General features: G+C 67.4%; 88 protein-coding genes and 1 pseudogene. 50 read left to right on the top strand and 39 right to left on the bottom strand.

Annotated features, from left to right (window positions below; all coding sequences use genetic code 11):
* A pseudogene (locus NK1_RS35095) lies at positions 1–227 on the top strand (hypothetical protein); the annotation flags it as partial.
* A gap of 135 nt (positions 228–362) precedes the next feature.
* Here the strand turns inward: NK1_RS35095 and NK1_RS23950 are convergent.
* The 5 genes from NK1_RS23950 to NK1_RS23930 form a co-directional block, all read right to left on the bottom strand.
* On the bottom strand, positions 363–1,433 hold the full coding sequence (locus NK1_RS23950; protein WP_157104407.1) for a lactonase family protein: 1,071 nt from the start codon (positions 1,431–1,433) through the stop codon (positions 363–365).
* Positions 1,434–1,666: 233 nt separating this feature from the next.
* Complete coding sequence (locus NK1_RS23945; RefSeq protein ID WP_063012115.1) at positions 1,667–2,035, bottom strand: DUF742 domain-containing protein; 369 nt, start codon at positions 2,033–2,035, stop codon at positions 1,667–1,669.
* The gene (locus tag NK1_RS23940) at positions 2,032–2,469 is read right to left on the bottom strand and encodes a roadblock/LC7 domain-containing protein (RefSeq protein WP_063012137.1); all 438 of its coding nucleotides are present in this window, start codon (positions 2,467–2,469) and stop codon (positions 2,032–2,034) included. The genes NK1_RS23945 and NK1_RS23940 overlap by 4 nt, the downstream gene beginning before the upstream one ends.
* A 14-nt stretch (positions 2,470–2,483) precedes the next feature.
* On the bottom strand, positions 2,484–4,634 hold the full coding sequence (locus NK1_RS23935) for a sensor histidine kinase (protein WP_084461458.1): 2,151 nt from the start codon (positions 4,632–4,634) through the stop codon (positions 2,484–2,486).
* Positions 4,635–4,922: 288 nt separating this feature from the next.
* The gene (locus NK1_RS23930; protein ID WP_063906094.1) at positions 4,923–6,503 is read right to left on the bottom strand and encodes a sigma-54-dependent Fis family transcriptional regulator; all 1,581 of its coding nucleotides are present in this window, start codon (positions 6,501–6,503) and stop codon (positions 4,923–4,925) included.
* Positions 6,504–6,937: 434 nt separating this feature from the next.
* Here NK1_RS23930 and NK1_RS23925 point away from each other — a divergent pair, with 434 nt between their 5' ends.
* The 8 genes from NK1_RS23925 to NK1_RS23890 all read left to right on the top strand — a co-directional run bounded on the left by NK1_RS23925 (position 6,938) and on the right by NK1_RS23890 (position 17,459).
* Entirely contained in the window at positions 6,938–8,116 is a 1,179-nt protein-coding gene (locus NK1_RS23925) for a PucR family transcriptional regulator (RefSeq protein WP_063012109.1), read from the top strand.
* A gap of 123 nt (positions 8,117–8,239) precedes the next feature.
* A complete protein-coding gene (locus tag NK1_RS23920) occupies positions 8,240–9,256 on the top strand; it encodes an ABC transporter permease (RefSeq protein WP_063012107.1) in 1,017 nt (338 codons plus the stop codon).
* A 58-nt stretch (positions 9,257–9,314) separates the two neighbouring features.
* Positions 9,315–10,385, top strand: coding sequence for a sugar ABC transporter substrate-binding protein (locus tag NK1_RS23915; protein ID WP_063012105.1), 1,071 nt, complete (start codon positions 9,315–9,317; stop codon positions 10,383–10,385).
* Positions 10,386–10,387: 2 nt separating this feature from the next.
* Positions 10,388–12,622: an ABC transporter permease gene (locus tag NK1_RS23910; protein ID WP_063012103.1), complete on the top strand. Its 2,235-nt coding sequence runs from the start codon at positions 10,388–10,390 to the stop codon at positions 12,620–12,622.
* The gene (locus tag NK1_RS23905; protein ID WP_063012101.1) at positions 12,619–13,710 is read left to right on the top strand and encodes a hypothetical protein; all 1,092 of its coding nucleotides are present in this window, start codon (positions 12,619–12,621) and stop codon (positions 13,708–13,710) included. The genes NK1_RS23910 and NK1_RS23905 overlap by 4 nt, the downstream gene beginning before the upstream one ends.
* A gap of 5 nt (positions 13,711–13,715) precedes the next feature.
* Positions 13,716–15,230, top strand: a complete 1,515-nt coding sequence (locus tag NK1_RS23900; RefSeq protein ID WP_063012099.1) for a sugar ABC transporter ATP-binding protein — start codon at positions 13,716–13,718, stop codon at positions 15,228–15,230.
* A gap of 243 nt (positions 15,231–15,473) precedes the next feature.
* Positions 15,474–16,577, top strand: a complete 1,104-nt coding sequence (locus NK1_RS23895; protein ID WP_167354294.1) for a lactonase family protein — start codon at positions 15,474–15,476, stop codon at positions 16,575–16,577.
* A gap of 123 nt (positions 16,578–16,700) precedes the next feature.
* On the top strand, positions 16,701–17,459 hold the full coding sequence (locus tag NK1_RS23890; protein ID WP_063012095.1) for an SDR family NAD(P)-dependent oxidoreductase: 759 nt from the start codon (positions 16,701–16,703) through the stop codon (positions 17,457–17,459).
* Between the two features lie 166 nt (positions 17,460–17,625).
* On the opposite strand, the gene NK1_RS23885 is transcribed toward NK1_RS23890, so the two are convergent.
* The 3 genes from NK1_RS23885 to NK1_RS23875 all read right to left on the bottom strand — a co-directional run bounded on the left by NK1_RS23885 (position 17,626) and on the right by NK1_RS23875 (position 21,799).
* Complete coding sequence (locus tag NK1_RS23885; RefSeq protein ID WP_063012135.1) at positions 17,626–18,675, bottom strand: zinc-dependent alcohol dehydrogenase family protein; 1,050 nt, start codon at positions 18,673–18,675, stop codon at positions 17,626–17,628.
* A 48-nt stretch (positions 18,676–18,723) separates the two neighbouring features.
* The gene (locus NK1_RS23880; protein ID WP_063012093.1) at positions 18,724–20,190 is read right to left on the bottom strand and encodes an aldehyde dehydrogenase; all 1,467 of its coding nucleotides are present in this window, start codon (positions 20,188–20,190) and stop codon (positions 18,724–18,726) included.
* 187 nt (positions 20,191–20,377) lie between these two features.
* Complete coding sequence (locus NK1_RS23875; protein WP_063012091.1) at positions 20,378–21,799, bottom strand: MmgE/PrpD family protein; 1,422 nt, start codon at positions 21,797–21,799, stop codon at positions 20,378–20,380.
* A 208-nt stretch (positions 21,800–22,007) separates the two neighbouring features.
* Here NK1_RS23875 and NK1_RS23870 point away from each other — a divergent pair, with 208 nt between their 5' ends.
* The 5 genes from NK1_RS23870 to NK1_RS23855 all read left to right on the top strand — a co-directional run bounded on the left by NK1_RS23870 (position 22,008) and on the right by NK1_RS23855 (position 26,698).
* The gene (locus NK1_RS23870; RefSeq protein WP_063012089.1) at positions 22,008–23,108 is read left to right on the top strand and encodes a helix-turn-helix transcriptional regulator; all 1,101 of its coding nucleotides are present in this window, start codon (positions 22,008–22,010) and stop codon (positions 23,106–23,108) included.
* A 147-nt stretch (positions 23,109–23,255) separates the two neighbouring features.
* Positions 23,256–23,438: a hypothetical protein gene (locus NK1_RS34680; protein WP_157104406.1), complete on the top strand. Its 183-nt coding sequence runs from the start codon at positions 23,256–23,258 to the stop codon at positions 23,436–23,438.
* Positions 23,439–23,505: 67 nt separating this feature from the next.
* Positions 23,506–24,726 (top strand): CoA transferase, encoded by a 1,221-nt coding sequence (locus NK1_RS23865; RefSeq protein ID WP_218023163.1) that lies wholly within the window; start codon positions 23,506–23,508, stop codon positions 24,724–24,726.
* A gap of 588 nt (positions 24,727–25,314) precedes the next feature.
* Positions 25,315–25,554, top strand: a complete 240-nt coding sequence (locus tag NK1_RS23860) for a hypothetical protein (protein ID WP_063012085.1) — start codon at positions 25,315–25,317, stop codon at positions 25,552–25,554.
* A complete protein-coding gene (locus NK1_RS23855) occupies positions 25,535–26,698 on the top strand; it encodes a hypothetical protein (protein ID WP_063012083.1) in 1,164 nt (387 codons plus the stop codon). Before NK1_RS23860 ends, NK1_RS23855 begins: the two co-directional genes overlap by 20 nt.
* A gap of 76 nt (positions 26,699–26,774) precedes the next feature.
* On the opposite strand, the gene NK1_RS23850 is transcribed toward NK1_RS23855, so the two are convergent.
* Both NK1_RS23850 and NK1_RS23845 read right to left on the bottom strand, forming a co-directional pair.
* Positions 26,775–27,938: an acyl-CoA dehydrogenase family protein gene (locus tag NK1_RS23850; RefSeq protein ID WP_063012081.1), complete on the bottom strand. Its 1,164-nt coding sequence runs from the start codon at positions 27,936–27,938 to the stop codon at positions 26,775–26,777.
* 85 nt (positions 27,939–28,023) lie between these two features.
* A complete protein-coding gene (locus NK1_RS23845) occupies positions 28,024–29,232 on the bottom strand; it encodes an acetyl-CoA C-acetyltransferase (RefSeq protein WP_063012133.1) in 1,209 nt (402 codons plus the stop codon).
* A gap of 144 nt (positions 29,233–29,376) precedes the next feature.
* On the opposite strand from NK1_RS23845, the gene NK1_RS23840 reads away from it, so the two are divergent.
* From NK1_RS23840 to NK1_RS23815, 6 genes are all read left to right on the top strand, one after another.
* Positions 29,377–30,540: an acyl-CoA dehydrogenase family protein gene (locus NK1_RS23840; RefSeq protein WP_063012079.1), complete on the top strand. Its 1,164-nt coding sequence runs from the start codon at positions 29,377–29,379 to the stop codon at positions 30,538–30,540.
* Entirely contained in the window at positions 30,537–31,391 is an 855-nt protein-coding gene (locus NK1_RS23835; RefSeq protein ID WP_063012077.1) for an HpcH/HpaI aldolase/citrate lyase family protein, read from the top strand. Before NK1_RS23840 ends, NK1_RS23835 begins: the two co-directional genes overlap by 4 nt.
* Positions 31,392–31,415: 24 nt before the next feature.
* A complete protein-coding gene (gene fabG / locus NK1_RS23830) occupies positions 31,416–32,162 on the top strand; it encodes a 3-oxoacyl-ACP reductase FabG (protein WP_063012075.1) in 747 nt (248 codons plus the stop codon).
* On the top strand, positions 32,162–33,031 hold the full coding sequence (locus tag NK1_RS23825) for an HTD2 family dehydratase (protein ID WP_063012073.1): 870 nt from the start codon (positions 32,162–32,164) through the stop codon (positions 33,029–33,031). Before fabG ends, NK1_RS23825 begins: the two co-directional genes overlap by 1 nt.
* A gap of 8 nt (positions 33,032–33,039) precedes the next feature.
* Entirely contained in the window at positions 33,040–33,492 is a 453-nt protein-coding gene (locus tag NK1_RS23820) for a MaoC family dehydratase (RefSeq protein WP_157104405.1), read from the top strand.
* A 176-nt stretch (positions 33,493–33,668) separates the two neighbouring features.
* Complete coding sequence (locus NK1_RS23815) at positions 33,669–34,367, top strand: GntR family transcriptional regulator (protein ID WP_063012071.1); 699 nt, start codon at positions 33,669–33,671, stop codon at positions 34,365–34,367.
* Between the two features lie 97 nt (positions 34,368–34,464).
* On the opposite strand, the gene NK1_RS23810 is transcribed toward NK1_RS23815, so the two are convergent.
* Both NK1_RS23810 and NK1_RS23805 read right to left on the bottom strand, forming a co-directional pair.
* Positions 34,465–35,352, bottom strand: coding sequence for an HpcH/HpaI aldolase/citrate lyase family protein (locus NK1_RS23810; protein WP_063012069.1), 888 nt, complete (start codon positions 35,350–35,352; stop codon positions 34,465–34,467).
* Between the two features lie 25 nt (positions 35,353–35,377).
* Positions 35,378–36,172, bottom strand: coding sequence for an enoyl-CoA hydratase/isomerase family protein (locus tag NK1_RS23805; protein WP_084461469.1), 795 nt, complete (start codon positions 36,170–36,172; stop codon positions 35,378–35,380).
* Positions 36,173–36,396: 224 nt separating this feature from the next.
* Between NK1_RS23805 and NK1_RS23800 the strand changes: the two genes are divergently transcribed.
* Together NK1_RS23800 and NK1_RS33970 are read left to right on the top strand one after the other, a co-directional pair.
* Positions 36,397–37,212 (top strand): acyl-CoA thioesterase domain-containing protein, encoded by an 816-nt coding sequence (locus NK1_RS23800; RefSeq protein WP_063012065.1) that lies wholly within the window; start codon positions 36,397–36,399, stop codon positions 37,210–37,212.
* 10 nt (positions 37,213–37,222) lie between these two features.
* Entirely contained in the window at positions 37,223–37,507 is a 285-nt protein-coding gene (locus tag NK1_RS33970; RefSeq protein WP_157104404.1) for a WhiB family transcriptional regulator, read from the top strand.
* 57 nt (positions 37,508–37,564) lie between these two features.
* Here NK1_RS33970 and NK1_RS23795 read toward each other — a convergent pair whose 3' ends face one another.
* The 8 genes from NK1_RS23795 to NK1_RS23760 all read right to left on the bottom strand — a co-directional run bounded on the left by NK1_RS23795 (position 37,565) and on the right by NK1_RS23760 (position 46,378).
* On the bottom strand, positions 37,565–38,179 hold the full coding sequence (locus NK1_RS23795) for a TenA family protein (RefSeq protein ID WP_063012062.1): 615 nt from the start codon (positions 38,177–38,179) through the stop codon (positions 37,565–37,567).
* Between the two features lie 89 nt (positions 38,180–38,268).
* On the bottom strand, positions 38,269–38,982 hold the full coding sequence (locus NK1_RS23790; RefSeq protein WP_063012060.1) for a GntR family transcriptional regulator: 714 nt from the start codon (positions 38,980–38,982) through the stop codon (positions 38,269–38,271).
* Positions 38,983–39,054: 72 nt separating this feature from the next.
* Positions 39,055–40,200 (bottom strand): CaiB/BaiF CoA transferase family protein, encoded by a 1,146-nt coding sequence (locus NK1_RS23785; RefSeq protein ID WP_063012058.1) that lies wholly within the window; start codon positions 40,198–40,200, stop codon positions 39,055–39,057.
* Positions 40,197–41,366, bottom strand: a complete 1,170-nt coding sequence (locus tag NK1_RS23780) for a CaiB/BaiF CoA transferase family protein (RefSeq protein ID WP_063012056.1) — start codon at positions 41,364–41,366, stop codon at positions 40,197–40,199. Before NK1_RS23780 ends, NK1_RS23785 begins: the two co-directional genes overlap by 4 nt.
* Positions 41,367–41,460: 94 nt before the next feature.
* Entirely contained in the window at positions 41,461–42,624 is a 1,164-nt protein-coding gene (locus tag NK1_RS23775) for an acyl-CoA dehydrogenase family protein (RefSeq protein ID WP_062996793.1), read from the bottom strand.
* Complete coding sequence (locus tag NK1_RS23770; RefSeq protein ID WP_245660766.1) at positions 42,621–44,522, bottom strand: AMP-binding protein; 1,902 nt, start codon at positions 44,520–44,522, stop codon at positions 42,621–42,623. Before NK1_RS23770 ends, NK1_RS23775 begins: the two co-directional genes overlap by 4 nt.
* Positions 44,523–44,605: 83 nt before the next feature.
* A complete protein-coding gene (locus tag NK1_RS23765; protein ID WP_025349087.1) occupies positions 44,606–45,082 on the bottom strand; it encodes a MaoC family dehydratase in 477 nt (158 codons plus the stop codon).
* A 123-nt stretch (positions 45,083–45,205) separates the two neighbouring features.
* Entirely contained in the window at positions 45,206–46,378 is a 1,173-nt protein-coding gene (locus NK1_RS23760; protein WP_063012052.1) for a CaiB/BaiF CoA transferase family protein, read from the bottom strand.
* A gap of 275 nt (positions 46,379–46,653) precedes the next feature.
* Between NK1_RS23760 and NK1_RS36360 the strand changes: the two genes are divergently transcribed.
* From NK1_RS36360 to NK1_RS23735, 5 genes are all read left to right on the top strand, one after another.
* Positions 46,654–46,980: an aldehyde dehydrogenase family protein gene (locus NK1_RS36360; RefSeq protein ID WP_439955961.1), complete on the top strand. Its 327-nt coding sequence runs from the start codon at positions 46,654–46,656 to the stop codon at positions 46,978–46,980.
* Positions 46,967–47,494 carry an aldehyde dehydrogenase family protein gene (locus NK1_RS36355; protein ID WP_063012048.1) on the top strand — a complete coding sequence of 176 codons (528 nt, stop codon included), beginning with the start codon at positions 46,967–46,969 and terminating at the stop codon, positions 47,492–47,494. Before NK1_RS36360 ends, NK1_RS36355 begins: the two co-directional genes overlap by 14 nt.
* A 16-nt stretch (positions 47,495–47,510) precedes the next feature.
* Positions 47,511–48,905 carry an MmgE/PrpD family protein gene (locus NK1_RS23745; RefSeq protein WP_063012046.1) on the top strand — a complete coding sequence of 465 codons (1,395 nt, stop codon included), beginning with the start codon at positions 47,511–47,513 and terminating at the stop codon, positions 48,903–48,905.
* Positions 48,906–49,166: 261 nt separating this feature from the next.
* A complete protein-coding gene (locus NK1_RS23740) occupies positions 49,167–50,351 on the top strand; it encodes a low temperature requirement protein A (protein ID WP_063012044.1) in 1,185 nt (394 codons plus the stop codon).
* Positions 50,352–50,420: 69 nt separating this feature from the next.
* A complete protein-coding gene (locus tag NK1_RS23735; protein ID WP_063012042.1) occupies positions 50,421–51,401 on the top strand; it encodes an AraC family transcriptional regulator in 981 nt (326 codons plus the stop codon).
* A gap of 270 nt (positions 51,402–51,671) precedes the next feature.
* Here the strand turns inward: NK1_RS23735 and NK1_RS23730 are convergent, their stop codons facing one another.
* The 7 genes from NK1_RS23730 to NK1_RS23700 all read right to left on the bottom strand — a co-directional run bounded on the left by NK1_RS23730 (position 51,672) and on the right by NK1_RS23700 (position 60,707).
* Complete coding sequence (locus tag NK1_RS23730) at positions 51,672–52,469, bottom strand: SDR family NAD(P)-dependent oxidoreductase (protein ID WP_063012040.1); 798 nt, start codon at positions 52,467–52,469, stop codon at positions 51,672–51,674.
* Positions 52,466–54,148 (bottom strand): class I adenylate-forming enzyme family protein, encoded by a 1,683-nt coding sequence (locus NK1_RS23725; RefSeq protein ID WP_167354293.1) that lies wholly within the window; start codon positions 54,146–54,148, stop codon positions 52,466–52,468. The genes NK1_RS23730 and NK1_RS23725 overlap by 4 nt, the downstream gene beginning before the upstream one ends.
* A 72-nt stretch (positions 54,149–54,220) precedes the next feature.
* Positions 54,221–55,681, bottom strand: coding sequence for an aldehyde dehydrogenase family protein (locus NK1_RS23720; RefSeq protein ID WP_167354292.1), 1,461 nt, complete (start codon positions 55,679–55,681; stop codon positions 54,221–54,223).
* Positions 55,682–55,689: 8 nt separating this feature from the next.
* Positions 55,690–56,421, bottom strand: coding sequence for a hypothetical protein (locus NK1_RS35085; protein ID WP_063012034.1), 732 nt, complete (start codon positions 56,419–56,421; stop codon positions 55,690–55,692).
* Positions 56,422–56,486: 65 nt separating this feature from the next.
* Positions 56,487–58,427 carry a hydantoinase B/oxoprolinase family protein gene (locus NK1_RS23710; protein WP_245660765.1) on the bottom strand — a complete coding sequence of 647 codons (1,941 nt, stop codon included), beginning with the start codon at positions 58,425–58,427 and terminating at the stop codon, positions 56,487–56,489.
* Between the two features lie 5 nt (positions 58,428–58,432).
* Complete coding sequence (locus NK1_RS23705; RefSeq protein ID WP_063012030.1) at positions 58,433–60,478, bottom strand: hydantoinase/oxoprolinase family protein; 2,046 nt, start codon at positions 60,476–60,478, stop codon at positions 58,433–58,435.
* 16 nt (positions 60,479–60,494) lie between these two features.
* Positions 60,495–60,707, bottom strand: coding sequence for a hypothetical protein (locus tag NK1_RS23700; RefSeq protein WP_038553071.1), 213 nt, complete (start codon positions 60,705–60,707; stop codon positions 60,495–60,497).
* A gap of 498 nt (positions 60,708–61,205) precedes the next feature.
* Between NK1_RS23700 and NK1_RS23690 the strand changes: the two genes are divergently transcribed.
* A complete protein-coding gene (locus NK1_RS23690) occupies positions 61,206–61,739 on the top strand; it encodes a GNAT family N-acetyltransferase (protein ID WP_063012026.1) in 534 nt (177 codons plus the stop codon).
* Between the two features lie 238 nt (positions 61,740–61,977).
* On the opposite strand, the gene NK1_RS23685 is transcribed toward NK1_RS23690, so the two are convergent.
* Positions 61,978–62,382, bottom strand: coding sequence for a hypothetical protein (locus NK1_RS23685; protein ID WP_063012024.1), 405 nt, complete (start codon positions 62,380–62,382; stop codon positions 61,978–61,980).
* 97 nt (positions 62,383–62,479) lie between these two features.
* Here NK1_RS23685 and NK1_RS23680 point away from each other — a divergent pair, with 97 nt between their 5' ends.
* The 6 genes from NK1_RS23680 to NK1_RS23655 all read left to right on the top strand — a co-directional run bounded on the left by NK1_RS23680 (position 62,480) and on the right by NK1_RS23655 (position 70,355).
* Complete coding sequence (locus NK1_RS23680) at positions 62,480–63,586, top strand: LuxR C-terminal-related transcriptional regulator (RefSeq protein WP_063012021.1); 1,107 nt, start codon at positions 62,480–62,482, stop codon at positions 63,584–63,586.
* Positions 63,587–63,734: 148 nt separating this feature from the next.
* A complete protein-coding gene (locus tag NK1_RS23675) occupies positions 63,735–65,801 on the top strand; it encodes a hydantoinase/oxoprolinase family protein (protein ID WP_063012019.1) in 2,067 nt (688 codons plus the stop codon).
* Between the two features lie 10 nt (positions 65,802–65,811).
* Positions 65,812–67,734 (top strand): hydantoinase B/oxoprolinase family protein, encoded by a 1,923-nt coding sequence (locus tag NK1_RS23670; RefSeq protein ID WP_063012017.1) that lies wholly within the window; start codon positions 65,812–65,814, stop codon positions 67,732–67,734.
* An 11-nt stretch (positions 67,735–67,745) separates the two neighbouring features.
* On the top strand, positions 67,746–68,006 hold the full coding sequence (locus tag NK1_RS33960) for a hypothetical protein (RefSeq protein WP_084461451.1): 261 nt from the start codon (positions 67,746–67,748) through the stop codon (positions 68,004–68,006).
* Between the two features lie 72 nt (positions 68,007–68,078).
* Positions 68,079–68,846 (top strand): SDR family NAD(P)-dependent oxidoreductase, encoded by a 768-nt coding sequence (locus NK1_RS23660; RefSeq protein ID WP_063012013.1) that lies wholly within the window; start codon positions 68,079–68,081, stop codon positions 68,844–68,846.
* A gap of 45 nt (positions 68,847–68,891) precedes the next feature.
* Positions 68,892–70,355 (top strand): aldehyde dehydrogenase family protein, encoded by a 1,464-nt coding sequence (locus NK1_RS23655; protein ID WP_063012129.1) that lies wholly within the window; start codon positions 68,892–68,894, stop codon positions 70,353–70,355.
* Between the two features lie 82 nt (positions 70,356–70,437).
* On the opposite strand, the gene NK1_RS23650 is transcribed toward NK1_RS23655, so the two are convergent.
* On the bottom strand, positions 70,438–70,809 hold the full coding sequence (locus NK1_RS23650) for a nuclear transport factor 2-like protein (protein ID WP_063012011.1): 372 nt from the start codon (positions 70,807–70,809) through the stop codon (positions 70,438–70,440).
* Positions 70,810–71,037: 228 nt separating this feature from the next.
* Between NK1_RS23650 and NK1_RS23645 the strand changes: the two genes are divergently transcribed.
* Together NK1_RS23645 and NK1_RS23640 are read left to right on the top strand one after the other, a co-directional pair.
* A complete protein-coding gene (locus NK1_RS23645; RefSeq protein ID WP_063012009.1) occupies positions 71,038–71,565 on the top strand; it encodes a cupin domain-containing protein in 528 nt (175 codons plus the stop codon).
* A gap of 14 nt (positions 71,566–71,579) precedes the next feature.
* Positions 71,580–72,470, top strand: a complete 891-nt coding sequence (locus NK1_RS23640) for an SDR family NAD(P)-dependent oxidoreductase (RefSeq protein WP_063012007.1) — start codon at positions 71,580–71,582, stop codon at positions 72,468–72,470.
* A gap of 124 nt (positions 72,471–72,594) precedes the next feature.
* On the opposite strand, the gene NK1_RS23635 is transcribed toward NK1_RS23640, so the two are convergent.
* From NK1_RS23635 to NK1_RS23625, 3 genes are all read right to left on the bottom strand, one after another.
* On the bottom strand, positions 72,595–73,677 hold the full coding sequence (locus NK1_RS23635; protein ID WP_167354291.1) for a lactonase family protein: 1,083 nt from the start codon (positions 73,675–73,677) through the stop codon (positions 72,595–72,597).
* A gap of 260 nt (positions 73,678–73,937) precedes the next feature.
* The gene (locus NK1_RS23630; RefSeq protein ID WP_063012003.1) at positions 73,938–75,182 is read right to left on the bottom strand and encodes a cytochrome P450 family protein; all 1,245 of its coding nucleotides are present in this window, start codon (positions 75,180–75,182) and stop codon (positions 73,938–73,940) included.
* Between the two features lie 210 nt (positions 75,183–75,392).
* Positions 75,393–76,526, bottom strand: a complete 1,134-nt coding sequence (locus NK1_RS23625) for a lactonase family protein (protein WP_063012001.1) — start codon at positions 76,524–76,526, stop codon at positions 75,393–75,395.
* Between the two features lie 438 nt (positions 76,527–76,964).
* Between NK1_RS23625 and NK1_RS23620 the strand changes: the two genes are divergently transcribed.
* The 3 genes from NK1_RS23620 to NK1_RS23610 all read left to right on the top strand — a co-directional run bounded on the left by NK1_RS23620 (position 76,965) and on the right by NK1_RS23610 (position 82,059).
* On the top strand, positions 76,965–77,396 hold the full coding sequence (locus NK1_RS23620; protein ID WP_063011999.1) for an ester cyclase: 432 nt from the start codon (positions 76,965–76,967) through the stop codon (positions 77,394–77,396).
* Positions 77,397–78,025: 629 nt separating this feature from the next.
* Positions 78,026–79,291, top strand: coding sequence for a cytochrome P450 family protein (locus NK1_RS23615; protein WP_218023162.1), 1,266 nt, complete (start codon positions 78,026–78,028; stop codon positions 79,289–79,291).
* 107 nt (positions 79,292–79,398) lie between these two features.
* Complete coding sequence (locus NK1_RS23610) at positions 79,399–82,059, top strand: excinuclease ABC subunit UvrA (RefSeq protein WP_063011994.1); 2,661 nt, start codon at positions 79,399–79,401, stop codon at positions 82,057–82,059.
* A 49-nt stretch (positions 82,060–82,108) separates the two neighbouring features.
* On the opposite strand, the gene NK1_RS23605 is transcribed toward NK1_RS23610, so the two are convergent.
* Together NK1_RS23605 and NK1_RS23600 are read right to left on the bottom strand one after the other, a co-directional pair.
* Complete coding sequence (locus NK1_RS23605) at positions 82,109–83,044, bottom strand: alpha/beta hydrolase (RefSeq protein WP_157104403.1); 936 nt, start codon at positions 83,042–83,044, stop codon at positions 82,109–82,111.
* A 246-nt stretch (positions 83,045–83,290) separates the two neighbouring features.
* On the bottom strand, positions 83,291–84,229 hold the full coding sequence (locus NK1_RS23600; protein ID WP_063011992.1) for an alpha/beta hydrolase: 939 nt from the start codon (positions 84,227–84,229) through the stop codon (positions 83,291–83,293).
* Between the two features lie 600 nt (positions 84,230–84,829).
* On the opposite strand from NK1_RS23600, the gene NK1_RS23595 reads away from it, so the two are divergent.
* A complete protein-coding gene (locus NK1_RS23595; RefSeq protein ID WP_063011986.1) occupies positions 84,830–85,015 on the top strand; it encodes a hypothetical protein in 186 nt (61 codons plus the stop codon).
* Positions 85,016–85,094: 79 nt separating this feature from the next.
* Positions 85,095–86,015, top strand: coding sequence for an SDR family oxidoreductase (locus NK1_RS23590; protein ID WP_167354290.1), 921 nt, complete (start codon positions 85,095–85,097; stop codon positions 86,013–86,015).
* A 149-nt stretch (positions 86,016–86,164) separates the two neighbouring features.
* Here the strand turns inward: NK1_RS23590 and NK1_RS23585 are convergent, their stop codons facing one another.
* The 3 genes from NK1_RS23585 to NK1_RS23575 form a co-directional block, all read right to left on the bottom strand.
* Entirely contained in the window at positions 86,165–87,055 is an 891-nt protein-coding gene (locus NK1_RS23585; protein ID WP_063011980.1) for a helix-turn-helix domain-containing protein, read from the bottom strand.
* Positions 87,056–87,142: 87 nt separating this feature from the next.
* Entirely contained in the window at positions 87,143–87,652 is a 510-nt protein-coding gene (locus NK1_RS23580; protein WP_063011977.1) for a tryptophan-rich sensory protein, read from the bottom strand.
* A gap of 245 nt (positions 87,653–87,897) precedes the next feature.
* A complete protein-coding gene (locus NK1_RS23575) occupies positions 87,898–88,284 on the bottom strand; it encodes a DUF1304 domain-containing protein (RefSeq protein ID WP_063011975.1) in 387 nt (128 codons plus the stop codon).
* A 434-nt stretch (positions 88,285–88,718) separates the two neighbouring features.
* Between NK1_RS23575 and NK1_RS23570 the strand changes: the two genes are divergently transcribed.
* The 4 genes from NK1_RS23570 to NK1_RS23555 are packed head-to-tail and all read left to right on the top strand — an operon-like array spanning position 88,719 to position 92,348.
* The gene (locus tag NK1_RS23570) at positions 88,719–89,078 is read left to right on the top strand and encodes an STAS domain-containing protein (protein ID WP_198163754.1); all 360 of its coding nucleotides are present in this window, start codon (positions 88,719–88,721) and stop codon (positions 89,076–89,078) included.
* A 24-nt stretch (positions 89,079–89,102) separates the two neighbouring features.
* Positions 89,103–89,600 carry an ATP-binding protein gene (locus NK1_RS23565; protein ID WP_063011973.1) on the top strand — a complete coding sequence of 166 codons (498 nt, stop codon included), beginning with the start codon at positions 89,103–89,105 and terminating at the stop codon, positions 89,598–89,600.
* 55 nt (positions 89,601–89,655) lie between these two features.
* Positions 89,656–91,263 (top strand): PP2C family protein-serine/threonine phosphatase, encoded by a 1,608-nt coding sequence (locus tag NK1_RS23560; protein ID WP_063011971.1) that lies wholly within the window; start codon positions 89,656–89,658, stop codon positions 91,261–91,263.
* Positions 91,264–91,289: 26 nt separating this feature from the next.
* Positions 91,290–92,348 carry a cobalamin B12-binding domain-containing protein gene (locus NK1_RS23555; protein ID WP_063011969.1) on the top strand — a complete coding sequence of 353 codons (1,059 nt, stop codon included), beginning with the start codon at positions 91,290–91,292 and terminating at the stop codon, positions 92,346–92,348.
* Between the two features lie 50 nt (positions 92,349–92,398).
* Here the strand turns inward: NK1_RS23555 and NK1_RS23550 are convergent, their stop codons facing one another.
* Positions 92,399–93,751 (bottom strand): WS/DGAT/MGAT family O-acyltransferase, encoded by a 1,353-nt coding sequence (locus NK1_RS23550; protein ID WP_063011966.1) that lies wholly within the window; start codon positions 93,749–93,751, stop codon positions 92,399–92,401.
* 234 nt (positions 93,752–93,985) lie between these two features.
* On the opposite strand from NK1_RS23550, the gene NK1_RS23545 reads away from it, so the two are divergent.
* On the top strand, positions 93,986–95,425 hold the full coding sequence (locus NK1_RS23545; protein ID WP_084461462.1) for an NAD(P)/FAD-dependent oxidoreductase: 1,440 nt from the start codon (positions 93,986–93,988) through the stop codon (positions 95,423–95,425).
* A 62-nt stretch (positions 95,426–95,487) separates the two neighbouring features.
* Entirely contained in the window at positions 95,488–97,257 is a 1,770-nt protein-coding gene (locus tag NK1_RS23540) for a hydroxysqualene dehydroxylase (protein WP_063012121.1), read from the top strand.
* On the opposite strand, the gene NK1_RS23535 is transcribed toward NK1_RS23540, so the two are convergent.
* On the bottom strand, positions 97,243–98,043 hold the full coding sequence (locus NK1_RS23535) for a helix-turn-helix domain-containing protein (protein ID WP_063011964.1): 801 nt from the start codon (positions 98,041–98,043) through the stop codon (positions 97,243–97,245). The two genes, NK1_RS23540 and NK1_RS23535, sit on opposite strands and share 15 nt — an antisense overlap.
* 101 nt (positions 98,044–98,144) lie before the next feature.
* On the opposite strand from NK1_RS23535, the gene NK1_RS23530 reads away from it, so the two are divergent.
* From NK1_RS23530 to NK1_RS23520, 3 genes are all read left to right on the top strand, one after another.
* A complete protein-coding gene (locus NK1_RS23530) occupies positions 98,145–98,654 on the top strand; it encodes a GtrA family protein (RefSeq protein WP_063012119.1) in 510 nt (169 codons plus the stop codon).
* A gap of 102 nt (positions 98,655–98,756) precedes the next feature.
* Positions 98,757–99,314, top strand: coding sequence for a hypothetical protein (locus NK1_RS23525; protein ID WP_063906092.1), 558 nt, complete (start codon positions 98,757–98,759; stop codon positions 99,312–99,314).
* A 612-nt stretch (positions 99,315–99,926) separates the two neighbouring features.
* The gene (locus NK1_RS23520) at positions 99,927–100,457 is read left to right on the top strand and encodes a copper chaperone PCu(A)C (RefSeq protein ID WP_063011960.1); all 531 of its coding nucleotides are present in this window, start codon (positions 99,927–99,929) and stop codon (positions 100,455–100,457) included.
* Positions 100,458–100,508: the final 51 nt, after the last annotated feature.

Raw genomic sequence — 100,508 nt, 5'->3', positions numbered from 1 at the left:
TCATCGGCTGCATCGCGGGCGCTGCCCTCGGTGTCGTCGCCACCGGTGCGCTGGCCACTCTGTTCGGCCTCGGCCCGCTGGGTGGCTGTGTCGCCGGTGCCGCCGCTGTCGGCTTCCTGGGTGTGCTCGCTGGGCAGATCTTCGTGACCGCTCCGGTCGCGATCGGCGCCGCGATCCAGTACTTCGCGACCATCAACGCCCCCTTCAAGCCGGCACCCAGCAAGTAATCAGCGTTTCCGTTGCCGGACTACGTGGCGATGCCCTCACAGCGTTTGCTGTGAGGGCATCGCCGTCATTACCGGGACGGAGTTCTCGTGTGCGCAGCGGGGCGAGCGAGTGCCCCGCCGCGACCGGATCGTGAATTATGCGCCGGGGGTGACGAATACGCCGGTGGCGCCGTCGGAGAACACCACCCCGGTTTCGGCCGGCGGCTCACCGGTGGGTTCGAGCGCCCCGTTGTCGAGAACCCGGTAGGTGAATACCTTTTCGGTGCCGGCGGCCGTCAGTGTGTCGATGACATAGAGCCGCTTCGCGTCCGGGCTCAACACGACGCGTCCCGGGAAGTGGCCGGGCTCACTGGGCGCTTCGGCGCCGGGAATCGGGGCCAGCGCACCGTTGTCGAGAATGGCGAAGCCGCTCACGCCCATTCCGGTGGTCTGCGGGAGATACAGGTATCTGCCGTCCGGGGTGATGGCCATTCCGTGCGGGGTGCCCTTGGTCGGGAACCGGCCGATCGGTGTCAGGGCGCCGGTGGGCGAAATGCTGTATGCCGACACGTCGTTGGTGCCTTCGTTGGTGATGTAGAGGAATTTCCCGTTCGGCGTCACCGAGGGTAGCGCCGGCCGGTCGCCCGTGGCTACCTGCGGTCCGGCGGGGGTCAGATGCCCGTCGTCGCCGATCGCGAAGGAGTCCATGGTGGCGCCGATGAAGCTGGGCGCGAACAGGAATCGGCCGTCGGGCGAAACCGTCGGGATCGACAGGCCGCTGGTGGCGCCCGGAATCGTGGCCGAGGCGACCGGGTGCAGCGCGCCCGAGGCAGCGATGGCGTAGGTGCGCACTTCGTTGGTCACCGAGCCGACCGTGGCGAACAGCCACCGTCCGTCGGGGCTCACCACCGCTCCCACCACCGGCTGTCCGAGATCCAGCCGCGCCTCGGCCAGGGGGGCGAGGGAGCCGTCCGGATTCACGCGGAACCCCTGCAGCGTGCCCGAAATGGTATGCGCCACATACACATAGCGGTTGTTCGGGGTGGCGGCGACGCTGAGGGTGCCGGTTTCGATGGGAACCGTCGGGCCGGTGCCCGACAAATGGCCTCCCGATTCGCGCAGCACGCCGAGGTTCGATGATCCGGTGCCTCCGACCAGCAGATAGCTGGGGCCGGTCGGATCCGCGCCCGCCATCGGGGTCCCGACGACTCCGATCGAAACCCCCACAGCGACGCCGATCGCCGCGGCCAATGCCGACGTTCGCCGCCGCCCTTTCCGGGACGACGCAACTTTCCCGGTGCTCGGGGTATTCCGATCGTTCAAGACAACCTCCGTTGGTTGGCGACCCGCCTACGCGGGTCGGTGGCCCGACATCGATCCGCCGGACCGCTGCCACGAACGTATGACCAGAGTTGGACGCGAGGTGTCCAATTTTTTGGACAGACCGACACTGAGGCTGATCAGATTTTTCGTAACCCGGCCAGGACCGCCCGCAGAAATACCGGATCGTGGCCGACGTCGGGATGCGGCGATCGGAAATCGATATATCCCGCGGTGATCAGATCCCCGACGAGGATTTTCGCCACCGTGACCAGCAGCCCGCAGCGCGCCGCGATTTCCGCGATCGATTGCGCCCGGCCGCGGCACAGGGACAGGATCTGGCGGTATTCGCGGTCGAAATTCTCGATGTCGTTGTCGAAGTCGAGGGCCGTCACCAGCGTGAAAATGTCCAGGTCGTGCAGGTTGGTGCCGGTTCGCCCGCGGGTCGTGGCGAAGGGCCGAACCAGCGGTCCCGGATCGTCGTCGATCGGTGAATCGTCGGGTGTCACGGCTGGTACGGCGGGGCCACTGTTTCAGACATTCTGGGGACCGCCGACAGGTGCTCGCGCACCTGGCCGATGATCACATTCATTTCGTAGGCGATCAGACCGAGGTCGGCTTCGATATCGGCGAGCAGCGCCAGGCATGCCCCGTTTCCGGCCTCGGTCACGACCAGGAATCCCGATTCCAGTTCGATGACCGTCTGATGCAATTCACCTTTGCCGAAATGTGAGCCGACGCCGCGAGCCAGGCTGTGCAGTGCCGAGGCGATGGCCGCCAGATGTTCGACGTTCTCGCGGCCGAGACCGCCGGATCCGGCCATCGGCAATCCGTCGGCGGACAGGACGACCGCACCTTCGGCCCCGGAAACTCGGGAAACCAGTTTGTCGAGTATCCAGTCCAGCCCGGCCGGGGCGGGAGCGGTCGAGGGGTATTCGTTCATGTTGCGGCCGTTCACTATTGGTCGGAATTCTGCTGTGTGCCGTTGCCGGCGGAACTTCGGGCTTGCCGTGTCCCGCGCTGGAACGAGCTCATCGCCGCGCGTGCCACGTCCGGGGTTCGTAGCCGCTCGGACGCCGACGGCGGTGCGGACCCGATGTGCCGGCGCGCGGCCGGCATACCGTGGTCGGGCCGTATCCTGCGGGGCAGCGGGGTGCGGGGCGGTCCGAGGGTGTCCGGGTCGGCGGGCGCGACGTCCAGGCTCACCCCATCCAGCGCAGCGGCGGGGATGAGCACGATCGCGGTGACGCCGCCGTAGGGCGATTCGCGCAGGGTCACGCCGATGCCATGCCGTCGCGCGAGGCGACCGACCACGAACAGTCCGAGCTGGCGCCGGCCGGTCAGCGCCATCTCGTGGAATTCGGGCGGTTCCACCAGCAGGGTGTTGACCTGCTCGAGTTGTTCGAACACCATGCCGAGTCCGCGGTCGACGATTTCGACGACGGCACCGCGGCCGACGATGCTGCCGTGCACGGTGATCGGGGCGTCGGGCGGGGAGAAGTTCGCCGCGTTGTCGATCAGTTCGGCGAGCAGATGGACGAGGTCGGCGACGGCGGTGCCGAGCACGTTCACCGGTGGTAGCCGGACGGCGGTCACCCGCGCGAAGCCCTCGGTTTCCGAGGCCGCGCTGCGCACGATCTCCTCCAGGCCCACCGGCCGGCGCCATTGCCGTCCGGGTTGGCGGTCGCCGAGGATCAGCAGGTTCTCGGCGTTGCGGCGGGCCCGGGTCGCCAGGTGGTCGAGCTGGAACAACAGGTCGAGATGATCGGGATGGTCTTGTTTGGCTTCGGCCACATCCAGGACGTCGAGCTGGCGGCGGACCAGGGCTTGACTGCGGAACGCGATATCGAGGAAGACACGGTTGAATCCGTCGCGGGTGCGCGCTTCGGCGACGGCCGCGTCGATGGCGGTGCGCTGGGCGGCGGCGAATGCGTCGGCCACTTCGCCGATCTCGTCGGCGCCGGTGTCCACGGGGGTGGTCTCGCCCTGCACATCCACCGATTCGCCGCGATGGATGCGTTCGATGATCGCGGGAAGGCGGTCGTTGGCCAGTTCGAGGCTGGATGAGCGCAGCGACCGCAATCGGCGTACGAGCCGCCCGGCGAGTACGAGGGCAGCGGCCACGGCGAGCAGGGTCGCGATGACGAGGCCGGTACCGGCGGTGATCGCCCAGTTCATGGTTCGGTCGGCGACGCTGTGGGTCAGTGCGACGGTGTGACGGTACTGATCGGCGACCACCGAGATCAGCCGGGCTCCGACCGTTTTCTGGGCGGCCCACCATCGGTCGTCGGGGGTGTCGAGGCTGCCCCGTTCGGCGAGCTGGTTCTGGGCGGCATCGGTGAGGCGCCATTCGGCGCTGTCGGTCAGGGCATGGAACGCGGCTTGCGGATCGGGAGCCAGCCGTGGCACCACGGTGTCGAGCTGCTGGCGATACGCTCCGGTCAGCTCTGCCAGGGTTCGGCGTCCGGAAGCGTCGAGCGCGCCGCGGGATTGGGCGACCGCGGCGTAGTCGAGTGCTCGCGCATGGGTGTCGACCGCACGGATCAGCGCATTGCCCGTCATATCGCCGGCGAGTGTGTCGTTGTCGGGTGAGTTGTTGATGTCGCTGTCGTACCCGGCCTCGGTGGTGGCGCCGATGAGCAGGGTGTAGAAGGCGTCGACGGCCTCGGGGGTGATCGTGCGGGTATCGACACCGTGTCGTGTTTCGCCGAGCTTCGCCACGATCTGCCCGAGCCGGCTACTGACCTCTGCCGCTACCGCTGGGTCGATATCTTGTGCGCGCGAGGCGATGTCGGCGGTTTCGGCCATCGCGGCGTCCAGCGCTTTCCGGCGGCCCGTCAGATCCACCGCCGAGGCCGGGGCACCGCCGGCGACCAGCATGCCGGCGGTCCGCTCGTCTTCGACGGCGGTGACGAAATGCAGCAGCGGATCGATGATGCCCTGCTGATAGTTCGACCACACCCGGACGGCGTGTGCCCGGGTGCCCAGGACAGCGAGGGTGACACCGCCGGTGGCCAGCAACAGGGTGCTGGGAATCAGCGCGATCGCCAGCACTCGCGTTCGAATGCCGACGCGCCATCGCGAGCGCGGGGCTTCGGTACCTGTCATCAATGGAGTCCAAACGTCGATGTGGGCGAGTTGCCCCCGGGGTCCGGCACGCGTTGTCGCCGCGCGCGGACCCCGGAGACCCCCCAACCGCCGAAATCGATCGGGTCGGACTACTCCGGCGGAGTCGGAGTGGACGTGCCCGTACGCGAGCCGACCGCGACCGTCCGCCGACGGGTCGCGATCAGCGTCAAGTCCGGAACTGTCCGGGGCCGGCTGATTCGGCGCCCGACCCACAGTAGAGAGGCATCCGGCCGGTGAGTGTCCAAAGTTTTGGACACTCACCGTGATTCAGTCGATGTGCAGGGCGCGCAGCCGGTTGTACAGAGTGGAACGACTGACTCCGAGCGCTCGCGCCGCTTGCAGGCGGTTGCCGCCGGCGGCTTCCAGGGCCGCGACGATGACCTCCCGCTCGGCCTGCCGGAACGGCGACGCCGGTGCGGGACGCTCGCGGTGCGAGGCCGGCAGATCCGAGGGAATGATGTCGCCGGCCGAGCGCAGTTCGGCGACGGTCGCGATCACGCGCCGCAGCTCCGCCAGATTGCCGGGCCACGGTTGTTCGGCCAGGATGCGCAGCGTCTCGGCGGTCAGCCGGGTCTGCCCGTCCGGATTCACCTCGGCGAGCATGTGCCGCGCCAGCTGCGGGATTTCGTGGCGGCGGCGGCGCAGCGGCAGCAGTTCGTTGCGGTGGTTGCACAGCACCACCAGTGGGGCGTGCACGCTGTCGAGGTGTTCGCCGGGGGTCGAGGTCAGCACGACGTTGCGCCGCGCGCCGCGCAGATACCGGGCCAGCAGTGTCGTCATCTGTTCCGAGAGCAGTTGGATGTTTTCGACGACCACGGCGGGTCCCGCACTGCCGAGCAGGAGTTCGGTGTCGGCGGCCCACGCCTGTTCGCCCAGCCGCACGATTTCGGTGGCGTCGAGTTCGGTCGCATCGGGCCCTGCGGCCTCCCGGGCGGCGGCGGAGCGGCCACTGCCCAGTTCGCCGACCACCAGCAGCGGCCAGCCCAGTGGCCGCGCGGCGGGACGCTCGCCACGACGGGTGTCCTGGTCGGGGACGATATCGACCAGCACGCCGTGGTCGTCGTCGACCGGGACACACCGCAGGCGGACGGTGCGTCCGGAGACCAGGGTGAGGCGGTGGATGGCCTCACCGGCGAAGCGGGTGCCCTCGACGCACATCCGCACGGCCGCGTGATCGGCCGGTTCCAGCAGATCCAGAGCGGCGGGTGTGGCCAGGACCAGGCCGTGCCCGACCGCGACGACCGCTCGTTTACGCCGGGTCGCCGCGGCTTGGAAGGCGGTCAGGAGCTGACGCTGCGACTGCGAGGCGTCGAGTTGGAGGCGATCTTCGATCTCACGGACCACCCGCCGCGCGAAGGGCGGGAACAGCCGGTGGTCGTCACCGGCCCGGCCGCTGATGTCGAGGACGCCCTCGAGCCTGCGGGTGACCGGATTGACGATCGGATGCCCGTAGCAGGTGAAGCCCTGGAACGCCGACATGAAGTGTTCGGGGCCTTCCACGAGCAGTCCCTGCCGGGTTTCGATCGGGGTGCCCACCGCGTTGGCGCCGACCTCGTCCTCGGCGAGCCGGATACCCGGCACCACGCCCAGATCGGCGACGCCGCGCAGTGTCGAGCGGTCCGCGCACTGGACATCCACCACCCGGGCGGAATGGTCGGCCAGCAGCAGTGTGACCGAGGTGCCGTCCAGTTCGGCCGTGGCTCGTTCGAGCACGGGACGCGCCGCCCGCGTGAGGCCGGAGTCGACGGCGATCGCGTCGGAATCGAATCGGGGCGTGACATGTTCGTCGAGGCCGTTGAGCCGGGATCGTAACCACGCCGACGCGATTTCGGGTCGTGCCGGTCTCATGCCGGGATGCGCCGATATCGAAGGCACGCGACACCACCTTGTCTCGCCTGACTCGCCTACCCTGTTGCGCTTCTCGATGGCATGGCGAGTGTGAGTATGTGAGAAGCATTATATTTTATGTACGAAATGATGCAAGTCACATCCTCGGCGGAAAAACCGCGCGGTGACCAGCACCGACGCCGCCGTCCCGGGGTGTGTCCAAATACTTGAACACTTCGCGGTCGGCAGCGCCCGTAGTCTCGGGTAACTCGAACGATCTGGGCGCTACGCGCCAGCGGAGTCTACGGTCCCCGCGCACACCGAGTCTGCGTTTCGACCCGAATACGGAATCGACGAAGGAGATTTCCGATGCCCGAAACTCGCTACTGCGCTCCCACTCCGTTAACGGCGCTCGCACGCCGGATCTCGGGGTTCAACTCCGGATAGGAGGAGCAGTGCCGCAAAGACAACTCGCGCGGGCGGACCGCGTCCCACCGCCGCATCCCGCCTCGCCTCGTAACGACCGGCCATCGGCCTACGGCCACAACCTCACTCACGCCGTCCAGGAATGCCTCGAGCTGTCGATCTGCATTCTGGCCGGCCAGGAACGTCCCGAACATCTACAGCGTCTGCAGCATGAGGCGTCGTGCTGGGCACGCGACGGGATACCCATCGACACGATCCTGCGACTGATGCACGACGGTGTCCGGCTGGCCATCGATCTCGTGACTCGCAGCGCGGTGCCGCGGATCGGCCCAGCCGGCGTCCGCCGCCACACCATCGACAGCGACGTCGTTCTGGACCTGCTGAACACGATCACCTCGACGGTCGCCGGAGCCTATGCACGTCAGGTCCAGGCCGCCGCCGACCGTCATCACCAGCACGCCGCTCGCGCCCTCGCTACCGCCTTGCTGGAGGGGCGCCCGACCTCGGCGCTGACCCGACACGGCGGAATTGTGATCGCCGACGAGTACTGGGTACTGGCACTGACCGTCCTGCGATACCCGGATTCACTGTCCCCGCGGGCCGACCCCGACCTCCTGACCGCCGCACCTCTGCGCCGGGTGCGAGCCGAGCTCGCCGACCGATTCCGCGGCGCCGCACTGGACGTGCTGTCGCTCGACGGCGGCTCCGTACTGGTGCCCACGTCGCTTGTGGAGGAAACCGGTCTCGACGCACTCGTCGCCGACCTCACCCGGACGGCGGGTGTGCCGATCGCCGCCGCGGTCACCCGGGCCGAGGCCGGCGCCATTCCCGCGGCCGCCGACCGTGCGCACGAGCTGCTCGACCTCACGGCCCGGCTCGGCATGACCGGATTGCATCGCTTCGACGATCTGGCCCTCGAGTATCAGCTCACCCGCCCGGGCCCCGGCCTGGACAAGTTGAGCGCGCTGCTGGATCCACTCGACGACTACCCCGAATTGCTCAGCACGCTGCAGTGTTTCATCGCCCACGACCAGAGCCGCAAACGCACGGCCAATCGGCTGCACCTGCACCCCAATTCGGTCGACTACCGGCTCAAACGCATCGCTCAACTCACCGGCCTGGACGTGTCGCGCTCCACCGGCCTGTGGTATCTGCGCTCCGCGCTCATCGCCCGCAGCCACCGCCGCCCGATCATCCGAACGTCGTAGTCGAATCCACCCGGCGTCAGATGCCCTCGCGCTGTGCCCTCCGCCACAGTTGTCAGCCACATCACATGACTGACGAGGAGCGGCGATGGAGCCATCACACAGCAGCGACGGGCGTGGTCGACGATGACCACGGCCACGCTGGACACTCGCGTACACATCTCGCCACGGGCTCGGATCGCCCGGGTCGAACAGGGCTATCTGGTGCTCGGCATCACGGTGCTGGTCTGCCTCGTGGGTGCACTGGCGACTCCGAACTTCCTGTCGCTGAACAACTTCACCAGCATCGCGAGCCTGTCGGCGGCGTTCGGCATTCTGGCCGTCGGCGAGGCGGTGGTCATCCTCGGCAAGGGGATCGACTTGTCGGTGGCCGGAATCGGGCTCGGCTCCGCGCAGGCGACCCTGGCGTTCATGAATCGCGGTATGCCGGAAGGTGAAGCGATTCTCCTCATGGCCGGACTGGCCCTGCTGATCGGCGTGATCAACGGTGTGCTGATCGCCTACTTCGAGGTGCCGGCACTGTTCGCGACCCTGGCGACCGGCATGCTCGCCATCGGCGGTGTCGACATCCTGTTCCTGACGAGCAACGTCTACAACGTGCCCGGCGGATCCTGGATCGCGGCGCTGAACAACGGCGCGGTCCTCGGCGTTCCGCGACCGGTGCTGGTGGCCGCCGCGGTGTTCGTCCTGGCGTGGCTGTTCATCTCCTTCACCTCCGCGGGCCGGTTGATCCGCGCGATGGGCGACAACTTCGACACCGCCCGCGCCACCGGCGCTCCCGTGCGTCCGCTGCAGGTGCTGACCTACGTGATCGCCGCATTGCTGGCCGTGCTGGCCGGATATGTGGCGGTGTCGATCCAGGGCAGCGTGCAGACCACCGTCACCTCCTTCGATCCGATCCTGTTCACGGCGTTGACCGTCGCCGTCATCGGCGGTGTCTCGCTGTCGGGCGGGCGCGGCACGATTCTCGGTGTGCTCGCGGGGTCGCTGTTCGTCGGCGTCCTGAACAACCTGCTGGTGCTGCACGGCCTCACCACCGCCTTCCAGGACCTCATCCGTGGCGCGGTGCTGATCGCCGCCATCGCCTTCGACGCCTGGCTGCATCCACGCAACGTCGAGACCGAGAAGTCCGGCGAACTGTAATGCCCTCCCCCACAAGTCATTTCCCAATCGACAAGTCACACAGCAGGAAGGTTCGACGATGAACCGTAAGAAGATACTCGCCCTGGTGACGGCCGCTCTGGCAGCGTTCGCCGTCGCCGGATGTTCGGTGGACAGCGGCGCCAGTTCCGGCGGAGCCGCGGGCGGCGATCAGGCGTTCGGCGCCACCGTGGATATGAACGCCGCGGTGCAGAAGGCCCACGACGTGATGAAGGGCAAGAAGATCGCCTTCGTCCCGATCCTCTACAAAGGCTATGCGCTGACCGAGAACTGGGGTTCGACGATGCAGCGGGCCTTCGGCAATCTCGGCGCCGACTTCCAGGTCTACGACTCCAATTTCTCCAGCGACCGGATGATCAGCACGATCAACGACCTGATCGCCCGCAAGGCCGCCGATGTCCTGGTGCTGCAGAACCAGGATCTGGGCCTGCTCGACAGCGCGATTCAGCAGGCCGAGCGCGCCGGCATCTACACCGTCGTGCTGAACATGATGTCGACCCGCCTCGGTGACGCGTTCATCGGCGTCGACGTCGGGCACGCCGCCCGCACGATCGCCCAGCGCGCGGCCGACGACTGCGGCCGCCGCAACGCGCCCAAGCAGGTCGCGATCATCGACGGCCCCGGTAACGACCCGGCCTCGATCCAGTGGACCAAAGGCATTCACGATGTGCTCGATCCGCTGGGATACACAGTGACCCTTGCCCATTCGCAGTTCCAGAACGCGGTCGCCCAGCAGGCGGCGGAGTCGATGCTGCAGCAGTCGCAGGGCAAGCTGTGCGGTTTCCTGGTGACCTACGACGTCAACGCGGTGACCGTCGGCCAGACCGTCGCCAACGCCGTCGGACGCGGCCAGGTGGCACCGGATTCGGTGGGTACCTACACCTTCGACGCCGACAAGAGCTGGTGTGACGCGCTGAAGCAGGGCCTGGTCACCGCGTCGGTCGCCTACGACGTCCAAGGCATCGGTGAGGCGGCGGCGGTCGCGACCCAGCAGCTGATCCAGTCCGGCGTCAAACCCGCCGGCAACCACACCGTGTCGTTCGTCTCCGACGCGATGGTCGACAAGTCCAACGTCGACGACGTCTCCATCGCCTGCTACAAGGGCCAGTGAGCATGACCGTCGACGCACTCACCGACACCTCGCCGCCCGCGACGTCTTCCCCGACGTTGACGCGCGGGCGGCTGGGGATCAAGTACCTGTCCCGCGGCGTGGACTCCTTCCCGCTCACCGGCGGTAGGTGGACCGACCGCATCGCGCGCTACCGCACGCTGTCGGAGCTGTTCGAGAAGCGCTGGATGGAGGGCGCGGTCCCGCTCGGTCTGGCGCTGATCCTGTGCGCGATCGTGCTGTCCACCACCCCGGTCGGCGCCGATAACACCCCGCTCATCCTCGACCAGGCGACCGAATACGGCCTGCTCGCCATCGGTTTGACGGTGGTACTCGTCGGCGGCGGCATCGATCTGTCGGTCGGTTCCGTCGTCGGCGTCGCCTCGCTCGGTGCGATGGTGGCCAACCGGGTGTGGAACTGGCCGATGCCGCTGGTGGTGCCCGCGGCGATCGTGATCGGGGCCGCGCTCGGCGCGATCAACGGCGTCCTCATCGCCCGGCTGAAGATGCGCCCGTTCATCACGACGCTGGTGACCCTGATCGCGTTCGGCGGCGCGGCCTCCGCGCTGCAGAGCGCCTACAGCACGAAGATCGGCATCGCGAAACCCGACATCGTCTGGGATTTCCTGAGTTTCGGCAAGGTCGCCGGCATCCCGACCGAATGGTTCCTCTTCGCCGTGGTGTTGATCGTCGTGCACCTCGGGCTGACCCGTTCCCGCTGGGGCTGGTGGGTCACCGCGGTCGGCTCGGATCGACGGTCCGCGCGCCGCAACGGCATTCCGGTCGTCGCCACCACCTTCTGGATCTATGTGCTCTCCGGGGCGCTGGCCGGCCTGTCGGGTCTGCTCACCGCGGCCCGGCTCGGCCGCACCGATCCGAATGTCGGGCACGGCTGGGAGATCATCGCGTTGACCGCGGTGGTGCTCGGCGGGGTGAGCTTGAAGGGTGGCCGCGGATCGGTTCTGCGGGCGACCGTCGGCGTGCTCGTGGTGGCGATCATCCAGCAGGCCACCATCGCCGAGGGTGCACAGGGGTCCTACTACACGGTGATCCTCGCGGCGGTGCTGCTGCTGTTCACGATCCTCGACCTGAAATGGGGTAAGTATCGGCAGCGCACGGTCGAGAAGCTCAAGATCGACCCCGCGAAACTGGTCCTGCCGCCGCTGATCGATATCAACGCCCCCGGCAGCGTCTGGAATCTCAACAGCCGTCTGACCGGCGCGCCGCCGATCGGCCTGGGCCAGATCCGTGGTGCCGAGGATTGCGCCGTCGACGCCGACGGCAACGTCTTCTGCGGTGATCAGCGTGGCTGGGTGTGGAAGTTCGCACCCGACCGCACCGAGGGTGAGATCTTCTCTCGCACCGGCGGTTTCCCCTGCGGTCACGTGTTCGACCGCGAGGGGAACCTGGTGGTCGCGGTGGGCGGTATGGGCGTCTACCGGATCTCGCCGGACGGGGAATCGGAACTGCTGGCCAACAAGGTCAAACGCAGCCCGTTCTCCCTGCTCGACGACTCCGGCCTGCGGGCCGTCGACGACCTCGACGTGGCCCCCGACGGCTCGATCTACGCCTCGGATTTCTCCACCCGCAACAACACCGCCGACTTCCTGATCGAACTGGTGGAGTTCCGCGCCAACGGACGGGTGGTGCGCATCGATCCCGACGGCAGCACCGAGGTGGTCGTCTCCCATCACGTATTCCCCAACGGAATCTGCACCTCGCACGACGGGCAGTCGATCCTGATCGTCAGCACCGGGCTGTGCCGGGTGGACCGGTTGTGGATCGCCGGGCCGAAACAGGGTCAGCTCGAGCCGGTTCTGGAGAACCTGCCCGGCTACCCGGACAATCTGAACCGGTCCTCGGACGGCAACTACTGGCTGCCGCTGTGCGCGATGCGGACCCCGATGTCGGATCTGCTGCGCAAGTATCCGGGAGTGCGGCGGCGGATGACACGCGAAGTGTCACTGGACAATTGGGTCGTTCCGCAGCTGAACATGTCGTGTGTGCTCAAGTTCGACGACCGCGGCCGCATCCTGGACGTGCTGTGGGACCAGACCATGGAGAACTATCCGATGGTGACCTCGGTCAAGGAACAGGCCGGCCATCTGTACCTGTGCGGCGTCAGCAACAACCGCATCGGCCGGCTGCCGCTGGAGGCGAGCGAGATCGGCAGCATCGACCCGAATCGTATTCCGGGACTGCCGGATACGAGGCGCACACCGGCCGGGGTGATCCTGTGAACCGCACGATCGCCACCCTCGCCGAATGGATCAATCCGGCCTGGGGCAAGCACCGGACCGTACCGCCGATGGATGCCGGACTGCGGCCCAACCGGCGGCTCGACGAGGCGAGGGAACTGCTGGCGAACGACGTCTACGCACCCGACGACGTCGTCATCACCGCATCCGGTGCGGTGCTGTTCGGCAGCGGCAACTCCCTGTTCTCGCTGCGCGACGGTGAGGTCCGCATCCTCGCCGATCTGCCGGGACCGGTCGGCACGCTCGTATGCCGGGGCAGCGCGGTGATCGCCGGCGTCGAGGGCACCGGGCTCGTCGCGGTGGACATGTCGGGGACGGTGACCGACCTGTGCACCGACCCCGTGGTCACCACCTGCGTCACCGATCTCGCGGTCCTGCCCGACGGTTCGCTGATCGGCACGGTCGGTTCCCGAAACCACGACGCGGGCAACTGGTCTCGGGCGTTGGTGCGCGGCGACCGTTCCGGCCTCATCGTCCGATTCGACGGCTCGCGGGCGCGGGTCGAGGCGCAGGGTCTGGGGTGGCCGTCGGGCATCGAGGTGGCCTCGCCCACCGAGGTGCTGGTGTCGCTGAGTTTCGATCACCGCATCGAGCTGCGCGCCCTGGCGAACCTCGCCCGCCCGTCGCGGCCGATCGCCCGCAATATGCCGATCTACCCGGGCCGCCTCGCGGCCGCCGGGGACGGCTGGTGGGTGGCGGCGCCCTACATCCGCAATCGCGTCACCGAGATGCTGCTCGACGAACCCGAGGTCATCGAGGAAATGGTGGCGCACGTCGACCCCGAGGACTGGTTCGTGCCGCGACTGCGCTGCACCAACCCCTACACCGACACCATGCAGATGGGCCAGTTGCGGGTGCTGGGCGAGGTCAAACCGTGGGCGCCGGCGCGCTCGTGCGGCCTGGTGCTGCGGGTGGACCGCACCGGGCGCGTGGTGGAGAGCGCACACGCGCGGGTCGACAGCCCTCGCCACGGCGTGACCGGCGTGGCGGTCTCCGACAGTGCAATCCTGGCAGCGGCCAAGGGTTTCGGCAACATCCTGCAGCTGACCGGCGACAACGAAAGAGGGTGACAAGGATGCCTTATGCGGTCAACGACACGGCCGTCGAGCCGGTGATCCGGCTGTCGGATGTGAGCAAACGCTACGGCGGCACCTACGCGCTGCGCGGCGTCGACTTCGACGTGCGGCCCGGTGAGATCCACGCCCTGCTGGGTGAGAACGGCGCCGGCAAATCGACGATGGTGAAGATCATCTCCGGCGCCGTCGCCCACGACAGCGGAACCCTTGAAGTGGACGGCAGCGAACGCCGGTTCACCGCGCCGAAGGATTCGGTGGAAGCCGGTATCTCGATGGTGTACCAGGAGGGCTCCCTGGTCGAGACCATGACAGTGGCGCAGAACCTGTTCATGGGCAACGAGAAGGTGTTCAACAACCTCGGCCACCTCAACATCGTCGCGCGAGAACTACTGGAGTCACACAACTTCCACATCCGGCCGGACGTGCCGGCCGGGGCGCTGGGTGTGGGGCAGAAGCAGATGGTCGAGATCGCGCGGGCGGTGCACCGCAACGCCAAGCTGGTGATCCTCGACGAGCCGACCTCCTCGGTGACCCCGGAGGAACGGCTGCAACTGTTCATGTCGATGCAGCACCTCAAGCGCAAGGGCATCGGCGTCATCTTCATCACCCATATGCTCGACGAGGCGTTCGAGGAGGCCGACCGCATCACCGTGCTGCGCGACGGCGAGGTGCAGGGCACCCTGACCCGGCCGGAGTTCAGCCGCCACGAGGTCGTGCGAATGATGGTGGGCCGCAACGTCGAAATGGGCCGGGTGCTGCCCCAGCGCGAACCCGATCCCACCCCGGTGCTCGAGGTCGAGGACGTGACACTGCTTCCGGTGGTGCGCAATATGTCGTTCTCCGCCTACGCCGGTGAGATCGTCGGCATCTACGGTCTGGTCGGTGCGGGCCGCAGCGAGGTGGCGATGATCATCAGCGGCATCATGAAGCGACGCCGATTGCGCGGTGGCACCACCCGATTGAACGGCCGCGAAGTCCGTTTCCGCACACCGCGGCACGCGCGCAAGGCGGGCATCGTCTACATCACCGAGGACCGTAAGGCCTCCGGCTTCTTCAGCCACCTGACGATCGCCGACAACATCTATCTCGGTCATCTGTGCAGCGCGCGGCGACTGCCGTTCCTGGTGCGTCCGGGCGCCAAGAAGTCCGTGGCGCAACGGTTCGTCGAACTGTTCCAGGTCCGGACCCTGCAACCGAACCGGGCCACACTGGAAGAACTCAGCGGCGGTAACCAGCAGAAGGTCGTGCTCGCCAAGGGACTGACCCGCAAACCGCTGGTCGCCATCATCGACGAGCCCACCCGCGGTGTGGATCTGGGCACCATCCCGGAGATTCACGCCATGATTCGGGGACTCGCCGACGACGGCGTGGCGGTCGTCGTCATCTCCTCGTACATGCCGGAGATCCGGGCGCTGTCCGACCGCATCCTCGTCGCCAAGAACGGGACGATCGCCGCCGAATTCGCCCCGGACGAAGCCGACGAGACCCGGCTGATGTTCGCCGCCGTGCATTAGAGCCAGTGGGCGATTCGCCCTGCACAGCCCCGGTTCGAGCCGAGCCGGGGCTACCGCTCGTTCTCGGATCTACCGAGGACCGATGTCCAAGTATCTGGACAGTCGCCGCCGGCAATTCTCCCTAGCTTCGAATTCATGACATCTGGTTCGAAGACGACAGGTGAGTCGGCACCGGCAACCGGGACCGCCGCCGACTCGAAGTGCCGTGTGACCGAGCGCCGGCGTGCCCGGTGGGCGGCCGCGATGGGATCGATCCTGTTGCCGGGGATGATGGTTCTCCCGTTGCCGGCGGAGGCTTTCGCCGACGCGCCCGCCTCGAGTTCACCCGGCTACCATCTGTACGCGCACGGCTTCCTCAGTGACGGGGTGGTGGGCTACAACGCCACTGATACCGCTGCGCCACAACCCATTCCGGGCGTTCCCTCCGGCGTCGCGAGCTGGCCGCAGGTCGCTTCGCCGGACGGGCGCTTCCTCTATGTCGCCTCCGGGGCGACGCGCACCCTGCTCGTCTATGCGATCGGGCACGACGGCCATCTCACTGCCCTTCCGGGGATGACACTGCCCGATATTCCGGTGGATATCGCCTTCACCGCCGACAGCCGCCGCGCCTACGTCGTGATGGGCGTGGCGAACGCCTCGATCATGGCGCTGACCATCCGCGACGACGGCACGCCGGTCCCCAACGGTCCCACCGTGCCGTTCGGCGCGCCGGCCGACGGCGTCTCCTCCGCCGTGGTGTCCCCCGACGGCCGAAACCTGTATGCGGCAAGCTATCTCATGGATCAGCTGGTCCGGTTCGCGATCAACGACGACGGCACGGTCACCCCGGCGCAGCAGCGAATCCCCACCGGCTCCGGCCCGATCTACCCGACGATCACCCCGGACGGGCGCCACCTCTACATCGCCAACGAGCGCGGGGGCAGTGTGTCGGGCTACACCATCGCCGGTGACGGCACCTTGAGCCCGGTTGCCGGTTCGCCGTTCACCTCCGGACTGCTGCCGCATGTCATGAGCGTGACCCCCGACAGCAAATACGTGTACGTCCCGAATATGGGCTCGAACTTCATCAGCGCCTATGCCGTGCAGCCCGACGGAGCCCTGCGCCCGCTGCCCGACGCACCGTTCGGAAACGGCCCGCTCGGCCCCATGTCCGAGTCGTCGGTGATGTCGCCGAGCGGCGACGCACTCTGGGTATTCGGTACGGACCCGGCGCAGGTCGGCCAGAACATCCTGCGCCGCTACCACGTGGGCAGCGGCGGCGCCCTCGATCCGGACGAAACCACCGTCATCCGGACCGATACTCGGGTCGCGGATGGGCGGACCCTCACGCTCGCGCCGGGCTGGTAGGACCGCGACTCTCGGCGACACCGACCGCCGACCAAAACCGTTGTGGCTCGGGCATTCCGGGCACGCACCACGGACGTCGGCATCCACGCCGACCTTCGACCACTATCCGACAGGAGAAGCATCATGGCTGGAATCGACGATCGCTCCGTCATCGTGACGGGCGGCGCGAGCGGTATCGGCGAGGCGGCCGCGCGGCTGTTCGCCGAGAACGGCGCCAAGGTCACCATCGCCGATGTCACCACCGAGGCAGGCGAAGCGCTGGCGAAGCAACTGACCGCCGAGGGATACACCGCCCAGTTCGTCACCACGGATGTGACGAACGAACAGCAGGTGCAGGCGATGGTCGAGGCGGCCGTGTCGGCGTACGGCCGCCTCGACGGCGCGTTCAACAACGCGGGAATCCCGAACTCGGGGAAAAGCCTGGTCGACATCACGCGGGCGGATTTCGACCGGATCTTCGCCGTCAACGTCGCGGGACCGTTCCTGTGCATGAAGTACGAGATTCCGGCCATGATCGAGGCCGGCGGCGGTTCGATCGTGAACACGGCTTCGGTGGGAGCGTTCGTCTACATCCCGATGGCCGCCGAATACACCGCCTCCAAACACGCTGTCGCGGGCCTGACCAAAGGCGCGGCCGCGGAATACGGCGAACACGGCATCCGTGTCAACGCCATCGGCGTCTCGACCGCCAAGACGCCGATGTACCTGGAGTACCTGGAGAACAATCCGTCCTACGCCGATACCGTCGCGGCCACCCATGCCCTGCGCCGCGCGAGCGAACCCGTCGAACACGCCCAGGCCGCCATGTGGCTGCTGTCGGACGCCGCGTCGTTCGTGACCGGCACGACCTTGGCCACCGACGGCGGTTACACGCTGTACTGAGGCTGACTCTTCCCATCTCTTCAGGTGCGGCGGTCGCGACCGCCGCACCTGACGCGTTATATGGCAGACGAACGTGTCTCGCCCTGCGACACCACGCAGCTCGCCCTGGCAGCTGGGGAAGTTGCTGCCAGGGCGAGTCGTCGACAGATGCGCCGGAGGTCGGTCGTCAGAACTCGATGACGGCCTTGCCTCCGGTCTGCTTGTCGAATTCACGGTAGGCCTGATCGGCGTCGTCGAGCGTCCAGTGGTCGGTGAAGATTTTGTCGACGTCGACGCCGTGACGGGCGATGAAGCGGGCGCAATCACCTTGTCCCACAACGGAGAAGGTGTAGGAGCCGATGATGGTCAGCTGCTTGCGGATGATCTCCGGGCTGACGTTCAGCGTCACCTGGCCACCCTCGCCGACGAATCCGACCCGACCCCACGGCGCGGCGGCCTGCACCGCGGCCGCCCGGGCGGGCGCCGCGCCCGAGCAGTCGAGAGCACAGCTCACGCCCTTTCCCCCGGTCAGTTCTCGGATCGCTTCCACCGCGTCTGTAGCGCTGGAGTCGACGGCGTGCGCGGCACCGAATTCGACTGCCCGAGCCACTCTTTCCGGTGCGACATCGACGGCGATGACCTCGGCGCCCATCGCCGCGGCCAACTGCACCGCGGACTGGCCGACCGGTCCCTGCCCGAACACGGCGATGGTGTCGCGGGCGTCGATATTCAGCCGCACCAGCCCGCCGAAGGCGGTTCCGGTGCCGCAGGCGATGGCCGCGCCGGCGGCGAAGCTCAGCTCGTCCGGCAGCGGAACCAGCGTGCGCGCGGGCACTTTGATGTAGTCGGCGTGGCCGCCGTGGGCGGTGGCGCCGAAGATCTTCGCGCCGCGTTCACACATCTGGGTCCATCCGCTGCGACACAGGTCGCAGAATCCACATCCGTCGTAGTGATGCACCATCACCCGGTCACCGACGCGCACGGCACGGGCGTCCACCTCGGATCCGAGAGCCACCACCACACCACACGGCTCGTGCCCGGCGATGATGCCGGCGTCGTCACCGTGGAGTCCGAACGCGGCCAGTGCCTCGCCCGGAGCGGCGCGATAGAACCGGAGGTCGCTACCGCACATCCCGGACGCCTTGATCTGAACGACCACGTCCGCGGGCCCGGGTTCGGGGTCGTCGAACGAAACGATTTCGAGGTTGCGGTCACCGTTGAACACAACGCCGCGCATCGGCACTCCTCTGCTTCCGGCCAGCGCCGGGTCGGTCGAATGATGGTGTCAGGACAGCGATTCCGCCAGCGAAGCCGACAGTCCGTAGGACTTGGGCTCGACGTATCCGTCGAACCCCTCCAGCCCGGCCTCGCGACCGATGCCGCTGCATTTGAAGCCCCCGATGGGCGAGTGGAAACCGACGACGTTGCCGTTCAATTCCACTGTGCCCGTGCGGATCCGGCGCGCGACCGCCAGCGCGTGCTCGTCGTCGGCGGTGAACACCGAACCGTTGAGACCGAACATCGAGTTGTTGGCGATCGCGACGGCCTCGTCCTCGTCGGCGAAACTCAGCACCGACAGCACCGGGCCGAAGATCTCCTCCTGCGCGATCCGCATATCCGGTGCGACGCCGGTGAAAACGGTCGGCTCCACGAACCAGCCCCGATCCAGACCGGCGGGCCGGCCGCCGCCGACGGCGATCTTCGCGCCCTCGTTGCGGCCGATCTCGAGGTAGCTCTCGATCATGGCGCGCTGGCGGGCGCTGACCACCGGCCCGATCTCGGTCGCCGCGTCGGACGGGTCCCCGACGGGCATCGCTTCGACCATCGCGACCAGCCGTTCGACCAGTTCGGCCTCGCGCGAGCGGGCCACCACGATGCGGGTCTTGTTGCTGCACGCCTGGCCGTTGTTGCGCATCGAGAGCTTGCGGATCTGGCCGATCGCCAGATCGAGGTCGGCATCGTCGAGCACGATGGCCGCGGACTTACCGCCCAATTCCAAAGTGACGCGGCGCAGGTCACGTCCGCAGAGTTCCGCGACGCGGCGGCCCGCGGCGGTGGAGCCGGTGAACGACACCTTGTCGATACCGGGATGGGTGACCAGATGTTCGCTGACCCCGCGGTCGGCGGGCAGGATGTTGACCACACCGTCCGGCAGGCCCGCAGCCTGCAGGATTTCGCCGAGGATGTAGCCGTTGAGCGGCGCCTCGGGGGCGGTTTTGAGCACCACCGTGCAGCCGGCGAGCAGCGCGGGCCCGAGCTTGAGCATGGCGATCTGCAACGGCATGTTCCACGGAATGACCGCGGCGACAACGCCGATCGGCTCGCGCGTCACCAGGCCGGTGCCGGTGGCCGAGCGCCGGATGCTGCTCCATTCGTAGCTCGGCGCCAGTCCGAGGAAGGCGTCCAGCAGCAATTTCGCCCCCAGCGACTGGGTGCTGCGCGACAGCGTGATGGGACTGCCCATCTCGGTGGTGATCAGCTCGGCGATCTCCTCCTGCCGCTCCCCCAGCCCGGCGCTGACGCGGGTCAGCACCTCGATCCGTTCGGGCAGCGACAGCTGCGGCCAGGGGCCGTGATCGAACGCGTGCCGGGCGGCCGCGACGGCACGGTCGACATCGCTGGCCGCCGAGTTCGGCACGTGCGCCACGGTCTGTTCCGTGTACGGCGAGATCACCGCGATCTTCTCCGTCGCGGTGGGATCGGCCCAGCGACCGCCGATGAACAGCTTCGAATAGTTGCCCTGATAGACCATGTTCTTCTCCTCGCACCGGCCGAAGCATCGCTCACGCCGGACCCGTCGGAGAGCCGCCGTCTCGGAACCGAGGGCGGCTCGGTAGTTGCGCTGCGCGGCGCGCTGTCGTCGAGTGTGTCGCAGCGCACACGCGAGGCGATATCCGTCGCCGGTCGTATTCGACTACGACCTTCAGCCGATGGCGGGTTTACCGAGTGCCGAGCCGGCGCATGACCGTCGCGAAATCGTCGACGTTCTCGAGGTCGAACACCGCCTCGACGATGCTGTCGATCTGCGAATCCGCGATGACGCCTTCGGCATTGACCCGGAACTTGGCGATCAGCTCCGCATCGGTCATCCGGGTGTCCGGATCCGGTGTCGGGCTGCCCTTCGGATACACCCGGTCGGCGACGAAAGTCGTTCCGCGAGCGTCGACTTCGATGCGGGCGGGCCGCGCCGACGGATGCGCCGACAGCGCCTGGAAATAGTCCGGATGCGGCTGGAAGGTGACCCGCTCCATCAGATCCATGACCGAGCGGCTGAACACGAGATCCGGATCGTGCCACGCCTTGCTCGGGGTGATGTTGTGCGCGCCGACGGCCAGGCCGTGCGCGATGCTGAACTGCGCGTCGTGGGTGCTGTCGATGACGTTGCTCAACCACAGCGGATGCAGGACCGCGGCTTCGCCCCAGCAGCGGATCGCCTCGATCTCCTCCGGCTTCAGATCGTTGTTTTCGACGATCTCGGTCAGCGCGTGCAGTGGCGCGTGCAGGATCCGGCAGTGCGGATACGGCTTGAAGGTCTGCTCCGCGGGGAACAGCCATTCCTCCCCCAGACCGGTGGTGATGTTCTGCGGTTCCCAGCGCCGGGTGCCGATGAAGCGGCGGTAGCCGAGTTCGGCGTCGTCGAGGACCGGCAGATCACCGCGGTGGCCGAGCTTGGCCATGTAGGCCGCGGTGAGCGAGGCATTGGTGAGAGCGCCGGCCAGCGAGTACTTGATCGTCGCGGTCGGCGCGTGCGCCAGCCACGACCGCATCGAATTCACCGGCGAGGTACTGGCCGCGATCGCGAGTGCGTGGGCGAGTACCTCGGCGGAATAGCCCTCGAGCTTTCCGACGGCCGCGGTGGCGCCGAAGACGGTATTGCTGTAGCCCAGCACCGGCGACAGGTTCATCTCTGTGTCGGTGCGGTCGCGCAGATAGTCGACGGATTTGTAGAAGCGGAACGACATCTCGTGCGACAGCGCGATCGCGGCGATCACATCCCGGCCGGAGCGCTGCTGACGTTCGGCCACCGCCATGGTCTGCGGCAATACATACGGTGTCACATGACCGGGCGGCAGAACTGCATCGAAGTCGAGGGCGTTGATCAACTCACCGTTGGCGAACGCGGCCCCGAAGATCGATACCCGGTCGGGGGTGCCGATGATGGTCGCATCACCGCCGGTACCACCGGCGAGGCGGCCGAATTCGATGCCGATCTTTCCCTTGTGCTGGTCGACTGCGCCGAGTGCACAGCCCATCGAATCGAGCAGGATCCGCTTGCATTCGACGACAACCTCCTCCGGCAGGCGGCGATAGTCGACGCCGGAGGTGAAGTCGGCCAATTGTTCGACGATGGTCTTGGACACGAACGGAGGTCCTTTCCTGGCTACCGCGCGGCTGGGATGCCGATATCAACGATGACGTCGACCAGGGCCGGTGACATCCACCGCTGGTCCGATCGAAGTACGACCTTCGGTCGACTGCGGTCACGTTGCGCGAAACTGTGACATCGAGGTCCATACTACCGCTAGAATTGGACATAATATATTGTCCTTGGGAAGTAGTGGAGCGACAGTGACAACCGCAACGACGGATTCACCCCGCCGCGACGTAGCGCTCGACAGGGAGCTCGGCATCCGGATCCGCGAACTCGTCGTCGACGCCGGCGCCACGCTCGGCCGGGAATTCCCCACCTACGACTACTCCTGGGCGCTGACGGCCAAGCAGATCCTGCGCTATCTGTGGGATGCGACTCTCGCGGATCTGGTTCGGGCCACCGACGCCCGGCCCGACCTACCGGCCCGCCTCACCGCGTTGCTCGCCCGAATTCGCGAAGCCGAGAGCGCGGTCGACGAGGCGCGGCTCAACGAGGGCGTCGAACTGCTGCGCCGAGTCCGCCGCGCACTGGCGAGTCTGCACGACGCGGTAACGGTCGACGATCTGTTCACCCGGGCACCCGAAGCGGCCTGCACCTTGGGATTCGATCGGGTGCTGTTGTCCACGGTGGAGAATTCGGTATGGAAGCTGAGCACCATGTGCGTGGTCGGTGATCCGAAACTGGCCGAAGACATGGTGGCGACCGGGCGCGACAATCCGCCACGACTCGACGGCACCTTGATCGAGTCCGATATCGTCGCGCACGGCCGGGCCGGACTGGCGCTCGACGTGCAGCAGAATCCGCGAGTCGAGCGAACCTTGGTGAAGATGTCGCGCTGCACCTCCTATGCCATCGCCCCGCTGGCGGTGCAGGGGCGGGTCGTCGGCATGGTGCACGGGGACTGCTATCAGCCACATCGTGAGGTGGATGCCTCCGACCGGGCGGTGCTCAATCTGTTCGCCGAAGGCTTGAGCCACAACCTGGCCCGGGTTCGGGTGCTGGAAGGTGTCGCCGATCTGCAGCGCGGGATGCAGCAACTCACCGGCACCATGCAGATAACGGCCCGCCCCACGCTTGCGGCACCCGTCCAGCCCCACCCCCTGCTGTCGAGCCGCGAGGTCGAGGTGGTCGAACTGCTCGCCGCGGGCGAACCGAACCGCCTGATCGCGCGCAAGCTGTCGATCTCCGAGGGCACGGTCAAGACCCACGTCACCCACATCCTGCGCAAGCTCGGAGCCGCCAATCGCGCCGAGGCGGTGTCCTACTGGCTACGAGACACTCCAATCCGGGCGCACTGACCTCCCCTCGACAGTGGCGACTGTGGGATTCGGAGGGCATCATCGGCACCATCCACCCACTCTTCGCTCGTCCACGTATAATATATTGTGCACTACCGCTGGCAGGTGCCTGCCGTAACTTCAACCTCCCGCGACAGAGGTGTGCCCATGACGAGGATCACGACCCAGCCCGACGACCGGACCGCACCCGGTCCACACCAAGTCGTGCGCGGCATCCACCGGTTGTCCGCGATCATGGAGATCAACGCCCCTCTCGACGTGCTGGCGCCGCAGGGCCGAGTCGGGCACGGCAATCGCGCGACCGTGCTCCGCTTCGCATCTGCAGCGTGAAAGAACCTGCAACACATACCTTTTCGTTCCGGCGAGCACGCGCCGCATACACATCGTGGAGGATCACGTGAGCACAGACCATTCCCCGTTGACGGGCCTGCGGATCGTGGAATTCGCCAGTTTCGTGGCGGGCCCGTCCGGCGGGATGACGCTGGGCCAGCTCGGTGCCGACGTCATCCGGGTCGACCCGATCGGCGGGGCGGCCGATTACACCCGATGGCCGCTGTCGCAGCGGACCGGGCGCAGCCTGTACTGGACCGCGCTGAATCGCGGTAAGCGTTCCGTCGCGGTCGACCTGCGCTCCCCCGAAGGCCAGGAGTTGATCATCGGATTGGCCACCGCGCCGGGACCGGACTGGGGCATCGTGGTGGACAACAATGTGGGGCGGGAGTGGCTGTCCTATGAAGCACTGAGTCAACGCCGCGCCGACCTGATCCAGGTACACATCGACGGTTACGCCGACGGCCGGGCGGCCGTGGACTACACGGTGAATCCCGATGCGGGCGTTGCCGATATGACCGGGCCGCTCGATGCGGCCGCACCGGTGAACCATGTCCTGCCCGCCTGGGATCTGCTGGCCGGCATGACCGCGACCACGGGCCTGCTGGCCGCCCTGCACCGCCGCACCCGCAGCGGCGAGGGCTCGTTCCTGCGGATCGCCCTGGCCGATGTGGCCTTCTCCTCGCTGGTGAACCTGGGCTGGCTGGCCGAGGCCGACGAACTCGGCACCGCCCGCCCCAAACACGGCAACCAGGTCTACGGCAGCTACGGCGCCGACTTCGAGACCGCCGACGGCAACCGCATCATGGTCGTCGCCCTCACCCGCCGCCACTGGGACGCCCTGCGCACCCTCACCGGCACGGACTCGGTATTCGACGCACTCGAGAAATCCCTCGGCGCCGACTTCCGCACCGAAGACGACCGCTACCGCCACCGCGAGGTCGTCACCGCCATCCTGCGCCCCTGGTTCGCCGCCCGTCCGCTCACCGAAATCGACCGCGCCCTAACCGAATCCGGTGTGCTGTGGAGCAAATTCCGCACGGTCCACGATGTGGCAGCCGGCTACCGCGCCGAGGGCGCACCCGCCATCTTCGGCGAGGTCGACCAGCCCGGCATCGGCCCGGTCCTGACCAGCCGCTCCCCCTTGCGCATCGGCTCCGAATACGGCGACTTCGCGGTCGCGCCCGACCTCGGCGAGCACACCGGAGAAGTGCTGTCCGAAGTGCTCGGACTGAGCGACGCCGAGTTGGGACGTTTGCACGATGCGGGGGTCATCGCGGCGAAGTAGTCGTCACGAATACCGCTTCTGGCCTGCGCATTTCGATCCTGTTGCCAGCACGGCCGCACCCTCTCGGCCAGCGCGATCGGCGGCACCTGTCCCGGTAACAGCCCTATGATTGCCGCCATGGCACGGCTACCGTGGGCGCATGGGGACACCGAACGTCGCATTGCGCGCCGCACGGACCGCGCGGTTGCTCAGCCAGGATGATCTCGCCCGGGCGCTGCGCGAAGCCGGGGTACGCGAGGTGCCCGTGACGATATGTCCGTCGACGGTGAGGTCGAGTTCGAGGACGCCGGCCGCGGACTTCGGCAGACTGCGAACGTGAGACGGTCACCGTGCTGTAGTAAGACGTAGTGCGACGAGGTGAACGCACACCGTCAACCGACCATATCGGCATCCTTACGCTCCGCGCGGTCATGTGCGTGACCGACGTCGAAACAGTAACGCCGCGACTGTCGTTCGCACGCTGGGCGGGAGAACCCGAGCCCCGCTCCCAATGACCACGCCAGCGTTCCGCGGGGCCATCACTGCCGCCTCCTGGAAAGCATGGTTCCGGGCTGGACTGCAGAAGTTTTGTTCTCAACGACCGACACGATGGCCGACCGACTGAAGCGGCTGTCCCGCAACAGTTTCGGCCGAGGACAGCCGGTCGACTCTGTCGCAGCGGCCTTACAGGCCAAGGAGCCGAACGGACTGATCAACAGCGCGACCGAGGACCTACTGTGGGACTACGACGGCGATGACATCGTGGTCACGCTGACCAGAGACTATCTGCGACCGAACGAATCGGTGACGCTACGTTGGGAGATCGATCGTGACCAGGCAACTGCGTGACGCCGCCGAGCACGTTCTACGAGCCTGGAACCGATACGAAATCGAACGCGGCGCGCACCCCGTCATCGACTACGACTGCTCGCCGATTACCTCCGACGTCCCGGCAGTCGACAACAGGCTCGAAGCCCTGCAACGCCTGTCGGAGCTCGAGGCCGAAGCCGCAGCGGCCGGCGACACCACCCTCGCCAGCAGAATCGACGCAGACATCGCCTACTGCGCCGCACTGCTCGGCGAGCACGACCCCCTCGATCGGTATGTTCGCCGCACGCAGGGATGCGAGCCCAAGGGATGGTCGGACGAATACCTCCAGCAACACCTCGAGCGAGCACAACACTGCCTCGCCGCACTCGGCATCGACTGGGGCCCCAAAACCCTCACCGACTTGATGGAAGCCGAAGGCCCCCTCGACGCCTCGGTCAGTGCAGACGCGATCCGCGAAGCCGCCGCCGACCTCGAACCAAGCGTGCGCGCCGCAACAGGCGCGACCGCGGACTACGACCTCACCATCGAATCCGTCGACGTCGACGCCTACTGGAGCTACTGGCTCGACGGCGCGGGCCAGAAACCGCGACTACGAATCAACCTCCGAAACGCCCGCTTCACCCAAGTGGTAGCCCGCCAATTCGCACTCCACGAAATCCTCGGCCACGCACTGCAATTCGCAAGCATCTCCGCACGATGCGCCGCCGAAGACGTGCCCTGGATTCGCCTCTTTTCCGTCCATTCACCGAATCAGGTCCTGTTCGAAGGTCTCGCCCAGGCAATGCCACTATTCGTCACTCCCGACGACGAAAACCTCACCACCCGAGTGCGATTGGATCATTACCACCAACTCGTCCGCGGCCAGCTACACCTCGCGCTGGCAGCCGGAGAGCCGATCCTCGACCTCGCCGAGCGCGCCCGGCGCAGCGTGCCCTACTGGACCGATTCCCAGATCGCCGACCTGCTCACCGACCGCGGCGCCAACACGCTCCTGCGGTCCTACATGTGGTCATACTCTGCCGGGATAGATTGGTTCGTGCGCCTCGCCGACACACCCAACGCGCCGGTGGAGCAGGTCCTGCAAGCCGTCTATCGGGCGCCACACACCCCCAACGAACTGATGGCGTGTTGGCACGGCGGTCCAACCATCGGTGCCGAATGACCACTATCGTCGGCGGTTGCGAACAGCAGAAGTCCGGTCGGGCGTCCGTAGCCGCCGACCGGGCTTCGAGTCGATCTCACCCTCGGTCGGTCACCCTGTTGCGCGAGATCAGCTGCGCCGCAATCACATTGCGCTGGATTTCGTTGGTGCCCTCGCCGAGGATCATCAGCGGGGCGTCGCGGAAGTAGCGTTCGACCTCGTATTCCTTGGAGAAGCCGTAGCCGCCGTGCACGCGCATGGCATCGAGGGCCACCTCCATCGCGGCCTCCGAGGCATACAGCTTGGCCATGCCGGCTTCCATATCGGCGCGCAGGCCCTGATCGATGCGGTCTGCGGCGTCGGCGGTGAGCAGGCGCGCGGCCTGAACCTTGGTGACCATATTGGCCAGGTGGATGCCGACGGCCTGGTGCTGCCAGATCGGCTTGCCGAACGATTCGCGCTGCTGGGCGTAGGCGGTGGCGTCGGCGAGCGCGGCTTGCGCCACGCCCACGGCGCGGGAGGCGACCTGAACGCGCCCGACCTCGAGGCCACGCATCATGTGGTTCCAGCCGACACCGGGCGCGCCGCCGAGGATCGACGAGTTCGGCACGCGCATATTGTCGAAGACCAGCTCACAGGCCTCCACACCGCGGTATCCGAGCTTGGGCAGCTTCTTCGAGATGATCATGCCCTCACCCGGCTCGACCAGCACCACACTCATACCCTTGTGCGTGGGCGTGGCATCGCGGTCGGTGATGCACAGCAGACCGATCAGGCCGGAGTGCGCCGCGTTGGAGATCCAGGTCTTGCTGCCGTTGATCACCAGATCGTCGCCCTCGGCGCGGGCGTAGGTGCGCATGCCCTGCAGGTCACTGCCGCCGCTGGGTTCGGTCAGCGCCATGGTCGCCCGGATCTCACCGGTCGCCATCTTCGGCAGGAACTTCGCCTTCTGCTCGTCCGTGCCGAAGGTCCGCACCAGATACGAGATCACGGAATGGCCGCCGATCGCACCGGCCATACTCATCCAGCCGCGGGCCAGCTCCTCGGTGACCCGCGCGAAACAGGCCGTGCTGACCTCGATTCCGCCGAATTCCGACGGAACCAACAGGCCGAAGCACCCGAGCTGCTTCATCTCGTCGATCAGCTCGCCGGGGTAGATATCGTCGGCTTCGAACTCCCGCACCCGAGGCCGGACCTTCTCGTCGACGAACTTGCCGACCAGGGCAACGATCTCCTGCTCGTCAGGATTAAGGGTGGTCATCGTTCTCCTTCGCGCCGATGAGAGGTCGTCCGAACCGCATCGGCAAGAATTATATATTTTATTTCCATAGCCTACAAGACGGCCGTCAGACCGCTTCCACGGTGGCGGCGAGCCCCTGACCACCGCCGATGCACATGGTGGCCAGCCCCTTGCCGCCGCCGCGGCGATGCAGTTCGTGCAGCAGGGTGGTCACCATCCGCATACCCGTCGCACCGATCGGATGTCCGAGCGAGATGCCGGAGCCGTTGACATTGAGCCGATCGTGATCGCGCCAGCCCCAGCCTTCCAGCACCGCGAGCACCTGCACCGCGAACGCCTCGTTCAACTCGACCAGATCGAGTCCGTTCAGCAACCGCTGGGTGTCGATGCCTTGGCGCGCAGCGAGTTTCGCGACCGCCGGCACGGGGCCGATACCCATCCGCGACGGATCGCAGCCCGCCGCGGCCCAGCCGTCGAGATATCCGATCGGGGTCAGGCCGAGCTCCTCGAGCCGGTCTTCGGCCACGACCAGGCAGGCCGCGGCGGCGTCGTTCTGCTGGCTGGCATTTCCGGCGGTCACCGTGCCGCCGGGCTGGATCGCGCGCAGCTTGGCGAGGGTTTCGGTGGTGCTGTCGGGCCGCACCCCCTCATCGGTAGCGAAGATCCGCGGCTCGCCGCGACGCTGCGGCACCGAGACCGGAACCACCTCGTCGTCGAATCGGCCGTTCTTCCACGCCGCCGCGGCACGCTGATGGCTGCGCGCGGCATAGGCGTCGGCGCTCTCACGATCGATCTTGTAGTCGTTCGCCAGATTCTCGGCGGTCTCGATCATCCCGGAGATTCGGCCGAACCGTTCTTCCGGCTGCGACCGCTCGCGTCCCCGGTCGAGCCGATCATAGAGCGACACAGTGCCCGCGCGCGCACCCCAGCGGGTGGCGGTCGAGTAGTACTCGATCCGGCTCATCGACTCCACACCGCCCGCCAGAACCACATCGGCGGCACCGGTCTGCACCATCATCGCCGCGGTCACCAGTGCCTGCAGCCCACCGCCGCAGCGCCGATCCAGCTGCATACCGGGCACACCGATCGGCAGCCCGGCGTGCAGCGCCACCCAGCGGCCCACGCACGGCACCTCGGAGTTGGCATAGGACTGCGCGAAGACCACGTCATCGATACGCTCGGGATCGACGCCGGAGCGGGTGACCACCTCACGAACGACGGTCGCCGCCAGATCCTCCACCGTGACGTCGCGCAGGGCGCCACCGAAGGTCCCCACGGGAGTCCGGAGTGGATCCACGATCGCGACCCGACGCAAATATTGCTGTTTCGACACCGTTGCCTCACCTGTTCCGATCGTATTGGCTTGTGGCGGTCATCGGCCCGCAGCACGTCCGATGACGCTTGCCTCGCATACATTTTATATAATATTCTTTGACGAGACCAGAGGACGGTGATCGAAATGCCCGAGGTGGGCCCCGAGGACTTCAGCGCGATCCTCGCACACGTGCGCGAATTCGTTCGAACGAAGGTCGTGCCGCGCGAACAGGAGATCATGGAGGCCGACGCCATCCCCGACGACCTGCGCAAGCAGGCCGCCGAGATGGGTCTGTTCGGCTATGCGATCCCGCAGCAGTGGGGCGGACTCGGCCTGGATCTGACCCAGGATGTCGAGCTGGCGATGGAATTCGGCTACACCTCGCTGTCGTTGCGCTCGATGTTCGGCACCAACAACGGCATCGCGGGCCAGGTGCTGGTGAACTTCGGCACCGACGAGCAGAAATCGCAGTGGCTCGAGCGCATCGCCTCCGGTGAGGTGGTGGCCTCCTTCGCGCTGACCGAGCCCGGCGCGGGCTCGAACCCGGCCGGTCTTCGCACCAAAGCCGTTCGCGACGGCGATGATTGGGTGATCGACGGCCAGAAGCGCTTCATCACCAACGCGCCGATCGCGGATCTGTTCATCGTCTTCGCCCGCACCCGCCCCGCCGACGAATCGGGGCCGGGTATCGCGGTCTTCCTGGTCCCCGCCGACACCCCCGGACTCGAGGTCGGCGTGAAGGACAAGAAGATGGGTCAGGAAGGCGCGTGGACCGCCGATGTGGTGTTCTCCGGTGTGCGCGTCCCCGCCTCCGCGCTGGTGGGCGGCTCGGAAGATGTCGGTTACAAGGCGGCGATGACCTCATTGGCGCGTGGCCGCGTCCACATCGCCGCGCTCGCCGTCGGTTCGGCGCAGCGTGCGCTCGACGAATCGGTCTCCTACGCCGCCTCCGCGACCCAGGGCGGCCACCCGATCGGCGAATTCCAGCTGGTGCAAGCCATGATCGCCGATCAGCAGACCGGCGTGATGGCCGGAAGGGCGTTGGTACGAGAGGCAGCCGCCCGCTACGTCAGCGGCGAGGACCGGCGCATCGGTCCCTCGGCAGCGAAGCTGTTCTGCACCGAAATGGTCGGCAAGGTGGCCGATCTGGCCGTTCAGGTTCACGGTGGCACCGGATATATGCGCGAGGTCCCGGTGGAGCGCATCTACCGCGATGTCCGGTTGCTGCGGCTGTACGAGGGCACCAGCGAAATTCAGCGCCTGATCATCGGCGGCGGGCTGATCCGCGAGGCAGGGAAGCGCAAATGACGGCAGCCCGACACGATTCACTCGGCGTGGCGACCGGATCGGCTGCGGTCGACACCGCAGCGACATGGTTGTTCGTGCCAGGTGACCGACCGGACCGGTTCGCCAAAGCGCAGGCGGCCGGCGCGGATCTGGTCGTGCTGGACCTCGAGGACGCGGTCGCGCCCGATCGAAAGGATGAGGCGCGTGACTACGTACACCAATGGCTCGCCGGCGGAAACCGGAGTGCGGTGCGCATCAACGCGGCCGGAACCCACTGGTACGCGGAGGATCTCGCCATGCTGGCACAACACCGTGCCATCGTGATGATCCCCAAGGCCGAGGAGCCCGACGCGCTGTTGAATGCCGCAGCGGGACTGGACTCCCCCCTCTTCATCGCGCTGATCGAAACCGCGCGCGGTGTGCTGAACGCGGCGGCGCTCGCCGATTCCCCCGAGGTCCGGCGCCTCGCCATCGGCACATTCGACCTGGCCGCCCAACTCGGTATCGACCCCAGCGATCGCGACGCACTGGCGGCCTCGCGCAGTGCGCTGGTACTCGCGTCGGCGGCGGCGGGTCTGCCCGGGCCGATCGACGGCGTCACCGGCAGTATCGATGAACCCGAATTACTGACCGCCGATGTCAACTACGCCCGCAGGCTCGGATTCACCGGCAAGCTGTGCATTCATCCTCGCCAGGTCGCCACGGCGGCCGCTGCGCTACGTCCCAGTTCGGACGAAATCCGCTGGGCCACTTCGGTGGTGGAGGCGGTCAGCGCCGATGGTGTCGCCGTTCTGAACGGTCAGATGGTCGACAAACCGGTCGTGGACCGCGCACACCGCATCCTGCTCCAGGCCGGCACCTCCCCGTCCTGACGTCCCGACGAAACGGAGTTCGACATGTCCCAACCCTTGCTGCACAACCGCACCGCCGTCATCACCGGCGCCGCCCAGGGCATCGGCTATGCCATCGCGGAGACGTTCATCGCCGAGGGCGCCCGGGTCGTGCTCGGCGACCTGGACGCCGACACGGTGAAGCAGGCCGCCGAACGCCTCGGCGGACCGGACAAGGCCATCGGTGTCCGCTGCGATGTCACCGAATCCGCCGATGTCGATGCCCTGCTGCAGGCCGCGCTGGACACCTACGACGGCCTCGACATCATGGTCAACAACGCCGGTATCACCCGTGACGCCACCATGCGCACCATGACCGAAGAGCAGTTCGACCAGGTCATCTCGGTACACCTCAAGGGCACCTGGAACGGCACCCGCAAGGCGGCCGCGATCATGCGCGAGCGCAAGCGCGGCGCGATCGTGAACCTCTCGTCGCTGTCGGGCAAGGTCGGACTGGTCGGGCAGACCAACTATTCCGCCGCCAAAGCCGGAATCGTCGGACTGTCCAAGGCGGCCGCGAAAGAGGTCGCCCACCACGGCATCCGGATCAACGCCATCCAGCCGGGCTTGATCCGTACCCCCATGACCGAGGCCATGCCGGAGAAGGTGTGGGAGCAGAAGATGGCCGAGATCCCGATGGGCCGCGCCGGTGAGGTCAGCGAGATCGCCTCGGTGGCACTGTTTCTGGCCTCCGATCTGTCGTCGTACATGACCGGCACCGTGCTCGAGGTCACCGGCGGAAGGTTCATGTAGTGGTGCAGTGGGAACCGCATACCGTCACCACCGAGGAGATCATCGAACCGGGTCCCGTCGCGACTCTGGCGTCGCTGTTCGACGACGGCCTGCCGGCCCCCGGCCCCGGTGACGAACTACCGCCGATGTGGCATTGGGTGGCTTTGCCGCGGTGGCCGGCCTCGTCGCTGATCGGCACCGACGGGCATCCCGTGCGCGGTAGTTTCCTGCCGCCCGTCGATCTGCCGCGGCGCATGTTCGCCGGCGGAGAGGTGGCCTGGCACAGCGAAATTCATGTCGGCGAGACCGTCCGGCGGGTGTCGCGAGTGGAGTCGGTGACCGAGAAGTCGGGGCGCTCCGGGAAACTCGTCGTCGTGGTCGTGTCGACGGGGCTGTATCGCGACGGCGGCGAACTGGCGCTCGAGGAGCGTCAGGACCTCATCTACCGCGAGGCCGGCACCGGCTCCACCGCCGAGGCGCCGGTCGCCGACGCCGCCGTTTTGACACCGGTCGGCAGCCCGCTGCACCGCAGCGCGGACACGGTGTGGGACTTCGCGACCGATCCGACCCTGCTCATGCGGTTCTCCGCGGCCACCGCCAATGCCCACCGCATCCACTACGACTGGCCCTACGCCACCCGCGTAGAGGGCTATCCGGGATTGGTCGTGCACGGGCCGCTGATCACCCTCGCGGCGGCCGAAGTTCGGCGCCTGACGGGTGCGCCCGGACGCCCGGCGCGCCTGCGCCACCGCAACCGCGCTCCCCTGTTCTGCGCACAGAACGCGCAGTTCCGGACCCAGCGCGACGAGAAGGCGCTCCGGGTCGAACTGTTCGGCCCCGGCGGCGAGACGGCCGGTCCGAACGCGACCGTCGAATTCGACCTCGGATAAGGAAACCCATGGTCCGCACATTCACCGACCTCGATCAGCTCCGTGCCGCGCTGGGCGAACAGCTGGGCCCGAGTGAGACCGTGGTCGTCGACCAAGCTCGTATCGACGCCTTCGCCGAGGCCACCGGGGATCACCAGTGGATCCACGTCGACCCGGCGCGCGCCGCGACGGGCCCGTTCGGCCGCACCATCGCACACGGATATCTGACCCTGTCGCTGCTGCCGCAGTTCGGACAGCAGTTGTTCGCACTCGAATTCGGCACGGCCCGAGTCAATTACGGCGTCGACAAGGTCCGCTTCCCGGCACCCGTGCCGGTGGATTCGGCGCTGCGGTGCACCGCGACGTTCACCGATCTGCGCGACATCGACGCCGGCGCCATCCTCACCACGCGCTATGTGGTGCAGGCCGTCGACGCGGCCAAACCGGCCTGCGTCGCGGATACCTTGGTGCTGTTGACCTGACAGGGACCGTGGCGGCCCACCCTGGCGGGACCGAGGGCCCCGTACGAGGCGAACTCGTGCGGGGCTCTCGTCGTATTCGAGGCTGCGGCGGCGCGAACAGGCGATACCTTGTCAAATCTTATATATTATGTATTAGAGCGCCGATTCTGTGCGCACACCCGACAGGGAGGCGAGGCGTGGCCGACAACGTGATCCGGATCCGAGGCAACGGCGGCAGGCAGCAGCTGCCCGACGAGGTGGCGTCCTATGTGCGCGAGTTGATCATGTCCGGACAGGTGCGTCCGGGGGAATTCCTGCGGATGGAACCGATCGCCGAAGCGGTGGGCGTCAGCAACACACCGGTGCGTGAGGGGCTGCTCTCGCTGCGCAGTGAGGGTTTCGTCGAGTTGGTGCCACGGCGCGGGTTCGTCGTGGCGCCGGTCACTCAGCAGGATGTGCACGACTTGTTCTGGGCGCAGGCACAATTCGCGGCAGAGCTGGCCGCCCGCGCCGCGACGACGATCACCGCCGAGCAGATCGGCGAACTCGAGGCGATCAATACCCGCCTCGACGAAGCGATCGCCGCGGACGATCGCGACGGCATCGCCGTGCACGGCCACGAATTTCATCGCCATATCAATCTGGCCGCGAACTCCCACCGTCTGACGCTGCTGCTGGGTTCGGTCGTCCGGCATCTGCCGAACCGCTTCTACGCCTCATTGGAGGGCAGATTGGCCGCCATCGGCAACGACCATCCGCAGATGATCGAGGCGCTGCGCGATCGCGACGCCGACCGGGTCCGCGAATTGACGGAAAACCACATCCTCGACGGCGCCAAGGGCGTGCTCGGGATGTTGGAGCGCGGCGGGCCCTGGACCGCCCCCGAAAGCACTTAGCCGGCGTATGCGCTGAAGTTGAGGACCGGACATGCGAAACCGGCTCCGGAGAGCGAACTCCCGGAGCCGGTGGCGTCGAACCCGTTGCGGTGGTTCGCTATACGCCGATCGCGTCGGCCAGTTCGATGACCGCCTCGGCGGTCTTCACATGCGCCAGATCGATGTGCACGCCTTCGAAATCGACGGCACCACTACCGGCGGCCTCCGCCGTCCGGAACGCCTCGATCATGCGGCGGGCCTGATCGACCGTCTCCTTCGACGGGGTGAACACCTCGTTGGAGATGGCGATGTGCGACGGGTGGATGCACACCATGCCGCGGTAGCCCATCCGACGCGAGTCCTCGGCGAAGCGCCGGAATCCGTCCAGATCCTTGAGGTCCTGCCAGACGCCGGTCACCGGGTGGGTCTGGCCGGCCGCACGCGCGGCGACCACGATACGGCTGCGCTGATACAGCGTTTCCAGGCCCTCGAGGGTGAATTCGAAGCCCAGTTCGCGGCCGACATCGGCATTCGGACCGGTCGCACCCAGCAGGCTCCACACCCGCGGGCAGGCCGCCGCGATCTCCTCACAGTGCGCGACCGATACCGCGGTCTCGAAGCTGATGATCAGACCGACCGAACCGGGCTCGAGTCCCTCCCGCTCCTCGATATGCGCGACCACCGCGTCGATGCGGCGCACCTCTTCGGCGTTGTAGACCTTCGGCAGGAACAGCCCGGCCACACCCGGCACGATCACGGCCTCGGCGTCGGCGCCGAAATGCCCGCTGTCGTAGCTGTTGGGACGCACCCACACATCGGGGCGCACATTCTGCTCTCGCAGACGGCCCAGAGTCTCACGCACGGTGACGCGGGCGGCGGCCTTGTCGGCCGCCGGGACCGAATCCTCCAGATCGAGGATCAGCGCGTCGGTTCCGGCGGCGACCGCCTTCTCCGCCCAGGTCGGTTTGTGCCCGGGCACGAACAGCATCGAGCGATACGGCTTCACAGTTCTTCTCCTTGTTCGGGTTTGCTCAAAACCGGGGGCTGCGGCGCTCGAGATGGGAGGCCAGGCCCTCGCGCACCTCCGGGCCGCCGAAGCCGTAGAACTCGAGTGCCAGGGAAGCATCGAAGATGGATCCGGCGACCTGGCGATACCAGTTGTTCAGCGACTGCTTGGTCCAGCGGATCGCGGTCGGCGCGCCGGCGGCCAGTTCACGGGCCACCTCCCGCGCGGTCGGCAGCAGCTCGTCGTCGGCGTCGACACACAGCGAGACCAGACCGATGCGCTCGGCCTCCTCGCCGGACAGCGGGCGGCAGGTCATCAGGTAGTACTTGGCCTTGGCCATCCCGCACAGCAGCGGCCAGCAGATCGCGGCGTGGTCGCCCGCGGCGACGCCCAGACGGGTGTGGCCGTCGATGATCTTCGCGGTCTTGGTGGTCACCGAGACATCGGCGAGTACCGCGGCGACGAGTCCGGCGCCGACCGCGGGACCGTGAATCGCGGAGACGATGGGTTTGGTGCAGTCGAGAACGTTGTAGACCAGATCGCGCGCCTCGCGCATCACCCGGGTGCGGACCTCGTAGTCGTCACGCATCCGCTCGACCATCGAAAAGGCGCCGCCCGCCGAGAGGCCCTTGCCCTCACCCCGGATCACCACGGCCCTGACCTCGGGATCGGCGTCGAATTCGCGCCAGACCTCCGCCAGATCGGCGTGAGCGCCCTCGCTCACCGCGTTCAGGTTGGGGGCGTCGAACACCAGCTCGGCGACTCCGGCATCGTCGGGCCCGTCCACCCGCAGGTGTTCGAAGCGCGCGTAGCGACTCATGTTCATCCTTCCGTGACGACCGGGGATACCCAATCCAATAAAAACATTATATATTAAGTACTGCAAGCCTATCGCGTCGCCGATCCGGGTACCGCTGCCCGAACCGGTGAACGCCCGCTGTCGCGTGACACGACCGATTCGCCCCCGGAACACCTTCACCCGGGACTGGTCGGCACATCACCGCTGCGCCGCAACGGTTTTCGAGCAGGAAGGGAGCTACGCGGATGGATCGAGCGTTCTTCCAGGTGAAATATGCGGATACCGAGGAATTACATCCCGAACCGTGCGCGGCCAGCGGATGGGGAACCGAGCACATGCGTGGTCTGGCCGTCAGCGGCGCGCTGGCGCGGGAAGCCGAACGGACGATCGACACCATCGGACGTCATGATCTGCAGCCGGCGCGGTGGACCGTGGACCTGTTCCGGGCCGCGAAGATGAGGCCCTCGGTGACCTCGGCGACCGTCGTGCGCGACGGACCACGACTGTGCCTGATCGATGCGGTGCTGAACCAAGACGGGCAGCCGGTCGCGCGGGCGAGCGCGCTGTATCTACGACCGAGTGCGACACCGGACGGGACCGTCTGGTCGGGCGGCGCCTCCCCCACCCCACCCGAGGCTCGCACACCGCCGCCGGACCGGGAGCGACTGTATCTCGACCCCGGCCGCGGCTGGGGTGAATGGACCGAGGGCTTCCAGCACAGCGAACGTAAACAGATCTGGCACTTCCCGATTCCCGTCGTGGAGGGCGAAACCGTGACACCGTTCCAGCTGGCCGCCTCGGTCGCCGATGTGACGAATTTGATCGCCAACCTCGGCAGTGCGGGCCTGGAATACATCAACCCGGACGTCACGCTGGCCATGGCTCGGCTTCCGGAGTCCACCGGGCTGGGCCTGGCCCTCACCGAGCGGGTGGAGCAGCTGGGCCTGGCGGTCGGCACCGCGGTCGTCTTCGATCGGCGCGGCGTCCTCGGCACCGTCACCGCTTCCGCCCTGGCCAATGCCCGCCGCACCGTCGGGCGCTACGCACTGCGCCGACTCTGAAGGATCACCGTTGGCCCGCGAGAAACCCCTCGACCTCCCACCGCCGCATACCGAGGCCTGGGATTGGCAACTACACGCCGCCTGCCGCACCGCCGACGTGAACATCTTCTATACCGACGACGCACCCGAGCCCGCCAAGCGCGTGTGTGCTCGCTGCCCGGTACTGACCAGCTGCCGCGATCACGCCATCACCTCCCATGAGCCCCACGGTGTTTGGGGTGGTCTGACGCCAGGCGAACGGATGGAGTACCGCTGGGCTCATCGCCGGAATCTCTCGAATCGGCGCACGGCATAGTTCCCGGCCGCTCGACGTGGATTGGCCACGCAGTCCGCAACCATGACGATCTCTACATCACGCCGTCGCCGGGACATCCCAGAACTCCAACTCGAATCGAAGACCCTGCCGGAAAAGGCGTTCCGCGCGGGCGGGGTCGACGGCGACCTCGTCGAGCATCCGAGCACAGCGGCGAGTCGACGCCGCGAATTCCGGATCGGCGTAGGTCTGGATCCATCGCCGATAACGCGGCTCGTCCGGCATGGTCCGTGCCAGGATCGCACCGAGCGTGGAGTAGCCCCACATGCACGGGTACAGCGCCGCCAGACCGTCGGCGTAGGACGCCGCCGAATCCAGCAGGAAGGCCGAATACTCCGCGCACGTCTCGCCTTTCGTCGCACCGTCGAGATCGGCCCCGAAGTCGGCCGCCAGCGATCGATGCAACGACAACTCGTCGTGATAGGTCGCATGTGCCAGATCCACGAGATCGCCGAGATGGGATGCCGGCGCCTGCCAGGCGAGTCGCGCGAAAACCCGGACGTAGTCGAGCAGGAACAGATAGTCCTGCTCGAGCCAGGCCCGGAAGACCTGCTCCGGAAGATCACCCCGGGCGATACCGGCCACGGTGGGGTGCGCGAGCTGTTGCCGGATCTGGGGAAGTCCGATTTCTTCGAGATGCGTCGAAAGACTCATCCGTCGAGTCAATCAGCCGGCAGCGTCGGGGCCGACCCCGAGAGCCCCCGACCGGATTTCTCGTCGGCTCGGCTGACGGATCGGTCACGCTAGGCGGTGGACTTCTCTTCCTCGGCCCACAAGCCCTGTGCCTCCAACATCGACACCAACTCGTCCGCGCCTTCCATGATGTGATCGCGCATCAAGGTGCTGACGGCCTTCCCGCGGCGTTTCTGCAGCGCTTCCAGAATCGCCGGATGCTGCTTCATCGTGTCGGCGCTGTGGCCTTCGATGTCGTTGTAGAAGCGGTTGGGCAGTTGGCGCACGATCGAGCGCAGCAGCATCGCCAGGCGGCGGGAGTCGGCGGCCAGGTTGATCGTGCGGTGGAATTCGTGTCCTAGCTGGACCACCAGCTCCGGATTGTCACCACTCGCTACCGCCTCGGCGTGGCGAGCGTTGACATCGGCGAGATGATCGAGCTGGCTCGGGGTGATCAATTTCGCTGCGCGCCCCGCCAATTCGGCGGCCAACGCCGCCTGCGCCCAGAAAATGTCGCGCACGTCCTGACGGCTGAATGCCGAGACCATGAAGCCCCGCCGCGGGACGAGTTCGACGAATCCCTCTCCGCTGAGGAGCAGCAATCCCTCGCGCACGGGAGTATTGCTCACGCCGACCGCTTCCGCGATCGGTTCGGTGCGCAGAAAATCCCCCGGCCGAACCCGTCCCGAGATAATCAGCTCACGAACATAACTGGCGACGTCCTCCGACAGCTGCTGACGCTGGGAATTCGAGCTGCGCGGCAAACTCCGCGACGTCGGTTCCATGAACCCGGTCCTTTCCGGTCGGCACTTTCATGCATTATGCCTCATACTTTCCGGACGGACAGATCCCCTCGGTCAGCGGGAGCCGCCGAATTCCTTGCGGATGGCCTCGGTATCGGCCCCCAGTTCCGGTACACTCCCCGACCGCGCCGCCCAGCCCCGCGCGAGTGCGGGTGGCAACAGCGCGGGCAGCGGACCGGCCGGGGAGTCGACCTCGCGCCAGCGGTCCCGCTCGGCCAGCTGCGGATGTTCGGCCAGTTCCCGCACACCGTTGAGCCGGGCATTCCCGATACCGGCCGCATCGGCCAGTCGCTGAATATCGGCCAGGTCCCGCTGGGCGCACCAGGCACCGACGATCTCGTCCAATTCCTCGCGATGAGCGACCCGATCGTGGTTGTGCCGGTATCGCGGCTCCTCCGCCAGATCGGGCCGATCGAGCAGATCCGTTGTGAGACGGCGCCATTCGCGATCGCTCGTGGTACCGAGCACGGCGGTGTGCCCGTCGGCGGTCGGGTAGGCGCCGTACGGGGCGATCATCGGCGAACCCATTCCGACCGGTTCGGGTTCGGTCCCGGCATGAATCACCTGGTTCAGCGCGAAACCCATCATCTCGGCGACCACATCGAGCATGGCGACAGGGATCAGCGCGCCCCGGCCGGTGCGCTCGCGGTCGTACAGTGCGGCGAGTACGGCGGAGTAGGCGTAGAGCGCGGTCCCCACATCGGCGACGGGAATCCCGGGTTTGGCGGGTGCACCGGGTGTTCCGGTAATCGAGCACGAACCGCCTTCGGCCTGGATCAGCAGGTCGTAGGCGCGTTTGTGGTCCAACGGCCCGCCACGGCCGTAGCCGGAGATGTCGACGACGATCAGCCGCGGATAGCGTTCGAGCAATTGCTCGGGCTCGAATCCGAGACGCCCCAGCGCACCCGGACCGAGATTGGATACCAGCACATCGGCCTGTTCGAGGAGACCGGCGAACACCTCGAGATCGTCCGCCGCGGTCAGGTCGAGCGCCGCGGATTCCTTACCGTGGTTGAGCCACACGAAGTGGGCGGCCATCCCTTTGACGATCCGGTCGTAGTGCCGCGTCGAATCGCCGAAGCCGGGCTGCTCGACCTTGATCACCCGGGCGCCGAGATCGGCGAGGTGCCGAGTGCACAGGGGCGCCGAGATGGCCTGCTCCACACCGACAACGGTAATTCCGGACAGTGGGGCGGTCACCGCTTCTCCTCCGATACTGCTTGTGCGGCAGCGTATTCGCTATCCTGTGAGGCCCCGGTCCACGCGGCGATCAGCTCGGCCACCTCGAGATGCTCGGTTCGCGGCACCGAGGGGGCGCGGGGCGGGGTGCGGCTCAGCCGCGGGGCGGGAGCCGGTTGCAGGACGCCGTGCACGCGGTGGAACAGTTCGCGCTCGGCATTGTGCGGATCATCGGCGGCCTCGTCGAAGTTCAGCACGGGGGTGACACACGCGTCGGTGCCCTCGTAGATTCCGGCCCATTCCGCACGAGTCCGGGTCGCGATGGTGGCGGCGATCAGCTCACGCAGCCGCGGCCAGTGGCCACGATCGTCCTGAGCGGGCCACTGTGTGGTGTCGACGCCCAGCCGGGACAGGAATTCGGCATAGAAGTCGGGCTCGAGCGCGCCGACCGCGATGTAGTTGCCGTCGGCGCACTCGTAGGTGTCGTAGAACGGCGCGCCGGAGTCCAGGTAATTGGTGCCGGGCTCATCGGAATAGAGCCCCGCAGCGCGCAGCCCCTGCAATTTTGCGGTCAGCAGCGCCACCCCGTCGATCATGGCGGCGTCGACGACTTGCCCACGCCCGGACTTCCACGCCTCGAGCAGCGCGCAGACGATGCCGAAGGCGCCGATCGCCGCTCCACCGGCGTAGTCGCCGAGCAGGTTGATCGGCGGCCGCGGCGCCTCACCCGCCCGCGCCATCGCATGCAGTGCGCCGGTTTGCGCGACGTAGTTGATGTCGTGTCCGGCTTCGGTGGCGAGCGGGCCGTTCTGGCCGTATCCGGTCAGCCGGGTGTAGACGATCTCCGGGTTGCGCGCACACACGACGGCCGGGCCCAGACCGAGCCTTTCGGCCACCCCTGGCCGATATCCCTCTATGAAGACATCCGCTCCCGCGACCAGTCGCAACACGTTCTCGACACCGTCAGAATCCTTGAGGTCCACCGCGATCGCCTCACCACCGCGATTGACGACGTCGAATTCCGCTCCCAGACCGTCCGTTTGGCTCAGTGCCCGCGCGGACCGATGCGACGGGCGCACCACCCGTACCACCTGGGCGCCCATATCCGCCAGCAACATACTGACGAAGGGCACCGGCCCCATGCCGGCCAGGACCAGCACCCGAACTCCGGTCAGCGGTCCGCTCATCACCACACACTCCTGTTTCGTTGGAAGACGACGCCGGCCGCGACCTGTGACTGACGGCGGCCGGCGTCGTGCCCGAGATCCCCTGCAGGGGTGATCAGTAGGACCTCGGGAGTCCTAGCACCTGCTGCGAGATGTAGTTGCGCACCATCTCCTGGGAGAAGGGCGCGTTGCGCAGCAGGCGAACCTCACGCCACAGCCGTTCGACGTGGTATTCCTTCGAGTAGGCGTACCCACCGAAGGTCGACAGCGCGCGGTCGCACGCCTCGAAACCCGCTTCGGCGCCCAGGTACTTCGCGGCCGCGGCTTCCTTACCGCACGGTTTGTGCGCCTCGAACAGTTCGGCGGCGTGCATGCAGACGCGTTCGGCGGCTTCGAGCCTGATCCAGGAATCGGCCAGCGGGTGCGCGACCGCCTGGTTCTTGCCGATGGGCCGGTCGAACACCACGCGGTCCTTGGCGTACTGGGTCGCGAGCTCCAGACCGGCGCGGCCCAGGCCCACACCTTCCAGGCCGACCACGATGCGCTCCGGATTCAGACCGTCGATCAGATATTTGAAACCCTGACCGACTTCGCCGATCACCTCGTCGTCGCGGACCTCGAGGTTGTCGATGAACAGCTCGTTGGAGTCGATCGCCGAGCGGCCCAGCTTCTCGATCTCGCGCACGGTGATCTTGCTGCGATCCAGATCGGTGAAGAACAGGGTGATGCCGTCGAGCGGCTTGGCCTCGTCACGGGGCGAGGTGCGCGCCACGATGAGGATCTTGTGCGCGTTCTGGGCGTTGGTGATGAACACCTTCTGCCCGTTGATCACCCAGCCGCCCTCGGTCTTGGTGGCCTTGGTACGAATCCGCGAAGTGTCCACGCCCGCAGTGGGTTCGGTGACGGCGAAGGCCATCAGGATTTCACCGGAGGCCAGCTTCGGCAGCCATTCGCGCTTCATCTCCTCCGAGCCGTACCGCAGGATCGGCGCCGGCGGGAAGACGTAGAAGTGAATGGCCGAACCACCGCTCATGCCCGCGCCGGAGGCGGCGACCTCCTGCAGCATGATGCCGGCCTCGGTCAGGCCCAGCCCCAGGCCGCCGTACTCCTCGGGAATCATCACGCCGAGCCACCCGGCGGCGGCGAAGGCCTTGACGAATTCCCAGGGGTATTCGCCCTTCTTGTCCTTCTCACGCCAGTAGTCGTAGCCGAATTTGCGCGCTAGTTCGCGGGTGTTCTGGCGAACCAGTTCCAAATCATCTGCGTCGGTGAGTGTCACTGTTGGTCTCCTGATCGGGTCGGGATGCCGTCGATAGGCGTGGCGGGATCCAGGGACGACAGATCCCCTTGCACGAGGCCGAGATAGCGCGAGCGGATGGCGCGGCGCATGATCTTGCCGTTCTTGGTTTTCGGAAGTGCCTGCACCACATGCAAACTCGGGGCGAACGAGCGGCCGATGTTGTGGACGGCGGTGGTCTTCAGGTCTTCGTGATCGGTATCGGCGCCGGTCACCACGAAGGCGACGACCCGCTGGCCTCGCTGCGGATCGGGCTCACCGATGACCGCGGCCTCGACGATGCGGCGATCCTTCAGCAGCGCCGCCTCGATCTCGGCGGGACCGACGCGACGGCCGGAGACTTTGATGGTGTCGTCGGAGCGGCCGTGGATACGCCAGATTCCGTCCTCGTCGACGGCAGCCAGGTCGCCGTGCACCCACACGTCTTCCCAACGGCTCCAATAGGTGTCGAGATACCGTTCGCGGTCCTGCCAGAACGCGTGCGTCATACCGGGGAAGGTGTTGAGCACCGCGAGCTCGCCGACCTCGCCGATCACCGGCTTTCCGTCACCGTCCAGGACGGCCATATCCGCACCGATCAGCGGCGCGTTGAAGGAGGCGGGGTCGATCGGCAGGAACGGGTAGGCGACCAGGAGTCCGCCACCCACCTCGGTGCCGCCACTGAAGTTGACGATCGGCCGCTTCGAGCCGCCGACGGTCTCGAACAGCCAGCGCCAGGTCGGCTCGTCCCATGCCTCGCCCGTCGATACGAAAGTTCGTAACGTGTCCAGACCGGTAGGGGCGCCGTCGGTTCGGGCCATGACCAGCCGCATCGCAGTCGGCGCCACACCCTGTACGGTGACGCCGTTGCGGTCGATGATCTCCCACATCCTCGTGGGTGTGGGGTGATCGGGCACGCCTTCGGTGAAGACGACGGTGGCGCCGAGTTGCAGACCGCCCGCGACCAGCATCGGCCCGACGAGCCAGCCCATATCCGAGATCCAGGCGATGACGTCGTCGTCGTGCACGTCGAAGCTGTAGCCGAAGTCGACGGCGGTTTTCACCGCGAACCCGGCGTGCGAGTGCACGATGCCCTTGGGGCGTCCGGTGGTTCCGGAGGTGTAGACGATAGTCAGCGGGTCGTTCGATTCGACCTGCACCGTGTGCACCGGTTCCGGATCGGCCGGCAGTTCGTCCCAGTAGATGTCCCGGCCGTCGCGCATCTCGACCTCGTTGTCGAGATGACGGACCACCACGCTGTGGCGGACGGACGGGGCCGACTGCAGCGCTTCGTCGGCAGTTTCTTTGAGCGGCACCATTTTTCCGCGGCGCGTCGTCGCGTCGGCGGTGATCAGCAGGACCGCTTCGGAGTCCTGGAGCCGTGCGGCGAGGGCCTCCGGGCCGTAACCGGTGAAGGCCGGCACCGAGATCGCGCCGATCATCGCGCAGGACAGGAACGCGACGATGGTTTCGGGAACGACGGGCGCGAACAGCACCACCCGATCGCCCTGCGAAACACCCAGCGCGGCAAGGTGTGCCGCGAACCGCCGCACCTGCGCGTCGAGTTCGGCATAGGTCAGCGTGCGGCGGGTGCCGTTGTCACCCTCGTAGACCACCGCGGTCTTGTCCGCGAACGGTCCGGTGGCGTGCCGGTGTGCGCACAGGGTGGCGAGGTTGAGTCGCCCGCCCGGGAACCAGCGCGGAAAAGGGGTGCCGGCGCTGTCGTCGAGGACCCGCTCGAACGGTTCGGCGAATTCGATACCGAGATCGTCGATCGCCGCCCGCCAGAACCATTCCGGATCGTCGATCGACGCGCGGTGCAGCGCTGCGAGGCTGCCGTACCCCCACGTCGTCATCGCCGTCAACAGGCGGCTGCGCGCACGCACGTCGTCGGTCGGCATCCATACCGACGGTCGGTTCGAATCGGCGGGACCTGGTCCTCGCATCGGGCACATCCTTTCTGAGCGCGACTGGATCGTTCGGTTCAGGACGCGGTCGCGGGCTCCGGCACGGCGGAACGCTTGAGCATCAGGCCGGCGCGCAGGCAGTCGCAGACCACCTCGTCGCGCTGGTTGATGCCCTGGTGCCGGAAGTTCACGATGCCGGAGTCGTTGCGGCTCTTGGATTCCCGCTTGCTCACGATCTCGGTCCGCACCCGGATGGTGTCGCCGTGGAAGACCGGCGCCGGGAACTTCACCTCCTGGAAACCGAGGTTGCCCAGCGTGGTGCCCAGGGTGGTGTCGGGAACCGTGATGCCCGAGACCAGGCCGAGGATGAACAGGCTGTTGACCAGGCGCTGGCCGTGGATGGAGTTCTTGGAGTATTCGGCGTCCAGGTGCAGCGGGGCGACGTTGAGGGTCAGCGTGCTGAACAGGACGTTGTCGGTCTCGGTCACCGTGCGCCGCGTCGCGTGCTCGATGACGGTTCCGGGTTCGAACTCCTCGAAGTAGAGGCCGGGCATGTCGAGTCCTTTCGATTCGATGTAGGTGCTCCCCCGGTTTCCCGCGGTCGAACTCAGCTTACAACATTATATATTATATTGGAACAACAGTTCCGGAGGACCTTTCCGAAACCCTTCTCGGCATCAGTCCTCGGCGTAGAGCACCTTGGCCTCGACCAGTTCCGCGATCCGCTCGGGCGAATACACTTCCGCTGCGATATCGCGGCTGTGCGCACCGACCCGGGGCGCGGTGCCCGGCCGATCCGGGCGCTCGCCGTCGAACTTCCACGGTGGGCGCATCAGCGCCAGCCCGTCGGACTGCTCCTCCACCAGTTCCAGCCACTTGACCTGCTCGTGTTCGAGATAGCCTGTCATCGAGAGCACGGGCGCGAAGGGCACATCGGCGGCGGTCAGGACCCGCTCCCAATGCTCGACGGGTTTGCGCGCGAATTCCGCGGCGACGATCGGCGCCAGCTCGAAGTAGTTGGCCTCGCGCGGCCGGTATTCGGCGAAGCGCGGATCCTCGGCGAGATCCAGCCGATCCATGGCCGTGCACAGTGCGCGCCAGAACTTCTGCGACGAGGACAGATGTATCGCCAGGAATTCTCCGGAGGCGGTCTCGACGCAGAAGTTCTGCGCCTGTGGATGGCGGCTCTGCCGGCTCGGATCGGCGCCCAATTCGAAGGACTGGGTGATGCCGTCGATGGTCAGGCAGCTGACCGCCTCCATGATCGAGGTCTCCACATGCTGCGGCGCACCCGTCTTCAACCGGCCCACCAGGGCGGCCAGCACGCCGGTAGCCGTGCTCAGGCCGGTGACCAGGTCGGCGCTCAGCCCGCCGGCCAGCTGCGGATGCCCGGCATCGCCGAACAGGGAGTACAGGCCACCGAAGGCATGTCCGATCGTGTCGTAGGCCGGACGGTTGGCCAAGGGGCCGCCACCGCCGAAGCCGGTGACCGAGCCGTAGACGATATCGGGTCGCAACGCCCGGCAGTCCTCTGGACCGAGTCCCATCGCCGCCAGCTTGCCGGGGCGCAGATTCTCGAGGATCACGTCGAAACGCGGCACCAGCGCCTTGACCAGGGCGACTCCCTCGGGCTTCTTCAAATCGACGGACACGCTGCGCTTACCGGTGTTGTACTGCCGGAAGTAGGGGCTGCCATCGTTCTGCAAGCGCCGGAAGTCCTCGCCGACCACGGGCTTTTCGACCTTCACCACCTCCGCTCCCAGCGCGCACAGGATGGATGTGGCGAACGGCAGGGAAATGTAACCCCCGACCTCCAGGATCCGGATCCCGTCGAGCGGCTTGTGCTGCATGTCATGCCTCCAGACTATGTTCGCTTTAATATAATATATTGTTTCGAGACTCGGTAGAGGTTCCCTTGAACTCGCGACGTCTCCCCCGGTGAGCGGCGACGGTCGGGTTCACCGCGACGATCCGATGCCCGCACCTCTAGTAGCCGAGTCAGCATCATATACTTTGTATTATCCGGATCACATGGGCCATCTGTCCTGCCCCACATCACCTCGCGCGATCCAGGTCCGCACCACGCCGCTTCTGCGGCGCTCGCGCGCAGTACAAGGAGTCAGTAATGAGCCGACAGGCAGCTGTCCGGCAGGCGCCGTACGACAAGTTGTTCATCGACGGCGCCTGGGTCGCGCCCGCGTCGGAGCGGATCATCGACGTGATCTCCCCCGCCACCGAGGAGATCATCGCGCGGGTCCCCGAGGGCGTGGAGGCCGATATCGACGCCGCGGTCGGTGCCGCGCGCCGCGCCTTCGACTCCGGCCCCTGGGGGCGGAGCGATCTCGCCGAGCGCATGGCGGTGCTGAGCAAACTCAGCGCGCAGTTCGCCGACCGGGCCGAGGAGATCGCTCAATTGGTTGGTCGCGATGATCGAATCCATGCCCGTCGGTGATCCCTTCGATCCGGCCACCGAAATCGGCCCGATGGTCAGCGCGACCCATCGCGCCCGGGTGGAGGGATATAGCAACGGCGCCAAGGCATCCGGAGCGAACCTCGTCATCGGCGGCGGCCGCCCCACCGGTCTGGACCGCGGGTGGCATGTCGAGCCGACGGTCTTCGCCGATGTCGATCCGGCGGCGAAGATCGCGCAGGACGAGGTCTTCGGCCCGGTGCTGACCGTGCACACCTACGACACCGAGGCCGAGGCGATCGCTATCGCCAACAACTCCGAATACGGGCTCAACGGCTCGGTCTTCGCCGCCGACCCCGAACACGCGCTGGCGGTGGCGCGTCGGATCCGCACCGGCACAGTCGAAGTCAACGGCAGCGGTGTCGGCTTCCACGCCCCGATCGGCGGATTCAAGAACAGCGGGATCGGCCGCGAGGCTGGGCCGGAGGGCTTCGACGCCTACGTCGAGATCAAGTCCTACGGCCTGCCGCGGCCGCTGCTGGACACCCTGGCCTGACCCGAAAGGTTGATCGATGCAGAACATTCCCGCACTGGAGCAGGCGGTGGCCCGCCTGGTCACCGACCTCGAATTCGACACCATCCCCGCCGACGCCCTCGCCGGTGCGCGGCAGTTGATGCAGGATCAGCTCGCCCTGCAGGTGGGCAGCGCGTCCCTGCCGTGGAGCAAGGCGGTGCTGGAGCTGACCCGCGCCTCGCACGCACCGGGCGCCGCGCACGTCACTGCCACCGGCGACGCGATGAGCGCCGCGGACGCCGCCTTCGTCAACGCCACGTTCGGGCACGGATTCGAATACGACGACGCGCATCGCGCCAGTTCCAGCCATCCGGGCAGCTGCGTAGTGTCGGCGGCGCTCGCGATAGGCGAGGAATTGGGGGCCTCGATGCGCGAGGTGATCACCGGCATCGTCGCCGGCTACGAGGTCTACACCCGCATCGGCGTCCTGGCGGCACCGCAACTGCTCGAGCGCGGTTTCCATCCGCACTGCCTGCTCTCGAACTTCGGGGCCGCCGCGGTCGTGGCGAAGATGCGCGGATTCGACGCCGAACGCACCCTGCACGCGCTGTCGATCGCGTTCAGCCACTGCTCGGGCACCACCGAATACACCTCGACCGGCGGTTCGGTGAAGCGCCTGCACTCCGGGATCGGCACCCGCAACGGGATCCGCGCCGCGGAGATGGCGGCGGCGGGCATCACGGGACCGACCACGTTCCTGAGTGGCGGTAAGGGCTTCTACCGAGCCTTCGTCGGACGCGATGTCGCCGACGGTGCGGAATCGGCCTTCGCCGCGGACGCTCCGTTCGAGATCACCAAGGTGTGGATCAAGCCCTACTGCTGCTGCGGCATCAACCACGCCTACATCGACGGCGCCCGGCAGTTGGCGGACCGGGCCGGTGAGATCGAGAGCATCCGGCTCGGCATCCAGACCGGCGGCAACGTCATCGTCGGCAACAAGAACGCGAATGCCTATGCGCCACAGACGATCGAACACCTGCAGTACAGCCTGCCGTTCCAGTTCGCGATGTCGGTCCTCGGCCGCGGCAACGGCTTCCGCGCCCACCACGACTATATGTCCGGGCAGTTGGACCTGAGCGAGGGCAGTGACGTGGCGGCCCTGGCCCGCCGAGTGAAGATCGAGGTGAAACCCGAACTCGACACCGCCTATCCGGGTAAATGGATCGCCGACATCACCGTCGGATACGCCGACGGGTCCAGCGACAAGATCTTCGTCGACAGCCCCCTGGGCACCGCCGAGAACCCTATGTCCCAGGCGGATCTGGACGCGAAGTTCCGCGATCTCACGGTCGCCGACCTGGGCGCCGGACGCAGCGCTCAGCTGCTGCGGGCGATCACCGCGGGTGATCTGGACCAGCCGGCCGCGGAATTCGCTGCGCTGCTGCGGATCTAGGTCGGCGAGGGCTGAATTTTCCGTGCAAACCTCGACGAGAATGCGCGAAAATCGCGAGAATCGGCGAGGTTTTGCACGGTTGGTTCACCCCCTCGGGCGCCGATGCCCTTGTTCGCTGCGCCTGCGAAGCGAAGTATCGTGATCAGCCCGCCTTGAGCCGCTGGTGGCGCCGCCTGCTGCCGAGACGACGCCACGACGGTCACCGCATCGACGGGCCATCGGTTCGGCAACGCAAGGAATGTCGGCGGCCGAGGAGGAGCGATGACGCGGGCGACACCCACCCGGCGCGAAGTCTCGCCGCTGGAACTGTTCTTCGACCTCGTGTTCGTGCTGGCGATCGGCCAGCTCACCCACCATCTGACCGCACATTTGAGTTGGCGCAGTGCCGCGGAGACGCTGGTGATGCTGGTCGCGGTGTGCGGGGTGTGGGCCTTCACCAGTTTCGAGGTGACGCTGCTCGATATCGAGCGGCGCGCCACCCGGACGATCACCCTTGCCGTGATGGGCCTGGCGTTGTTCATGAATGCCGGGATCGCCCACGCCTTCGACGACGGGCCGTGGCTTTTCGTCGTGCCCATGCTGGTGGCACTGGGCGGGCCGGCCGCCTGTGCCGCGATGGCGGCACCGACACCCCCGCTGCGTACCCATTTCCGCCATGTGCTGATCTGGTTCGCGGTCTCGGCGCCGTTCTGGATCGCCGGCGCCGCGCTCGGACCCGATATCCGGCTCTACTGCTGGGCGGCGGGTGCCGCGATCGACCTGGTCGGCACCTGGACGGCGCATCCGGTGCGGGGCCGAGCCGTGCCTACCGCACATCTGCCCTTCGACGCCGAGCACATGCTGGAACGGATGCGGCTGTTCCTCATCATTCTGCTGGGCGAGACGGTTCTGACGCTGGGCCGGGTGATCTCCGATCATCGTGGCGAACCCGTGGTGCTCGTGCTGGCGCTGGGCTGTGCCACCGCGCTCGTCTGCCTGTGGGCGGTGTATTTCGGCCGCTCCGAAGAACTCGTGGTCAGCCATGCCGCCGAAATCGAGAACCCGATCCGCGCGGTGCATGTGGGCATCAACACCATCTACGGCGTGGTCGCCGGGCTGGTGGTGTTCGCCGCGGGCAGTGAACTCCTGCTGGCACAGCCGGTCAGCGAATCGGCGGGCACGGCCGGTGTGCTCGTACTGGCCGGGCCGATGCTCTATCTCCTGGCCCAGGCCATCTTCTTCCGGTGGGAGATGGGCAGCGGATGGCGGACCCGCCTGGCCGGGGCAGGCGCGCTGGCGGTCTGGGCGGCGCTCGCGTACTGGCTGCCGCCGTGGACGGTGATTTTCGTGCTGGTCGGCGTTCTGCTCACGCTGGCGGTCGTCATTTCGCGGACCACCACGCCGTCGGCCGCAGGCGCGGACTCCGGCGCCGAATCACATGATTCGGGTCACAACACCGAACTTTAGATATAATATATTTCACCGGCTCCACAGCCGCCGAAAGGCGCGGGTAGGCTGAGTCGCGAGGAGGATACGGTGCCCGAGAAACTGCACACCGACCCCCGGCTGAGTTTCCACACCGGCGATGTCGACGCCGCCATCGAGCAGGTCACCAGGAGGTTCGCCCGGCACGAGGTACAGCTGGCGGACGTGCGTGAGCTCGATTTCCAGCTCGATCTCGCACCCGCGCCCCGGCTGACCGTGGCACGCATGAGCTACGGCACGGAGGCGATCATCCACGGTCCGCCGATGCAGTTGTGCTATCACGTGAATCTCCCGGTCACCGGTGAGAGCGTCGTCGCCCAGAACGGCGTGCGCCGCACCATCGCGGGCGGGCAGGCCGGGGCGGTGTTCGTGCCGCGCTATCCGGTGATGGTCGCGTGGAGTGCGGGGTCGTGGCAGTACCACGTCAAGATTCCCAAGGAACTGCTCGAGGCGCACGCGTCCAAGCTCGCCGGTGTGCCGGTCGACGACGGAATCCGTTTCGACGTCGATTTCGATCTGGGCAGCGGGCTCGGCTCGGCGCTCATCGCGACCACCGGCTTCCTCTACGCCGAACTGAACCGGCCGGGCGGGCTCGCCACCGTGCCCAGCGCCTGCCAGGAACTGGAATCGGCGCTCATGACCCAGCTGCTGATGGCGGTGCCCAGTCAGCTGACTCCTCTGCTGCACAGCAAGCCGGCACATACCCGGCGGTCCAAGATTCGCGAACTGATGGACTACATCGAGGACCAGCCCGACGCGGAGATCACCACCGCCGATCTGGCGGCCCGCGCCGGTATCGGCCCGCGTGCCCTGCAGGCCGGCTTCCAGGACGTGGTGGGCATGTCACCGACCGCCTATCTGCGCGGTGTACGCCTGGACCGGGTGCACCTGGAACTGACCTCCGGCACCGCGACATCCATCACCGAGGTCGCCGCCAGATGGGGCTTCTACCATCTCGGGCGCTTCTCTCAGCAGTACCGTGAACGTTTCGCGGTCACACCGTCGGAGACGCTCGCCCGCCTGCGACGCTGAGCCGGATTTCGCAGCTGCGCATTGCCTCCCCGGCTGCAGGCCGGGCTGCCAGCACGAGGGCATTGTCCCGGCAGCGATGCTCGCGTCGGCGTCAGCACGGCGAATGCCGCGCGCTGACACCGGCACTCGCCTGGCGCCGGCGCCAGGCAGGTCGGCGATCGGCACTCACGGCAGTCGGAGCCCGAAGCCTGCCGGGCAAACGCTCCCGCAGCTCGACGGTCCGTCCGACGAGCTACGACGCGTCGACAGCGCAAACAGCGCTGTGGTGGTTCAGTTTTCGTCGAAGACGATGGTGGAGGCGTCCACCGCGGACCCTCCCCCGTCGGCAACCAGCACGTGCCCGGTGACGATGGAGGCATCACCGGAGGCCAGGAAGGCACACACCGCGGCGATCTCCTCCGGTTCGGCGGGCCGGCGCAGCGGGACGTGTTTCGTGGTCAGCGCATAGGCCTCGTCGAGGGTGATGCCTTCGCGCTGAGCCAGATAGGTCATCGCCCCCTCGCCGAGCGGGGTCCGGATCCAGCCGGGGCAGACCGCGTTGACCCGCACACCCTTCGGGCCGTATTCCCTTGCCAGCCAGCGGGTTATGCCGATGAGCGCCGCCTTCGCCGCCGTGTAGCCGACGGTTCCGGGTGGGCCCGCGATGAGGCCCGCCGTGGAGGCGAACAACACCAGCGACCCGCGGCGTTCGATCAGGTGCGGCATGACCTCACCGGCGAGGTAGTACGAGCCGTGCGCGTTGACGTCGAGCGCTTTCCGGTATGCCGCGGCGTGTTTCGGATTCGCGGTACCGGAGATCGCGGCGCCTTGCGTGGCGATGACGGTATCGATGCCGCCCAGATCGGCGGCGGCCCGCGCCACGACCTCGTGAATCGCGTCGGGGTCGGTACCGTCGGCAGGCAGGGCCAGCGCGCCGGTCTGGTCGGCGAGCACCGCGAGCCGGTCGGCGTCGATATCGGTCACCGCGACCTTGGCTCCGTCGGCGACCAGCCGGCGCACCGTCGCCGTGCCGACCCCGCCGGCCGCGCCGGTCACCAGTGCGAATTCGGGTTTGCTGCGGACGCTCATCGGACTGCCTCACTATTGTCATCGGCCGGGACGACCTCGCCGTCGGCGCTGCCCGCCACACCGGGCCCGGCCGTGCCGGTCTGCGGGGTTGTGTTCTCCTGCTGGGAATCGGCTGTCGCGCCGGCATTTTCGTATCGCGCGCGCAGCGTGTATTTCAGGATCTTTCCCGAGGCGTTGCGCGGGAGTTCGTCCTGTTCGACGAAGTACTTCGGAACCTTGTAGGACGCCAGCCGCTCTCGGCAGTACGCGCGCAGCGCCGCCTCGTCCAGGTGCACACCGGCTTCGGCGACCAGCACCGCGCAGCCGACCTCGGTGTACTTCGGGTCCGGAACCGCGATCACCGCCGCGTCCTGAATCTGCGGATGCGCGGTCAGGACGGCTTCGATCTCGGCAGGGTACACATTCTCACCGCCACTGCGGATCATGTCCTTGGCCCGCCCCGCGAGGATCAGGAACCCGTCGGCGTTGACGTAGCCCAGATCGCCGGTGCGACACCATCCGTCGACGAAGGTGTCACGATTGGCGTCGGGGCGATTCCAGTAGCCGGCACAGACCGCACCGCTGCGGACGACTATCTCGCCGACCTCGCCGACCGCGGCCTCACCGGCCGCGATATCGCCGTCCCCGTTCCAGACCTTCACCTCGGCCAGCGGCAGCGGGCGCCCGATGCTGTCGGGCTGGGAATCGAAGTCCTCGTCGTCGAGGGTGGTGGCAATGGCTCCCCCCTCGGTGAGCCCGTACACCTGGGTCAGGCGGATACCGGGCAGCCGTCGCCGGACCTCCGCGACCATCCACGGCATCATGGTGTCGCCGCCGATGATGAAGTGCCGCAGCGACTCCGGGAGCCGCCGCTCGAGGTCGCCGAGGTGCAGCATCTCGTTGAGCATGAACGAGAACAGCAGGCAGTCGGTCACCTGTTCCCGCTCGATCAGCTCGAGCAGGTGATCGACGGTGAAGTTGCCCGAGGCCAGCGTCACCACCCGGCCGTGCATGAGCAGCGCGGGCGCGGTGACCGCCTCGACGGCGCCCGCGTGATACAGCGGTCCGGGCACCAGGGCGACCGTCTGCGGCGAGAAACGCCACCGCAGCGCCTGTGCGGTCGCGGCGGCCACGGTGTTGGCATGCGTCCACACCGCGCCCTTGGGCAGACCCGTCGTGCCGGAGGTGTAGAGCAGCGACATCGGATCGCCGGCGGCGACCTCCGGCGCGTCGCCCAGCGGAGCGTAGCCGCCGAGCACATCGAACGGATGCGCCCATTCCGGCGTATCGTGCTCGGAATCGGTTCGGACGACGAAGGTTTCGACCGACAGCTCCGCACGCACCGGCTCCACCTTGGCGAGCAGGCTGCTGTGGATCACCACCGCCTGACACCCCGAATCGTTCAGGATGAACCTGAGTTCGGCGGGCGCGAGCCGGAAGTTGAGCCGCACGGCGATCACGCCCAGCCGCATCGCCGCGAAGCACAGCGGCAGATATTCGGCGTCGTTGTAGAGCATCAGCCCGAGCCGATCGCCTTTGCCGAGGCCCAGTTCGCGCAGGGCGCTCGCATAGCGGCGGGAGCTGTCGAGCAGCTGCTCGTAGGTGATCCGCTCCCGGCCGTCGAACACCACCGCGGTGCGGTCGCGCCCGGTCGCGGGAATCTGATCGACTACCGAGTCGAGAACTCGGGTGAAGTTCACGACGTACCGTCCTTCCATCGGCCCGCAGCGCTGCGGGCCCGCCGTATCGGCGTCATTTCCTCGTTCTCCACCTCAGACGCCCGGGCCGATCACGATCTGTTTGAGTTCGGTGAATTCCGCGATCCCCTCCGGGCCCGATTCGCGCCCCCACCCCGAACCCTTCACTCCGCCGAACGGTGCGCTGACCGCGGGACCGAAGGTGTTCACCGCCACCGACCCCGACCTGATGCGGGAAGCCACGTCCAGTGCCGCGGCCCGATCGGCGGTGTACACCGAGGCGGCCAGACCGAAGCTGGTGTCGTTCGCCAGCCACACGCCCTCGTCGAGATCGCGATAGGTCTGCACGACGGTCACCGGCCCGAACACCTCGTTGCGCACCAGATCGGCGTCCGGCGGCAGACCTGTGATCACGGTCGGCTCGTAATACCAGCCGGTGCCGGTGTGCCGTGGCCGCCGGCCGCCGGTGACCACCCGACCACCGGCGCCGAGCGCCCGGTCCACGAATTCCTCGGTGCGACGTCGTGCCGCTTCGTTCACCAATGGCCCGATCCGGGTCTCTCCGTTGAGCGGATCACCGATCCGCAGCCGCTGCCACGCCGAACGCATCGCCTCGATCAGCTCGTCGTGGCGGCGCTCGGAAATCAGCACCCGCGACAGGGCCGCGCACACCTGGCCGGTGCCGCCGGTCGCACCGGGCACCAGCGTCTTCAGGACGCGGTCGAGTGGGGCGTCGTCGAGGATCAGCGCCGGGGATTTCCCGCCGAGTTCCAGGTGCGTGCGCGCCAATCGCGGCCGGGTCGCCTCGATGATCTGCTGGGCCGCGACCCGTCCGCCCGTGAGCGACACCATGTCCACCCGCGGGTCGGCGGTCAGCTGCCGCCCGATCGTCACATCACCGCACAGGATGCTCAGCGCACCCGGCGGAAAGCCCGCTCCCACAGCACAATCGGCGACCAGCCGCATGATCAGCTGCGATTCCACCGCCGCCTTCACGATCACCGGACAACCGGCCAGTAGAGCCGGAATCACCTTGGTGCCCATCGTGACCAGCGGACCGTTGTAGGCCATGATCGCCAGCACCACCCCGGCCGGTTCGCGGCGGACCAGCACCTCGCCGAGCATCGATTTGCGGGTGTCGTCGCGCAACGCGTCGACCGCGCATTCCAGGGCAGCCGACCACGCACCGGCCGCACCGAATTTGTGCAGCGTGGCGCTGTAGCGGATCGGCATTCCGGCCTCCGCGGCCCAGACCGTGCCCATCTCGGCGAACCGCGCCTCCAGAGCCGCGCAGAATCGGGCGCAGATCTCCACCCGGGTTCCGACCGGCACCCGCCCCCAGGCCCGTCCCTCGTCCGCGGCCCGCAACGCCGCGCCGGCCTGTTCGGAGCAGGGCAGTACGACCTGCGCGACGGACTCTTCGGTGGCGGGTGAAACCACGTCGTGCACCGGACCGTCGGCGGCGATCCACTCGCCGCCCACGAACACCGAATCCACGTGCGGGACGGTCACTCCCGCGACATCGACAGCACTCACGACGCGCCTCACGAACCGTTCGCGACGAAGAACGGGCTGGCCGGCTTGCAGAACATGGTGGCGAACGGGCTGATCATGAAGTCGGGGATCTCCATCTCCCCCGACATCAGCTGACGCTTCACCTCGGCCCGGAAACCCTCGAGGTCGCCGATCGTCTCGTAGATCGCCAGATGCCCCAGATCCACCGCATCGACACCGGGCAGTGGTTTCACCTCCGACACCTCGAACCGTTCGGCCCGGATCACGCCGGGAGCGGTCATGATCTGCGGAATGTGCACCTCGTCGTACCACGTGGCAAAGGTGTCGTCGTCGCCGGTGTGGCGGCTCCACGCGAAGAACAGATGCCGGTCGTCCAGCGATTCGGTGCTGCCGAACTGTTCGGAAAGCTGCGGCTTGCTCACCGATTTCGCGAACAGCGCCTTGAACGGCTGCACCATGTAGTCGGGCAGCACCATCTCTCCCGAGATCAGCTTACGTTTGACCTCTTCGCGGAAACCCTGTGCGCTGCCTTCCATTTCGTAGAGGGCAAGGTGGCCGAAGTCCAGCGCTTTCGAACCCGGGATGGGTTTGGTATCGGCGATCAGGAATCGTTGCGCACCGAGCATTCCCGGGGCATCCATCACCTGCGGGATGTGTTCCTCGTCGTACCACGTGGCGTAGGTGTCGTAGTCGGTGGTGTAGGTGCTCCACGCGAAGAACAGGTTTCGGTCGTTCGGCGTGGGTACGACTGCGGCAGCCATCAATTACTCCTTGTTGGTCAGGTCGGGTTGTTACGGGCCCGCTGGGTGAGCACTCGGCGTGCGGCTCAGCGGGCGGCGCGCAGCGCGGCGGTGGCCTGTTCGTCGATCCGAAGCCCCTCGGGGTCGTTGTGCGGATCGCCGAGTACGACGACGCCGTAATCGCGGGCGGCGCCGGCGACACCGACGTATTCGTCGCGCACGTCGCGCAGCACCTTCTGCGGGTCGCGGTCGAACGGTGAACCCCAGCCGCCGCCTCCGTTGGTGAGGCAACGCAGGACTGACCCCGCCTTCGTCCTCCATGTCTTCTGGCTGGCGAAGTAGTGGTAGGAGCCGTTGTCGGGGTCGAGGGCCTTGGTCTGCGGATTCAGCACGCCCGCAACAGGATTGCTGTTCACATAGACGTCGGGGCCGATGCCGATCAGATCGGCGGGTGCGCCACCGTCTCGCGGCGGGAAGATCCAGATCGCACCGGTCGGTCCGGCCTGTCCGCCGTTGGCGCCGACCCCGCTGGGTTCCTTGGTACGGAACGGGGACAGGTAGTGATCGGCGTCGGTGAGCCAGAGCGTGTCTTTGAGGTTCGCCGCGCCGCCACGGTGCGCACCCGCGCCGCCGGTGTCGATCGCATGTTCCTTGCGCAGCATCACCACCGGCGAATCGTGCTCGATCGTCTCCGTCGCGGGATCGAGGTTGTTGAGGTTGAACAGCACGGTGTAGCTGTCGCCGTCGGCCTCCTTCGTCGCACCCCACGGGCCGTGCTCGCCGCCGCACTGGGTGGCGCTGGTCCACGGGGTGCCGTCGGGGCGCAGTCCGTTGGCATTGTGAGTATTGGTGGAGCCGTAGTCGCCGCCGACACCCTCGGCGCCCAGAACCGGGTTGAGCGCGTCGAAGACTGCCGCGATCAACGCACCCGAGGACTCCCAGAACATCATCGGCGCGCCCTCGGGCGGCATCGCCGTCAGCAAGGTGCCGGGCGGCGCGACGAGATCGATGTTGCGCCAGGTACCGGAGGTGAACGGGATCTCGGGGTCCAGCAGCATCGTCAATGCCACGCCCAGCGCCGTCTTCGCGTCCAGCACACCGCAATTGATGCAGGTTCGGGCCTGCGCCGAGGTGCCGGACAGATCGGCCTCGATCAGCGTGCCCCGCTTGCGCAGCGTGACGTGCACGGTGTAGTCCACGGTGTCGTCGAGCCCGTCCGCGTCGACACTCGCCCGGCCGGTGTAGTCACCGTCGGGAATCCGCGCGATCGCCTCCCGCATCTTCTCGGCGGATGTGTCGCAGGCATAGGTCAAGGTGCCGAGATAGGCTGCCAGACCGTATCGTTCGATGTTCTCCCGGATCAGCCGCTCCCCCAGCTGCAACTGCTGGTGCATACTCTTGAAGTCCGGCATCAGCATCGCGCCCCAGCGGGTGTTGTCGAAGATCAGGCTGAACGCCGAGCGCACCGGCTGGTCCTTCGACCACAACAGCATCGGTGGAATGACGAGTCCGTTCTCGAAGACGTTCATCTTCGTCGCGGAGAACCCTCCTGGCACCGTGCCACCCATATCCAGTTGGTGCGCACGCATATTCACGAACGACACGATCTCGCCGTCGACGAAGACGGGCCGGGTGAACAGCACGTCGTTGACGTGGGTGCCGCCGCGATAAGGGTCGTTGCAGATCAGCACATCACCGGGTGAGAGGTTCTCCGGCCCGAACTCCTCGACCGCGTTGCGGCCGGCGTCGGGCATGGTGCCGAGGAACGGGGTCAGGCTGTTGCTGACCACCGCCATCCGGTAGTCCTGCTCCGGCGGCCCGCTGATGGTGCAGGCGAAGTCGTACCAGTCGCGGATGATCGGCGAGAACGCCTCCCGCAGGAAGGCGGTAGACATATGTCCCACAGCGTATTTCAGGCGGTTGACGATCACCGACGCGGTGAACCGGTCGCACCCGTAGGCGTCGTGGAACTGCTCGTCGGACAACTCGCGGATACGTGCGTGGTCGATGGGGCTGGTGGCGCTCACGGCCTTCACTTCCTTCGGATGACGAGTTCGCCGTAGCGGCCGACGGTCATGCGCTGACCGGCGCCGACGTGGGTGGTGGACAATCCCTCGTTGACGATGATCGGGCCGTCCAGCTCATCGCCGGCACGCAGCGCGTCGCGGTCGTAGACCGCGGCCTGCTGCCCGGATTCGAGGTCGTCGGTATCGAGATCACCGAGATAACGCAGCGTGACGACCCGTGCCGGAATCAACGGTTCGTCGGGGCCACGTTCAGGTATCGGCGGGTAGTTCACCTTCGGGGTGTCCAGGACCGCGCGGACCCGGAAGGTCACTCCCTCCACCGGCACCATGTCGAAGCGGTTGCGGGAACGCTCCTGGTAGGTGTCGTGGAAGGAGGCGATCATGGTCGCGACGGCCGCCTCGTCGATGGCGCCGCCCGGCACCGGCACGAACGGGGTGTCCCAGCTCTGACCGACCAGATGACCGTCGAAACTGCGCTCGAAACTCACCGGCGCGTCGTGTTCGAGCCGCTCACGCAGCTGCGCCTCCATCTCCGTGAACAGGGCGTCGATCCGTGGCGCCACCTCGGGCGTGAGAACCGTGTACGCGCTGCGGTTCACGGTGAACACCTGATCCGCCGACAGCAGGCCCAGTGCCGAGAACAGGCCCGGATTCGGCGGCACGATCACCTGTTTGCAGTGCACGGCATCCATCGCCGCGGGCAGCAGCATCGGACCGGCGGCACCGTAGGCGACCAGGCTGTAATCGCGCGGGTCCACACCGTTCTTGATCGCGACGTTGAACACGCCCTCGGCGATGTTGTGCACCGCCATCTCGTAGGCGTAGCGAACCCGTTGGGCCAGTGTGAATTCCGAGTCCAGGCGCTCGAACGCCTGTCGCGACAACTCCGGATCCAGGCTCACCTGACCACCGGCGAAGGTTTCGCTGTCGATGATGCCGATCAGCAGGCAGGTGTCGGTGGTGGTCGGCTGCGTGCCGCCGCGGCCGTAGCAGGCCGGGCCCGGCGTAGAACCGGCGCTGCCCGGGCCGACCTGGATCGCGCCGGTCTGGCCGATGCTCACCAGGCTGCCGCCGCCCGCACCGATCGCGGTGACGTCGTTGGCGAGTGCGTTGACCACCAGATCGTGTTCGAGTTCGAACGTCGTGTTCACATACGGCTCACCGCCGGTGACCACGCTGATGTCGCAGGAGGTGCCGCCCACATCGGCGCACAGCAACTGCGATTCACCGATCAGTGCCCCGAAATGGGCGCTGGCGACGGTGCCGGCGGCCGGGCCGGAGAAGACGATACGGAACGGATGTTCCATCGCCCGCTGCGAGGGCACCAGGGTCGCGGCGCAGTCGGCGAAATTCAATTGTCCGGTGAAACCCAGTTCCGCCAAACCCTTTTCGAGTTTCGCGGTGTAGTCGGCGTAGATGAGTTTCATCAAGGCGTCGACCACGGTGGTCGAGGCGCGAGCGTATTCCTTCGCCAGCGGGGATACTTCGCTCGATACCGAGCACGGCACGTCGCCGAGCACCTCCCGCACCAACTCACGCAGCCGCAGCTCGTGCGCCGGGTTGACGTAGGCGTTGATCAGGCAGATCGCCACTCCCGCGACATCGCACTTGCGCAGCACCTCGAGTTCGGCGCGGGCCTGATTCTCGTCGAGTTCGAACAGCACGCCGCCGTCGGCGGTGATGCGTTCGCGAATTCCGCGGCGCAGATACCGCGGGATCAGTGGACGCGCGGCATCGCCGAAACTGCGCCGCCAGCGCGGATCGAGAATGGCCTCCGCCGGCCGCCACACCCGGCCCATGTCGAGGATGTCGCGGTGGCCCTCGGTCGCCAGAAATCCGATCTTCGGCAGCTGCCGGGTGATCACGGCGTTCAGGCCGTGCGTACTGGCGTGGTTGAACACCGCGGAATTCTCCACACCGAGCAGCGCCGCCCCCTGCAGCACCGGCTTGGTCACATCGGCATAGTCCGTCGACACCTTCGCGGTGTGAATGTGCCCGTCGCGCAAGGCGACTACGTCGGTGAACGTGCCACCCACATCGACTGCGATCATCGTTGATCCCTTTTCACTACAGTTGGTCGGACAGAAGCTGGATCGGGCCGAGTCGCGGTCCCCGGACCCGGCTGACGGAACGCAGGCAGTTCTGGCACTTGACCACGTCGAACCAGCCGCCCTCCGAATTGACGGGATAACGCCGCAACTCCCCGCCACAGTGGGCGCACGCCCCGTCCACAAGCTCCCGCTCCAGGCGCGGCGCCTGGTCGTCCCGGTTCTGGCTCATTCCGTTCAACTCCACTGTCGAGTCGGTGACCGGCACTCTTGCGCCGGTACGCCGACGCTATGGCAGGTGAGACCGGCGTCACTATCCGCAAACCGCCGGTATGAATCCGGGAAACGAAGATGGGGCGCGATGCCTCGCAACACGTGCCTCACCCATCACTGGTGAATCCGTGGACAACCATCGGTCACCGTTTCCAGCCGACGGCCACGTAGCAGCAGAGGTCCTCGTCGGTGATCCGCCCGAGGCCCGCGCTCGGGTCCGCATCCACCGGTGTGGACCGACGATGCCAGGTGGTTCGGCTCGGGATCGGTGAAATATCCGGTGATCTGGTCGTACGTGCGCGGCCGATATGCGAGGCCGTACCTGCTATCGCCGATCGCGGCCTGTTCCATCCGCGCCGGGGCGATGTCGATTGCGGCAGGAGGCACTACCGGTGCCGTTCCTGACTGCCAGCGGCGAGGCCGCCCCGCCTGACCAGCTGCTCGATAGAGTCAGCACATGCCCGAGTTGATCGCGCCGAGCACACACCTTCACCGCGCCTGGCTCGACGCGCGTACCGAGTGGGGCCCCGGCGTCCACGAAGACGGGTTCGGGTTGACGCCCGCCGACGAAGTCGACTCGCAACCCGGCTTCACAACGTGGGTGCGACGACTGACAAGCGACGCACAGACGACATACCGGTGGATCGTGGAAGACGACCGCGTACTCGGCGGGATCGCATTGCGGCACAGCTTCGACGACTACGTGGGCTGGGCCGGGCACATCGGCTTCGGCGTTCGACCGACAGCTCGACGGCGCGGGCTTGCCACCTGGGCGTTGGTCAGGATGCTCCACCAGGCACGAGCACTCGGCCTCGAGCGCGTGCTGGTCGTATGCGCCACGGACAACGTCGCATCGGCGAAAACGATCGAGCGCGTCGGCGGCATCTTCGAACAGGTTCGCGACACTCAGTACGGACCCGCGCGACGCTACTGGATAGAACTCGCACAACCCACGCCGAACCCGCACACCGAGCGCAATCCGACAAATTGACAAGAACGTACGCTCCCCGAACTGGACGCCGAGGGGTATACGGTTGTGGCGAGCCGCCACATTTGTTGCGGGACAACGCAATTCGTCCCACATCGTTTGACATCCACTGGAAGCGATCGCCGGCGTCCTATATCCACAGCGGCAGCGTCATAGGACGGTCGGAAAGTGACTGATCCTCGACCACACTTCGGCACAACGAGCGTCGACGCCATATGGATTCGGTGTCCGCCCCCGGCACTCACCCCCGGTCGGCCAGCCGGAGGACGAAACGCAGACCGGACCAGGTGTCGTCGATGGCGCAGACCTTGTTGTCGACGAGCCCGGCGGCCAACCCGAATTCGCGGACGACGGCATCGCCGAGGTCGGTGACGACCCCACTGGATTTCTTGGGCCAGGCGATCCATAGTCCACCCGCCGGCGCGAGCCGCGTGCGCCAGGTGCCGAATCGGCGATTCAGGGACGCGTAGTCGGGACAGAACCCGACGACCACGTCGTAGGGTTCGTGGCCCGCGCGCCGATGCACCGCCACCTGCGGCGGGAGGGGTTCGAGCGCGAATCCCCGCGGCGCGTCGGCCAGGAGCACGCGGGCGCCGGGCCGGATGCCGAGTTTGCGGGCCAGCGCTGCGCCCGGGGATGCCGCCATGCGCACACGATACGTACCGCTCGACCGGGCACAATCCTTTCCACCGAAACTATTGGATATATTATATTGAAGTGAGGTAGATCACGGGAGTTCACATATGGGCAGTTCATCGATTCACTGGGGTTCCGCCGAGTTGACGGCGACGGTGACCGAGATCGCGTGCGCGGCAAGCGAGGTGCTCGATCGCGAACCGTTCGACGCGCCACTGGAAGCGGGACGACCACCCGGCTCCTCCGCCTTGAACGATCTGTGGGATCTGGTGACCACCGAGGCGCTGCGAGAAGCCGGCGACGCCATCGCGCCGGATCGTCTCACCGACCTGATCGGGCTGCTCGGGCGGATCCGCGAGGCGGAGGCGATGCACGCGCAGCTGCGACTCGCCGACCGGACTCGCGCCCTCGCGGGCGTGCGCACCGCGCTCGCGCGGGTCGGCACGGCCCGGTCGGTCGACGCTCTACTGGCTCGCGCTCCGGAAGCGGCATGCAGTCTCGGATTCGATCGCGCGCTGGTGTCCACCGTCGACGGAACGTGGCGGCTGCACACGATGTGCGTCGTGCGCGATCAGCGCTGGGCCGAGGAGATTGTCGCGGTAGGCCGGGAGAACCCACCCGTGCTGGATCGCGGCCTGGTGGAGAACGACCCGGTGGTCGATGCGCGTCCCGTCCTCGTCGCCGAGGTCCAGGACAACCCCCGGGTCAACCGCCCCCTCGCGCAGATCACCAAATCGTCGTCGTACGGAATCGCGCCGCTGCTGGTCGACGGCGAGGTGGTCGGGCTGGTGCACGGCGACTGCTATCACCAGCGGCGGATGCTCGGCGAGGTCGACCGGATGGTGTTGTCGGCCTTCGCCGACGGGCTGAGTCAGCACCTGGCGAGAGTCACTGTGCTGGAGGGACTCTCGGCGATCCGCACGCGGATCGACGGTCTGACCGGATGGCGCGACCCGGCCCCGGCGGTGGTCGAATCCGTCGCGGCGAGCCGCGACGACGATTCGGTTCTGACCCGCCGGGAGGCGCAGATCGTGCGGCTGATGGCGGCCGGTGACTCGAACGGCAAGATCGCCCGCCGGCTCACCATCTCCGAGGGCACGGTGAAAACCCACATCACTCGCATCCTGCGCAAACTGGGCGCCGCCAACCGAGCCGAAGCCGTCTCGATCTGGCTGCGCAGCTCCGCGACGACTGGTTCGACCGCGCGCGGCTGACCCGCCGGCGACCGGTTGAACCGAAGGTCGTACGAATCCCTTACCTGCGCCGGATGTTGTCGACAGCACTTCACGAGACAGTGAGCTGCACCACAAAAGCGGCGTCCTGCACGGAGCCGCTGCAGCACATGGCACTGGAGGCGCAGGTATGACGGAAACTGAGCAAGCGGCCGACTGGATCGTCGGCATCGATGTCGGTGGCACATTCACCGACATCATCGGCCTCAATCAGAGCACCGGGGAGATCCGCGACGGCAAGGTCTTGTCCACGCCGGAGCAGGAGGTCGGGGTGCTGGACAGTATCGCGGCCATCGACCTCGGGATTCCCGAGATCGCGGAAATCGTGCACGGCCACACGGTCGGCATCAACGCCCTGCTCAGCCGTACCGGCGCGCCGACCGGGCTGATCTCGACCCGCGGGCACAAGGATCTGCTCGACATCGGCCGCATGCACCGCGAATTCGGCGATCGCTTCTACGACCCCACCTGGGTGCGCCCGCATCAGGAGCGGCCGATCGTCGCACGCGAATCCCGTTACGGGATCGGCGAACGCCTGCGCCATGACGGCTCGGTGCTGCTGCCACTCGACGAGGACGAGGTCCGCGCGGCCGCGCGCGAACTGGCCGGGCGGGGCACCGAGTCGGTGGCCGTCTGTCTGCTCAACTCCTATATCAATCCCGAGCACGAGCGCCGCGCCGCCGAAATCGTCGCCGAGGAAATGCCGGACGCCTATATCCAGACCTCCGCGCTGTATCCGGTCACCAAGGAGCACGAGCGCACCACCACCGTGGCCCTGGACGCCTACGTCGGGCCCGCCGTCGTCGGCTACCTGAACCGCCTGATGAACCGCCTGGCCGAGCGCGACTATCGGGGCACGTTGTGGATCATGATGATGAACGGCGGTGTCGCCACCTTCGCCGACGCCGGGAAAGCGCCGGTGTTCCAACTGGTTTCGGGCCCCGTCGGTGGTGTCAGCGGCAGCGTGAAACTGGCGAACGAGGGCAGCGCACCGAATCTGCTCACCATCGACGTGGGCGGCACCAGTACCGATGTGGCCGCGATCCGCCGGGGCAAAACCCCGCTCACCGACACCTGGACCTTGGAAACCGGGCTGACGCTGACCATGCCGCTGGTGGATGTGGAGAGCATCGGCTCGGGCGCGGGCAGCCTGATCCGGCCCAACGCACTGGGCAACGTCGCGGTGGGACCGGCTTCGGCCGGATCGAATCCGGGACCGGTGTGCTACCGGCGCGGCGGCACCGAACCCGCCCTCACCGACGCCTGCGCCGCGCTCGGGATACTGCAGCCGGACCTGTTCGCAGGCGGCGCGATCAGCCTCGACGTCGACGCCTCCCTGGCGGCACTGGCGCGCACCGGCGCGCAGTGGAACATGTCAGCCGTCGAACTGGCCTCTGCCGCATACGAAGTCGCGTGCCAGGACATCGCCGCGAAGGTACGCACGATATCGGTCTATCGCGGGCTCGACGTGCGGGAGTTCGCGTTGCAGCCCTCGGGTTCGGCCGGGCCGATGCTCGCCGACCGCGTCGGGCAGATTCTCGGTCTCGACAAGGTGATCATTCCGACCAGCCCCGGCCAGTTCTCCGCCTTGGGGCTGCTGCGCAGCGATCTGATGGTCACCCGCGCCCAGTCGATCATGACGCCGCTGGAGCCGGCGAACGCCGACACGATCGAGGCCGCGTTCACCGCGCTGCAGGATCGCATTCGCGACGAGCTGAAGAACCAGGGCGCCGATGTCGAACGGATCCGCTTCGAGCGCGCGGTCTTCGCCATGTACCGGGGCCAGACCTGGGACAACCGGATGCCCATCCCCGCCGCGACGCTCACCGCCGAGGCCGCGGCCGCGCTCATCCCCGCGTTCCACGAGTTCTACCGCGAATCCTACGGTTTCGCGGCGACCGAGATCCCGGTCGTGGTGTCCACGGTCGAGGTGACCGCGATCATCGCCCGCGAGAACCGCAAGCCGCAGGCCGTACCCGAGGACGGCGAATCCTTCCTGCGCACAGCGCAGCTCACCGTGCCCGGCACCACCGAACCCGTCGAGGTCCCCATCCATGTCCGCGAACGCCTCGGACGCGGCGAGCAGGTGCACGGTCCCGCACTCATCGCCGAGAAGTACGCGACGACGCTGGTGCTACCCGGGCGGACCGCGTCCCTGGACGACGACCTGAATCTGATCATCGAGCCGCAGAGCTGAGGAACGATCCATGACCATCACCACCCCCGAAACCACCGGTCCCGCCGTGGACGTCGAACTCGACATCCTGCGCTACGGGCTCACCGAGGTCGCCCGCGAAATGCTGGATTCGCTGATGCGCAGCGCGTTCTCGCCGGTGTGCCGCGACATCCTCGACTGCACGGTCGTCATCCACATGCGCACCGACGAGGGCTGGGAGGCCGCCGCGCTGTGGGAGGGCTGTATGCAGCACGCCTTCATCGCCCCGCACATCGCGAATTTCGTGATGGACGACTGGGATATCGACACCATGCGGCCCGGCGACGTCATCTTCACCAACGACCCGTGGCGCGGTTCGCTGCATCAGGCCGATGTGAATCTGTTCCGTCCCGTCTTCGTCGACGGCCGCGTCGAATTCCTGCTGCAGTCGACCTCACATCTCGTGGACCTCGGCGGCCCGATCCCGGGCGGCTTCTCCAACGGCGCCCAAACCCATTTCGAGGAGCAGTTGAAGCTGCCGCCGACGCTGCTCTACGCGGGCGACGTACCGGTGCGCCCGACCTTCAACTTCCTGCTGGAGAACAACCGCGTCCCGCAACTGGTCCTCGGTGACCTGCGCGCACTCCACGGCTGCCTGGTCGTGGGCGAACGCCAATTGCAGGAGCTGATCACCCGCGGCGGGCTGGATCAGGTGCGCGCCGCCGGACGGTACGCGATCGACGCCACCGAGGCGAGTATGCGGCGCGGCATCGCGAGCATCCCGGACGGCGACTACACCGCCGAGGACTTCCTCGACGAGGACGGCGTCACCGACGAGCCGATCCCGGTCAACGTCACCGTGCGGGTGCGCGGCGACTCCATGGAAATCGACTTCTCCGGATCCGGCCGCCAGCCTCTCGGGAACTGCGGCACGGCATGGTGTGAGGCCGGGCGCTGCATCGAGGCGGTCAAGCTGATGGTCGATCCGTCGACGCCGGTCAACAGCGGAACCCTGCGCCCCATCGACGTGCTGCTGCCGGCGGGCAGTGTGGTGCAGGTGCTGCCGCCGTCGAGCTGCTCGAGCCACGCCGACATCGGCCCGCGCGCCATCAACGTGGTGTCGCAGGCGCTGAGCCAGGCGGTGGAGGAATCGTTCGCACCCGATACCGGCACGGCGCTCTACGTCGGCTTCAGCGGAATAGACAGCCGGCCGGGCCACGAGGGAACCCCTTGGGGCGCTTACGGTCTCGCGGGTGGCGGCTGGGGCGGCACCTGGAAGGAGGACGGCGTCTCGTTCTGCGTCGTCCCGATCGGCAACTGCCGCACCTCGGTGCAGGAACACGTCGAGATCGAGAGCCCGCTGGTCGTGGTTCAACACGAGATCGTCATCGACACCGCCGGTGCCGGACAGTTCCGCGGCGGCCTGGGTTCGGTCTATTCGGTCTTCGCCGAATCCGACACCTTGGTCACGGTCGTCGCCGACCGGTTGCGCCGCGGTGCGCCCGGTTCGAAGGGCGGCGGCGCGGGGACCTCGGCCTACGGCTGGTACATCACGAACTTCGATCTCGGCACGCACGGCGATCCGCTCGATCTGCGCGGCGCCGAACCGCTGTTCGGCATGTTCGACGAGGACGGCCGCCCCGACCCGAACAGCGGCGAATTCGGCCGCGGCGCCCGCTACACGTCCGGCAAGTTCTCCAATCTGCTGGTGAAAGCCGGCGATGCGATCCGCTTCGTCATCGGCGGTGGCGGCGGCTGGGGCGATCCGCTCGCACGCGACACGGCGCGGGTCGCCGCCGATGTCCGCAAAGGGCTGGTGAGCGCCGAATTCGCTGTCGCCGCTTACGGAGTCGTGATCACCGACGGCGAGGTGGACGAGGCCGCCACCGCGCAGCGGCGTGCCCATCTGGCCGCCGAACGTGAACAGGGCCGCTGGCAGGTGCCGGTCGCCAACCCCACCACCTGGATCATCTGAGAGGTATCCCCATGTCAGTCGATCGACTCCTCTTCCCCCGCCCCGAAACCCCGCGCGTGTACGTCGAACGCACCCCCGTCGACGGCGAGTGCTCCGCCTGCGGCGCAGCCGATCTCGCCCGCTATCCCGTGGCCAACTATCTGGGGGCCCGCATGGTGGTGAAGTGCCAGCAGTGCTTCCACCACGTCTCGGTGACTCGCCCGAAGCCCGAAGACCATTGGCCCGCGTGGCGGTCACCGACTCGGGACTGGCCCGCGTCACGGGTCGGCTGAGGACACAACGAAGCCGCGTTGTCACCACACGGAATATGCGGCGCGGCAAACACATTCGAAAGGAACCAACCAATGACAGGGCTGCTGCTCGACGGCAAAGTCATCCTCATCACCGGCGCCGCCGGCGGGATCGGGCGGGCCACCGCGCTGCTCGCGGCGCGTGAAGGCGCGCGACTGGCGCTGACCGATATCTCCGACGATCGCGTGCGGGCTGTCGCCGACGAGGTGCGGTCGAGCGGCGGTGCGGCCGTGGCGATTCCGGCCGATCTCACCGACGGCGACTCCGTGGACGCGATGGTCGCCGCCGCGGTCGAGCATTACGGCCGCCTCGACGGCGCGTTCAACAACGCCGGTGTCAGCGGGGGCCAGATCGGTCAGGGCGGCCGTCGTGTCGGCGAATGGGACGAGACGGCATTCGATCAAGCCATTGCCGTGAACCTCAAGGGCGTGTGGCTGTGCCTGCGCGCAGAGCTGAAGCAGATGGAGAGCCAGGGCGGCGGCGCGATCGTGAACACCGCGTCGCTGGCCGGCCTCACCGGCTTCAAGACCACCGCCGGATATTCGGCCGCCAAACACGGTGTGGTCGGCCTGACCAAGACCGCGGCGATCGAGTACGCGCCCACCGTCCGGATCAACGCGGTGTGCCCCGGCTACACCGACACCGATCTGATGAAGGACGCCAAGCGCCGCAGCGGCGACACGATCATGTCGCGGATCCCGTCGGCGCGGCTCGCGCAACCGACCGACATCGCCGAGATGGCCTGCTGGCTGCTCTCCGACCGTGCCGGTTACGCGACCGGCGGCGAATTCGTCGTCGACGGTGGATATATGGCGGGATAACCGAATTGCTCTGTATACGACAGCTTTTCGCAAAGGACTGTGAACATGACTGCCCTGACAGGTGAGGCCGCGAGCTATATCGACGGCCGCTGGATCGCCGGGGACGGCGAACCGATCGCCTCGATCAATCCCAGCACCGGCGAGCAGCTGGCGCTCACCCCGTCCACCGGCGCAGCGCAGGTCGCCGCGGCGGTAGCGGCCGCGCGGCGCGCCTTCGACGGCGGCGAATGGAGCCGGCTGAGCCCCGCCGACCGCGGCGCCCTGCTGCACCGGTTCACCGATCTGCTCGAAGCACGCCGTGACGACATCGTCGCCCTGGCCGCCACCGAGATCGGCACCCCCGTCAGCAGCGCGGCCACCCTGCACGTGGATCTGCCGGCGAAATTCTTCCGATGGTTCGCCGATGCCGCGGCACGCGGTCCGCGCGACGGATACGAACAGCCACTGCCGCTGGACCACGATCCGATCGTCTCCGGCAGCATGCTGGTGCGCGAGCCCGCGGGCGTGGTCGCCGCCATCGTCGCCTACAACGTGCCGGTGATGATGTGCGCGTACAAACTGGGTGCCGCGCTGGCGGCGGGCTGCTCCACGGTACTGGTCACCTCACCGCGCGCCATCCTGCTCACCTCGGCGATCGTGCGACTGTTCGAGGAGGCCGGATTCCCTTCCGGTGCGGTCAATCTGGTGTTCGGGCCACCGGGAACCACGACGCTCGTGGTCGAGGCCCCGGAGGTCGATATGGTGACCTTCACCGGGTCGGCCGCGGTGGGCAGCAAGATTCTGACCCTGGCGGCGCCGACGTTGAAGAAGGTCGTGCTCGAACTCGGCGGCAAATCACCCAATATCGTGCTGCCCGGAACGGACCTGGAACGGGCGGTCCCCGCCTCGGCCCTGCGCTTCACCCGCAACAGCGGCCAGGCCTGCGGGGCCACCACCCGAACTCTGGTGCCGCAGAAGGATTTCGACGAATACGTCGAGCGATCGGCGGCATTCCTGCGCGGCCTCACCATCGGCGATCCCCTGTCCCCCGACACGATTCTGGGCCCGCTGATCACCGGCGAGCACCGGGACAGGGTCGAGGGATTCCTGGCCCGGGCGCGGGACGCGGGTGCCCGGTTCCCGACCGGCGGTGGCCGGCCGGCGGGGCTGGACGCGGGCTTCTTCCTCGAGGCGACGCTGGTGACTCAGGTACCCAACGAGGCGGAGATCGCCCAGGAGGAACTGTTCGCACCCGTCGGTGTGGTGATGCCCTATACCGATCTCGACGATGCGGTCCGCATGGCCAACGACGCCAAATACGCACTCAACGCCAATGTGTGGGGTCCGACCGCCGATGCCCTCGCCTTCGGCCGGCGGCTGCGCTCGGGCACGGTCACCATCAACGGCGGCGGCGGCATGCGCGCCGACGCGCCCTGGGGCGGACCGGGATACAGCGGGATCGGCCGCGAAGGCGGCGACGAGGGGCTGCGCGAGTTCTTCGAGATCAAGCACATGCAGTGGCCGCTGTAGGGGCACTGCGACAGTGATACGCGAACGGCGCGTCGGCTGGGGAAGGATTGCCGACGCGCCGATTCCGTTCGCGGACTTCGGTTTACGGCTGCACACCCATTTCCGGGCCGATGTACTCGCGAACCCGCGCGGCCTTTCCGTCGCGCACCTCCACGAGCTGGATCAGGTGCAGTTTCATCTTCTGACCGCTGATCTGCACCTCGGTCGTGACCTCGTTGAAGAAACCCTTCTCTGTGAAGGTGATTCCCTGGGCCTGAAAATCGGGCACGCCGTCGTCACCGGAACGCTCGTAGACCGCGGCGACAGCCTCGGCCACCGACACCCATTTGTCGTCGGCGCTGTGCCACACCTGGCAGTCCGGAGTGCTGATCTCGAGGAACAGGTCGATATTCTTCAGGGCTTTGACCCAGTTTTCCGCGAGGTCGATGGTCGCCTGGTCGGGTGTGGTGCTCATCGGTAGTCGGTGCCTTCCTATCGGGGTTCTGCAGGTGGCCTGCGTCACTCATGATGTCCGCGCGCCGGCGCGCCGAGTGTGCAGATATTTGGACACTTCACGCGCCCGCACTCCGCCACTCTCTTCCGAGGAAGGCGGGTCCACGGCCGCGGCAGCACACTTGCTTTACATATTTTATATAGTATTTTGTGACGGAGAGCACGCTCGTATCCGCAGGGAAGGAACCTCATGAGGGGCGAACATCTGAACAAGACCGCGCGGCGAGTCATCGCGGGACTGGACGCCGACGGCAAATCGACCGTCGTCGTGGACGAAGACACCGCCACCCGGGTGGCCCTCCCCGCGTTCACGGTCAACGACGTCTGGCGCGTCGACTCACTGCCTGGCCGGTACCGGGACGAGGACACATTGCGGCCGGAGGTGGAACTCGACCCACCCGCGAAGGGACTCGTGGTCCGGCTGGCCACCTTCCCGCCGGACAGCGAGATCGATCCCGCGGTGTACGCCGAGTCGATCGGGAATCTGCACGGCGAGGACGCCAATGCCGAGAGCGACGGCATCGTCGGCCTACACGCGACCGAGACCATCGATATCGCCACGATTCTCGACGGCGAGATCTACGCGCTCTACGAAACCGGCGAGACCCTGCTGCGCGCCGGCGACACCGTGATCAACCGCGGCGTCAAACATGCCTGGAGCAATCGCACCGACAAACCCGTGACGATGGTCGCGGTCATGCTGCCGGCAACGGCCTGATAGAGGAGTAATACATGCTGTCATTCGACGGACGCGTCGCCGTGGTCACCGGCTCGGGGCGTGGCCTCGGCGCGTCGCACGCCAAATTCCTGGCTTCCCGGGGTGCGGCGGTCGTGATCAACGATCTGGGCGGTTCCGCTCAGGGCACCGGGGCCAGTTCGGCTCCGGCCGAGGACGTGGTGGCCGAGATCATCGCCGCCGGCGGGCGCGCGGTGGCGAACTTCGATTCGGTCACCGAGAACCCGGAGGGCATCGTGCGGGCCGCGATCGACGCGTTCGGCCGCCTCGACATTCTGGTCAACAACGCCGGCATCAACAAGGTGCAATCCTTCGGCCCGGACGTGCTGGCGTCGATCCGGCAGCACATGGAGGTGCACTTCTTCGGTACCGCCGGAGTGACCGCCGCCGCCTGGCCGCACCTGATCGAGAGCGGATCCGGGCGCGTCGTGAACACCACCTCCCCCACCCTGATCGGCTTCCCGCAGCAGACTCCCTACGTCTCCGCCAAGGGTGCGATCTTCGCGTTCACCCGGACCCTCGCCTTCGAGGCGCAAGAGGTGGGCATCAAGGTCAACGCGATCGCTCCCACCGCGGCGACCCGGATGTCCGACGAGGCGGATCTGCCGGAGGAGTTCAAGCAGTTCATGCGCGACAACCTGCCGACCTCGCTGGTCAGCCCCGTCGTGGCCTATCTGGCGCACGAGGAGTGCGCCATCAACGGCGAGGTCCTCCAGGCCCAGGGCGGCGAAGTGCAGCGGCTCGTCCTCGGTTTCAACGACGGCTTCACGAGCAAGGACCTCACCCCGGAGCTCGTGCAGCAGCACATCGGCCAAATCCTCGATCCCGCAACGCATGTACCGTTCAAGACGATCGACGAGCAGGATCTCAGCGCGGTGGGCAAGTAGACGGATTCAGCGCTGTCGCCTTGCGACAGCTGACGTCGTGACGACGAGCGCGTCGACCGGTATTCCGGTCGACGCGCTCGTCGTTCGGCGCGCATCCCCCGACGATGGGATCCCGCTCGAGTTTCTACGGCGTCAGCGCGACCACCGGACCGTCGGACATGACCACCCCGGTATCGAGCGGCGGCCGCCCCGACGGCGTCAAGCGGCCGTCGTCACCGATCAGATAGGTATGCACCATATTGGTGATGTGCGCGGTCAGCACATCGACGAGATACAGGTGCCGACCGTCCGGATCCAGCGCTACCTGGCCAGGCATGGTTGCCGCGGGGGCGGCGTAGGGTGAGCCCGGAAGCGGAGTGAGCGCGCCGTCGGGGCGCACGTCGAATCCGGCGATCGACTGGCCGACGGCATTGGGTACGTAAAGGCGATGTCCGTCCGCGCTGACGACCGCCCCGTGCGGCACTCCCCCGGTCGGATACGGCGAACCCGGTGTGGGGGTCACCCTGCCGTCCGCGCCGACGGCGAAGCCGGACAGGTCGAAGCCGAACTCGTTGCTCTCGTAGAGATATCGGCCGTCGGGTGTGAACCCGGGGGCGATGGGGCCGAGCTCGACGCTTGTCACCCCGATCGGAGTGAGGGCGCCGTCGGGACCGATCGCGAAGTTGGACATGGTATTTCCGATATAGGGAGCCACCCGCAGAAACCGGCCGCTCGGATCGACGCGAGCCATAGCCACCGCGCTGAGTCCGTCCACCGTCACCGGCGGCGCACCGGTCGGGGTCAGCGCACCGGACGGCGCGACCGCGAACGACTCCACATGCCCCGGGAGACCGCCGACGACGACGAACAGATGCGACCCGTCGGGCGCGAGTACCGCGCTGGTCGGCGGACCGTCGAGCGTGATGTTCGCACCCGGAATCGGGTGCAGCGCACCGGCATCGTCGAGCCGGAAACCGGTGACCCCCAGATCACCGGCGTGCGGCACATAGACGGTCCGCCCGTCCGGCGCGACGACCAGCGACAGAATGCCGAAGCCGGTCGGGAACGGACTGCCGGGCACCGTCGACAACGCACCGTCGTCGCCCACCTCCACCACACTGATCCCCATCGACGCGGTGCCCGCCGTGATCAGGAATCGAGGATGCGCCGCGGGCGCCGCCGAGGCATGCGGCACCGGGCCGGCCACGGCGATGATCGCCGTACACACGGCGGCGCCGACATTCGTTGCGATGCCGTCGAATACGCGATGTCGCCGACGTCGCCGAACCGCCGTATTCCCGAACTTCCCCATCATTCCTCCGAGTGAAGTGACGCAGACTCGATGTGGGGCAAACACATTGCCGCACAGCTGATTTCACGTGGCCGACCGGATAGCCGGCCACGCGCACGCTGTTCGACTGTAGGCAGAATCCACCCGCGCGGCTGTCCAGAAATATGCACACCGAGGGCGGCGCCCGGCCGCCGGATTCAGCCGATGCTCAGTGGCGGTGACGGCGGGAACACGACGGGAAGCGCGGTCAGCGCACGATGGAAGGGGCCACGCCGCCAGGTCAGTTCGGCGGCCGGCACCGCGAGCCGCATCTCCGGCAGGGCGTCGAGCAACTGGTCGACCGCGTCCTGCGCGACCAGATAGGCCACCGACCGCGCGGGGCAGGCATGGGGCCCGACACTCCACGACAGATGGGAGCTGTTGTCGACGTATTCGCCGACCGCGACGGCGGGATCGTTGTTGCACGCGGCCATGCTGATGACGACCGGCTGATGCGCCGGCAGCCAGACGCCGTCGATCAGCACGGCCTGCCGAGGAAAGGTCGTGCACATATTGGCCAGCGGCGGGTCGGTGAACAGCACCTCGTCCACCGCCGCGCGGGTGGTCATGCTGCCGCCGAGCAGCCCACCCGCGAACCGGTCTTCGGTGAGCAGCGTGCGCACCGTGTTCACGATCAGGTTGTGCAGCGGTTCGATCCCCGCACCGTAGAAGCTGAACAACTGCGCGATCATCTCGTCCTGGTCCAGTTGCACCGGATGCCGCAGCAGCCGTGAGGTGACGTCGTTGCCCGGCTCCTTGCGGCGCAGCGCGATCAGGTCGGCGAGTGCCGCGACGAGCAGGGCGTCGGCCTCGTCGGTCTCGGCGCCGTCGAAGATCGCGGTAAAGGCGTCGGCCGCGCGGCGGCCGATATCGGCGGGGCAGCCGAGCAGCGTATTGACCACCTGAAAGGTGAGCGGATAGGCGTACTCGGTAATGATCTCGGCGGTCCCGGTGGTGCAGAACGCATCGATCAGCGGAACCGCGATCCGCTCGACCGTATGGTGCAGCGCGAACATCTCGACCTCGTGCAACGCGGCGACCGTGGGAGTGCGGTAGCGAGCGTGTTCGGCGCCGGCGCTACGAAAGGCGTTGGGCCGCCACTCCATCAGCGGTAGCACCGGACAATCGGCCGGTATCTGCCGCTGCCAGTGCCGAGGATCGGCCGGAAAATGGTCGGGGTCGTTGAGGATCCGCCGGGCGACCTGGTAGTCGATCACCAGCGTGGCGGGCACGCCCGGTGCGAGGTCGATCGGCACCAGCGCTCCGAACCGCTCACGCGCCTGCCGATAGATCCGATGCGGGTCGGCGGCGAATTCTTCGGTGTACAGGGGGATTCGAGGACCACTGCTGTCGCCCGGCGAGCCGTAGCGGACCGGACCGGGGGTCTGCGGTGAGGTGGGCATGAAACGTACTCCGGACTTTCGAGCAACCGATGCGGACCGCCGGTCGAGTACGACGGCGGCGGCCGGTCGGGATGTTATCCGGAGAAGCGCGATGCGCGGGGCAAATTAAATATATCCCGCACTTGATGTTATGCGTTGTCTACATCCAGCGCACGGTGACCGCGGGTGGCTGTCGTCACACCCGCGGTCCGCCCGCGGTGGGCGCCTTTTTTATTGTGGCGCAGTGAGAATCGCGTCGGGACCGTCGGAGAACACAAGTCCTGTGTCGGTCACTGGGACGCCGGACGGAGCCAGACTTCCGTCTTCTGCGATCGTGTACGAGTGAACCTGGGTGGTGCCGTGCGCGGTCAGGGCGTCGATGAGAAACACCTTCCCGGCCGCCTCGTCCAGGACGACCCGTCCCGGGATCGTGCCCGCCGGAGCGGCATACGGCGAGCCCGGGACAGGAATCAACGCGCCGTCGCCACCGATCGTGAAACCGCCGATCGCGCCACCCATCGAGGCGGGCACGTACAGCCGGTGGCTGTCGGCGGTGATCGCGACACCGTGCGGAAGGAAGCCGACCCGATAGGGCGATCCCGGCGTCGGCGTCAGCCGTCCGTCGACAGCGATCGCGAAACCCGCCACCCCGTCGCTCGCCTCGTTGCTGACATAGAGGAAGCGACCGTCGGGTGTGACGCCGTGCAGAGTGGGTTGCATACCGGCGAAGACCGGGCCGCCGACCGCGCGCAGGCCGCCGTCGGGCTGCACCGCGAAACTGGAGACGGTCATGTTCAGCCAGCTCGCCAGGAAGAGGAAGCGGCCGTCCGGTGACAGGGTCGGCATGGTCAGGCCGCTGATCCCGGGGATCGGAGTCGCCTGGGCTCCCGTGGGGCTCAGCGCTCCCGACGCGTCGATGCGGTACGAGCGCACTTCGTTCGTCGCGCCGCCGATGGTCGCGAACATGCGCGAGCCGTCGGGGCTGATGGTGAAGCCGACGGCCGGCGTGCCGAGGTCGAGCTGGGCGCCGGGGATCCGGCTCAGGGTGCCGTCCGCGTTCAGATGATATCCACTGATGGTGCCCGAAACCGTATGTGCGACATACACTGTGCGGCCGTCCGGGGTCGCGGTCAGCGACAGCGCGCCGGTCCCCGCGGGGAACGGGGAGCCACCCACATTCGAGAGTGCGCCGACGCCGTCGACCCGTAGCACTTCGATATTGGATGACGCCGCACCGGCGATGACCAGATAGCGATCCGGCGTGGCCGCGATGGCCGAGCCTGACCAGCCGCCGCAGGTGACGGCGACGGCTGTCGCCACTCCCACCGCCGCGCCGCGTGCCGCGTGAACTGCCTTGTGGAACACTTCTACCTCCATAATTCCGGTGGGCGGCGTCGCCCACAGGGCGCAGAGGACCGCCACCGGAAACAGCCGGAGGTACGGGAATCCGCGATCACGACCGGTCGGTGGATGCGATGCCCCCGGTGCAGCGGCGTTGTCGAACCACCCGATACGCCGACCGCCGAAAAGTGTGATGGTGCCTCTGCTTTCGGCGACGCTACGCAGCACCCTGGATGTGGAGTGTCCAGAAGTTTGGACATCCCCGTAACCCCGTCGGCAGGCATCGGCAGCGCCCAGCCCTCGGAGATGCGAGTGCCGCACCGGAGCGCGTTCCGTGCACGCGACAACCGCCGAACGAACCGGCCGAGTGTCCAATATTCCGGACACCATATCTGGAATATGTGAAATATCGTGCATGATGTCCGGATTCCGGCCGACCATTACCGATACGGAGGCATGTAAATGAGCGAGCTGCTACGCGGTTTCATCGAAGCGCACTACCAGGGATTGAACACCGGCGACGTGGAGCTTGCGGCGAGCCCGTTCTCCGATGACGTGGCGTGTGAATTCCCGTCCGGTCCCCTGGCGGGCATCGGCGAGCTGCGCGGCATGATCCAGACCTTCATCACCGCGTTCCCGGATCTGACGATCACGGTGCGCAACATCTGGCACGACGGTGACGGCGCCGTCGCCGAAGTGTCGTTCTCGGGAACCCACACCGGGCCGCTGGCCACGCCGCAGGGTGAGGTCCCGCCCACCGGCCGCGCCGTGCGGTTCCCGCTCGTCGACACCTTCGCGGTGAAGGACGGCAAGGTCGTCGAGCACCGCGGCTATTGGGACAACGCCGCGTTCCTGACCCAGCTCGGCCTGTTGCCCGCAGCCGCCGAAGCCTGATATCGGGGGCGACAAACCAAGGGGAACGACAGTGGGGGTGCTGCGTGCCGTGCGCGCGCAGCCTCACCACGGCCCGGTTCATTGTCGCCGATGACGATGAGTACCGGCTGGTCGAGCAGTCGTCGACAACCAAACGTCGTGCGGCCGTTCTTCGCCCCGCCACCACCGCGGATGCCGAGCACACCGATATGGTCCGCCTCGTCATGCGAGCGTCGTGATGTTTCGCCGCGAAGCCGTGATCACACCGTGCTGATCGAAGGTAGCGGCGAAGAAGCGTTCGCCGATGCCGCCGAGCTACCATCGGTTTCGCTCTCGGGCTCCGAATAAGACTCCGCTTCAACGACTTCCGAACAGCCCCGGCGTGCGAGCAGCGCATGTCGATGCGATGTGCACGCGGAAGCCACTCGGGCACACGGATGTTTACTGGACGGTAGCCATGGCTAATCCGTGGCCGGGGCCTCCCTGCTTCACCCGATCGAAACTGCTCGACCTCTCACCGATGCACCGCTGATCGATTACTCGTTCCGGACCGCATCGGCCGCAAGTCAGAATGTTCGGCGAAAGGACTGAGGGACAGTGCATCACCTATGTTCGAGCTCGGCCATGGTTTCGCCGGCCGGTGGTGGCCGGTGACAGCCGAGATGGAAATCCTCGAACTGACAGACGAGTTCTACCAGGATCCGCATGCGACCTATCGAGCGCTGCGCGAGCGCGGTCCCCTCCATCGCATTCGATTGGACGGTGTGATCGGCTGGCTGATCGTCGATCACGACGTGGCCAGGCAAGCCTTGGCGGAGCCGACCATCAGCAAGCGCATCGGGTCACCCGAAGGACAGGCCGTGCTGGCCAAACACGGTGCGGCCGAGATGTTCAACACCGCCATCGGCGACAACATGTTGTTCGCCGATCCGCCCCAGCACACGCGTTTGCGCCGCCTCGTGGCGAAGGCGTTCGCGGGCCCCGCCATCCGCGATCTGCAACCGAGAATCAGCTCGATCGCCGACAGCCTGCTCGCCGACATCAGCGCGCGAACGACTGTCGACCTCATCGACAGCTACGCGTTCCGCCTGCCGATCGCGGTGATCTGCGAGTTGCTCGGGGTGCCCGACGACGACAAGGCAGATTTCCGTTCGTGGACCGCCGTCGTCGTCGGCGACACGGCCACGAACGAGGAACGCGCCGCCGCCGGGGTCGAATACTTCACCTACCTGACGAAGTTGATCGCCGAACGCACCGACGACCCCCGCGACGATCTGCTCTCCCAACTGATCGTCGCGAAAGACCACGAGGACCGGCTGGACCAGCAGGAACTCATCGCCATGCTGCTCCTGCTGCTGATAGCGGGGCATGAGACCACGGTCAATCTGATCGGCAACTCGGTACTCGAGCTACTGCGCGATCCCGCGGTCGCCGAGCGGTTGCGCGCGGACCCCGAAGCGATACCCGCCTACGTCGAGGAGATCCTGCGCTGCCAGGGGTCGCTGCACTTGGCCACGGCCCGGTACACCACCGCGCCGATCACGTTGGGCGATAAGTACATCGACGCGGACGAATTCATCCTCATCTCGCTCGCCGCCGCCAACCGCGACCCCGCCCGGTTCGCCGAGCCGGACCGCATCGACCTCGAACGACCCGAGAACCGGCACATCGCTTTCGGACACGGCATCCATCACTGTCTCGGTGCCGCCCTGGCACGCATGGAGGCCACGACCGCGATCTCGAGGCTGCTGGCGACGTTCCCGGAGCTGTCGCTCGACGGCGAATTCAGCGCTCTGACGTGGCGAAAGAGCCTGTTGATCCACGGCTTGACCAGCCTGCCGGTCCGACCGGCCGCGCGCACGGATTCTCGCACCGGGCCCGTGGCCGACACGGGCCGCGTCTCCGTCATGGCCTGACCCGGCCGTCGACACGACGGGTGGTACATCGCGGCAATCCGGGTAACCGATGAGATCGGAGCACCCTTTCAGCACCGGATCGATAACCGAAGACGGGAGGCGCGGCGATGACAGGTACTTCCTCGCGGAAGCCGGCGCCGGGCGAGGACGCGCCCGCCGTTCCCTCCCGTGTCCAGGTGCGCGGCGCGCGGGAGCACAATCTCACCGGCGTCGATGTCGACATACCCCGCGACGCGCTGGTGGTGTTCACCGGCGTCTCGGGCTCGGGGAAATCGTCGCTGGCTTTCGGCACATTGTTCGCGGAGTCCCAGCGCCGATATCTCGAGTCGGTGGCCCCGTACGCGCGCCGCCTCATCGATCAGGTGGGCGTTCCCGACGTCGATTCGATCGAGGGGATGCCGCCGGCGGTCGCCCTGCAGCAACACCGCGCCGGTGGTAGTGCCCGGTCCTCCGTCGGCAGTGTGACGACGTTGTCCAGCCTGGTGCGCATGCTGTACTCGCGAGCCGGTAACTACCCCGCGAAGCAACCGATGCTCTACGCCGAGGACTTCTCGCCGAACACCGTGCAAGGTGCCTGTCCCACCTGTCACGGAATCGGCCGCGTGTACGAGGTGCCCGAGAACCTGATGGTGCCCGATCCGTCGCTGACGATCCGGGAACGAGCCATCGCCTCCTGGCCACCGGCATGGCACGGGCAAAACCTCCGCGACATCCTGGTCTCGCTCGGATACGACGTCGACCGGCCGTGGCGAGATCTACCGAAGAAGGATCGCGACTGGATCCTCTACACCGACGAGCATCCCACGGTGCCGGTCTACGCGGGCTTCACTCCGGCGCAGACGCGGCGCGCGCTGAAGCAGAACATGGAGCCCAGCTATCAGGGCACGTTCACCGGCGCGCGCCGGTACGTCCTCGACACTTTCGCGAACACCAAGAGCGCCTCGGTGAAGAAGAGGGTGTCTCGATTCATCAGCAGTGCGGTGTGCGCCACCTGCGACGGCAAACTGCTCAAACCGGAAGCCCTGTCTGTGACGTTCGAGGGGCTCGACATCGCCGAATTCTCCGCACTCTCATTGGGCCGCCTCGCCGAACTGTTGTCGTCGGTCCTCGCCGCGAACTGGCACCCGACCGGAACCGGCTCGGACGCGGTACTGGACGAGACCGCCCGGCGAGCGGCTGTCGACAAGCGTGTCGCTGCCGGCGGTGCCGCACACGATGCGGCCCCGGACGTGCGCAGCACGCCGAACATGTCGGTCGAAAAACGCGCTGCCGCACAGCGTTTGGTCAGCGAACTACTGGAACGGCTGCGGCCGGTCACCGACCTGGGCCTGGGCTATCTGTCTCTGGACCGCAGCACACCGACCCTGTCGTCCGGCGAGTTGCAGCGCGTGCGGCTGGCGACGCAACTCTCTTCGCAGCTCTTCGGAGTCGTGTACGTCCTCGACGAACCGTCGGCGGGGCTACACCCGCGTGACCGCGACGCCCTACTGGGCATCCTGAAGGGGCTGAAGCGCCGCGGCAACAGCGTGTTCGTCGTCGAGCACTCGCTCGACATCATTCGCGCCGCCGACTGGCTGGTCGATCTCGGTCCCGGCGCGGGCGAGAACGGCGGCCGGATTCTGCATTGCGGACCGCCCGAGGGCTTGCGCCACGTCGGCGAGTCGGCGACGCGTCGGTACCTGTTCGACCACGAACGGCCCGCACCCCGGCCGCCGCGGCGCGCGGAGGAATGGGTGCGACTGAAGAAGGTGCGCCGCAACAATTTACGCGATGTGTCGGTGTCGTTTCCGCTGCGGTGCCTGACCGCTGTGACAGGGGTGTCCGGCTCCGGGAAGTCGAGCCTGGTCAGTCAGGCGCTACCTGCCCTCATCGGTGAGTATCTGGGGCATCCGGTGGGCACGCCCGCCGACGACACCGGAGACGATCTGCTGCTGTCGGACGACTCGCAGGCCGTGGACGGCACGATCGTCGGCGGCGTCGGCGATCTTCGCCGGGTGGTGTGCATCGATCAGAAACCGATCGGGCGCACTCCCCGATCGAACGTCGCCACCTACACCGGAATGTTCGACCACATCCGCCGCCGTTTCGCCGCCACACCGAAGGCGCGTCGCCGGCGCTACAACGCAGGCCGATTCTCGTTCAATGTCGCCTCCGGGCGGTGCCCGACCTGTGAGGGCGAAGGCTGGGTGATGGTCGAATTGCTCTTTCTGCCCAGCGTTTACACTCCGTGCCCGGACTGCCACGGCACCCGCTATCAAGCGAGCACACTCGAAATCACTTGGCACGGACGCAATATCGCCGAGGTTCTGGAGATGAGCGTCGACGAGGCTCGGGCGTTCTTCGACGGTGACACCGACATCCTCAGAGCACTGACTGTGTTGGACGAGGTCGGGCTCGGCTACCTCCGGCTGGGGCAGCCGGCGACCGAACTGTCCGGCGGCGAGGCGCAACGGGTCAAACTCGCCACCGAACTGCAGCGCGCACATCGCGGCGACGCCCTGTACCTCCTCGACGAACCCACCTCGGGATTACATCCGGCCGATACCGACCGGCTGCTGCTGCACCTGCAGAAACTGGTGGACGCGGGCAATACCGTCATGGTCGCCGAACTGGACATGCGCGTCGTGGTCCAGGCCGACCATGTCATCGACCTCGGCCCCGGTGCCGGCAACGAGGGCGGTCGCGTCGTCACCACCGGCACCCCCGCCGACGTGGCCGCCGATCCGCACAGCGCAACCGCGCCCTACCTCGCCGCGGCGCTGCGCTGACGCTGCCCGGGCGGGTTTCCTCCCGGCAGCGCCACGCCCGACGAGCCGATCAGCCCAGGTGCTTGTGGAAGAACGGCACCAGGTTCTCCAGCGCCACACCGGTCGGCTCCGGCTTGTCGTACAGGTCGTAATGCGACGCGCCTTCGACCACGACGAGCTGCTTGTCCTTGGACGCCGCGCGACCGTACAACTCCATGCTCAACCGCTGCGAGGCGAAGGCGCCGACCTTGTCGCCGATCACGACGCACAGCGGCTGGGTCAGGAAGACCTCGACGCGGTCGTAGGCGTCCCAATCGGCCAGCGCGGCCTGGCGAGCGAAGTTGAAGCTCGTCTTGCCGCCGGGAGCCTGCCCGCGATCGGTCTTGTAGTACTCGGTGGCCTCGACCACGTCGATATCGGTGATACCCGCTTGCTTCGCCGCCGCCACCGACGGCGGCAGCAGATCGTTGATCACCTGAGCCTGGCCGCGAGCCTCCGCGGTGCGCTGCGCGGCGATGGCCTCGAGCATGCCCATCGGGTTGTACTCGGAGAAGCCCTCACGCATCAGCCGGCCGACGTTGCTGCCGACGACGGTTCCCAGCGCCTTGATCCGGCGGTCGATCTTCGTGGCCGCCACGGCGTAACCGGCACCACCACAGATCCCGAGCACACCGATCTTGTCCGCATCGACATACGGCAGCGTGACCAGGTGGTCGATCACGAAACTGAAATCGCCGGTCCGGAAACCGGGATCCTCGACCGACCGCGGATCACCGCCGCTGTCACCCTGGAAACTCGCATCGAACACCGCCACCACGAAGCCCGCCTCGGCGAGGGCCGCGCCGTACACCGTGCCCGACGTCTGCGCCTTGCAGCTGCCGGTGGGGTGCCCGGAGACGATCGTCGGATACACCTTCGACTCGTCGAAACCCGGCGGGAAGTAGATGTCGGTGGCAATGTCCCACGCCCAGCCCTCGACCGCCACGGTCTTGATGTCGTTCGCCATGATTTCCTCTCCTGTCCATCGGCTATGTGGAAAATCTATGGCTGTTCCGGAAGCGGCGGCAGGCCGGAATAGTGCCTGGGAACAATCCTTCCCAGCCGGGAGGGACCGGGTAGCCCCGGGTCTTCGACGGCCCGAGCTCTCAGGACAGCAGTCGGGCCGGCGAGGCGGCCCGACGCAGTCTCAGGACTGGTCGGCCGCCGCGTCGGCCCGATCGGGGTGAATCGGCGTTATGCGGGCATCGGAAGGTCAGAGTTTGTCGGCGAAGAACGGGACGACCTTCTTCAGCGCCTCGCCGGCACCCTTCGGCTGGTCGTAGAGGTCGTAGTGGGAGACGTCCGGCAGTTCGAGGAGTTGCTTGTCCGTGGAGGCGGCCTTCTCGTAGATCTCGTGACCGTCGCGGTAGGCGCCGAAGCCGCCCTGCTTGTCTCCGATGACGATCAGCAGTGGCTGATCGAGCAGCTCGTCGGCCAGATGGAACGCATCCCATCCCAGCGCGGTGGAACCGTGCGCCACCTCGAAGGTCGTGCATCCGTTCTTCGCCCCACCACGATCGGTGCGGTAATAGTCGTACGCCTCGATGATGTCGATGTCACCCACCTTCTGGGCCGCCTCGGCCGAGTCAGGCAGGATGTCGTTCGCGACGCTGTCCGCGCCCCGAGCCTCGGCGGTGCGCTGCTCGGCGATGCCACGCAGTGCCGCGAGCGGCCCGTTGTCCTGCTGCGTCGTCTCTCGCTGCATCCGGCCGAAGTTCACACCCGTGATGGAGACGACGGCCTTGAACCGCTTTTCCGTCTTGGCCGCGGCCAAGGTGTAGCCACCACCACCGCAGATGCCGAGTACACCGATACGGTCCGCGTCGACATACGGAAGCGTGACCAGGTAATCCACCACCCGGTGGAAATCCTCGACGCGCTGGGCCGGGTCTTCGAGGAAACGCGGCTTACCGCCGCTTTCCCCCTGGAAGCTCGCGTCGAATGCGATGACTACGTAGCCGGCCTCGGCCAGCGCCGGCGCGTAGACATTGCCGGAAGTCTGCTCCTTGCAGCTGCCGATCGGGTGGGCGGCGACGATTGCGGGATAGGTCTTGGACTCGTCGAAGTCCGGTGGGAAATGCAGATCCGCCGCGATATCCCAGTACATGTCGCGATTGCGGAAGGTGACGTGCTCGATCTTGCCATTGGCCATGGTCCTTCACTCCTCTGGTGGTGCGAACTCCTCTGTCTCGTGCCGAGCCCCGCAGCCAGGTCGTGATGACCGAGTCGGCGAGCCCGTACACGTCCAGCTTCGCGGGGCATACCGACTCTGTGGAGGGGAGAGTTCTTTCCCTGGCATCGCGTTCGATACCGCGTCGCCTGGGCGGCAACGCGGATCGGGTCGCGCATGACCCGGCCGCAGCGGCCACGATCCGAGCCAAGCCCGGACCGAGGTGCGGTTTCCTTCCGCCCCTCGGGAACCGGCAGGCAGGGAGGAAACTTTCCCAGGCACCCGGGCGGATCGAGGCATACGGTGAATCCGTAACCGACAGAACGCACCTTCTCGCCGCGTAGACGTCGTCGACCTCCGTCGGAACTACCACCACCGAAGCGAATGATGCTCGGTCGATCAACCACGCGGAGCGGAGCATGCCGTCATCCATTCACCAGGCCACAGCTCCGCCGTCCGGCCCGCCAGTGATATTCGACAACACCCCCAGCCCGCGAAGGTGAGTTTTCGATGTGGACACACAGCGCTGGCGAGCATGTAGCCACCACTCCCGATAGACCGACGCAACCGTCGCACAGCGATGTGCATCTACGAATCTGGCTGGGTGGCATCGCCTTCGACTACACGGCGGCGGCCGCAGCCGCCGCCAATCTGATCAGCGACTGGCGGCGAAGACCTTGGTACGCCATCGAATTGATGCGCGACACCATCGAGGAGCGGCTGTCACTGCCTCGCCTGCCGAACGAGCGGCTGTTCCTCGGAGCGTGACTCCGATCGCGGCCGAACCGGGTGAAAGTCGCTGTCCGCGTTCGGATTCTTGTCGGCGGCTCCCGGTAACGTCCGGCATGTGAACCGACCCCGCACCGGAACAGATCCTTCGGCGCCGTCTTCGGCCTTGTCGCCGCAATCCGGCCGTCCGGTGCTGATCACGGGCGCATCGGGCAGAATCGCCTCGGGTGTGGTGGACGCCTTGCTCGCGGCGGGTGCACCCGTTCGCGCGGCCTACCGGGATCCAGCACGCACCGCCGCGATGAGGGAATCCGGCCGCGACGCGGTCACCGTCGACTACACCCGGCCTACCACCCTGCCCGCCGCGATGGCGGGTGTCGGCACCCTTTTCCTGGTCACCGCCACTACCGCGACGCAGACTCGGGACGAACTCGCCCTGGTCGAAGAGGCGTACAGAGCCGGCGTCGAACGCGTCGTCAAGGTGTCATTGTGGCGGGCCGACGAACGCCTCACTCCTCTCGCCGACCTGCATCGGCCGGTGGAGGAGGCCATCGAGCGCTCCGGATTGCGGTGGACCTTCTTGCGGCCGAACTTCTTCATGCAGAACTTCGCGCAGATGGCGGCGTCGATCGGCGAGCACGGAGTGATCGCACGCCCGGGAGGCTCGGCGCCCATCAGCTACGTCGACGCCCGTGACGTTGCCGGTGTCGCCGCACATGTCCTCACCACCGGCGGCCACGACGGCCGGATCTATGCTCTCACCGGTCCCCGCGCTCTCACCTACGACGAGGTGGCCGACATCTTCTCGGATATTCTGCGCAAGCCCGTGCGCTACCACGCACAAACCGCGACGGAAGCACGTGACGGCCTGCTCGCCGCCGGCGTTCCGGCATTCATGGCAGAAGCCTTGGTCCGGGTGAGCACCGTCTACGGCGACGGCGGAGCCGATTCGGTCCTATCCACCGTCACCGACTTGACCGGTGAGGCGCCGAGAACCTTCGAGCAGTTCGTTCGCGACCATCGCCGGCTCTTCGGATAACTGCTCGCCGATTGCTCTCGCAGCATCCAGCGGCACAACAGGATCGAACCCGGCGGCCACTTGGGGAGCCGCACATTTCAGACGACAACTCGGTACTCGTGATCGCGAGGAAACGATCTCCGAGGGCCGATAGCCGGACTACATCACGCTCAGAGCGGGCGTGGCTCCTCCGGTGCCTCCGACACCGGCGCACGCTCGGCCGACCAGGAGGCGAGGATGCGTAGTTTGTCCTGGGACGCGCTGCCCGGCTCGGTGGACCACAGCACCAGTTGCTGATCCGGATCACCGGAGTAGCGGAAGGTGTCCCATTCCAGTACCAGATCGCCCACCTCGGGGTGGCTCATCCGTTTGGTGCCGAATTCCTGGTGGGCGACATGGCGGGCCGCCCACCACTGCCGGAATTGCTCGTCGGCGACCGACAACTCGCCGACCAGCGCGGTCAGGCGCGGATCGGTCGGATTCGCTGCCGCTTCCATGCGCAGGATCGCCACGCAGGTCCGCCCGACGGCCTCCCAATCGGTGTACAGCCGGCGCATCGCGGGGTCCAGGAAGATCATCCGCACGTAGTTGCGCTGTTTCTGCGGAATCTTGTCGAAATCGGCGATGAGCGCGGCGGCCAGCCGATTCCACGCCAGGATGTCGAGGTGGCGGCCGAAGATCAGCGCCGGTGTATCGGTCAGCTGCTCCAGCAGCCTGCCGAGTTGTGCTCGCACAACCTGGCGGCCGCGCGGTGCGGGCGGGCGGCTGTCGGCGCGTTCGGCCAGGCTGCGGACATAGTCGCGCTGTTCGCGATCCAACTGCAACACCCGGACCAGGGTGTCGAGTACGGGCTCGGACGGAGCCAGCCGGCCCTGCTCGATCCGCGTGTAATAGTCGGTGCTGATCGCGGCCAATTCCGCGACCTCTTCGCGGCGCAGGCCTGGCACCCGCCGCGGCCGCAGGTCGCCGGAAGGCAGGCCGAGGGTGCCCGGCTCGAGTTGCGCACGGCGGGCTTTCAAGAACTCGCCCAGCTCCCGCAGATGCGGCTCCTTGACGGTCATATCACCACGCTAGAACCGATTCGACGGCGCTGCCTGGGCGAATTCTCTCCCAGGCAGCGCCGGGATGTGGGGCACGGACTCGGCGTCTCAGCCGGCGCGATTCCGGCGCCAGAGGTCACCGCTCAACACGGTGGCGAAGCCGCACCACGTCGGATAGGCCGCCAGCAGGAAGCCTCCGCGGTCCACCTCGGCCGTGCGACGTGTGAGATCGGCACTGCTCAGCGTCAGGGCGGCCGCCACGGCCGCCACGGCCGTCGCGGCGCCGAGGCGGTGTGCGCGGAAGAAGACCCAGCTCCAGCTCGCGTTGAGGGCCAGGTTGAGCAGCAGAGCGTTGCGTAGTGCTCGGTTCTGGTTCGGCTCGGCGTGGGCGAGCGCTCGGGCGGTTGTGGCGGCGATATCGACGTACAGGGTTGTCCATGCGATGGGAAAGACCACGGGCGGGGGTTGGAAGGGCGGTTTGTCCAGCCGCTGGTACCAGTGCGAGCCGGTCGTGGTCGCCGCTGAGCCTGCTACCGCCGCGGCGGTGGTGGCCGGGAAGGTCCACCACGCTTGCTTCCATCGGCTCGAATCCGTACGCCGCGTGCGCGTTCCGATCACGAGAGGCTCCTTCCTCGCCGGGCTTGCGCTCCGGCCGTGCGGTGTCCACCGGTGAGCTCTGAGCTGCCGCGCATTCGTCACCAGAGCGGCGGCGTGGTCGGTCCCTGCTCGGCTTACCCGCACCTCGTCGGTAATAACGGAGGATCGGCTCGCGTGTTGTCCGCCGGTTCGGCATCAGCCTCACCGCCGGCAGAAGGTGCCCACGACTCCGCGCACAGCGGCAGGCGCCACCGGCCGGTGGCGCGCTATCGCAGACCGATTGCCAGAACGATCACGCCGAGGAGTGGCGGCACCAGCTGTTTGAGGGCCGCGCTCGCCTTGTCGGGGCTGGACAGGAGCAGGACCAGGCCGGCGGCGGTCATCGAGCCGGCACCGGTGAACACCAGGGTGGCGCCGATCGTCGTTTCGCCCACCGCGAAGAACACCGTACCGGCGATCACGCAGATGGCCAGGAAGAGGTTGTAGAAGCCTTGGTTGAAGGCCAGTGGCCTGGTCGTTTCCGCTTCGGCGGCCGAGGAGACTCCGAAGATGGCCCGGGTCTTCGGCCTCGTCCACGCCACCGATTCGAGATAGAAGATGTAGATGTGGATCGCGGCCGCGAGGCACGCGAGGATGAGACCTGCTGTCGTCACCGAACACCTCCGTGAACGTCGTCGCGCGATATAACCACGCGGCGGCCGGGACATGTCGGCGACACGTCGGGTGTCGCGGCAGACACACCGGACCGGGCCCGCGAATGCCGCACCATGCCACCCCGACGTGCCGTTCACCTCTCAATCGTCCATCGGCGTATGGGATTTCGCTCATCGCGCGACGAATCCGGCAGATCCGCCGTGGACGGGGCTGGGCGAACGCCGGTCGACGCGTGTCCCGGCGGGCCCGCAGCGGCCGTTACACTCGGTGATCTTGCGAGGTTGAGACCACAGCCGCGCGCGGCACCGCGAAACTACGCCGAGTATCGCGGTGTTCGACATGCGCAGATGTGCCTGCACACATCCGCTCCGCCGTCACGATTCATACTCGTGGGGGCCGGACTGGATGCGGGAGTGTAGGGAAGGGTGAACACGTGGGATACGAAGGCCACAGCGGCTGCACCGCCGATGTGATCTCGGTCGGCGGCTTCGTGGTGGTGGTCGCGGCCGGTGAGGTCGATTCGCATACCGCGCCGCGGCTCGATACGGCTGTCCAGCAGGCAGTGACTCGTCAACCGGAACAATTGATCGTCGATCTGTCCGCGGTGGAATTCTTCGACTCCTCGGGAATGAATGTGCTCGTACGCGCCCTGCGACAGGCGGGGCGAGTGTTGGTTGTGGCGCCGCGGCCGGTGCGGCGCGTGGTGGAGGTCACCGGCCTGTCGACGGTGTTCGCTCTCTTCGACGACGTCGACGCCGCGGTCGCGAGCGCCCTGGCCCACACGAACGGCTGATATCGGATGCGTCACCCCGAAGACATGCGTCACCCCGACAGCGGCGATCGGAAGGCCGCGAGCGCCGGCGGACAGCGATCGCTCGAGGACCTGCACATCGAATTCCGGGCCCGGTCCGCGGAACTGCAGCGGGTGCGAGCACTGCTGCGGTCCTGGCTCGCGGGGACGAGCCTCGGATCGGATCGTGCCTACGATCTCCTGCTGGCCGTCAACGAGGCCTGTTCGAATTCGGTCGAGCACGGGCATCGCGGTGACGGCCGGACCGTCGTGCTGCACGCCACGGCCACGCATTCGATCCGTATCACCGTCTCCGACGGCGGGACGTGGCGCGTGCCGCGAGCGGACGAGGAGGTCGATCGCGGGCGCGGTCTGCCGATGATGAACGCCCTCATGCCCGGCACCCGGGTCGTCTCGGGCACCGACGGCACGACGGTCGAATTCGTGGTCTCGCTCACCGCCGAATCCCGTTCCGATCCGAGCACCGGACAGTGGTCCCGCCGCACCTCGGCGGAGCAGCCGTGACGCCGGTTCGGCTGCTGCGCAGTGGATTTCACTCGCGGGATGTGGGGAGGTCGCCGTGCCCGAATCCGTTGTAAGCGACGTGGAGCGATGGTCGGCGGTACCGCATCCCGCCGTGGTGGTCGATCGCGCGGGCACGGTGGTCGCGCTGACCGCAGAGGCCGCCGCGCTGTTGCCCGATGCGGTGGTGGGCGAGCCGCTGCGCCGTGCCGCGCCGCCCTGGTTGTCCGCGGCCCACGAGGAGGCGGCCGCCTCGGGCGTCGTGCCCTCGCCCGCATCGGTGACCGGGCGAGTGGGCGGGCGCGCACTGCACGCGACCGCCTCCCCCGGCGCCGACGGCACGGTCGTCTGGTGGTTGCTCGGCGACACCGCGCACTCGCTGTACGAGAGCCGTTGGGAGTTGGAGCAGGAACGCGAACGGACCGCATTCCTGTCGCAGGCCTCCGAGCGGCTGCTGGCCTCGTTGAACGTCGACCGGTGTGTGGAGACGACCGTCCGGCTGGCCGCCGGCCACCTCGCCGATGCCGCGGTGGTCGTCACTCCGCCGGCCGGGCGGGCGTTGTCGGTCGTCTCGTGTGACGAACACGGCGTGGTCCGGGTGAACGTCGTCGAGGAGGACCCCGACACGGTGGCCGGTCTGAGCGAGGCGCTGCGGGGATTCCCGCCGATTCCCTCGCAGTGGCTGGACCCCGCGGCCGTGCCGGCGTGGTTGCTGCCGCCCGGTTTCGAGAACCGCACGGGCTCGGTAATCGTGACTCCGCTACCCGGCCACGGGGTTTCGGCGGGTGCGCTGGTCCTGCTGCGGCGTTCCGGCGAGCGGATCTACGACGAGCGCGACGAGGTCTTCGCCCAGTTGTTCGCCGGCCGCGCGGGTATCGCGTTGTCGGCGGCACGGCTGTACGCCGAGCAGACCAGCATCACCGCGATCCTGATGCGCGAGCTGCTGCCACCGCAACTGCACCGTGTCCACGGCATCGAATTGGCCGGCGCCTACCGGGCTTCGGAGAATCACGAAATCATCGGCGGCGACTTCTACGACGTGCACCGCGCGGCGGCACCGGACGGGGAAACCCTCGTCGTGCTCGGCGATGTCTGCGGGAAGGGTCTCGCGGCCGCCGTGCTGACCGGCAAGATCCGCAACACGGTCCACGCGCTGGTGCCGATGGCCGACGATCATCAGCGCATGCTCAGCCTGCTCAACGATGCGCTGATGTCCTCGCGGCACGACCGCTTCGCCACGCTGGTCCTCGCATCGGCGGTGCATCGGGACGGGCGGGTGCTGCTGCGGTTGACCTCAGCCGGGCATCCGCCGCCGCTGATCGTGCGGGCCGACGGGACCGTCGAAATGGCCGAGACGCGTGGACAATTGGTCGGCGCGCTGCCGAGCATCACCGCGACGACGTTCCGGACCTCGCTCGCGCCGGGGGAAACCTGTCTGCTCTACACCGACGGTGTGACCGAGGCCCGCGGCGGACCGCTGGGCCGGCGCATGTTCGGTGAGGAACGTCTGATGGCCGCCCTCGCCCAGTGTGCGGATATGCCCGCGGAGGCGGTGGTCGAGCGCGTGCACATGCTCACCACCCAGTGGGTCGGCCGCCACGAGCACGACGACATCGCGGTCGTCGCGATCACCGCGCCGCGCACCTCGGCCCTCGTGACCGACTGATCCACACAGCGAAGGAGCCGCCGTTCATGTCCGAGCCGCATCGCCGAATCACCCACGACGCCTCCGCATTTCGTGACGAGCTGTGGGCGGCGGTCACGGGGCGTGACGAACGGGCGGCGATCGGCATCGTGCTCGCGGCGCTGGATTCGGGTCTGGCACCGGAGGTGGTCCTGCTCGATGTGATCGCCGCGGTGCAGCACCGGGTGGGTGCGGAATGGGCTGCGAACACCCTCAGTGTCGCCGACGAGCACACCGCCACCGCGATCAACGATCGCGCCGTGACGGCACTGGCTCTGCATGCGACCGGTGCGCACCCCGGTTCGGCGGGCCGGGTGACCGTCGCGTGTGTGGACGGTGAATGGCACGCCCTTCCCGCGCGGCTGGTGGCCGAGGTGCTGCGGCTGCGTGGCTGGCACGTCGACTTCCTCGGCGCCCAGGTGCCCACACGGCACTTGATCGCGCACCTGCACAACACCGGCCCCGATGCCGTATTGCTGTCGTCGTCGCTGCCGACCCGCCTGCCGTCGGCGCACGGCACGATCACCGCATGTCAGGCGGCCGGGGTGCCGGTGCTCGTCGGCGGGGCGGCGTTCGGGCCGGAAGGCCGTTACGCGGACCTGCTCGGTGCCGACGCCTGGGCGCCGGATGCCGCGACCGCAGCCGAGCTGCTCGCCCGGGGACTGCGACGCGAGCAGCAGCCGCAACGGACCCTGCCGCATCTGACCGATCAGGAATTCACCATGATCGCCCGCAGTACACCGCATGTGCTGGCGACCACGATGGCGGAGCTGGAGCATCGTTTCCCCGCGATGCGGGAGTATTCCGAATTCCAGCTGGAACGCACCGCCGAGGATGTCGCCCAGATTCTCGAATTCCTCGCTACCGCACTGTATCTGGACGACGACGAGTTGTTCACCACCTTCGTCACCTGGACCGCGGACGTGCTCAGCGCACGCGCGGTGCCCGCGCAATCGCTGTTTCCCGTCCTCGACCTGCTCGGCGGGCAGCTACAGGACTTTCCACGGGCGCGACGGATTCTCGCCGCCGCCACCGACGCCCTCACCGAAACCGCCCGCATCGCATAACCATCGAGCGCCGACCATCGAGTCGCGGCCGCGGTGGCCGCACGGCCCGGCTACTCGAGTTCGGCGAGCGATTCGTCGAGTCCGGTCAGCAGCCGTTGCAGATGCGGCACGCTGCGGCGACACCCGACGATGCCGAAGTGCATGGCGCCATCGGAACTGATCGTCGTGATGTTGACCGCCTGTCCGTCGAGGGGAATCGATGCCGGATAGGCGGCTTCCAGGCGCAGGCCGTTCCAGTACCGCGGTTCGGCGGCGCCGGGGACGTTGGAGATGACGATGTTGAACGGCGGCGCGACGGCCGGCAGCCGCACCGGTAGCGCCGCCGATGCCAGTCCCGCCACATTGACCGCCGACAACCCCAGGATCTGCAGCGGCGTCAGCCGCGACATGGTGTTCTTGGTCCGCACCATCGAGGAGTGGATGCGGGCGAGTCGCGCGGCCGGGTCCGGTTCGTCGGTGGCCAGGTCGCACAGTGCCGCACCCACCGAGTTGCCCTCTCCCGCTGCGGTTTCGGCGGTGCCGCGCAGCGAGACCGGCACCATCGCGATCAACGGCTCGGCCGGCAGCGCCCCTTCGGCGAGCAGATATCGCCGCAGCGCGCCCGCGCACATCGCCAGCACCACGTCGTTCACGGTCGCACCCGTACGGGCTCCGACCGCACGCAACCGCGGCAACGGCCACGACTGCGCGGCGAATCGCCGGGCACCGGTGATGGCGACATTGAACATCGTGTGCGGGGCCCGGAACGGGCGCGGCTCCGGATAGTCCCGCGCGATCTCGTAAGCGCCCGACAGCAATTCGGGTACAGCGGTGCCGATCCGCCCGGCCATGCGTACCGCCTCGGCCGAGCGGCGCCACAGCGCGTTCCCGCCGGTGCCCGGACGACGGCCGCGAGAGCGCCACGGCGGCACGCAGTCGCGGGCCGCGGGGTCGGGCGAGAGGGCCCGCTGCCAGGTGCGGACCGCGGACACGCCGTCCATCAGCGCGTGATGTGTCTTGGTGTACAAGGCGATCCGGCCGTCGGCGAGCCCGTCGATGATGTAGACCTCCCAGAGCGGGCGATGGCGGTCCAGCAGCGACCCGTGCAGCATCGACACCAGTTCCAGCAGTTCACGCACCCGCCCGGGCGTGGGCAGCGAGAGCAGCCGGACGTGGTAGTCGAGATCGACGTCGTCGTCGAGATCCCACCGCAGCGGGGAGAAACTCGCCAGCGACCGCGCGGGGCGGCGCCGGAACACCGAGGTGAGTTGGCCGGTGCCCGAGGCCAATTCCTCGTGTAACTGCCGTGCCGATCGCGTCTGTGTGTCCGAGGGACGAAACAGCGAGAGGCCGCCGACGTGCATCGGGTGTTCGCGCGATTCCAGTAGCAGAAATGCCGAATCCAGGGGTGACATCAACGCCATCGCGGTACCTCATCACGGTCGTTTCCGATCGGGCCGGGCGGCCACGCCTTCCGGTGATCATTGCGGATGCGACCGGATCCGGTGGGCGATCCGGAGTGTCACCGGCGCGAGCGGCTCGAGCGTCGGTAATTGCCGCGAGCAATCGGTCCAAACATATTGACAATGTGAGAGGAGTCACTTCATTCTCTCAGTAGGACATAGTGTCCGAACATAGTGACCCCGAAGGCGGCGCCGATGCCCACCGACGAACCTGCCGACTCCTCGCCGACCGATTCGGGCATCCACGAGACCGTCCGGAACCGCCCGGCGAATGACCGCGATCGCGGCGAAAACGACTGCCCGGACATCGAATTCACCGACGTGGTGGTGGTCGGAGCGCGCTGCGCGGGGTCGGCCACGGCCATCGCCTTCGCCCGCGCGGGACGGCGCGTCGTCGTCGTGGACGCGGCCCGATTCCCGTCCGACACCCTCTCGACCCATCTGCTGTGGCCGGCCGGCATCGCCGAGGTGGCGGCACTGGGCGCGCTCGAGCGGGTGCTGGCGCTCGGCGCGCCGCGGTTGCGGGTCGCATTCGCCGCCGGCGCGGGACAGGTGGTGCGGGCGCCGTTCACCGCCGTGGAAGGCATCGACTATGCGATGTGCGTGCGGCGCATCGGATTCGACGCAGCCCTGGTGTCCACGGCCCGCGCGGCCGGTGCGACCGTCCACGAATCGATGCGGGTCACCGAACTCATCCGCGACGGTGGCCGGGTCGCCGGCGTGCGCGCGGTCGATCGCGCGGGGACCACCCACGAGATCCGGGCCCGCCTGGTGGTCGGCGCGGACGGGCGCCGCTCGACGGTGGCACGGCTGACCGGCGCCCTGGACCCGTACCGCAGCAAGCCCAGCGGGCGTTCGTGCTACTTCGCCTACTGGCGCGACGGCCGCCCGGAATGGCGGTCGACGGCCGCGCAGTGGCGGGCCGGGGATCTGCTGGGAACCGCCTTCCCGTGCGAGGACGGCGCGGTACTGTCGCTGATCCAGCCGCCGGTCGCCCACGGGCCGCGCACCGCCGGGCAGACCGAGCAGCGCTACTGCGAGATGGTCGCCGCGATCCCGGAACTCGCTGTGCGACTGGCCGATTGCGAACCGATCGGCCGGGTGCGCTCGGCCACCGGCATCGTCTCCTACTTCCGCCGCTCCAGCGGTCCGGGCTGGGCACTGCCCGGCGACGCCGGCCATTTCAAGGATCCGGTCACCGCACAGGGAATGCGCGATGCGATGCGCTACGGACGATTGCTCGGCGAATACGCCGCGCCGGTACTCGACGACGCGACCGCGCTGGACCGGGCACTGACCCGATGGGAGCACCGGCGGGAACAGGACTGCCTGCCCATGTACCAGTGGACCAACCGGCTCGCCCGCGGCACCGAGATGTCACCGCTCGAGGTGCAGCTGTACCGCGCCGGTGCGGCCGACCCGAATCTGGCCGGCCTCGCGCTGGATGTGATGACCCGGGCGCGGACCCCCGACGAACTACTGACCCCGGCACGGGCGGCGAAGTTCGCGCTGCAGGCACTGGCGCACGCACCGGCGGCCACGGTGGTGGACACCGTGATTCGCGAGGTGCGCGACAGCGCGCAGGACTGGCGGGAACGCCAGGCGGCGCGGTGGGGTTCGGCGTGGCCGCGGTGAGAGAAATTCGGGCTTCGGGATCGACGCAGGGCCGGTCCCGCTCGCTGATTCGAGGAGTGGACATGACCGGTCGAGACGATGCGGGTGGATTCGGCAGGCGGCAGTTGCTGCGAGGGGCGGCGGTAGCGGGCGCGGCCCTCGCGACGAGCGGCGCATGGGCCGCGGCCGCGCGCGCGAATCCGCCACGCCGCCAGGTGGGCCCGGGACGCACGGTGGCGGTGTTCGGAGGTGGCGTATCCGGACTGACCGCGGCGCACGAACTGGCCGAACGCGGCTACGCGGTCACGGTGTACGAGCCGACCGCGCTGGGCGGCAAGGCGCGCAGCATGAGCGTACCCGGCACCGGGGCGGGCGGGCGGGCGGACCTGCCGGGCGAACACGGCTTCCGGTTCTTCCCCGGCTGTTATCAGCACGTTCCGGATACGATGGCGCGAATCCCGTTCCCCGGCAACGCGAACGGGGTGGCCGGGAATCTGATCCGGGTGGAATCCACGGTCGCCGGATTCCCGGATCTGCCGCCGGTGACGGTCCCGACCGAGATCGCCGGGTTGCGCGAACTGAACCCCGATCGCATCCGCAACTCACTCGTCGCCGGATTCGGATTCATCCCGCAGCTGCCGCCGCAGGAACTGGCGTTCTTCGGCGACCGGATGATGATGTGGTTCACCAGCTCCCCCGAACGCCGCTTCGGCCAATGGGAGTACCGATCGTGGATGGACGCGGTCGGGGCCGCCGGGAAGTCGCAGGCCTACCGGGACTACCTGGCGCGAGCGCTGACCCGCATCACGGTGGCGGCGAAGTCGGAGACCAGCTCCGCGCGCACCATCGGAACCATCGGGGAGGCACTGGTTTTCGCCGGCGCCGGCATCGCGCCGCAATATCGCGGCGGGGTGGATCGAATCCTGAACGGCCCCACCAACGAGGCGTGGATCGATCCGTGGGTGGCGCATCTGTCCGGACAGGGGGTCCGGTTCGTCACCGGCGCGGGCCTGACGAGCCTGCGCCTGTCCGGCGACCGGATCAGCGGCGCGAACATGGGCGGGCGTGCGGTGCAGGCGGATTGGTACATCTGCGCGATGCCCGCCGACCGCGCGGCGACGATCCTCGACGACGACATCCTCACCGCGGACCCGGCACTGGCCGGGATGCGGGAACTGGTGCTGGACTGGATGGTCGGCGTGCAGTTCTATCTGCGGCAGCCCACCGGCGTGCCGGAAGGACATATCGCGGCACTCGGCTCGCCGTGGGCGATCACCGCACTGCGGCAGGCGCCGATGTGGCGCGGCGATTTCGCGGCCCGCTACGGCGACGGCACGGTGGTGGAATGCCTGTCCGCGGACGTCTCGGACTGGGACACCCCCGGCATCCTGTACGGCAAACCGGCCAAGCAGTGCACGAAAGACGAAGTGGTGCAGGAGGTGTGGGCGCAGCTGAAACGCTGGCTCAACACCGGCACCGGCTGGTTGCGCGACGACGACCTGCACTCGTGGTTCGTCGACCCGGGCGTGCATTTCGAGGAGGGCGGCAACCGCAACGACACCCCGCTGCTGGTGAACACCGTCGGCTCCTGGGACCACCGGCCGGAGGCGCATTCGGCGATCGGCAACGTGTTCTTCTGCGGCGACCACGTACGCACCGGCATCGATCTGGCGACCATGGAAGGCGCCTGCGAGGCGGGACGCAAGGCGGCCAACGCGGTGCTGGACGCGGCCGGTGACACGGCGCCGCGGGCGGCGGTGTTCCCGATGTACGCACCACCCGAGCTCGAGCCGTTCAAGCGCCTCGACGCCGATCGCTATCGGGCCGGGCTGCCGCATCTACTCGATCTGTGAACGGCGGCGCAGGAATTCGGCGGTCTCCGGGCTCGCGGGCAGGAACGACTCGATCGCGAGCTCGGCGACGGTGACGTTCATCGGGCTGCCGAAAATGGTCATGGTGCTGATGAAATCCAGCTCGATGTCGCCGCCTTCGCCGTCGTGGTGGCGCAGCCGCAGCGGGACGACAGCCTGATCCGGTTCGGGCAGGCCGGGATCGTCACGGCCCCCGGGATATCCGAGCAGTTCGGTGCGCAGCGCGGCCAGATCGGCCGAGCCGGTGGCCTCGATCTGGCGATCGACCCGTTCGAACAGATGTCCGCGCCACTGCGCCAGATTCAGGATGCGCGGCGCCAGCCCCTGCGGGTGCAGGCTCAGCCGCAGCGCGTTGACCGGAGGTGTGAGCAGGTCGGCGGGAATGCCGTCGAGGAACAGGGCGACACCGGAATTGGCGTCGACCATATTCCACTGCGCGTCCACCGCCAGGGCCGGATACGGCTCGTAGCCGGTGAGGATCTGCCGCATCGCGGTGCGGACGGGGGCCATGGTGGGAGTATCCAATCCGGGTTCGGCATAGACCGGGGCGTAGCCGGCGGCCAGCAGCATCCGATTGCGTTCGCGCAGCGGGATGTCGAGCTCCTCGCTGAGGTGCAGGATCAGCTGGCGGCTCGGCGTGGACCGGCCGGTTTCGACGAAGCTGAGGTGACGGGTCGAGGTTTCGGCGCGCCCGGCCAGCTCCAGCTGGCTGAGGCGGCGGGTGCGACGCCAGTGGCGCAGCAGATCTCCGGCGGTATGGGTCGGCACCTGCCCGATCGTATGCGGCTGCGGTCGGCGTGACGATTACCTCGCGGGTCATGATCGCTGTCCGGATGCCCGGCGCGCGGCTCGCGGTTAGGGTGGATTGCGTGTCGTTGGTGCAGGCTGGACTGGACCGGCTGCCCGAACGCTGGCGCGCACTGTTGCTCGCCCATCGGGAGCTGATGAAATTCGCCGTCGTCGGCGCGATCACCTGGTTCGTGGACACCGGAGTGGTGTACGCGCTCAAGCTGACCGTGCTGCCGGACAAGCCGCTGACCGCGCGCGTGTTCGGCGTGCTGATCGCGACGATCGTCTCCTACATCCTGAACCGGGAATGGTCGTTCAACACCCGCGGCGGGCGCCAGCGCAGTCACGAGGCGGCACTGTTCTTCGCCGTCAGCGCGCTGGCGGTGGGCGTCACCGTGATTCCGCAAGCGGTCGCGCTGTACGTCTTCGACATCCGGGTGCCGCACGTCAGCCCGTTCACCCAGGCGGTATCCAACTTCATCACCGGGCAGATCCTGGGCGTACTGCTGGCGATGGCGTTCCGGTTCTGGGCGTTGCGGCGATTCGTCTTTCCCCAGGATCTGCGCGAGGCCGAGCTGGAAATTCTCTGACCCCGGACCGCCGAAACCACGAGGGGTGACGGGCATCACGCCGAGTGTGGACCGCTGGACCTGGCGGCCGGGACCATCGCCGAGCACCGATACCATGAACGGGTGCGAGCAACGGCCGACCCTTCCACGCGACTGCGTGGTGGATGCGTCGGCGCCGCGGCGGGCACGGTGAGTATCGCCGCGCACGCCCTCGGTGGCGGCACGGTGGCACCCGGATCCGCGGCGATCATGATGCTGATCGCCGCGAGCACCGCGATCGGCTGCCTCGCCGCGCACACCCGCACCGGACTGTTCCGGCTCATGGGCCTGCTCGCGATCGGGCAGTGGCTCGGCCATCTGGCGCTGACGTTCTCGCCGCACTGTCACGACGTGCTGATCACCGCGCCCATGCTGGTCGCGCACCTCGTGGCGACGGTGGGCGGGGCGATCCTGGTCCGCGGCGCGGAAATCACGCTGCGACGGGCAGTTTCACTGATTCGACGAGCCGTCGGCGTCGTCACGCACATCCTCGAAACCACCGGCGCTCCGGCCGTCGTCTCGGTGCCGGAGACGGTGACCGCGCCGAGGCGGCTCGTGCTGGCGTCGGGCACCGGGCGGCGTGGGCCGCCCCACGTCACCGGTTCGTTCGCTGCCTCGCACCGCGTCGCCGCGTGGGCCTGATACCGGTACATCGGTGGAACCGTCCACGGCCTCGCCGGATCGGGCCCGGACTTCCGATGACCGCTGAGAGCTGAGCTGCCCCACATACGGATAGGTCCCGGCAAGTCGGGAGCACCGCATCGGCGCACAGCAGGTGCCCCGGCGTTCAATCACCGGTGCATCGCCACGCGGCCGTCACCAGTCGGTGCGCACGACACCTGGACGGGCGTCTACGCGATGCGGAAGCGGTCGCTCGAGCAGTCCGGCGCGCCGGGTCGGCGTCTGCCCTCTGCCTTGTCCGGTGCCGATGACCGCTGTGGCCGTCACGACCCCGCCCGGTGATCGCACGCAGTGCCGTTCAGCCGACACCCGTCCACGGTCCCGATCGGACCCTGGGTCGATCGGATGCCGGACGAACTGCATGCGGCCGGTTCCGGGTGATCCCCCAGGTCGCCCGCTGGCTCGGCAGCAACTAGCGAATACCGATGGCGGAGTAAGGCAAACGCTCCCTCACCCGAGACAGCGCCACGCGCGGACCTCCGGGCGCGCGAGCACCCGGTCGGGGGGAGTGTGTCCGCCGCCTGACCTGCCGTCCAACCAGTCAAACCTCTTCTCATGCAACGGAGTTCACCTATGTTCTCTCTCCTCCACGGGCGCCGCCACCGATCCGCGGCCCTGCTGATCACCGCCACGGCCTCGATCCCGCTGCTGCTGGCCGGATGTTCATCCGGCGGCACATCGACTGCCGCGGACGCCAATTCGGTCAGCGTGAGCGATCAATGGATCAAGGCCGCCGATGCGGGGATGTCGGCGGCGTTCGCGAATTTCACCAACAACAGCGACCACGAGATCCGCGTCGTCGACGCGACCAGTCCGGCGTCGGCGCGCATGGAGATCCACGAGGTGGTCGAGTCCAACGGCACCTCCATGATGCGGCCCAAGGCCGGCGGTCTGGCGATCCCCGCACACGGCAGCGCGAAGCTGACGCCCGGTGGCGACCATCTGATGTTCATCGATCTGAAGGCGCCGCTGCGCACGGGAGCCCAGACACCGGTCACGGTGAAGTTCGCCGACGGCACCAGCACCACCTTCACCGCGCAGGTGCGTGACTTCGCGGGCAATCAGGAGAACTACTCACCGACCCCGGCCGCCCACGGTGGCTGAGCGGCTCTCGCGGCGGCGGCTACTCGGCGGCGGTGCGGCCGCGGCCGGTGC

Source organism: Nocardia kruczakiae NBRC 101016, from assembly GCF_001612965.1.
In the GTDB taxonomy this organism is placed as follows: domain Bacteria; phylum Actinomycetota; class Actinomycetes; order Mycobacteriales; family Mycobacteriaceae; genus Nocardia; species Nocardia kruczakiae.
The sequence above is the reverse complement of the archived record's forward strand: the minus strand, read 5'-3'. Positions and strand labels throughout refer to the sequence as shown.

What these genes read in the sequence shown, in the direction of transcription:
- NK1_RS23940 (WP_063012137.1), bottom strand. Translation starts at nt 2,469, where the DNA reads ATGAACGAATACCCCTCGACCGCTCCCGCCCCGGCCGGGCTGGACTGG.
- NK1_RS23935 (WP_084461458.1), bottom strand. Translation starts at nt 4,634, where the DNA reads ATGACAGGTACCGAAGCCCCGCGCTCGCGATGGCGCGTCGGCATTCGA.
- NK1_RS23930 (WP_063906094.1), bottom strand. Translation starts at nt 6,503, where the DNA reads ATGAGACCGGCACGACCCGAAATCGCGTCGGCGTGGTTACGATCCCGG.
- NK1_RS23920 (WP_063012107.1), top strand. Translation starts at nt 8,240, where the DNA reads ATGACCACGGCCACGCTGGACACTCGCGTACACATCTCGCCACGGGCT.
- NK1_RS23915 (WP_063012105.1), top strand. Translation starts at nt 9,315, where the DNA reads ATGAACCGTAAGAAGATACTCGCCCTGGTGACGGCCGCTCTGGCAGCG.
- NK1_RS23910 (WP_063012103.1), top strand. Translation starts at nt 10,388, where the DNA reads ATGACCGTCGACGCACTCACCGACACCTCGCCGCCCGCGACGTCTTCC.
- NK1_RS23900 (WP_063012099.1), top strand. Translation starts at nt 13,716, where the DNA reads ATGCCTTATGCGGTCAACGACACGGCCGTCGAGCCGGTGATCCGGCTG.
- NK1_RS23895 (WP_167354294.1), top strand. Translation starts at nt 15,474, where the DNA reads ATGGGATCGATCCTGTTGCCGGGGATGATGGTTCTCCCGTTGCCGGCG.
- NK1_RS23890 (WP_063012095.1), top strand. Translation starts at nt 16,701, where the DNA reads ATGGCTGGAATCGACGATCGCTCCGTCATCGTGACGGGCGGCGCGAGC.
- NK1_RS23885 (WP_063012135.1), bottom strand. Translation starts at nt 18,675, where the DNA reads ATGCGCGGCGTTGTGTTCAACGGTGACCGCAACCTCGAAATCGTTTCG.
- NK1_RS23880 (WP_063012093.1), bottom strand. Translation starts at nt 20,190, where the DNA reads ATGGTCTATCAGGGCAACTATTCGAAGCTGTTCATCGGCGGTCGCTGG.
- NK1_RS34680 (WP_157104406.1), top strand. Translation starts at nt 23,256, where the DNA reads ATGACGAGGATCACGACCCAGCCCGACGACCGGACCGCACCCGGTCCA.
- NK1_RS23860 (WP_063012085.1), top strand. Translation starts at nt 25,315, where the DNA reads ATGGCCGACCGACTGAAGCGGCTGTCCCGCAACAGTTTCGGCCGAGGA.
- NK1_RS23850 (WP_063012081.1), bottom strand. Translation starts at nt 27,938, where the DNA reads ATGACCACCCTTAATCCTGACGAGCAGGAGATCGTTGCCCTGGTCGGC.
- NK1_RS23840 (WP_063012079.1), top strand. Translation starts at nt 29,377, where the DNA reads ATGCCCGAGGTGGGCCCCGAGGACTTCAGCGCGATCCTCGCACACGTG.
- NK1_RS23835 (WP_063012077.1), top strand. Translation starts at nt 30,537, where the DNA reads ATGACGGCAGCCCGACACGATTCACTCGGCGTGGCGACCGGATCGGCT.
- fabG (WP_063012075.1), top strand. Translation starts at nt 31,416, where the DNA reads ATGTCCCAACCCTTGCTGCACAACCGCACCGCCGTCATCACCGGCGCC.
- NK1_RS23820 (WP_157104405.1), top strand. Translation starts at nt 33,040, where the DNA reads ATGGTCCGCACATTCACCGACCTCGATCAGCTCCGTGCCGCGCTGGGC.
- NK1_RS23805 (WP_084461469.1), bottom strand. Translation starts at nt 36,172, where the DNA reads ATGAGTCGCTACGCGCGCTTCGAACACCTGCGGGTGGACGGGCCCGAC.
- NK1_RS23800 (WP_063012065.1), top strand. Translation starts at nt 36,397, where the DNA reads ATGGATCGAGCGTTCTTCCAGGTGAAATATGCGGATACCGAGGAATTA.
- NK1_RS23795 (WP_063012062.1), bottom strand. Translation starts at nt 38,179, where the DNA reads ATGAGTCTTTCGACGCATCTCGAAGAAATCGGACTTCCCCAGATCCGG.
- NK1_RS23790 (WP_063012060.1), bottom strand. Translation starts at nt 38,982, where the DNA reads ATGGAACCGACGTCGCGGAGTTTGCCGCGCAGCTCGAATTCCCAGCGT.
- NK1_RS23780 (WP_063012056.1), bottom strand. Translation starts at nt 41,366, where the DNA reads ATGAGCGGACCGCTGACCGGAGTTCGGGTGCTGGTCCTGGCCGGCATG.
- NK1_RS23770 (WP_245660766.1), bottom strand. Translation starts at nt 44,522, where the DNA reads ATGCCGACCGACGACGTGCGTGCGCGCAGCCGCCTGTTGACGGCGATG.
- NK1_RS23765 (WP_025349087.1), bottom strand. Translation starts at nt 45,082, where the DNA reads ATGCCCGGCCTCTACTTCGAGGAGTTCGAACCCGGAACCGTCATCGAG.
- NK1_RS23760 (WP_063012052.1), bottom strand. Translation starts at nt 46,378, where the DNA reads ATGCAGCACAAGCCGCTCGACGGGATCCGGATCCTGGAGGTCGGGGGT.
- NK1_RS36360 (WP_439955961.1), top strand. Translation starts at nt 46,654, where the DNA reads ATGAGCCGACAGGCAGCTGTCCGGCAGGCGCCGTACGACAAGTTGTTC.
- NK1_RS36355 (WP_063012048.1), top strand. Translation starts at nt 46,967, where the DNA reads ATGCCCGTCGGTGATCCCTTCGATCCGGCCACCGAAATCGGCCCGATG.
- NK1_RS23745 (WP_063012046.1), top strand. Translation starts at nt 47,511, where the DNA reads ATGCAGAACATTCCCGCACTGGAGCAGGCGGTGGCCCGCCTGGTCACC.
- NK1_RS23740 (WP_063012044.1), top strand. Translation starts at nt 49,167, where the DNA reads ATGACGCGGGCGACACCCACCCGGCGCGAAGTCTCGCCGCTGGAACTG.
- NK1_RS23730 (WP_063012040.1), bottom strand. Translation starts at nt 52,469, where the DNA reads ATGAGCGTCCGCAGCAAACCCGAATTCGCACTGGTGACCGGCGCGGCC.
- NK1_RS35085 (WP_063012034.1), bottom strand. Translation starts at nt 56,421, where the DNA reads ATGGCTGCCGCAGTCGTACCCACGCCGAACGACCGAAACCTGTTCTTC.
- NK1_RS23705 (WP_063012030.1), bottom strand. Translation starts at nt 60,478, where the DNA reads ATGATCGCAGTCGATGTGGGTGGCACGTTCACCGACGTAGTCGCCTTG.
- NK1_RS23700 (WP_038553071.1), bottom strand. Translation starts at nt 60,707, where the DNA reads ATGAGCCAGAACCGGGACGACCAGGCGCCGCGCCTGGAGCGGGAGCTT.
- NK1_RS23690 (WP_063012026.1), top strand. Translation starts at nt 61,206, where the DNA reads ATGCCCGAGTTGATCGCGCCGAGCACACACCTTCACCGCGCCTGGCTC.
- NK1_RS23685 (WP_063012024.1), bottom strand. Translation starts at nt 62,382, where the DNA reads ATGGCGGCATCCCCGGGCGCAGCGCTGGCCCGCAAACTCGGCATCCGG.
- NK1_RS23680 (WP_063012021.1), top strand. Translation starts at nt 62,480, where the DNA reads ATGGGCAGTTCATCGATTCACTGGGGTTCCGCCGAGTTGACGGCGACG.
- NK1_RS23675 (WP_063012019.1), top strand. Translation starts at nt 63,735, where the DNA reads ATGACGGAAACTGAGCAAGCGGCCGACTGGATCGTCGGCATCGATGTC.
- NK1_RS23670 (WP_063012017.1), top strand. Translation starts at nt 65,812, where the DNA reads ATGACCATCACCACCCCCGAAACCACCGGTCCCGCCGTGGACGTCGAA.
- NK1_RS33960 (WP_084461451.1), top strand. Translation starts at nt 67,746, where the DNA reads ATGTCAGTCGATCGACTCCTCTTCCCCCGCCCCGAAACCCCGCGCGTG.
- NK1_RS23660 (WP_063012013.1), top strand. Translation starts at nt 68,079, where the DNA reads ATGACAGGGCTGCTGCTCGACGGCAAAGTCATCCTCATCACCGGCGCC.
- NK1_RS23655 (WP_063012129.1), top strand. Translation starts at nt 68,892, where the DNA reads ATGACTGCCCTGACAGGTGAGGCCGCGAGCTATATCGACGGCCGCTGG.
- NK1_RS23650 (WP_063012011.1), bottom strand. Translation starts at nt 70,809, where the DNA reads ATGAGCACCACACCCGACCAGGCGACCATCGACCTCGCGGAAAACTGG.
- NK1_RS23645 (WP_063012009.1), top strand. Translation starts at nt 71,038, where the DNA reads ATGAGGGGCGAACATCTGAACAAGACCGCGCGGCGAGTCATCGCGGGA.
- NK1_RS23640 (WP_063012007.1), top strand. Translation starts at nt 71,580, where the DNA reads ATGCTGTCATTCGACGGACGCGTCGCCGTGGTCACCGGCTCGGGGCGT.
- NK1_RS23630 (WP_063012003.1), bottom strand. Translation starts at nt 75,182, where the DNA reads ATGCCCACCTCACCGCAGACCCCCGGTCCGGTCCGCTACGGCTCGCCG.
- NK1_RS23620 (WP_063011999.1), top strand. Translation starts at nt 76,965, where the DNA reads ATGAGCGAGCTGCTACGCGGTTTCATCGAAGCGCACTACCAGGGATTG.
- NK1_RS23610 (WP_063011994.1), top strand. Translation starts at nt 79,399, where the DNA reads ATGACAGGTACTTCCTCGCGGAAGCCGGCGCCGGGCGAGGACGCGCCC.
- NK1_RS23605 (WP_157104403.1), bottom strand. Translation starts at nt 83,044, where the DNA reads ATGGCGAACGACATCAAGACCGTGGCGGTCGAGGGCTGGGCGTGGGAC.
- NK1_RS23600 (WP_063011992.1), bottom strand. Translation starts at nt 84,229, where the DNA reads ATGGCCAATGGCAAGATCGAGCACGTCACCTTCCGCAATCGCGACATG.
- NK1_RS23585 (WP_063011980.1), bottom strand. Translation starts at nt 87,055, where the DNA reads ATGACCGTCAAGGAGCCGCATCTGCGGGAGCTGGGCGAGTTCTTGAAA.
- NK1_RS23565 (WP_063011973.1), top strand. Translation starts at nt 89,103, where the DNA reads ATGCGTCACCCCGACAGCGGCGATCGGAAGGCCGCGAGCGCCGGCGGA.
- NK1_RS23555 (WP_063011969.1), top strand. Translation starts at nt 91,290, where the DNA reads ATGTCCGAGCCGCATCGCCGAATCACCCACGACGCCTCCGCATTTCGT.
- NK1_RS23550 (WP_063011966.1), bottom strand. Translation starts at nt 93,751, where the DNA reads ATGGCGTTGATGTCACCCCTGGATTCGGCATTTCTGCTACTGGAATCG.
- NK1_RS23545 (WP_084461462.1), top strand. Translation starts at nt 93,986, where the DNA reads ATGCCCACCGACGAACCTGCCGACTCCTCGCCGACCGATTCGGGCATC.
- NK1_RS23540 (WP_063012121.1), top strand. Translation starts at nt 95,488, where the DNA reads ATGACCGGTCGAGACGATGCGGGTGGATTCGGCAGGCGGCAGTTGCTG.
- NK1_RS23520 (WP_063011960.1), top strand. Translation starts at nt 99,927, where the DNA reads ATGTTCTCTCTCCTCCACGGGCGCCGCCACCGATCCGCGGCCCTGCTG.